Annotated in this window: 84 protein-coding genes and 1 tRNA gene (1 of these 85 running past the window's edge); 50 read left to right on the plus strand and 35 right to left on the minus strand. The window is 72.3% G+C overall.

Features of this window, described 5'->3' with window-relative positions; all coding sequences use genetic code 11:
* Positions 1–2,078 carry the 5' portion of an isoleucine--tRNA ligase gene (gene ileS, locus ABD292_RS34710; RefSeq protein WP_344214887.1) on the minus strand. 1,078 nt of this gene lie to the left of the window's left edge, so the window shows 2,078 of its 3,156 coding nt (coding positions 1–2,078); it begins with the start codon at positions 2,076–2,078; its stop codon lies beyond the left edge, outside the window.
* Between the two features lie 455 nt (positions 2,079–2,533).
* Here ileS and ABD292_RS34715 point away from each other — a divergent pair, with 455 nt between their 5' ends.
* Genes ABD292_RS34715 through ABD292_RS34725 form a run of 3 tightly spaced genes read left to right on the plus strand, consistent with a single transcriptional unit; the run spans position 2,534 to position 4,444 of the window.
* Complete coding sequence (locus ABD292_RS34715; RefSeq protein WP_344214889.1) at positions 2,534–2,923, plus strand: TraR/DksA family transcriptional regulator; 390 nt, start codon at positions 2,534–2,536, stop codon at positions 2,921–2,923.
* Between the two features lie 38 nt (positions 2,924–2,961).
* Positions 2,962–3,522, plus strand: a complete 561-nt coding sequence (lspA, locus tag ABD292_RS34720) for a signal peptidase II (RefSeq protein ID WP_344214891.1) — start codon at positions 2,962–2,964, stop codon at positions 3,520–3,522.
* Positions 3,515–4,444, plus strand: a complete 930-nt coding sequence (locus ABD292_RS34725) for an RluA family pseudouridine synthase (protein ID WP_344214893.1) — start codon at positions 3,515–3,517, stop codon at positions 4,442–4,444. Before lspA ends, ABD292_RS34725 begins: the two co-directional genes overlap by 8 nt.
* A gap of 10 nt (positions 4,445–4,454) precedes the next feature.
* On the opposite strand, the gene ABD292_RS34730 is transcribed toward ABD292_RS34725, so the two are convergent.
* Genes ABD292_RS34730 through ABD292_RS34755 form a run of 6 tightly spaced genes read right to left on the minus strand, consistent with a single transcriptional unit; the run spans position 4,455 to position 11,593 of the window.
* Positions 4,455–6,044 carry a serine/threonine-protein kinase gene (locus tag ABD292_RS34730; protein ID WP_344214895.1) on the minus strand — a complete coding sequence of 530 codons (1,590 nt, stop codon included), beginning with the start codon at positions 6,042–6,044 and terminating at the stop codon, positions 4,455–4,457.
* Positions 6,045–6,053: 9 nt separating this feature from the next.
* Positions 6,054–6,365 carry an AzlD domain-containing protein gene (locus ABD292_RS34735; protein ID WP_344214897.1) on the minus strand — a complete coding sequence of 104 codons (312 nt, stop codon included), beginning with the start codon at positions 6,363–6,365 and terminating at the stop codon, positions 6,054–6,056.
* Positions 6,366–6,372: 7 nt separating this feature from the next.
* Positions 6,373–7,038, minus strand: coding sequence for an AzlC family ABC transporter permease (locus ABD292_RS34740; protein WP_344214898.1), 666 nt, complete (start codon positions 7,036–7,038; stop codon positions 6,373–6,375).
* Positions 7,039–7,048: 10 nt separating this feature from the next.
* Positions 7,049–7,891 carry an AraC family transcriptional regulator gene (locus ABD292_RS34745; RefSeq protein WP_344214900.1) on the minus strand — a complete coding sequence of 281 codons (843 nt, stop codon included), beginning with the start codon at positions 7,889–7,891 and terminating at the stop codon, positions 7,049–7,051.
* A gap of 29 nt (positions 7,892–7,920) precedes the next feature.
* A complete protein-coding gene (locus ABD292_RS34750; protein WP_344214902.1) occupies positions 7,921–9,771 on the minus strand; it encodes a serine/threonine protein kinase in 1,851 nt (616 codons plus the stop codon).
* Positions 9,772–9,781: 10 nt separating this feature from the next.
* On the minus strand, positions 9,782–11,593 hold the full coding sequence (locus ABD292_RS34755; RefSeq protein ID WP_344214904.1) for a serine/threonine-protein kinase: 1,812 nt from the start codon (positions 11,591–11,593) through the stop codon (positions 9,782–9,784).
* A gap of 1,026 nt (positions 11,594–12,619) precedes the next feature.
* Here ABD292_RS34755 and ABD292_RS34760 point away from each other — a divergent pair.
* Complete coding sequence (locus ABD292_RS34760; RefSeq protein ID WP_344215068.1) at positions 12,620–12,919, plus strand: chorismate mutase; 300 nt, start codon at positions 12,620–12,622, stop codon at positions 12,917–12,919.
* A gap of 34 nt (positions 12,920–12,953) precedes the next feature.
* Here ABD292_RS34760 and ABD292_RS34765 read toward each other — a convergent pair whose 3' ends face one another.
* On the minus strand, positions 12,954–14,042 hold the full coding sequence (locus ABD292_RS34765; RefSeq protein WP_344214906.1) for an SGNH/GDSL hydrolase family protein: 1,089 nt from the start codon (positions 14,040–14,042) through the stop codon (positions 12,954–12,956).
* A gap of 126 nt (positions 14,043–14,168) precedes the next feature.
* Positions 14,169–15,554, minus strand: coding sequence for an amino acid permease (locus ABD292_RS34770; RefSeq protein ID WP_344214908.1), 1,386 nt, complete (start codon positions 15,552–15,554; stop codon positions 14,169–14,171).
* A gap of 208 nt (positions 15,555–15,762) precedes the next feature.
* Here ABD292_RS34770 and dnaE point away from each other — a divergent pair, with 208 nt between their 5' ends.
* Positions 15,763–19,290: a DNA polymerase III subunit alpha gene (dnaE, locus tag ABD292_RS34775; protein ID WP_344214910.1), complete on the plus strand. Its 3,528-nt coding sequence runs from the start codon at positions 15,763–15,765 to the stop codon at positions 19,288–19,290.
* A 261-nt stretch (positions 19,291–19,551) separates the two neighbouring features.
* Positions 19,552–20,922 (plus strand): amidase, encoded by a 1,371-nt coding sequence (locus ABD292_RS34780; protein ID WP_344214912.1) that lies wholly within the window; start codon positions 19,552–19,554, stop codon positions 20,920–20,922.
* 17 nt (positions 20,923–20,939) lie between these two features.
* Here the strand turns inward: ABD292_RS34780 and ABD292_RS34785 are convergent, their stop codons facing one another.
* Positions 20,940–21,302, minus strand: a complete 363-nt coding sequence (locus tag ABD292_RS34785) for a hypothetical protein (RefSeq protein ID WP_344214914.1) — start codon at positions 21,300–21,302, stop codon at positions 20,940–20,942.
* 102 nt (positions 21,303–21,404) lie between these two features.
* Here ABD292_RS34785 and sigJ point away from each other — a divergent pair, with 102 nt between their 5' ends.
* Positions 21,405–22,298 (plus strand): RNA polymerase sigma factor SigJ, encoded by an 894-nt coding sequence (sigJ, locus tag ABD292_RS34790; protein ID WP_344214916.1) that lies wholly within the window; start codon positions 21,405–21,407, stop codon positions 22,296–22,298.
* A 57-nt stretch (positions 22,299–22,355) separates the two neighbouring features.
* Here the strand turns inward: sigJ and ABD292_RS34795 are convergent, their stop codons facing one another.
* Positions 22,356–23,006 (minus strand): hypothetical protein, encoded by a 651-nt coding sequence (locus ABD292_RS34795; protein WP_344214918.1) that lies wholly within the window; start codon positions 23,004–23,006, stop codon positions 22,356–22,358.
* A gap of 62 nt (positions 23,007–23,068) precedes the next feature.
* Here ABD292_RS34795 and murA point away from each other — a divergent pair, with 62 nt between their 5' ends.
* Positions 23,069–24,379, plus strand: a complete 1,311-nt coding sequence (gene murA, locus ABD292_RS34800) for a UDP-N-acetylglucosamine 1-carboxyvinyltransferase (protein WP_344214920.1) — start codon at positions 23,069–23,071, stop codon at positions 24,377–24,379.
* A 52-nt stretch (positions 24,380–24,431) separates the two neighbouring features.
* Complete coding sequence (locus ABD292_RS34805; protein ID WP_344214922.1) at positions 24,432–26,690, plus strand: transglycosylase domain-containing protein; 2,259 nt, start codon at positions 24,432–24,434, stop codon at positions 26,688–26,690.
* 15 nt (positions 26,691–26,705) lie between these two features.
* On the opposite strand, the gene ybaK is transcribed toward ABD292_RS34805, so the two are convergent.
* Together ybaK and ABD292_RS34815 are read right to left on the minus strand one after the other, a co-directional pair.
* Entirely contained in the window at positions 26,706–27,161 is a 456-nt protein-coding gene (gene ybaK / locus ABD292_RS34810; protein WP_344215070.1) for a Cys-tRNA(Pro) deacylase, read from the minus strand.
* A gap of 59 nt (positions 27,162–27,220) precedes the next feature.
* Complete coding sequence (locus ABD292_RS34815; RefSeq protein WP_344214924.1) at positions 27,221–27,961, minus strand: AraC family transcriptional regulator; 741 nt, start codon at positions 27,959–27,961, stop codon at positions 27,221–27,223.
* 55 nt (positions 27,962–28,016) lie between these two features.
* Between ABD292_RS34815 and ABD292_RS34820 the strand changes: the two genes are divergently transcribed.
* Positions 28,017–29,141, plus strand: coding sequence for an MFS transporter (locus ABD292_RS34820; RefSeq protein WP_344214926.1), 1,125 nt, complete (start codon positions 28,017–28,019; stop codon positions 29,139–29,141).
* Here the strand turns inward: ABD292_RS34820 and ABD292_RS34825 are convergent.
* From ABD292_RS34825 to ABD292_RS34835, 3 genes are all read right to left on the minus strand, one after another.
* Positions 29,132–30,568 carry a trypsin-like serine peptidase gene (locus ABD292_RS34825; protein ID WP_344214928.1) on the minus strand — a complete coding sequence of 479 codons (1,437 nt, stop codon included), beginning with the start codon at positions 30,566–30,568 and terminating at the stop codon, positions 29,132–29,134. The two genes, ABD292_RS34820 and ABD292_RS34825, sit on opposite strands and share 10 nt — an antisense overlap.
* Before the next feature lie 109 nt (positions 30,569–30,677).
* Complete coding sequence (gene ligD / locus ABD292_RS34830; RefSeq protein WP_344214930.1) at positions 30,678–31,682, minus strand: non-homologous end-joining DNA ligase; 1,005 nt, start codon at positions 31,680–31,682, stop codon at positions 30,678–30,680.
* A gap of 30 nt (positions 31,683–31,712) precedes the next feature.
* Positions 31,713–31,925: a hypothetical protein gene (locus ABD292_RS34835; RefSeq protein WP_344214932.1), complete on the minus strand. Its 213-nt coding sequence runs from the start codon at positions 31,923–31,925 to the stop codon at positions 31,713–31,715.
* A 407-nt stretch (positions 31,926–32,332) separates the two neighbouring features.
* On the opposite strand from ABD292_RS34835, the gene hisD reads away from it, so the two are divergent.
* The 9 genes from hisD to hisF are packed head-to-tail and all read left to right on the plus strand — an operon-like array spanning position 32,333 to position 38,457.
* Positions 32,333–33,715: a histidinol dehydrogenase gene (gene hisD, locus ABD292_RS34840; protein ID WP_344214934.1), complete on the plus strand. Its 1,383-nt coding sequence runs from the start codon at positions 32,333–32,335 to the stop codon at positions 33,713–33,715.
* A complete protein-coding gene (locus ABD292_RS34845) occupies positions 33,712–34,809 on the plus strand; it encodes a histidinol-phosphate transaminase (protein ID WP_344214936.1) in 1,098 nt (365 codons plus the stop codon). The genes hisD and ABD292_RS34845 overlap by 4 nt, the downstream gene beginning before the upstream one ends.
* Positions 34,806–35,399 (plus strand): imidazoleglycerol-phosphate dehydratase HisB, encoded by a 594-nt coding sequence (hisB, locus tag ABD292_RS34850; RefSeq protein WP_020543824.1) that lies wholly within the window; start codon positions 34,806–34,808, stop codon positions 35,397–35,399. The genes ABD292_RS34845 and hisB overlap by 4 nt, the downstream gene beginning before the upstream one ends.
* Positions 35,396–35,551 (plus strand): hypothetical protein, encoded by a 156-nt coding sequence (locus ABD292_RS34855; RefSeq protein WP_177240453.1) that lies wholly within the window; start codon positions 35,396–35,398, stop codon positions 35,549–35,551. Before hisB ends, ABD292_RS34855 begins: the two co-directional genes overlap by 4 nt.
* Positions 35,548–36,183: an imidazole glycerol phosphate synthase subunit HisH gene (gene hisH, locus ABD292_RS34860; protein ID WP_344214939.1), complete on the plus strand. Its 636-nt coding sequence runs from the start codon at positions 35,548–35,550 to the stop codon at positions 36,181–36,183. Before ABD292_RS34855 ends, hisH begins: the two co-directional genes overlap by 4 nt.
* Positions 36,184–36,211: 28 nt before the next feature.
* A complete protein-coding gene (locus ABD292_RS34865; protein ID WP_344214941.1) occupies positions 36,212–36,541 on the plus strand; it encodes a hypothetical protein in 330 nt (109 codons plus the stop codon).
* 4 nt (positions 36,542–36,545) lie between these two features.
* Positions 36,546–37,268 carry a bifunctional 1-(5-phosphoribosyl)-5-((5-phosphoribosylamino)methylideneamino)imidazole-4-carboxamide isomerase/phosphoribosylanthranilate isomerase PriA gene (gene priA / locus ABD292_RS34870; protein ID WP_344214943.1) on the plus strand — a complete coding sequence of 241 codons (723 nt, stop codon included), beginning with the start codon at positions 36,546–36,548 and terminating at the stop codon, positions 37,266–37,268.
* Between the two features lie 20 nt (positions 37,269–37,288).
* A complete protein-coding gene (locus ABD292_RS34875; protein ID WP_344214945.1) occupies positions 37,289–37,699 on the plus strand; it encodes a Rid family hydrolase in 411 nt (136 codons plus the stop codon).
* A complete protein-coding gene (gene hisF, locus ABD292_RS34880; RefSeq protein ID WP_344214947.1) occupies positions 37,696–38,457 on the plus strand; it encodes an imidazole glycerol phosphate synthase subunit HisF in 762 nt (253 codons plus the stop codon). The genes ABD292_RS34875 and hisF overlap by 4 nt, the downstream gene beginning before the upstream one ends.
* 18 nt (positions 38,458–38,475) lie before the next feature.
* Here the strand turns inward: hisF and ABD292_RS34885 are convergent, their stop codons facing one another.
* From ABD292_RS34885 to ABD292_RS34895, 3 genes are all read right to left on the minus strand, one after another.
* Complete coding sequence (locus ABD292_RS34885; RefSeq protein WP_344214949.1) at positions 38,476–39,837, minus strand: glutamine synthetase family protein; 1,362 nt, start codon at positions 39,835–39,837, stop codon at positions 38,476–38,478.
* A 61-nt stretch (positions 39,838–39,898) separates the two neighbouring features.
* Positions 39,899–40,060, minus strand: coding sequence for a cytochrome c family protein (locus tag ABD292_RS34890; protein ID WP_020543816.1), 162 nt, complete (start codon positions 40,058–40,060; stop codon positions 39,899–39,901).
* A 174-nt stretch (positions 40,061–40,234) separates the two neighbouring features.
* On the minus strand, positions 40,235–40,864 hold the full coding sequence (locus ABD292_RS34895; RefSeq protein WP_344214951.1) for a TIGR03085 family metal-binding protein: 630 nt from the start codon (positions 40,862–40,864) through the stop codon (positions 40,235–40,237).
* Positions 40,865–40,981: 117 nt separating this feature from the next.
* Between ABD292_RS34895 and ABD292_RS34900 the strand changes: the two genes are divergently transcribed.
* Together ABD292_RS34900 and ABD292_RS34905 are read left to right on the plus strand one after the other, a co-directional pair.
* Positions 40,982–42,820: an ABC transporter ATP-binding protein gene (locus ABD292_RS34900; RefSeq protein WP_344215072.1), complete on the plus strand. Its 1,839-nt coding sequence runs from the start codon at positions 40,982–40,984 to the stop codon at positions 42,818–42,820.
* Positions 42,817–44,598, plus strand: a complete 1,782-nt coding sequence (locus ABD292_RS34905; RefSeq protein WP_344214953.1) for an ABC transporter ATP-binding protein — start codon at positions 42,817–42,819, stop codon at positions 44,596–44,598. Before ABD292_RS34900 ends, ABD292_RS34905 begins: the two co-directional genes overlap by 4 nt.
* On the opposite strand, the gene ABD292_RS34910 is transcribed toward ABD292_RS34905, so the two are convergent.
* Positions 44,599–44,988: an ATP-binding protein gene (locus ABD292_RS34910; protein ID WP_344214956.1), complete on the minus strand. Its 390-nt coding sequence runs from the start codon at positions 44,986–44,988 to the stop codon at positions 44,599–44,601. It abuts the gene before it with no gap.
* A gap of 151 nt (positions 44,989–45,139) precedes the next feature.
* Between ABD292_RS34910 and ABD292_RS34915 the strand changes: the two genes are divergently transcribed.
* The 9 genes from ABD292_RS34915 (at position 45,140) to trpA (ending at position 51,423) form a co-directional block, all read left to right on the plus strand.
* Positions 45,140–45,502: an STAS domain-containing protein gene (locus ABD292_RS34915; RefSeq protein ID WP_344214958.1), complete on the plus strand. Its 363-nt coding sequence runs from the start codon at positions 45,140–45,142 to the stop codon at positions 45,500–45,502.
* A 39-nt stretch (positions 45,503–45,541) separates the two neighbouring features.
* A complete protein-coding gene (gene hisI, locus ABD292_RS34920) occupies positions 45,542–45,886 on the plus strand; it encodes a phosphoribosyl-AMP cyclohydrolase (protein WP_344214960.1) in 345 nt (114 codons plus the stop codon).
* A gap of 4 nt (positions 45,887–45,890) precedes the next feature.
* The gene (locus ABD292_RS34925; RefSeq protein ID WP_344214962.1) at positions 45,891–46,472 is read left to right on the plus strand and encodes a Trp biosynthesis-associated membrane protein; all 582 of its coding nucleotides are present in this window, start codon (positions 45,891–45,893) and stop codon (positions 46,470–46,472) included.
* 105 nt (positions 46,473–46,577) lie between these two features.
* On the plus strand, positions 46,578–47,180 hold the full coding sequence (locus tag ABD292_RS34930) for a DUF4190 domain-containing protein (RefSeq protein ID WP_344214965.1): 603 nt from the start codon (positions 46,578–46,580) through the stop codon (positions 47,178–47,180).
* 137 nt (positions 47,181–47,317) lie between these two features.
* Positions 47,318–47,866 carry a CD225/dispanin family protein gene (locus ABD292_RS34935; RefSeq protein ID WP_344214967.1) on the plus strand — a complete coding sequence of 183 codons (549 nt, stop codon included), beginning with the start codon at positions 47,318–47,320 and terminating at the stop codon, positions 47,864–47,866.
* 44 nt (positions 47,867–47,910) lie between these two features.
* Complete coding sequence (locus ABD292_RS34940; RefSeq protein WP_344214969.1) at positions 47,911–48,342, plus strand: DUF2752 domain-containing protein; 432 nt, start codon at positions 47,911–47,913, stop codon at positions 48,340–48,342.
* A gap of 131 nt (positions 48,343–48,473) precedes the next feature.
* On the plus strand, positions 48,474–49,313 hold the full coding sequence (gene trpC / locus ABD292_RS34945) for an indole-3-glycerol phosphate synthase TrpC (protein ID WP_344214971.1): 840 nt from the start codon (positions 48,474–48,476) through the stop codon (positions 49,311–49,313).
* A 20-nt stretch (positions 49,314–49,333) separates the two neighbouring features.
* Positions 49,334–50,557: a tryptophan synthase subunit beta gene (gene trpB / locus ABD292_RS34950; RefSeq protein WP_371250377.1), complete on the plus strand. Its 1,224-nt coding sequence runs from the start codon at positions 49,334–49,336 to the stop codon at positions 50,555–50,557.
* A gap of 71 nt (positions 50,558–50,628) precedes the next feature.
* Complete coding sequence (gene trpA, locus ABD292_RS34955) at positions 50,629–51,423, plus strand: tryptophan synthase subunit alpha (protein ID WP_344214973.1); 795 nt, start codon at positions 50,629–50,631, stop codon at positions 51,421–51,423.
* A gap of 61 nt (positions 51,424–51,484) precedes the next feature.
* Here the strand turns inward: trpA and ABD292_RS34960 are convergent, their stop codons facing one another.
* Positions 51,485–52,144 (minus strand): VC0807 family protein, encoded by a 660-nt coding sequence (locus ABD292_RS34960; protein WP_344214975.1) that lies wholly within the window; start codon positions 52,142–52,144, stop codon positions 51,485–51,487.
* Between the two features lie 197 nt (positions 52,145–52,341).
* Between ABD292_RS34960 and ABD292_RS34965 the strand changes: the two genes are divergently transcribed.
* The 6 genes from ABD292_RS34965 to ABD292_RS34990 all read left to right on the plus strand — a co-directional run bounded on the left by ABD292_RS34965 (position 52,342) and on the right by ABD292_RS34990 (position 58,653).
* Positions 52,342–52,818: a MauE/DoxX family redox-associated membrane protein gene (locus tag ABD292_RS34965; RefSeq protein ID WP_344214977.1), complete on the plus strand. Its 477-nt coding sequence runs from the start codon at positions 52,342–52,344 to the stop codon at positions 52,816–52,818.
* Positions 52,819–52,841: 23 nt separating this feature from the next.
* Positions 52,842–53,579, plus strand: coding sequence for a DsbA family protein (locus ABD292_RS34970; RefSeq protein ID WP_344214979.1), 738 nt, complete (start codon positions 52,842–52,844; stop codon positions 53,577–53,579).
* Positions 53,580–53,605: 26 nt separating this feature from the next.
* The gene (gene lgt, locus ABD292_RS34975; protein ID WP_344214981.1) at positions 53,606–54,925 is read left to right on the plus strand and encodes a prolipoprotein diacylglyceryl transferase; all 1,320 of its coding nucleotides are present in this window, start codon (positions 53,606–53,608) and stop codon (positions 54,923–54,925) included.
* Positions 54,922–55,626, plus strand: a complete 705-nt coding sequence (locus tag ABD292_RS34980) for a VIT1/CCC1 transporter family protein (protein WP_344214983.1) — start codon at positions 54,922–54,924, stop codon at positions 55,624–55,626. The genes lgt and ABD292_RS34980 overlap by 4 nt, the downstream gene beginning before the upstream one ends.
* 1,637 nt (positions 55,627–57,263) lie before the next feature.
* Positions 57,264–58,016, plus strand: a complete 753-nt coding sequence (locus tag ABD292_RS34985) for a hypothetical protein (RefSeq protein ID WP_344214985.1) — start codon at positions 57,264–57,266, stop codon at positions 58,014–58,016.
* A gap of 49 nt (positions 58,017–58,065) precedes the next feature.
* Positions 58,066–58,653, plus strand: coding sequence for a hypothetical protein (locus tag ABD292_RS34990; RefSeq protein WP_344214987.1), 588 nt, complete (start codon positions 58,066–58,068; stop codon positions 58,651–58,653).
* A gap of 26 nt (positions 58,654–58,679) precedes the next feature.
* On the opposite strand, the gene ABD292_RS34995 is transcribed toward ABD292_RS34990, so the two are convergent.
* Entirely contained in the window at positions 58,680–60,263 is a 1,584-nt protein-coding gene (locus ABD292_RS34995; RefSeq protein ID WP_344214989.1) for a bis-aminopropyl spermidine synthase family protein, read from the minus strand.
* A gap of 339 nt (positions 60,264–60,602) precedes the next feature.
* Here ABD292_RS34995 and gltB point away from each other — a divergent pair, with 339 nt between their 5' ends.
* From gltB to pyk, 4 genes are all read left to right on the plus strand, one after another.
* Positions 60,603–65,108: a glutamate synthase large subunit gene (gltB, locus tag ABD292_RS35000; RefSeq protein ID WP_344214991.1), complete on the plus strand. Its 4,506-nt coding sequence runs from the start codon at positions 60,603–60,605 to the stop codon at positions 65,106–65,108.
* Positions 65,109–65,122: 14 nt separating this feature from the next.
* Positions 65,123–66,604, plus strand: coding sequence for a glutamate synthase subunit beta (locus tag ABD292_RS35005; protein ID WP_344214993.1), 1,482 nt, complete (start codon positions 65,123–65,125; stop codon positions 66,602–66,604).
* Positions 66,605–66,741: 137 nt separating this feature from the next.
* Positions 66,742–68,391, plus strand: a complete 1,650-nt coding sequence (locus ABD292_RS35010) for a S8 family peptidase (RefSeq protein ID WP_344214995.1) — start codon at positions 66,742–66,744, stop codon at positions 68,389–68,391.
* Between the two features lie 183 nt (positions 68,392–68,574).
* Positions 68,575–70,005, plus strand: coding sequence for a pyruvate kinase (gene pyk, locus ABD292_RS35015; RefSeq protein WP_344214997.1), 1,431 nt, complete (start codon positions 68,575–68,577; stop codon positions 70,003–70,005).
* Between the two features lie 56 nt (positions 70,006–70,061).
* Here the strand turns inward: pyk and dapD are convergent, their stop codons facing one another.
* The 3 genes from dapD to ABD292_RS35030 all read right to left on the minus strand — a co-directional run bounded on the left by dapD (position 70,062) and on the right by ABD292_RS35030 (position 71,710).
* Positions 70,062–71,024: a 2,3,4,5-tetrahydropyridine-2,6-dicarboxylate N-succinyltransferase gene (dapD, locus tag ABD292_RS35020; protein ID WP_344214999.1), complete on the minus strand. Its 963-nt coding sequence runs from the start codon at positions 71,022–71,024 to the stop codon at positions 70,062–70,064.
* Between the two features lie 44 nt (positions 71,025–71,068).
* Entirely contained in the window at positions 71,069–71,491 is a 423-nt protein-coding gene (locus ABD292_RS35025) for a pyridoxamine 5'-phosphate oxidase family protein (RefSeq protein ID WP_329580257.1), read from the minus strand.
* Between the two features lie 136 nt (positions 71,492–71,627).
* Positions 71,628–71,710: transfer RNA gene (locus tag ABD292_RS35030), tRNA-Leu, on the minus strand.
* A 111-nt stretch (positions 71,711–71,821) separates the two neighbouring features.
* Here ABD292_RS35030 and ABD292_RS35035 point away from each other — a divergent pair.
* Both ABD292_RS35035 and ABD292_RS35040 read left to right on the plus strand, forming a co-directional pair.
* Positions 71,822–72,403: an ANTAR domain-containing response regulator gene (locus tag ABD292_RS35035; RefSeq protein WP_157383121.1), complete on the plus strand. Its 582-nt coding sequence runs from the start codon at positions 71,822–71,824 to the stop codon at positions 72,401–72,403.
* 205 nt (positions 72,404–72,608) lie between these two features.
* The gene (locus ABD292_RS35040; RefSeq protein ID WP_344215002.1) at positions 72,609–73,913 is read left to right on the plus strand and encodes an ABC transporter substrate-binding protein; all 1,305 of its coding nucleotides are present in this window, start codon (positions 72,609–72,611) and stop codon (positions 73,911–73,913) included.
* 3 nt (positions 73,914–73,916) lie between these two features.
* On the opposite strand, the gene ABD292_RS35045 is transcribed toward ABD292_RS35040, so the two are convergent.
* Positions 73,917–74,756 carry a hypothetical protein gene (locus ABD292_RS35045; RefSeq protein ID WP_344215004.1) on the minus strand — a complete coding sequence of 280 codons (840 nt, stop codon included), beginning with the start codon at positions 74,754–74,756 and terminating at the stop codon, positions 73,917–73,919.
* A gap of 187 nt (positions 74,757–74,943) precedes the next feature.
* On the opposite strand from ABD292_RS35045, the gene ABD292_RS35050 reads away from it, so the two are divergent.
* Positions 74,944–76,251: an ABC transporter substrate-binding protein gene (locus tag ABD292_RS35050; RefSeq protein ID WP_344215006.1), complete on the plus strand. Its 1,308-nt coding sequence runs from the start codon at positions 74,944–74,946 to the stop codon at positions 76,249–76,251.
* 86 nt (positions 76,252–76,337) lie between these two features.
* Here ABD292_RS35050 and ABD292_RS35055 read toward each other — a convergent pair whose 3' ends face one another.
* From ABD292_RS35055 to ABD292_RS35080, 6 genes are all read right to left on the minus strand, one after another.
* Positions 76,338–76,712 (minus strand): hypothetical protein, encoded by a 375-nt coding sequence (locus ABD292_RS35055; RefSeq protein ID WP_344215008.1) that lies wholly within the window; start codon positions 76,710–76,712, stop codon positions 76,338–76,340.
* An 87-nt stretch (positions 76,713–76,799) separates the two neighbouring features.
* Positions 76,800–77,594 (minus strand): ABC transporter ATP-binding protein, encoded by a 795-nt coding sequence (locus ABD292_RS35060; RefSeq protein WP_344215010.1) that lies wholly within the window; start codon positions 77,592–77,594, stop codon positions 76,800–76,802.
* Positions 77,591–78,469 (minus strand): ABC transporter ATP-binding protein, encoded by an 879-nt coding sequence (locus ABD292_RS35065; protein ID WP_344215076.1) that lies wholly within the window; start codon positions 78,467–78,469, stop codon positions 77,591–77,593. Before ABD292_RS35065 ends, ABD292_RS35060 begins: the two co-directional genes overlap by 4 nt.
* A gap of 85 nt (positions 78,470–78,554) precedes the next feature.
* The gene (locus tag ABD292_RS35070; RefSeq protein WP_344215012.1) at positions 78,555–79,541 is read right to left on the minus strand and encodes a branched-chain amino acid ABC transporter permease; all 987 of its coding nucleotides are present in this window, start codon (positions 79,539–79,541) and stop codon (positions 78,555–78,557) included.
* 12 nt (positions 79,542–79,553) lie between these two features.
* Positions 79,554–80,843, minus strand: coding sequence for a branched-chain amino acid ABC transporter permease (locus ABD292_RS35075; protein ID WP_344215014.1), 1,290 nt, complete (start codon positions 80,841–80,843; stop codon positions 79,554–79,556).
* 418 nt (positions 80,844–81,261) lie between these two features.
* Positions 81,262–81,633, minus strand: a complete 372-nt coding sequence (locus ABD292_RS35080) for a PaaI family thioesterase (protein ID WP_344215078.1) — start codon at positions 81,631–81,633, stop codon at positions 81,262–81,264.
* A gap of 104 nt (positions 81,634–81,737) precedes the next feature.
* Between ABD292_RS35080 and polA the strand changes: the two genes are divergently transcribed.
* The 6 genes from polA to coaE all read left to right on the plus strand — a co-directional run bounded on the left by polA (position 81,738) and on the right by coaE (position 89,732).
* On the plus strand, positions 81,738–84,428 hold the full coding sequence (gene polA / locus ABD292_RS35085) for a DNA polymerase I (protein WP_344215016.1): 2,691 nt from the start codon (positions 81,738–81,740) through the stop codon (positions 84,426–84,428).
* Between the two features lie 109 nt (positions 84,429–84,537).
* Positions 84,538–85,647, plus strand: coding sequence for a polysaccharide deacetylase family protein (locus ABD292_RS35090; RefSeq protein ID WP_344215018.1), 1,110 nt, complete (start codon positions 84,538–84,540; stop codon positions 85,645–85,647).
* A 192-nt stretch (positions 85,648–85,839) separates the two neighbouring features.
* Positions 85,840–87,318, plus strand: coding sequence for a 30S ribosomal protein S1 (gene rpsA, locus ABD292_RS35095; RefSeq protein ID WP_091075891.1), 1,479 nt, complete (start codon positions 85,840–85,842; stop codon positions 87,316–87,318).
* 131 nt (positions 87,319–87,449) lie between these two features.
* Complete coding sequence (locus tag ABD292_RS35100) at positions 87,450–88,604, plus strand: epoxide hydrolase family protein (RefSeq protein ID WP_344215021.1); 1,155 nt, start codon at positions 87,450–87,452, stop codon at positions 88,602–88,604.
* Positions 88,605–88,631: 27 nt separating this feature from the next.
* Entirely contained in the window at positions 88,632–89,120 is a 489-nt protein-coding gene (locus ABD292_RS35105; protein ID WP_344215080.1) for a GNAT family N-acetyltransferase, read from the plus strand.
* 9 nt (positions 89,121–89,129) lie between these two features.
* Complete coding sequence (coaE, locus tag ABD292_RS35110) at positions 89,130–89,732, plus strand: dephospho-CoA kinase (RefSeq protein ID WP_344215023.1); 603 nt, start codon at positions 89,130–89,132, stop codon at positions 89,730–89,732.
* A gap of 103 nt (positions 89,733–89,835) precedes the next feature.
* Here the strand turns inward: coaE and ABD292_RS35115 are convergent, their stop codons facing one another.
* Both ABD292_RS35115 and ABD292_RS35120 read right to left on the minus strand, forming a co-directional pair.
* Entirely contained in the window at positions 89,836–90,540 is a 705-nt protein-coding gene (locus ABD292_RS35115; protein WP_344215025.1) for a hypothetical protein, read from the minus strand.
* Positions 90,541–90,667: 127 nt separating this feature from the next.
* Positions 90,668–91,489 carry an SDR family NAD(P)-dependent oxidoreductase gene (locus tag ABD292_RS35120; protein WP_344215027.1) on the minus strand — a complete coding sequence of 274 codons (822 nt, stop codon included), beginning with the start codon at positions 91,487–91,489 and terminating at the stop codon, positions 90,668–90,670.
* Positions 91,490–91,585: 96 nt separating this feature from the next.
* Between ABD292_RS35120 and ABD292_RS35125 the strand changes: the two genes are divergently transcribed.
* Positions 91,586–92,161 (plus strand): TetR/AcrR family transcriptional regulator, encoded by a 576-nt coding sequence (locus tag ABD292_RS35125; RefSeq protein ID WP_344215029.1) that lies wholly within the window; start codon positions 91,586–91,588, stop codon positions 92,159–92,161.
* Here ABD292_RS35125 and ABD292_RS35130 read toward each other — a convergent pair.
* Positions 92,150–97,126, minus strand: coding sequence for a WD40 domain-containing protein (locus ABD292_RS35130; protein ID WP_344215032.1), 4,977 nt, complete (start codon positions 97,124–97,126; stop codon positions 92,150–92,152). The two genes, ABD292_RS35125 and ABD292_RS35130, sit on opposite strands and share 12 nt — an antisense overlap.
* Positions 97,127–97,257 lie beyond the last annotated feature (131 nt).

Below are 97,257 nucleotides of genomic sequence, written 5' to 3' on the forward strand. Positions count from 1 at the left end.
AGGGCCCAGCGGTCGAGCAGCGAGCGCTCGGCGGCCGGGGTGGCCTCGGCCAACTTGGCCGGGGTCCAGGACTCGGCGTTGGCGTAGAGGGTGAAGAACGACGAGGTGTTCCACAACGTCAGGAGGACCTTGCGGACGATCTCCTCCAGGACGTTGTGTCCCACGCGCCGGGCCGACCACGGCGAGCCGGAGCAGGCCATGAACCAGCGCAGCGCGTCGGCGCCGTGCTCGTCCATGAGCGGGATCGGCTCCAGGATGTTGCCGAGGTGCTTGCTCATCTTGCGGCCGTCCTCGGCGAGGATGAGGCCGAGGCAGAGCACGTTCTCGTAGGAGGACTGGCCGAAGACGAGCGTGCCGACGGCCATGAGCGAGTAGAACCAGCCGCGGGTCTGGTCGGTGGCCTCGCAGATGAACTGCGCCGGGTAGACGCCCTCGGGCTTGCCGCGTTCGCCCCACTGCGCAAACGGCATCGAGCCGGAGTCGTACCAGGCGTCGATGACGTCCGGCACCCGGCGGGCCTCGGCGCCGCAGCTCGGGCAGGGGAAGGTGACGTCGTCCACGAAGGGGCGGTGCGGGTCGAGCGCGGAGACGTCCCGCCCGGCCAGCGTGCCCAGCTCCTCCAGCGACCCGACGCACGTGACGTGGCCGTCGTCCTCGCCGCACACCCACAGCGGCAGCGGCGTGCCCCAGTAGCGCGAGCGCGACAGCGACCAGTCGACGTTGTTGCGCAGCCACTCGCCGAACCGGCCCCACTTGATCGTCTCAGGGAACCAGTTGGTGTCGGCGTTCTCGGCCAGCATCTGGTCCTTGACCGCGGTGGTGCGGATGTACCAGGACGGGAGCGCGTAGTAGAGCAGCGCCGTGTGGCAGCGCCAGCAGTGCGGGTAGCTGTGGTCGAAGTGGCCGCCGCGGTAGAGCAGGCCGCGGGCGCGCAGGTCGTCGGTCAGCCGCTCGTCGGCGTCCTTGAAGAAGGTGCCGCCGACCATGGGCACGTCGTCGAGGAAGCGGCCGTCGGGGCCGATCGGGTTGACGACCGGCATGTCGTAGCGCTTGATGACCGCCATGTCGTCGGCGCCGAACGCGGGGGCCTGGTGGACCAGGCCGGTGCCGTCCTCGACGGTGACGTAGTCGCCGAGCACGACGTAGTGGGCGCCGGGGATGTCGACCAGCTCGAACGGCCGCGCGTACGGAGTGTGCTCCAGCTCGCGGCCGGTGTAACGGGCCACCTCGGTGGCGCCCTCGCCGAGGACCGACAGCAGCGGCTCGGCCACGACCAGGACCTCGCCGTCGGCGGTGCGCGCGGCGACGTAGGTGACGTCGGGGTGCACGGCGACGGCGGTGTTGGACACCAGCGTCCACGGCGTGGTGGTCCAGATCAGCAGCGAGGCGTTCAGCTCGGCCAGCGGGCCGGACAGCACCGGCATGCGGACGTAGACCGACGGGCTGGAGACGGTCTCGTACGCGCCGGGCTGGCCCATCTCGTGATCGGAGAGGCCGGTGCCGCAGCGCGGGCAGTAGGGCGTGATCCGGAAGTCGCGGAACAGCAGCCCCTTGTCGTGGATGACCTTCAGCGACCACCACACGGACTCGACGTAGGACGGGTCCATGGTGCGGTAGGCCTGCGACAGGTCGATCCAGTAGCCCATCCGCTCGGTGAGCTGCTCGAAGGCGTCCACGTTCCGCAGCACCGACTCGCGGCACTTGGCGTTGAACTCGGCGATGCCGTACGTCTCGATGTCCCGCTTGCCGGACAGGCCCAGCTCGCGCTCGACGCCCACCTCGACGGGCAGGCCGTGGCAGTCCCAGCCGGCCTTGCGCGGGACGCTGAAGCCGCGCATCGACTTGTAGCGGGGGAAGAGGTCCTTGAAGACGCGCGCCTCGACGTGGTGCACCCCGGGCAGGCCGTTGGCGGTGGGCGGGCCCTCGTAGAAGACCCACGACGGGTTGCCCGCGTTCTGCTCCACGGAACGCTCGAAGATCTTCCCGTCCCGCCAGCGGTCGAGGACCTCGCGCTCGAGCGCGGGCAGGTCGACCTGCGCGGGGAGAGGGCGGAAGGTTGGGGAAGACATCTCGGGCATGACCTCCACGCTTGATCGGCCGACAGGGCGAGCGTGAAGGGACGAAGCCGTGCGGCTCCGCGGTACCACCCTTCTTGACTCCGCCCTGCGGGCGGAGCCCTCTTCTTTGGGTCTGCTGCCGGGTCTAATGAGCTCGCGGGCGAGCCGTTCTTCCGGCGGCTCCGGGGTGATATCCCTCACATTCGGGGCCCCATCGACGCCTTGCAGGTCTTCAACAATAACGCAGAGCCGGGGCCGGAGCTTCCAGGTTTGCGGTGGCGTCCGTGAAGGCCGGAGGGTACGCAACCCGTAAACACCGACAAAGTTGTGGGAATGGACGCCGCCGCGGAGGAGTTGAACGCGCGAGCCGGGATAGTACGGGGAAGGCAAACCGTGCGGCGGGTCGTTTGTCGTTCCGTTATCAGGATCCTAAGCTGCCCGCACCCTTATGGCCTTGATCAGCAATGGAGGCAAGCATGGCGGCAGTCACGCAGACCGCTACACCGTCGATGTGGTCGAACAAGGAGCTGGCCGAGGTACGCGACAGGCTCCAGCAGGAGATCGACGAGCTCGAGGCGGACATCCTCCGGCACGAGAACGAGATAGCCTCCGGGGAGATCACCCAGGGAGCCGGCGACGACCAGGCGGACGCCGGCGCCAAGACGTACGAGCGCGAACGTGAGATCGCCCTTACCCTGAATGCGCGCGATCTGGTCGCGCAGAACGAACGTGCGATCGCCAGGATCGACGCAGGGACCTATGGAGTGTGCGAATCGTGCCACAAGCCGATCGGCAAGGAGCGCCTGCAGGCGTTCCCGAGGGCGACGCTGTGCGTGGCCTGCAAGCAGAAGGAGGAGCGCCGCTAGGCCGACCTCGCCGTCGCCGCCTGGTCGCGCTCCTCGTCGTGCTGTCGGCCGTGATCTACACGGCCGACCTCATCACCAAGACGGTGGTGTTGCGGACACTTGAGGGCCAGGCGCCGCTGGTCGTCATCCAGGACGTCCTGCAGTTCCGGGTGATCTTCAACTCCGGTGCCGCGTTCAGCATCGGCACCGGGATGACCTTCGTCTTCACGCTGATCGCCGCCGGCGTGGTGGTGGCGATCATCCGCACCGCACGTCAACTGGGCAGCCGGGCGTGGGCCGTCACGCTCGGCCTGCTGCTCGGCGGCGCCCTCGGCAACCTCACCGACCGGCTGCTGCGCTACCCGTCGGGGTTCGGGCGGCCGACCCAGCTCCAGGGGCACGTGGTCGACTTCATCGAGGTGCTGCCCGGCCACTTCCCCGTCATCGACTACTTCCCGGTCTTCAACATCGCCGACTCCGCCATCGTCTGCGGCGGCATCCTGGCGGTGCTGCTGGCCTGGCGGAACGTACAGATCGACGGGACCAAGGAGAGCGCCGACCAGGCGAAGCCGGACGGCGGCAAGGCGGACGGCGGCAAGGAGGCGGGCGCGAGTGAGTGAGCAGCGCAGCCTGCCGGTGCCCGACGGCCTGGAGGGCGAGCGGCTCGACGCCGCGCTCTCGCGGCTGTTCGGCTTCTCCCGCACCCGGGCCGCCGACCTGATCGCGGGCGGCGACGTGCTGGTGGACGGCCGGCAGCCGGCCAAGTCGGACCGCGTGCAGGCGGGCGCGTGGCTGGAGGTCACCCTGCCGCCGCCGGTCACCACGCCCATGCCCGTGGCCGAGCCGGTGCCCGGCATGACCATCGTGTACGAGGACGACGACATCGTCGTGGTCAACAAGCCCATCGGCGTGGCCGCCCACCCGACCGTCGGCTGGACCGGCCCCACGGTCATCGGCGGGCTGCTCGGCGCCGGGCACACCATCGCCACCAGCGGCGCCGCCGAGCGCCAGGGCATCGTGCACCGCCTCGACGCCAACACCACCGGGGCCATGGTCGTGGCCAAGAGCGAGCACGCCTACTCCCACCTCAAGCGCGCCTTCAAGGAGCGCACGGTCGACAAGCGCTACCACGCGCTGGTCCAGGGGCACCCCGACCCGTTCCGCGGCACGGTGGACGCGCCCATCGACCGTCACCCGTCGGGCGACGGCCGCTTCGCGGTGGTGGCCGGCGGCAAGCCGTCCGTCACCCACTACGACACGATCGAGGCGTTCCGCGCGGCCTCGCTGCTGGACATCAAGCTGGAGACCGGGCGCACCCACCAGATCCGGGTGCACATGTCCGCCCTGCGGCACCCGTGCGTCGGCGACCTGCTCTACGGCGCCGACCCCACGCTCGCCGCCCGCCTCGGGGTCACCCGGCAGTGGCTGCACGCGGTGGCGCTCGGGTTCGAGCACCCGTCCACGGGCGACTGGATGTCGTTCAGCACCGACTATCCTGCGGACCTGCAGAAGGCGCTGGACGTGGTGCGCGAGGAGTCCTGAGGGCGCGCGGTCACTGCGACCCCTCGATCACGCCGGACGTTTCCGGGTCGGACGGCTGGTCGTCCTCTCCGCCGGTGTCCCGTTTCTCGCCGCCGCCGTTGTCGTCCCCGCCGTTCTCGTCCTTGCGGTCCTTGCCGCCTTTGTTGCCCTTGTCGTCGGCGGGGGCCGAGGTCCTGGCGGGGGTCCTCCTCTGGGTCGGGCGATCGCCGGTGGGGGAGGGCGTGGCGTCCGGTGACCGCTGGGGCGCCGGCGCCTCGCCGCTCGGCCGGGACGGCGGCTCGGTGTCCGCCGGGCGGGACTCCTCCTTCTCGGCGGAGGGTCGTGAGGAGGACTCGGTGACGACGGCCGGCTGGGTGGACGACGGAGGGCGTTCCGTGTCCGACGCGCGGCTGGACCACCAGGCCGCGCCGCCGGTGACCGCGGCCACCAGGACCACGCCTCCGGCGAGCGCCGCCAGCGCGAACCCGCGCCGCCGCCTCCCCGCCCCGAAAGCCGCGCCCGCGCCTGCGCCCGCCGCGGCACCTGCGCCTGCGCCCGCACCTGCGCCTGCGCCCGCACCTGCGCCTGCGCCCGCACCTGCCGCCCGGTGATCCCCGCCCGCCGCCGCGACGCCGCCGTACGCCGCCTGGGCGTCGGCGTCCGCCGGTCGCGTCTCCCCGGCCGCGTAGGCGTCCGCCGCGCCGCCGGCCGGTCCGCCCGGGACCGTCCCCGCGTCCAGCCCTGCCGCGCCCGCCACGGGGGTGGGCATGATCCTGGTGGCCCGCGCCGGTTCGGGGGCGACGCCCATCACGATCGCGGTGAGCCGTCGTTCGGCCTCGTCCAGCGTCATGCGTTCGTTCGGGTTCTTGCGCAGCAGCCCGTCCAGCACCGGGGCGAGCGCGCCCGCGTGGGTCGCCGGCTCCGGCTTGGCGTGCATGACCGCGCCCAGCGTGGTCAGGGGGTTGGTGCGCTGGAAGGGGGAGTGGCCCTCGACGGCCTGGTAGAGCGTGACCCCTAACGACCACAGGTCCGACGCGGGCGAGGCGCGCCCGCCCGCCGCCCGCTCGGGTGCGATGAAGGCGGGCGTCCCGATGAGGACGCCCGTCCGGGTCATGGTGCTGTCGTCCTCGGTGGTGGCGATGCCGAAGTCGGTCAGCACGGCCCGGCCGTCCTCGGCGAGCAGCACGTTGTCCGGTTTGACGTCGCGGTGCAGCACCCCGGCGGCGTGCGCGGCGCGCAGCGCCTGGAGCAGCTGCACGCCGATCTGCGCGGCGTCGTACGGGGACAGCGGCCCGTCCTCCCTGATCGCCTCGCCGAGCGTGCGCGAACGGACAAGCTGCATGACGATCCAGGGGTGCCCGTCCTCCTCCAGGACGTCGTACACCGTGGCCACGCCCGGATGCGCCACCCGGCCGGCCGCCCTGGCCTCGCGGAAGGTGCGCCGGGAGAACACCTCGCGCTCAGGGCCGGTCAGGTCGGGCGGGGGCACGACCTCCTTGACCGCCACGTCCCGGCCCAGCACTTCGTCGTGCGCCTGCCAGACCTTGCCCATGCCGCCCTTGCCGATCGCCTTGAGCAGCCGATATCTCCCGCCGACCATCACCGCCGCTGAATCGGACATGCATCGCGACTACCCCAGAAGCAGCCGGGCAAGCGCGGTGACCGCCGCCGCGGCGAACAGCACGGCGAGGAACGGCGCCCGCAGCAGCAGCGCGACCACCGCCGCGGCGAGCCCCGCCGTACGGGCCGGGTCGACGTGCAGCTCGCCCGCCTCGGTGAACGTCTGGACCGCGATCAGCGCGGCCAGCAGCGCCACCGGCACCAGCTCGGCGAACCTGCGCACCACGGGATGCTCCAGCACCCACCTCGGCGCGGCCAGCCCCGAGAGCTTCAGCGCGTAGCAGCCCGCGCACAGGGCGGCGATCGCCCACCACAACGTCATCGCCGCCTCACCTCCGGATCAGGGCCGGCAGCACGGCCGCGGCCGACAGCAGCACAGGGACGCCCGGCGGCAGGAACGGCGTGGCGCACAGCGCGAGCGCCGCCGCGCCCGCCGCGAGCGCGCGCAGCTCGCGGCTCGCGCTCAGCCGGGGCCAGAGGATGGCGAGGAACGCGGCCGGTCCCACCACGTCCAGCCCGAGGGCGCCGGGGTCGCCGAGGAACGCGGTGCCGTACGCGCCCGCGAGCGTCGTCAGGTTCCAGGCGATGTAGAGGCTGACGAAGGTGACCGTGAAGCCCGTGCGCGCCGACTCCCTGTCGGGCTGGGCGAGCGCGACGGCCGCGGTCTCGTCGATCACGCCGTGCGCGGCCAGCAGCCGCCGGGGGCCACGTACCCGGAGCAGGTCGGCGAGGCGCAGGCCGTACAGGGTGTTGCGGCCGCCGAGCAGCAGCGCGCCGGCGACGGCGGCCAGCGGGTCGCCGCCCGCGCCGACGGCTCCGGTCAGCGCGAACTGGGAGGCGCCCGTGAACGTCAGCAGGCTCAGCACGCACGCCTGCGGCACGCTCAGCCCCGCGGTGACGGCCGCGGCCCCGAAGGCGATCCCTGACAGCCCCACGGCCAGGCCCACGCCCAGACCGTCCCGCACGGCGGCGGGACGATGTGTCGTTCCATCCATGGCCAGGAGGTTAGGTGCCGGGCGTTTCGTCCGTCTTGTACGTTCCTGCGGCACGTTGGTAGGCGGCCGGCGGAACCCCCACGATGCGGCGGAAGTGCCGGGTGAGGTGCGCCTGGTCGGTGAACCCCACCTCGGCGGCCACCTGCGCCGGCCGTACGCCGTCCTCCAGCAGGCGGCGCGCGGTGCGGACGCGGAGCGAGGTCAGGTACGCGTGCGGCGGCAGCCCCGTCGCCTCCTTGAAGGCCCGCAGCAGCCCGAACGGCCGCGCCCCCACCGCCGCGGCCAGCTCCTCCAGCGCGGGCGGGTCCACCAGGCTCTCGTGCAGCAGCTCCAGGGCCTCCCGCACGGCCCGGCCGCCCGCAGGCGACAGCGGCCGCACCGGGCGGGGCGCGGCGTGGCGGGTCAGCAGCCGGGCGAACATCGTCCGGCTCAGCGTGGAGGCGGCCAGCGCGTCACCCCGCTCGGCCGCCTGGTGCGCCCGCGCCAGCAGCGCCGCCACCGCCTCGTCGCGTACCACCTGGCGCGGGAAGTGCGGCGTCGCGTAGGGGGCGCGCAGCTCGGCCGCGATCCCGGTCAGCGCCTCGATCGACGGGTAGAGCATCCGATACGACCAGCCCTCCGGCGTGCCCGCCTGGCCCGTGTGCACCGACTCGGGGTTGACCAGCACCAGCTCGCCCGCGCCCGCCCGGTGGGTGGTGCCCCGGTAGTCGAACTCCTCCACGCCCCTGACGATCACGCCGATGGCGTAGCCGTCGTGGACGTGGCGGGAGAAGCGGTGGGTGACGTAGCGGGCCTTGAGCAGGTCCGTCCCCGGCACCGCGGGGTGCCGCCAGAAGTGGGCTAGCTCTTTCACGCCTGGTCTCTGCTCACGGGTCCGGGCCCTCACTGAGGGCGGAAGGTCCTCACGAAGGCGTCGAAGTAGTGACGGTCGCGGGCCCAGCGGGAGTCGAGGGTCTCCCAGTAGAGGGCGAACGGGCGGCCGTCGGCGGTGTGGAAGCCGCGGTTGACGACGTGGATGAGGCTCCCGGAGCGGGTCCGGGTGAACTCCCAGTCGGCGGCCTCCCGTCCAAGGTACCTGACGCCGGTGATGCCGATGCGGGTGTAGTCGCGGAACTCGCCCTTGGCGCGGATCTCCCGTTCGAGGCCCAGCCAGTGGGCCTTCGGGTCCTGCCACGGGATGTCGGGGACGGTCCACTCGACGATCAGGGCGCCGGGGGTGTCGGGGCCGGTGAGGCGGATGCTGTCCCTGTCGGGGTTCTTCGTGGCCCGCCAGCCCTTGGGGAGGCCGATGGTGAAGCCGCCCGCCGAGTTGGTGAGCGTACGCCAGCCCGCGGGGAGGGGGCGGGTCGTGGGGTTGGGCGAGGAGGTGACGGACGGCGTCGGCTCCGGCTGATCGGTCGCCGTCGGACCGGTTTCCGTCGGGCCGGTCGTCGGGCCGGTCGTCGGGCCGGCCGCCGTCGGGCCGATGGCCGTCAGGTCGGTCGCTGTCGGGTGGGCTCCCGGGGAGGACGTCTGGGGCGAGGCTGAGCGGTCGTACAGCATCCAGCCCCCCACGCCGAGTGCGCCGAGCGCCGCCAGCGCGGCCACGACGGCCGCCACGACGGCCAGCGGCCCCCTGCCGCGCCGGGACCGCCCCTCCGGCACCGTGACGTGCGCCCGGCCCGGCTCCTGCGTCGCGTGCGGCCCGCCCGGGGTGGCGGGCACCTGCCCGAAGGAGTGGTGCACCTGACCGGCAGGGCCGGAAGGCTGCCCGAAGGGGGCAGGAGGTTGCCCCGAGGGGCCGGAGACCTGCCCGGCAGGGTCGGAGAACTGCCCGGAGGGGCCGGGGAAGGGTGTGCCAGGGCCGGGAGGCTGCCCGGAGAGGGCGGGAGGTTGCCCGGAGGGGCCCGAGAACTGGCCGGCGGGGCCGGGGAAGGGGGCGGAGCGCGTCGTGTGGGCGGTGGCGATTTCGTGCAGCAGGCGTGCCGCCTCCCCGGCCGGCAGCCGGCCGGCCGGGTCCCGGTGGAGCAGCCCCATGACGACCGGCGCGAGCGCCCCCGCCCGGCGCGGCGGCTCGGGCTGGTCGCGCAGCACCGCCGCCACGGTCGCCGCCCACGATTCGCGCTTGAACGGCGGCTCGCCCTCGACCGCCGCGTACAGCGTCGCCCCCAGCGCCCACAGGTCGGACTCCGGCCGCGCGGGCTCGCCGTTCAGCCGCTCAGGCGGCATGTACGCGGGCGTGCCCACCAGCCCGCCGGTCGCCGTCAGCCCCGCCTCGGCCTCCAGCGAGGCGATGCCGAAGTCGGTCAGCACCACCCGGCCGTCGTCGGCCAGCAGCACGTTCTCCGGTTTGACGTCACGGTGCAGCACCCCGGTGGCGTGCGCGGCCCGCAGCGCGTCCAGCACCCGGCCGCCGATCACCGCCACCTGGCCGACCGGCAGCGGCCCCTGCTCGCGCACCACCTGCGCGAGCGAGCGCGAGCGTACGAGCTGCATCACGATCCACGGCCGGCCGTCCTCCTCGACCACGTCGTGGACGACCACCACCGACGGGTGGTCCAGGCGGCCCGCCGCCCTCGCCTCCCTGATCGTGCGCCGGTTGAGCTCGGCCCGCCGCTCGTCGCCGACGCCGGCGTAGCGGACCTCCTTGATCGCGACGGTCCGGTCGAGCAGCTCGTCGTAGGCCCGCCAGACCACGCCCATGCCGCCCTCGCCGAGGGGTTCGAGGAGACGGTAGCGGTTGCTGACACGCACGGCGGGAAGCCTACTTGGCCGGTTTGAACGACGCGCAGAACCCTTCGAAGAAGCGGTAGTCGGCCTTCCAGTGGCTGTTGAGCGTGTGCCAGTAGATGGCGTACGCGCGCCCGTTGTCGGTGACGAAGCCCCGGTTGCGCACCCGCGTCTTGCCGGTGTTGGTGTTCCAGGTGAAGTCCCAGTCGGCGGCGGACTTCTGGTAGTCGACGCGCTTGATGTCGAGCTTCTTGTAGCCGCCGAAGTTGTGCTTCAGCACCGGCTCCTGCTTCTTCCAGTCCTTGTACGGGTCCTTGCCCGGCTTGGCGGCCTCCTCGACCATGACGTACGCGTTGGACGCCGCCCCCGGACCCTTGAACTTGACCTGCAGCCCGCTGCGGTCCCACACCTCCCAGCCGGGAGGCAGGCCGATGGTGAAGCCCATCTTCTTGTCCTTGTACCACTTCCAGCCCTTGGGCAGCGAGGCCTCGGCGGTCTTCTCCTCGCTCGGGGACGCGCTCGGGGAGGCGCTCGGCGTGGCCGTGGGGCTCGGCGTGGCGGAGGCGCTCGGCGACGGGCCGTCCGACGGCGTGCCCTCGCTCGCCGACGGCGAGGACGGCGGGGCCGGCGGGGACGCCGCCGTGCTCACGCCCGCCGTGGAGGCGCCGGCGTCGCCGGTGTCGTCGCCGGGGCCGGAACGCAGGCCGAGGTAGCCGGCCACGCCCGCGATGAGCAGGACCGCGAGCGCCGCCGCGATCACCGGGCCGGGCCGCTTCTGCTCCGACGGCGAGGCCGTGTCCGTGGTGGACTCCGCGGGCGGCTTCGGGCCGGCGGTCACCGGCGTGAGCCTGGCGCCCGTCTCGGGCGGCGTGCCGGCGGCGGGCAGGAGGTCGGGATCGGTGGGGGTGTCGTCCTCGGCGGGCGGCTTGGGCTGGTAGGGCTGCCTGCGCGGCCGGGCCGGCTTCGCGGACGACCTGGTCTCGCGCGGCGCGGAGGCCGGGAACTGCGTGGTGGCCGACGGGCTCGCCTGCGCGATCGCCCCGCGCAGCATGCGCTCGGCCTCCTCGTACGTCAGCCGCTGCACCGGCTCCTTGGCCAGCAGCCCGGCGATCACGTCGGCCAGCGGACCCGCGTGCGGCGCGGGGTCGGGCTCGTCGGTCAGCACGGCGTGCATGGTCGCCAGCGCCATGCCGCGCTCGTGCGGCGAGCGGCCCTCCACCGCCGTGTAGAGGGTGGCGCCCAGCGACCACAGGTCGGACTCGCGCCGCGCGGGCAGCCCCTTCAGCCGCTCGGGGGCGATGAACGCCGGCGTGCCCGCCAGGCCCGTCACCGTGAGCTGCGTCTCGGTCTCCAGCGTGGCGATGCCGAAGTCGGTGAGCACCACGCGGCCGTCGTCGGCCAGCAGCACGTTCTCGGGCTTGACGTCGCGGTGCAGCACGCCCGCCTCGTGCGCGCGGTGCAGCGCGTCGAGCACGGCGATGCCGATCTCGGCCACCCGCTTGGGCGGCAGCGGCCCCTCCTGCTTGATGACCGTCCCCAGCGAGCGCGACTGCACGAGCTGCATGACGATCCAGGGACGGTCGTCCTCCTCGATCACGTCGTGCACGACGATCACGTTGGGGTGCTCGAACCTGGCCGCCGCCCTCGCCTCGCGCATCGTGCGCCGGTTCAGGAGCTGCACTTCCTCGCCCAGGGCGGCCGCGTAGCGGACCTCCTTGACCGCGACGGTGCGGTCGAGCAGCTCGTCGTGGGCTCGCCAGACGATGCCCATCCCGCCCCGGCCGATGATCTCCTGCAGCTGGTAGCGGCCGGCGATGCGACGTCCTGCCTGCTTACGATCCGACATCAACGGCCTCAAACCCTCCCTCTCGGCCAAGAAATACTCCCATAGCGGGGGATCATCGGCGACTCGCGCGAAGGACAGTCCGCCATACGAGAAGGGCCGTCCAGCAGGTGAGAACAGGGTGTAGGCTGCTCGCATGACTTGTCGCCAGGTGTTTACCGAGCCGGCTCCGGGAGGGCCGGTCGGCAGCTAGCGACCACCTGGAGCCGGCACGAGGCAGAGACGCACCCGTCTCTGCCTTTTTGTATTCCCGCCGGCTCCTGTCCGCATGGCGTGTGGGCCGGCCTGTGCAGAGAGGGTTCGGTCATGTCGTCGACCTTGGAACGGCACGCGGTGGCCGTCGGTGAACTGCTTGTGGGCGAGGGGCCCGCCGTGGTGATCGGGGACCGGGTGAGCCTGCGGGCCCATCCGGCGGAGGCGGACGCGTACGAGGTGCTGCGGGAGGCCCGCGGACTGCCGGGCGCGCTCATCGAAGGCGCTCCGGAGGGCGCGCAGGCCCGTGAGGGGGCCGCGGCCGTGCTCGCCGAGCCGCGCACCGCCGCCGACCTGCCGGCCGTCGCCGCGCTCGCGGACGCGGTCGTGGTGGGGGCGGCGTGGACGCGCGACATCCCGCTCGTACGGGCGGCGGCGGAGCTCGGGCTGCCGGTCGTCGTCGAGCGGCGGGCGGGCGCGCCGCTGGGGGAGTGGCTCGGGCTGGCGGACTACTGCGCCCTGGAGGGCGACGGGCGGGTGATCCTCTGTGAGCGCGGCCCGCTCGACCTCGGGCTGCTGCGGGCGGCCCGTACGGCGTCGGGACGGCCGGTGCTGGCCGACGTCTCGGCCGACCCCGGCCTGTCCGCGGCCGCCGTCGCCGCCGGCGCCGACGGGCTCATCGTCCACGCCCCCGCCCCTTTGCGCCTCGCCCCGGCCTTGCCGTACGGGACGCCGCCCCTTCCGCGCGGTGGCGCCGTACGGCGGGGGACGGCCGGCCAGGACGCGAAGGCGGAGGCGCTGACGGCGTGGCGGACGGCAGAGGAGGCCGTGACGGTCGTGGGGGCGTTGCTGCGGCCCGAGTCGCCCGCGACGATCCCCGAGTGCCGGGCCGCCATCGACCGCGTGGACGCCGCCCTGGCCACCCTCCTCGAACGGCGTGCCGCCCTCGCGGGCACCGTCCAGCGCCTCAAGCCCGTCGGCGGCTTCGCTGGACGCGACCTGGCCAGGGAACGCGCCCTGGTGGCCCGCATGGCCCTGCGCGCGCCGTCCCTCGGTGAGGCCCGGCTGGCCCCCGTCATGAACGCCGTCATCGAGGCGGGCCTCCACCTGGCCGAGGAACGCGGCCACCACCACTGACCCCCTCCACCCCCGCCTCACGCGGCGGGCGGGGTCAGGGGCTGGTGGTGAGGCGGAAGTTGTTGAGCGGGCGGCCCGGGCCGGCGGCGATCTGCTGGGTGATCAGCTCGGCGAAGCGCCGGTAACCCTCGCCCGTCGGGTGGTAGCTGCGGGCGTTGACGTTGATCGGGTCCATGTCCAGCGCCAGCCCGTTCAGGTAGGGCTGCTGCCGCCCCACCTCGTGCCCCGTGAAGGCCTCGTAGGCGTCCACGTATTCCGCGCTGCCCGGCCCGCCGAACGCCGCGATGGCGCGGTCGAAGTCGCGCACCACGGACCCGACCGTGTCGTTGAGCCGCCGGGCCACGCCGTTGATCCACCGCTGGTCGGCGGCGCTCAGGTTGTCGACGGAGGCCACCGGGTCCTGCGGGAACGGCCGGGGGTAGCCGAGGACGACGATCCGCGCCTCGGGCGCGCGGCCGCGCAGCTCGCGCAGCACCTTGAGCATGTCGGCGCGTAGCTGCTCGATGCGGCGGCCGACGGCGGCGTCCTGGTCGACGCAGGCCGACGACCAGGGCAGTTTGGCGATGCAGGCGGTCAGGACCCTGGAGAAGCCGGCGTCGTTGCCGCCGATGCTCAGCGTGATCAGGCTCGCCTCCGGGCCGACCCGGCTGATCTGCGGGGGGTGGCCCCACTGGCCGGTGAGGAGCTGGCCGGTTGTCGCGCCGCTGCAGGCGTAGAAGGCGGTGCCGCCGGGGAAGCGGTAGGTCTCGGCGATCACGGGGACGTACGAGCCGCCGGCCCGGTGGCAGCGGTCGGCGCCGTCGTTGACCGGCTCGGTGTCCTGGTCGTAGACGCCTTCGCCGGAGGAGTAGGAGTCGCCGAGGCCGACGTACGCGCCGCTCTGCGCCGCCTGGAGCGGCGTGAGGCGGACCCGCTCGGGAAGCCGGCCGGTAGGCGCGGTCAGGTCAGGGCAGCCGAGGCCGAGAACGGCGCAGGCCAGTGTCGGCACCACGCCGAGCGGCAGGCAGGCGACCGCGAGGACGACCCCCAGCACGACCACGGCGACGACCCGCCCCGGCGCCCCCCGCCACCGCGCCCGCCCCACGCTTCGCTCGGGCGACGGCGGGCGGGAGGACGGCGGCACGGCCTCAGTCGGGACGGGCTCTGTGAGGGTGGGCGAGGCGGGCTCGGTCGGTCGGTGGGCGAGATCGGGCTCGGTCGTGTCCAGTGCGGCCTCCCCCCGGACGGCGGACTTCGTGCCGCATCGAGACTAACCCGTCTCCGGCCGCCCTTCGGGAGCCGCGAGGGCCCCCGCGGGCCCGTCACGCCGCCTGCGCACCAGCAGCCATCCCGCGGCGATGGCCGCGACCAGCGCCGGGATGAGGAAGAACGCCACCCGCTGATCGCGGTCGGCGAACGGCATCAGCAGCACCACCAGCGCCAGGAACGCCAGCGTGAGCCAGTTGGTGACGGGCGAGCCGGGCATGGGGAACGCCGAGCGGTGCCCTGCCCGCCGCAGCCGCAGCTGGCAGTAGACGAGCACCCCCCAGGTGGTGACCACGCCGAGCGAGGCGCCCGCCGTGGCGATGTTGAACGCCCGCTCCGGCAGGAAGTAGAACAGCACGACCCCGCTGAGGAACGTGAGCGCCGTGAACACGATGCCCCCGACGGGCACGTGCCGCCTGCTCAGCGCGGCGGCGAACCCCGGCGCCTCGCCTTTCCTGGCCATCGACCGCAGGATGCGCCCGGTGGCGTACAGGCCGGAGTTGCACGAGGACAGGGCCGCCGTGATGACGACGAGGTTCATGGCGTCGGCCGCCCACGGCACGCCGAGCCCGGAGAAGACGGTCACGAACGGCGACACCCCCGCGCGGTACGCCGTCCACGGCAGCACCATCGCCAGCAGCAGCACCGATCCCACGTAGAAGATCGCGATGCGCCACACGACGCCGTTGACGGCCTTCGGCATCACCTCGCGGGGCCGCGCCGTCTCGCCCGCCGCGATGCCGACCAGCTCGATCGAGGCGTACGCGAACACCACCGACTGCAGGCTCATCAGCACCATGGGCAGCCCGGTCGGGGTGAACCCGCCGTGCGCGACCAGGTTGGCCGGCCCGGCCCCGCCGACCGAGAAGACCACCAGCACCAGGCCGACGACGAGGAAGACGGTGATCGCCAGCACCTTGAGCAGCGCGAACCAGAACTCCAGCTCGCCGAACAGCCGCACCGACAGCAGGTTGACCACGAGGACGAAGCCGAGCGCGATCAGCGCCGTCAGCGCCTGGGGGAAGGCGGGCGCCCAGTAGTGGATGTACGCGGCGATCGCGGTCAGCTCGGCGATGCCGGTGAACGCCCAGTTGACCCAGTACATCCACCCGCTGGCGAAGGCCGCCCACGGGCCGATGAACTCGCCGGCGTACTCGACGAACGACCCCGACGTGGGCCGGTAGAGCACGAGCTCGCCGAGCGCCCGCATGACGAAGAAGGCGGCGAGGCCGGCCGCGGCGTACGACAGCACCAGCGCGGGCCCGGTGGCCTGCAGCCGGCCGCCCGCGCCGAGGGACAGCCCCACCCCGATCGCGCCGCCGATCGCGATCATCTGGACCTGCCGGTTGCCCAGCGCGTGCGAGTAACCCTCGTCGGTCTGCGTGCGCACTCCGCGTCCTTCCCGCTACGTTCCGTGGTCACGACGATATCGGCGCCGCTGATCGCGCGAGCCACCGGCGCGCCGTCCGCGAACCCGTCAGGAAGAGCCCCCGGCGATCGTCGCGGGGCGGCTCCAGGATGTCGGCGCGGGCCACTAGAGTCGGACCACCGCCATCGTCCGGCGGGCACCGTCAGGCAGACCCGGGAGGCGCCGCTCCATGTCGTCCAGCGACTCGTTCGTCCATCTGCACGTGCACACCGAATACTCGATGCTGGACGGCGCCGCCCGGCTGAAGCAGATGTTCAAACAGGTCGGCGACCTCGGCATGCCGGCGATCGCCATCACCGACCACGGCAACATGCACGGCGCCTACGACTTCTACAAGCAGGCCACCGGCGCAGGCATCAAGCCGATCATCGGCATCGAGGCGTACGTCGCGCCGGAGCTGCGCCACAACAAGCGCCCGGTGCTGTGGGGCGAGCCGCACCAGAAGAGGGACGACGTCTCGGCGGGCGGCTACTACACCCACATGACGATCTGGGCCCGCAACAAGACGGGCCTGCACAACCTGATGAAGCTCAGCTCGCGCGCCTACACCGAGGGGTTCGTGCGCAAGTGGGCCCGCATGGACGCCGAGATCCTCGCCGAGCACTCCGAGGGCCTGATGGCCACCACCGGCTGCCCCTCGGGCGAGGTGCAGACCCGGCTGCGCCTCGGCCAGTACGACGAGGCGCTCAAGGCCGCCGCGAAATATCAGGACATCTTCGGCAAGGACAACTTCTTCCTGGAGATCATGGACCACGGCCTCGACATCGAGCGCCGCGTCCGCGACGGTCTGACCCGCATCAGCAAGGAGCTGGGCATCCCGCCCCTCGTCACCAACGACTCCCACTACACCTACGAGTCCGACGCCGCCTCGCACGACGCCCTCCTGTGCATCCAGACCGGCAAGCAGCTGTCCGACCCCGACCGCTTCCGCTTCGACGGCACCGGCTACTACATCAAGACCGCCGACGAGATGCGCGCCGTCGACTCCTCCGACCTGTGGGCCGAGGGCTGCCGCAACACCCTGCTGGTGGCCGAGAAGGTCGATCCCGAGGGGTTCTTCACCTACAAGAACCTCATGCCGACCTTCCCCGTCCCCGAGGGGATGACCGAGGAGGCGTTCTTCCGGCAGGAGGTCTGGAAGGGCCTGGAGCGCCGTTTCCCCGAGGGCGTCGACGACGAGCACCGCCAGTGGGCCGAGAACGAGCTGCGGGTCATCATCCAGATGGGCTTCCCCAGCTACTTCCTCGTGGTCGCCGACTTCATCATGTGGGCCAAGAACAACGGCATCCGCGTCGGCCCGGGGCGTGGCTCGGCGGCCGGCTCGCTGGTCGCGTACGCGCTGGGCATCACCGACCTCGACCCGATCCCGCACGGCCTGATCTTCGAGCGCTTCCTCAACCCCGAGCGCGTGTCCATGCCCGACGTCGACATCGACTTCGACGAGCGCAGGCGCGGCGACGTGATCCGTTACGTCACCGAGAAGTGGGGCGCCGACAAGGTCGCCATGATCGCCACGTTCGGCACCATCAAGGCCAAGGCCGCCATCAAGGACGCCGGCCGCGTCCTCGGCTACCCCTACGCCCTGGGCGACAAGGTCTCCAAGGCGTTCCCGCCCGCCGTCATGGGCAAGGACATCCCGCTGTCGGGCATCTTCGACAAGGACCACCCCCGTTACGCCGAGGCCGGCGAGCTGCGCAAGCTCTACGAGGAGGACGTCGACGTCAAGTCGACGATCGACCTCGGGCGCGGCCTGGAGGGCCTGATCCGGCAGACCGGCGTGCACGCCGCCGGCGTGATCATGTCCGCCGAGGTGCTGACCGACCACATCCCGATCATGCGCCGCGACTCCGACGGCGCGATCATCACGCAGTTCGACTATCCGACCTGCGAGACGCTCGGCCTGCTGAAGATGGACTTCCTGGGCCTGCGCAACCTCACGATCATCGATGACTGCCTCAAGATGATCGAGGCCACCAGCGGCGAGAAGATCGACCTGCTCAAGCTGCCGCTGGACGACCGCAAGTCCTACGAACTGCTGGCCCGGGGCGACACGCTCGGCATCTTCCAGCTCGACGGCGGCGGCATGCGCACCCTGCTGCGCCTGATGAAGCCCGACAACTTCGAGGACATCTCCGCCGCCCTCGCGCTCTACCGCCCCGGCCCGATGGGCGCCAACTCCCACACCAACTACGCGCTGCGCAAGAACGGCGCGCAGGAGATCACCCCGATCCACCCCGAGCTGGAGGAGCCGCTCGCGGAGATCCTGTCCACGACCTACGGCCTGATCGTCTATCAGGAGCAGGTCATGGCCATCGCCCAGAAGGTCGCCAACTACTCGCTGGGCGGCGCCGACCTGCTGCGCCGCGCGATGGGCAAGAAGAAGAAGTCCGAGCTGGACAAACAGTTCGTGACCTTCGAGGCGGGCATGAAGGACAACGGCTTCTCCGACGCCGCGGTCAAGGCCCTGTGGGACATCCTGCTGCCCTTCTCCGACTACGCCTTCAACAAGGCCCACACCGCCGGCTACGGCCTGGTCTCCTACTGGACCGCCTATCTCAAGGCCAACCACCCGGCCGCCTACATGGCCGCGCTGCTGTCGTCGGTCAAGGACGACAAGGACAAGTCGGCGCTCTACCTCAACGAGTGCCGCCGCATGGGCATCAAGGTGTTCCCGCCGGACGTCAACGACTCCGACTTCGACTTCACCCCGCGCGGCACCGACATCCGCTTCGGCCTGTCGGCCATCCGCAACGTCGGCGCCAACGTCGTCGACGGCATCATCGCCGCGCGCAAGGAGAAGGGCCGCTTCGCCGACTTCAAGGACTTCCTGCGCAAGGTGCCCGCGCTGGTGTGCAACAAGCGCGTCATCGAGTCGCTGATCAAGGCCGGCGCGTTCGACTCGCTCGGGCACGTCCGCAAGGGCCTGGTCATGGTGCACGAGCAGGCCGTCGACGCGATCATCGACATCAAGAAGAACGAGGCCATCGGCCAGGACTCCCTGTTCGGCGCGATCGACGGCGGCGAGGACCAGACGTTCGACGTGCAGATCCCGCCGGGCGAGTGGGACAAGACGACGCTGCTGCAGTTCGAGCGGGAGATGCTCGGCCTCTACGTCTCCGACCACCCGCTGTTCGGGGTCGAGCACATCCTGGCGGCCGGGGCCGACTGCTCGGTCGCGGCCCTGCAGGACGACAGCCGGCCCGACGGGCAGATCGTCACGGTGGGCGGCATCCTCAGCGGGGTGCAGCGCAAGGTCACCAAGAAGGGCGACACCTGGGTGCTGACCCAGCTGGAGGACCTCGAAGGCGCCATCGAGGTGATGATCTTCCCGTCGGCCTACCAGCTCTGCTCCACGATCCTGGCCGAGGACGCGATCGTGTTCGTCAAGGGGCGCATCGACAAGCGCGAGGACATCGGCAAGATCATCGCGATGGAGGTGACCGCGCCCGACCTCACCCAGGAGGCCGGCGGGCCGCTGCTGGTGAGCCTGCCGCTGACCCGCTGCACGCCGCCCGTGGTGAGCCGGCTGAAGGAGATCCTCACCACGCATCCGGGCACGTCGGAGGTGCACCTCCAGGTCCACAACGGGCCGCGGACGACGGTGATGCGGGTCGACGACCGGCTGCGCGTCACCCCGTCGCCGGCCCTGATGGGCGACCTCAAACAACTCCTCGGCCCGGCCTGCCTCGGCGCCTGACACCGGGCCCGGCCGGGCCCCCGGCCTCGGCGTCTGACGCCGGGTCTCGGCCGGCACCCGGCCTCGGCGTCTGACGCCGGGTCTCGGCCGGCACCCGGCCTCGGCGCCTGACGCCGGGTCTCGGCCGGCACCCGGCCTCGGCGTCTGACGCCAGGTCCCGGCCGGACCCCGGCCTGGCGCCTGATCTTCACAGGGTGGTGGGGCGGCGATCGGCAACCCTCGCCATCGCCCGCCCGCACCCCGTGGGGCAGGATCGTCAGGGTGAGCGAACTGCACTACCTCAGCGCGACCGAGCTGGCCGGACTGATCAGGACCAGGCAGGTGAGCGCCGTCGAGGCGGTCCGTGCCTGCCTCGACCGCATCGACCAGGTCAACCCGCAGGTCAACGCCATCGTCACGCTGGCCGCCGAGCAGGCGCTCGACGCGGCGAAGGCGGCCGACGCCCGCGAGCCGGACGGCCCGCTGCACGGCGTGCCCGTCGCGCACAAGGACCTCGTCGACACCGCCGGCATCCGCACCACCTACGGCTCGCCGGTCTACGCCGACCACGTCCCCGACCGGGACGAGCTGATCGTCGAGCGGCTGCGCGCGGCCGGCGCGATCAGCATCGGCAAGACCAACACGCCCGAGTTCGGCACCGGCTCCCACACGGTCAACGAGGTGTTCGGCGCGACCAGGAACCCCTACGACCTGTCGAGGTCGGCGGGCGGCAGCAGCGGCGGGGCGGCCGTGGCGCTGGCCACCGGCATGGTGCCGCTGGCCGACGGCTCCGACATGGGCGGCTCGCTGCGCAACCCGGCCTCGTTCTGCAATGTGGTGGGCCTGCGGCCCACCCCCGGCCGGGTCCCGGTGGTCTCCGACGTCAACGCCTGGTACACGCTGTCGGTCCTCGGGCCGATGGCCCGCACGGTCGAGGACGTCACGCTGATGCTGGGCGCGATCGCCGGGTTCGACCGGCGCTCACCGTACGCGATCAAGGAGTTCTTCGCGCCCGAGCCGGAGGAGGGCGTGCGGGGGATGCGCGTGGCGTGGAGCCCCGACCTCGGCGGGCTGCCCGTCGATCCGCGCACGGCGGCGGTCACCGCCACGGCGCCGGCCGTGTTCGAACGGCTCGGGGCGCGGGTGGAGCAGGTCGAGCTCGACCTGTCGGACGCCGAGGACGCCTTCCGCACCTACCGGGCCTGGAACTACGCGCTGTCCTTCGGTGACCTCGACCGCCTCGGCCCCAACACGGCCTGGAACGTCGAGCAGGGCCGCCGGGTCACCGGGGCCGACCTGGCGCGGGCCGAGCGCGCGCGCAGCCGCCTCTACCAGCGTATGGCGGCCTTCTTCGACGTCTACGACGTGCTGATCGCGCCGGTCAGCCAGGTGCCGCCGTTCCCGGTCGAGCACCCGTACGTCAGCGAGATCAACGGGCAGGAGCTGCCGGACTACCTGGCGTGGATGCGCTCGGCGTACTGGATCAGCGTGCTGCACGCGCCGGCCGCGTCGGTGCCGGCCGGGTTCACGCCGGAGGGGCTGCCGGTGGGGGTGCAGATCGTGGGCGCGCCGTTCGCCGACGCGCGGGTGCTGCGCGTGGCGCGCGCCTTCGAGCAGGCGACCGGTCACGGCCTGCGCCGCCCGCTCCTCTGACCTCCCCACGCGGAGTGTCAGCGCCGCGCCAGCGCCAGGACGCTCAGGCCGAACATCAGGACGCCCAGGGGCAGATGGACCGCCGTGAGGTGCGCGATGCCGAGCGCGACCTGGGCCGAGGCGAGGACGAGGAAGACGGCCGCCTGCCCGATGGGCCGGGGGGAGCCGCCGCCCGGCTTCCACGCCAGCACAGCCGCGATCACGTACAGCAGCGCCGCCCCCCACATCACGCGGGCGCCGATGCTGTGCAGCGTCTCCCCGTAGGAGGTGGTCAGCAGCAGTCCGGCGGAGATCGCCTGGAGGAAGATGGTCAAGGTCTGCAGGGCGATCGCGATCCGCAGAAACGAGAGACGGTCCTGTGCCGTCGCCTGGGTGGCCATGTCATGGTCCCCTTTCCCGCCCCGGGGCGGTAGGTCGATAAGGTCTCATGAGCCCGACGACGCGGGCCCGCGAAAGGTAAGGCGAGGAGGCTGCCGGAGACCATGGGGACGGCTGTGACGGGGGCCGGCGAGCTCGCCGGTGAGCGGGGCCCGCTGATCAACGTCGCCTACCGGCTGCTCGGCTCGCTGTCGGAGGCCGAGGACGCCGTGCAGGAGGCCTACGCGCGCTGGTACGCGCTGCCGCGCGACCGGCGCGACGAGGTCGTGTCCCCCGGCGCCTGGCTGACGACCGTGACCGGCCGCATCTGCCTGGACGTGCTCGGCTCGGCGCGGGCCCGGCGCGAACGGTACGTCGGCGCGTGGCTGCCCGAGCCGCTGCCGGACCGCGCGGGGGAGGGGTCCGGCGCCGACCCCGCCGACCTGCTGGTGATGGACGAGTCGGTGACCACGGCCTTCCTCGTCGTCCTGGAGTCGATGACGCCCGCGGAGCGGGTGGCGTTCGTCCTGCACGACGTCTTCCGCTATCCGTTCGCCGAGATCGCCGGCGTACTCGGCCGCAGCCCCGCGGCCTGCAAGCAGCTCGCCTCCTCCGCCCGGCGGCGGGCCCGCCTGGCGCGGACGCCGGGGCCGGTGGCCGAGCGGGCCCTCACCGTACGGCGGGTCAAGGAGGCCTGGCAGGCCAGGGACATCGCGGCCCTCGTCGACCTCCTCGACCCGGCCGCCGTGCTGACCGCCGACGGCGGCGGCCTGGTCAGCAGCGTCCCGCATCCGGTCGAGGGCGGCGCGGAGATCGCCCGCTACATGGTCGCCATCGCCGACCTGGCCCCGGGGCTCGAACTCCTGGAGCGGACGGTCAACGGAACGCCCGGCCTGGTGGCGCGGCAGGCGGGCGTGGTCGGGACGGTGGCGTCGTTCGAGATCGACGGCGGTCGCGTCACCCGGATCTGGGCGGTGCGCAATCCGGAGAAGCTGCGGGCCTGGACGCGGGACGGCTGACCCCTTCGAGCCGTTCGAAGTGGTGGCGGGCGGGCGGGCGGGTCGTCCGAGACGGCTCTAGCCGCGGACGGGGCCGTCCCCGCCGCCGAGAGGCCCGCCGGGAGGCCGTTCTGCGGGCCCGCCGAGGGGCCCATCTGCGGGCCCGCCGAGGTGCCCGTCTGCGGGGCCGCCGGGGTACCAGCCCGTGGGGCCGCTGAGAGGGCCCTCGCCGTACGGCTGCCGCAGCGGTGACTCGCGATAGCCGTGCATGCCCTCCAGCAGCCCGAACAACCCCACCGCGAGCAGCGGCCAGGCCACGGCGACGCCGTTCGCGGTCAGCGCCAGCGCCCCGGGAACGATCTTCACCCCGGGCACGGCCGCCGCCTCCACCGTGACGGCCCCGATCGTGAACGTCGAGCCCACCCAGTACGTGAGCGCCGCCCCCGCGCTCCCGCCCACGCCGAGCCCGGCCAGCACGCCCAGCATCCACCGCCGCCCGGCGAACCAGCCGGCCGCGCCGCAGAGCAGCCCGAGCCCGCCGGTGATCACCGCGTACCAGCCGTCGGCGGCGATGAGCGCCTGCGTGGACAGGTCGGCCAGCACGAGCCCGCGCTCGGTGACCTGGTAGGGGGCGCGCGGCGACACGGCGGACCAGAGCAGCCCGGCGCCGATCCCGAGTGTGGCGAGTGCGAGGACAGTTACCGCGAAGGCGCGTACTTCCCTCGACACTCCACGCTCCCTGATATCTCCGTCCGAATCACTCGATGGTATCCCCCGGCTAGGCTCGCTCCGTGATTGCAGAAGAGGTCTGGCTGATTGAGCCCTCCGGCCCGCTCCGGGGGGACGTCGAGGTGCGCGGTTCCAAGAACGGCGTCTCCAAGCACATGGTCGCCGCCATGCTGGGCACCGGCGAGAGCAGCATCCACAACGCCCCCGAGGTGGGCGAGGTCGGCATCACGGCCGCGATGCTGGAGGCGCTCGGCATCCACGTGCGGATCGACGGGCCGGAGATCAGGATCGAGCCGGGGGCGCACATCGAGCCGCGGGTGCCCGACGCGTTCACCGGGCTCAACCGCATCCCGATCCTCATGCTCGGCCCGCTGCTGCACCTGGCGGGGGAGGCGTTCGTGCCGCTGGTCGGCGGCGACCCCATCGGGCGGCGGCCGGTGAACTTCCACGTGGAGGCGCTGCGCTCGATGGGCGCCGAGGTGGAGGTGGGCGACACCGGCATCTACGCCAAGGCGGGACGGCTGCACGGCACCCGGATCGAGCTGCCGTACCCGAGCGTGGGCGCGACCGAGACGGTGCTGATGTCGGCGGTGCTGGCCGAGGGCAAGACGGTGCTGAAGAACGCCGCCATGGAGCCCGAGGTGGTGGAGCTGGCGCTGTTCCTGCAGCGGATGGGGGCGCGGATCGAGCTGTCGCCCGACCGCAGGATCGTCATCGAGGGCGTCGAACGGCTGCGCGGCGCCTCCACCTGGCTGACCGGCGACCGCATCGAGGCGTTCTCGTACCTGGCGGCCGGCCTGGTGACCGGGGGAGAGGTGCGGGTGCACGGCTGCCCGCAGGACCGCCTGGTCACCGCCATCACCACGCTGGCCAGGATGGGCGCGCACTTCGAGATCAACGACCAGTACCTGTGCGCCACCGCCCCGCCGGAGGGGCTGCGCGCGGCGGCCGTGCAGACCGACACCCATCCGGGGTTCATGACCGACTGGCAGACGCCGCTCATGGTGCTGTTCACGCAGAGCCAGGGCATGTCGGTGCTGCACGAGACGGTCTTCGAGAACCGCCTGGTGTACGTGCCCGCGCTGCAGAAGATGGGCTGCGAGATCGAGGTCTTCGACCAGTGCCTCGGCGGCCCGGCCTGCCGCTACCACGACACCAACGCCCGCCACTCGGCGGTCGTGCGCGGCGTGTCGAAGCTCAAGGGCGCCGACGTGACGCTGCCCGACATCCGGGCCGGGTTCTCGGCGGTGCTGGCGGCGGCGGTGGCCGACGGGCCGTCCACGCTGCGCGGGGTGCACCACATCGAGCGCGGGTACCACCGACCGTTCGAGCAGTTCGCCTCGCTCGGTCTGAACATTCGCAGGCAACGGTAAAGAGGCAGGGCCCGGGCGTTTGCCGGTGATCGTCCGGTTGCACATCGTTTGAGTGACCGTACTCAGGACCGCCGGAACGCTCGCCCTGGCCGGTGCGCTGGGCGGCGTGCTGGCGGCGGCGCTGGCCGCGCCCGTGGTGAGCGGGGGCGGCCTGGCGGCCAAGAACGTCGCCGACACCTTCGTCCAGCTGCCGGCGGCGCCCCGCGAGGAGCCGCTGGCGCAGGTGACCAGGCTGCTGGACCGGGACGGCCGGCCGTTCGCCCAGTTCTACGAGGCCAACAGGACGGCCGTGCCGCTGGCGTCGGTCTCGCCCGTCATGCGCAAGGCCATCGTGGCCATCGAGGACGCCCGCTTCTACGAGCACGGCGGCCTCGACGTGCGCGGAACCCTGCGGGCGCTGCTGACCAACACCCAGGCGGGCGGCATCCGCCAGGGCGGCTCGTCGCTGACACAGCAGCTCGTCAAGAACATCCTGGTGGAGAGCGCGCGTACCGACGAGGAACGCGACCGGGCCCGCGCGCCCAACCTGGCCCGCAAGATCACCGAGCTGCGGCTCGCGATGGCGCTGGAGCGCAAGTACCGCAAGGACGAGATCCTGGAGCGCTACCTCAACATCGCCTACTTCGGCGCCGGGGCCTACGGCGTGGAGGCGGCGGCCCGCCGCTTCTTCTCGACCTCGGCCGCCCGGCTGACGCTGACCCAGGCGGCCACGCTGGCGGGGGCGGTGCGGATGCCGTACTCGACCGATCCTTCGCTCGGCGCGGCGCACCGCACCCGGCTGCGGGCCCGGCGCGACCTCGTGCTGGACCGCATGGCCGGGCTGAAGATCATCAGCCAGCAGGAGGCGGCGGCCGCCAAGAGCAGGCCGCTCGGCATCAACCTGCGCCCCGAGCCAGGCGGCTGCGAGCAGAGCGAGTACCCGTTCTACTGCCTGTACGTCCAGCGCGAGCTGCTGTCGAACCCCGTCTTCGGCAACACCCCGTCGATCCGGCAGGCCAGGATGGCGCGGGGCGGCCTGACGATCAGGACCAGCCTCGACCCGATCGCCCAGCGCGCCGCCGAGCGCGCCATCCGCCGCCACGTCCACCCCGAGGACACCGAGGTGGCCGCCGAGGCCATGGTCGAGCCGGGCACCGGCCGGATCCGGGCGATGGCGGCCAGCAAACGCTTCGGCCGCAACCCCGGCAACCGCAAGAACGGCGCCAGGACCACCTTCAACCTGGTCGCCGACGTCGCCCACGGCGGCGGCCAGGGCTTCCAGGCGGGCTCGACGTTCAAGGTGTTCACCCTGGCCACGGCGCTGCGGCAGGGGTGGAGGTTCGGCGACGGCTTCCAGACGCCCGGGGCGCTGGTGCCCGCCGCCGGCTACCGCAACTGCGAGGGCCGGCCGGTCAACGACCCCGGCACTCGCGTGCTCAACGCCAGCGGCGAGGGCGAGGGGGGCCCGCACAGCATCGAGACCGGCACCTGGAAGTCGGTGAACATCTTCTACATGATGCTGGAGCGCAAGGTCGGGCTGTGCAACGTGGTCAAGACCGCCAAGGCGCTCGGCATCGCCAGGGCCGACGGGACGCCGCTGCGCGAGGTGCCGACGTTCACGCTGGGCATCAACGAGATGGACCCGGTGACGGTGGCGGCGGCGTTCGCGGCGTTCGCCGCCCGCGGGACCTACTGCCGGCCGCTCGCCATCGTCGAGATCGTCGGCAGGGACGGGCGGCGCACCCACGTGCCGCCCGCCTGCGAGCAGGCCATCGAGCGGCCGGTCGCGGACGCGGTCAACCACGTGCTCGAAGGCGTCTTCGACAAGGGCACCATGAAGGGGCAGAGCATCGGCCGCCCGGCCGCCGGCAAGACCGGCACGAACAACGGCTACACCTCGGCCTGGTTCGCCGGTTACACCCCGCAGCTCGCGGCCGCGGTGAGCGTCGGCGACATCCGGGGCTCCTACCGCTACCCGCTCCGGGACGTGCAGATCGGCGACGACTACTACGGCTCGGTGCAGGGCGCGTCGCTGCCCGGGCCGATCTGGGTGGAGTCGATGGAGCCGGCGCTGCGGGCGGTCGAGCCCCGGCGGTTCCATCCGCCGGACATGAGCCGCTTCGGCGGCGGCAACACGCCCGGGCTCAAGGAGGCGCTGGCCGAGGAGGAGAAGCGGAAGAAGCGGCACGGCGACCGGGCCTTCCGCCGGCACCGCAGGCTCTTCCAGTGGCTGCTCGGCCAGACGCCGGGCGTGCCGTCACTGGAGTGGCCGCCCCGCGCGCCGCTCGACGGCTGGGAGCGCCGCCCCTGGCCCCGCCGCCACCGTCACTGATCAGCCGGGCACTGATCAGCCGGTCTTGCCTATGGGGGCGGTGACGGCGCGGGTGAGCGTGATGAGGTTGTCGGGCGCGGTCTCGATCTGGAGGCCGCGCCTGCCGGCGGAGAAGTAGATCGTCGGGAAGTCGAGCGCGGAGGAGTCGACCACGGTCGGGAGCTGCTTGCGCTGGCCGAGCGGGCTGATGCCACCCACGACGTAGCCGGTCACCCGCTCGACCCTGGCCGCGTCGGCCATGGCGGCCCGCTTGCCGCCCAGCGCGTGGGCGAGCGCCTTGAGGTCGAGCTTGCCGGCCACCGGCACCACGGCCACCGCGAGGCCGCTCTCGGTCTCGGCGACGAGGGTCTTGAAGATGCGCTCGTACGGGAGGCCGAGCGCGTCGGCGGCCTCCTCGCCGTAGGCCTGGGCGGAGGGGTCGTGGTCGTACGGGTGGAGCGTGAAGTCGGCCTTGGCCCTGGTCAGGGCCATCGTCGCCGGCGTGCCGCCTTTGCCTTTCGCTTTGCTCACAAAGAGCGATTGTAGCGAATCTACAATGTAAAGGCACGGCCGGGGGTGTACCCCAGGGCGCGCCGGAACACGTCGATGAACGCGCTCGCCGACGCCCACCCGCAGCGGTGCGCGACCGCGGTCACCGGCAGGCCGTCGGCCAGCAGCAGGAGCGCGCGGTGCAGGCGGAGCTGGGTGCGCCACTGGGGGAAGCTCATGCCGAGCTCGTTCCTGAACAGCCGGGCCAGGGTGCGCTCGCTCGCGCCCGCCCCGGCGGCCAGCTCGCCGAGCGTCCTGCGGTCGGCGGGGTCGCGCTCCAGCGCGGCGCAGACGGCGGCGAGACGGGGATCGGCCGGCGCGGGCAGGTGGAACGCCTGCTCGGGCGCCCGCCGCAACCGGTCCAGCAGCACCCCCAGCAACCGGCCCCGCTCGCCGTCCCCGAGGTCGCCAGGCTCGCCGGTGTATGCGACGATCAGCTCGCGGAGCAGGGGGTCGACGGCGAGCACGGCGGGGCGGTCGAGGGCGAGCGGGTTGCCGGTGAGTCCGATGAGGCGCAGGTCGGTGTCGCCGTGCGCCCGGTGCTCGTGGACGGTGCCGGCGGGCACCCAGATCGCGCGGTTGGCGGGCGCCACCCAGACGCCGGCGCCGGTGGTGACGGACAGGACGCCGCGGCAGGCGTACACGATCTGGTGGGTGTCGTGGCGGTGGGCGTCGATGCCGCCGCCGGGCGCGAGCGGGCGCCGTCCGGTGGGTGCCTCGGCGAGGTGGCGGATCTCCGACACGAGTTGGCACTTTATCGGAAGCAGGCCACCGGCGGCGCGGGCGACGATCGGAGGCGTGAACAGGGTCCCCATGCTGGCCGCCGGGCACGCGGCCGTCGATCTCTACCAGGGCGCGGTGCCCGCCCTGGTGCCGTTCCTGGTGGCCGAGCGCGGCTACGGTTACGTCGCGGTCTCGGGGGTGGTGCTGGCGGCGACGTTGTTGTCGTCGGTCGTGCAGCCGGTGTTCGGGCTGCTGACGGACCGGTGGCGGATGCCGTGGCTGATCCCCGTGAGCATGGTGGCGGCCGGGGCGGGGGTGGCGGTGGGCGGGGTGGCCGGCTCGTACGCCCTGACCTGCCTGGCGGTGGCGCTGTCCGGGCTGGGGGTGGCGGCCTACCATCCGGAGTCTGCGCGGCTGGCGCGGATCGCGAGCGCGGGCAGCCATGTGCGGATGAGCTGGTTCTCGCTGGGCGGGACGCTGGGGTTCGCCGCGGCTCCGGTGCTGGTGACCCCGTTGCTGGCGGGGTGGGGGCTGGGGGCATCGCCGCTGCTGGCGGTGCCCGCGCTGGCGGGGGCGCTGGTGACGTTGCCCGCGGTGCTGGCGCTGACGGGCGGCGGTGGCGGGTCACGGCGGGAGGGGATCCGGGCCGTGCGCGGGCGGGACGACTGGCGGTCGTTCTCGCGGCTGACGCTGATGATCGTGTTCCGGTCGGTGGTGTACGTGGGCCTGAGCACGTTCGTCGCCCTGTACATGGGCGGCGGCGCGGCCGGGGCCGTGGCGCTGTTCGTGCTGTTCGCGGGCGGGGCGGCCGGGACGGTGCTGGGCGGGCGGCTGGCGGCCCGCTGGGGGCGGGTGCGGACGATGCGGCTGGCGTACGCGGCGGCGGTCCCGGCGGTCGCGGGCGTGGTGCTCGCGCCGGGGCCGGCCGCGTACGTCTTCGTGGCCGCCTCCTCGATCGCCCTGTACGTCCCGTTCTCCCTGCACGTCACGCTGGGCCAGGATCTCCTGCCGAACCGGGTGGGCACGGCGGGCGGCGTGACCCTCGGGCTCGCGGTGAGCGTGGGCGGGCTGACCAGCCCGCTGGTGGGCGCGGTCGCGGAGGCGTCGTCGCTGCGGGTGGCGCTGGGCTGCCTGGTGGTGTTCCCTGTCCTCGCGTGGCTGCTGGCGCGAACGCTCCGGGAGCCGGTGCCTCAGTCCTGAACCGGGATGCGGGCTACGGCGGTGTTGTCGCGCTGCGAGGGGTCGAGGGCGGTGGCGGTGACGTGCGCGGTGACCGGCACCTGGCGCGGCGCGCCGGCGGTGAGGCGTACGCGGGCGGTGAGCCGGACCGGGTGGCCGGGGCGTACGGCGTCGATCGCGCAGGCGGCCTGCCGGGCGGTGCGGGCGCAGGCGGCGCCGGTGACGGCGGTGAGCGCGGCGCCGTCGGGGACGCGGAGGGTGACCGGCACCTGGGCGGCGGCCAGGAGGCCGCGCATGGTGACGGTGGCGGTGACGGTGGCGGTCCGGCCGCGGCGCACCGGGCCGGTGGGGCCGGTGGCGGCGACGGACAGGGCGTCGTAGACGCCGCGCGGGTCGGCCTTCTTGACGATGGCGCCGTAGCTCTCGACGTTGAGCGCGTTGGCGACGGAGTAGCCGTCGGCCTCGCCGTCCTCGGTGCCGGCCGACAGCACGCCGACGAGGTCGCGGGTGCCCTGGACCACCCAGGGGCCGCCGCTGTGGCCTTTGGACAGGTGGCAGTTGTACGTCTCCAGCTTGCCCACCAGTTCGGTGGCGGTGGAGGAGACGGCGGCGTTGACGGCGGCGAGCGCGCGGGCCGGCTGGGTGCGGGCCAGGCACCAGAGCTGGTCCCTGCCGTCGTAGGGCTTCCTGCCGAGGACGCCGGGGTAGCCGGTGGAGATGACGGTGTGCCGCCCGCCCTGGCTGCGCAGGGGGGTGAGGGCGCCGACGGCGTCCTGGAGGGTGCGCTCGCGCCGGCCGACCTCGATGAGGGCGACGTCGTAGACGGAGTTCCAGTCGCCGCCGGCCAGGCCGGTGTAGGCGCCGGGTTTCCAGGCGCGGCGTCCGCCCCAGCGTCCGTACGGCTCGCGCTGCCGCTCGCCGGTGGCGCGCCCGTCGTAGGCGGGGACGAAGGCGAAGTTCGTGTGCCATTGGCCGTGTTCGGCCCCTTCGGGGACGCTGTAGACGCAGTGGGCGGCGGTCACGACGAGCAGCCCGGACGCCGAGCGGACGACGCTCGCGCTGCAGGAGTCGCCCTGCCCGGCGGCGTTGACGAAGAACAGCCGGCCGGTGACGCGGCTGCGCGCGGCCCCGGTGTACGGCCGGCGGACGGGGGCGTAGCCGTTGTCGTCGCCGCCGGGGGTGATGCGCTGGTCGTCGGGGACGCTGAGCAGGCGGCGGGCGGAGGCGGGGACCAGGGGCGGCCGGGTGGCGGGCAGCTCGGCGGCGCCTGCCCCGGCCTGCCTGGCGGGCGTCCAGTAGCGGATGGCCTGGCGGGGGCGCATGAGGGGGGACGCCTCCGCCCCGCCCAGCGCCCGCGTTGCCGCGCTGCTCTCCAGTGAGGTGGTCGTGGCAAGGCCGCCCAGCGCGGCCAGTGCCGTGACCAGTGTGCTGACCAGCGTTCTCGCCACGGTGTCCCCCTGGGCGTCGATACGGAGCAAATCCTCTCGGTCACTTTAAGTCACGAGATCGGGACGAACCGTAGTCATGGGGGTCGTGTCGTGATCGGTCCGGCCTAGCTCAGCCGGCGGCGGCGTCGCCGCGGCGCGGAAGGAGCTCGGAGGTGACCGCGTCGGCGGGGGAGCGGTCGGGGCGCAGGCCGCGCCAGGACGGGTGGCGCAGCAGCCCGTCGCCGGTGACCTCGGCGTACTGGACCTCGCCGACCAGGACGGGCTCGGTCCAGCGGGCGTCGCGGGCGTGCTCGCGCGGCACGGGCTCGGCGAACGGCGACGCGGGCCGCTCCAGTGGGGCGAGCCGCTGGTGCAGGTCGGCGAGCATGGCCTGGGTGAAGCCGGTGCCGACGTGGCCGACGTAACGCAGCCGGCCGCGTTCGTCGTGCGCGCCGAGCAGCAGCGAGCCGATCGTGCCGGAGCGCCGGCCGCCGCCGGGCCGCCAGCCGCCGATGACGACCTCGACGGCGCTGACGTTCTTGATCTTGGTCCATTCCGCGCTGCGCCGGCCCGGCCGGTACGGCGAGTTCAGCCGCTTGCACACCACCCCTTCGAGCCCGAGCCGGCGGGAGGAGTCGAGCGCGCGCTCGGCGTGGTCGGGGAACGAGACGGGCACCTGCCACCGGAACCCCGGCGTGAGCACGCTCTCGAGGAGCCGCCGCCGCTCGCTGTAGGGCAGGCCGACGGTGGGCGTCTCGTCCAGGTGCAGGATGTCGAAGGCCATGAACGTCACCGGCACGGCCCTCGCCAGCTCGGCGACGGCGACCGGGTTGCGCTGGTGCATGCGCGGCTGGAGCGCGCCGAAGCTGGGGCGGCCGGCCTCGTCGAAGGCGACGATCTCGCCGTCGATCACGGCGGCGCGGCGGTCGGTGGCGCCGGCCATGAGCTGGAGCTCGGGGTAGGCGGGGGTGATGTCCTTGCCGTTGCGTGACATCAGGCGGACGGCGCCGCCCTCGACGTAGGCGAGGGCGCGCACGCCGTCCCATTTCATCTCGACGGCCCAGTCCTCGCCCTGGACGGAGGTCAGGGCGCCGAGCTGGGCGAGCATCGGCGCGTAGGCCGGCAGCCGCACCATGGTGCGTGCATTACCCCGTCCGCTTGATCGTCAAGGGTGGCGAGGGGTCTCCGGATGGTCAAGCGGCCCGTCCTCGACGAGCTCGGCCAGGTCGACGCCGTGGCGGTGCAGCTCGGTGACGTTGTGGCAGTAGCCGCGCAGGTACGTCCGGCCGCCGATGTTGTGGGTGACGCGGAGGAGGGGGCGGTCGTCGAGAATGATCGCCTCCACCAGGATGCCGTCCGGCCCGCGCCACTGTCCCATGCGGCAAGGGTATGCGACTGGACATAATGGACATGTAATAAAAAAGCGACCGTCATGTTTCCGGACTCGCCCGAAACGGGCCGCTCTAGCGGTAAAGATGACTTGGGGTTAGTTTGAAGAGCAGAAAGTAGTTCGATCTCAGACGTTAAACGCTCTGCACCCCGGGCACGGCACAACCCGAACTTCCTCCGGAGTCGTGGCCGCGCCCCCGTGGCGGCCACGGCGGAACGCCCCGGCAGGCCCGGTCCGGGGCGGCGACGGCCGCGTGGCGGTACAGATGAATGCCGCCACGCGGCCGTCGTACGCCCCGCGCCGGAAGCCGGCGCCGCCGGACGCCCTGGTCCGTCCCCCTGTCCCGCAGTGTGGACAGAACGAGATTCGGGGCCCGGACTCCGTAGACTGTGGGGGTGATTTCCCGTATTGACATGCGCGGTTCCCTCCCGGCGAACCTGCGTGACGTGCTGCCCCGCGCCGAGCTCGACGTCGAGGCCGCCCTGGAGAAGGTGCGGCCCATCTGCGACGACGTGCGCCATCGCGGCGTGGCAGCCGTACGGGAGCTGACCGCCAGGTTCGACGGCGTGGAGATCGCCACCACCCGCGTCCCCGCCGAGGCCATCGAGCGCGCGCTCGCCGAGCTCGACCCGCGGGTGCGCGCGGCGCTGGAGGAGTCGATCCGGCGCACCCGGCTGGTCCACCGCGACCAGCGGCGCGCCGACGTCACCACCCAGGTGGTGCCCGGCGGCACGGTCACCGAGCGGTGGGTCCCGGTCGACCGGGTGGGCCTCTACGTCCCCGGTGGCCGCGCGGTCTACCCCTCCAGCGTGGTCATGAACGTCGTCCCCGCCCAGGAGGCGGGCGTCCCCTCGCTGGCCGTCACCAGCCCGGCCCAGAAGGAGTTCGGCGGGCTGCCGCACCCCACGATCCTCGCCGCCTGCGCCCTGCTCGGCGTCGAGGAGGTCTACAACGTGGGCGGCGCCCAGGCCGTGGCCATGTTCGCCTACGGCACCGAGGAGTGCGCCCCGGCCACCCTGGTCACCGGGCCGGGCAACATCTACGTCGCCGCCGCCAAGCGCCTGCTGAAGGGCCGCATCGGCATCGACTCCGAGGCCGGGCCGACCGAGATCGCGATCCTCGCCGACGACACCGCCGACCCGGTGCACGTCGCCGCCGACCTGATCAGCCAGGCCGAGCACGACACGATCGCCGCCGCCGTGCTCGTCACCACCAGCCCCGAGCTGGCCGACGCCGTGGAGAAGGAGCTGCCCGGCCAGGTCTCGGCCACCCGCCACTCGGCGCGCATCGCCGAGGCTTTGAGCGGCCGGCAGTCCGGCATCGTGCTGGTGAGCGACCTCGACGACGGACTCAAGGTCGTCGACGCCTACGCCGCCGAGCACCTGGAGATCCACACCGCCGACGCCGCCGCCGTGGCGGCGCGGGTGCGCAACGCGGGCGCGATCTTCGTGGGCACGTACGCGCCGGTCTCGCTCGGCGACTACCTCGCCGGCTCCAACCACGTGCTGCCCACGGGCGGCTGCGTCTGCCACTCCAGCGGCCTGTCGGTGCAGTCGTTCCTGCGCGGCATCCACGTCGTCGACTACACCCGCGACGCGCTGGCGCGCTCCGCCGCGCACGTCACGGTCCTGGCCGACGCCGAGGACCTGCCCGCCCACGGCGCCGCCGTCCGCGCCCGCTTCGACTGGCGCGTGCCCACCGCAGAGCCCACCGCAGAGCCCACCGCAGAGCCCACCGCCGTGCCCACCGCCGTGCCCACCACGGAGACGACCGAGTGAACCCCGACCAGAAGCCCGGCGACGTCACGCTCGCCGACCTGCCCATCCGCGACGACCTCAGGGGCAAGTCGCCCTACGGCGCTCCCCAGATCGACGTCCCGGTCCGGCTCAACACCAACGAGAACCCCTACCCGCCCTCGCCCGAGCTGGTCGCCGACCTCGCCGAGGAGGTGCGCGGCCAGGCGGGCGAGCTCAACCGCTACCCCGACCGCGACGCGCTCGCCCTGCGCGCCGACCTCGCCGGCTACCTCGGCCACGGGCTCTCCACCGAGCAGGTGTGGGCGGCCAACGGCTCCAACGAGGTGCTCCAGCAGATCCTCCAGGCGTTCGGCGGGCACGGCCGCACGGCGATCGGGTTCGAGCCCTCCTACTCGATGCACCCGATCATCACCGGCGGCACCAGCACCGAGTGGATCAGGGCCAGCCGCGAGGACGACTTCTCCCTCGACCCCGGCAAGGCGGTCGCGGCGATCGAGGAGCACCGCCCCGACGTCGTCTTCCTGACCTCGCCCAACAACCCGACCGGCACCGCGCAGCCGCTGCCCGTCATCGAGGCCGTCGTCGAGGCGGCGCCGGGCATGGTCGTGGTGGACGAGGCCTACTTCGAGTTCGCCCGCGAGGGCACGCCGTCGGCGCTGACGCTGCTGCCCGAGCACCCGCGGCTGATCGTCACCCGGACGATGTCCAAGGCGTTCGCCATGGCCGGCACCCGTCTCGGCTACCTCGCCGCGCACCCGGCGGTGATCGAGGCGCTGCTGCTGGTGCGGCTGCCGTACCATCTGTCGACGCTCACCCAGGCGGCGGCGCGGGTGGCGCTGCGCCACCGCGCGGAGCTGCTCGGCACGGTCGACGCGCTGCGCCGCGAGCGCGACGACACGGTGGCCTGGCTGCGCGCCAAGGGGCTGCGGGTCGCCGACTCCGACGCGAACTTCGTGTTGTTCGGCCGCTTCCCCGACCGGCGCGCGGTCTGGGAGGGGCTGCTGGAGCGGGGCGTGCTCATCCGCGAGGTGGGCCCGCCCGAATGGCTGCGGGTGTCGATCGGCACCGGCGAGGAGATGGCGGCCTTCCGCGCCGCCCTGGAAGGAGTCCTGTGAGCCGCGTAGGCCGCGTCGAGCGCGTCACGAAGGAGACCTCGGTCCTGGTGGAGGTCGGCCTCGACGGCACCGGCCGGGTGGAGGTCGCCACCGGGGTCGGCTTCTTCGACCACATGCTGGCCCAGCTCGGCAAGCACGGGCTGTTCGACCTGACGGTCAAGACCGAGGGCGACCTGCACATCGACTCCCACCACACGATCGAGGACACCGCGCTCGCGCTGGGCGCCGCGTTCCGCGAGGCGCTGGGCGACAAGTCGGGCATCAGGCGGTTCGGCAGCGCGTCGTGCCCGCTGGACGAGTCCCTCGCCCAGGTCACCGTCGACCTGTCCGGCCGCCCCTACCTCGTGCACACCGAGCCCGAGGGCATGGCGCCGATGATCGGCCACGACTACGACACCACGATGACCCGCCACATCCTGGAGTCCCTGGTCGCCCAGGCCGCGATCTGCCTGCACGTGCACGTCCCCTACGGGCGCAACGCCCACCACATCGTCGAGGCCCAGTTCAAGGCGCTGGCGCGGGCGCTGCGCGAGGCGTCCGAGCCCGACCCGCGCGCGACGGGGGTGCCCAGCACCAAGGGCGTGCTGTGACCGGCAACGCCATCGCCGTCGTGCTGGTCTTCGTCGGGCTGTTCCTCGCCGGCGGCGTGTTCTCCCTGTTCAAGCAAGGGCTCAAGATCGGAGCCGCCGTCTGCGCCGTGGGCGCGGTCATGGCGGTCACGGCGGGGGTGTTGTGGTGGTGAAGAAGAACGTCGTCGTCCTTGACTACGGCTCGGGCAACCTGCGCTCGGCCGAGCGGGCCCTCGCCAGGGCCGGCGCGGAGGTGACCGTGACCGCCGACTTCGACGCGGCGGTCGAGGCCGACGGGCTGGTGGTGCCCGGCGTGGGCGCGTTCGCCGCGTGCATGACCGGGCTGAGGGCGGTGCGCGGCGAGCAGATCGTCGGGCGGCGGCTGGCCGGCGGCCGGCCGGTGCTGGGCATCTGCGTCGGCATGCAGATCCTGTTCGCCCGCGGCGTCGAGCACGGCGTGGAGAGCGAGGGCTGCGGCGAGTGGCCCGGCACGGTCGAGCGGCTGGACGCCCCCGTGCTGCCCCACATGGGCTGGAACACCGTCAAGGCGCCCGCCGGGAGCGTGCTGTTCGCCGGGCTCGATCCCGAGACCCGCTTCTACTTCGTGCACTCCTACGGCGTGCGCGAATGGGAGCTGCACGCCGGCGAGGGGTTCGCCGAGCCGCTCGTCACCTGGGCCGAGCACGGCGTGCCGTTCGTGGCCGCCGTGGAGAACGGCCCGCTCATGGCCACCCAGTTCCACCCGGAGAAGTCCGGCGACGCCGGCGCCGCGCTGCTGGGCAACTGGCTCAAGACCCTCGACTGACCACGAGCGCGACCAGGGCGGGAGAGCGGTGAGCAAGGAACGGGCCCGGCGGCGGGCCGAGCGTGAGGCCGAGCGGGCCCGCGCCATGCGCGCCAACGAGGAGCGCCAGGCGCGCGGCGCCCGGCGGCGGGCCTTCTTCGCCCGGCTCGTGCCGCGCCCGGTGCGCGTCCGCCGCCAGGGCGGCCTGATCGCCCGCCGCCACCGGGCGCAGAACGTGGTGGTGGGGGCGGCGTTCCTGCTGGTCCAGGCGCTGGCCTGGCTGCTGTGGGGCTCGCCCGCGGTCAGTTTCGCGGTGCTCGTCCTGTCCCTGCTGCTCGTACCCGTTGTCGTGACCCTCGCCTTCGACCGGAGGACCTGAAGAAATGTCGCTCGTACTGCTGCCCGCCGTGGACATCGTGGACGGCCAGGCCGTCCGCCTGAGCCAGGGCGAGGCCGGCACCGAGACCGGCTACGGCGCGCCGCTGGAGGCCGCGCTGACCTGGCAGGAGGCCGGCGCCGAGTGGATCCACGTGGTGGACCTCGACGCGGCGTTCGGTCGGGGGGACAACCGCGAGCTGATCGCCGAGCTGATCGGCCGGATTGACGTCAACGTGGAGCTGTCCGGCGGCATCCGCGACGACGCCACCCTGGCCGCCGCCCTGGCCACCGGCTGCCGCCGGGTCAACATCGGCACCGCCGCGCTGGAGAACCCCGAGTGGTGCCGCAAGATCATCGCTGAGCACGGCGACCGCATCGCGGTGGGTCTCGACGTGCGGGGCACGACGCTGGCCGCGCGCGGCTGGACCCAGGACGCCGGTGACCTGTGGGAGGTGCTCGACCGGCTGGAGGCCGACGGCTGCCCTCGCTACGTCGTCACCGACGTCACCAAGGACGGCATGCTCCAAGGCCCCAACCTCGACCTTTACCGCCAAATCTGCGCACGGACCGACAAACCGGTCATCGCCAGCGGCGGCGTCTCCAGCCTCGATGACCTGCTCGCACTGGCTTCTCTCGTTCCCGACGGAGTGGAGGGCGCCATAGTGGGCAAGGCCCTCTACGCTCACGCGTTCACACTCGAGAACGCGCTTGCCGCGGTACGCGTGTAGCTCCGCCGGGAGGGGACGGAATGAGCGTCAGCAGCGACGGCATGCAGAACACCGGTCCGAGGATCTTCTCCGGAGGCATCTGGGAGGAGAAGTACGGCTACGCCCGCGCCGTGGTCGCCGGGGAGCGGGTGATCGTGTCCGGGTGCACGGCCACGGTCGAGGGAGAGGTCCGGCACGTCGGCGACGCCCACGCGCAGGCGCTGACCGCGATCGACATCGCGCTGGAAGCCGTCCTGATGGGCGGGCTCACCCGCGAGGACGTCGTCATGGTCCGCTACTACGTGGTCGAGCAGCGTCACTTCGACGTCGTCGGCCAGGCCATCGGCGAGGCCTTCGGCAAGGTGCGGCCCGCCTGCACAGGAGTACGGGTGGCCGGACTGGTCGACCCGAGAATGCTGGTCGAGATCGAAATAGAGGCACTGCGAGCATGACCGTAGCCGTACGAGTGATCCCCTGTCTCGACGTCGACGCCGGGCGCGTGGTCAAGGGCGTCAACTTCGAGAACCTGCGCGACGCGGGCGATCCCGTCGAGCTGGCCCGGCGCTATGACGAGGAGGGCGCCGACGAGCTGACCTTCCTCGACATCACCGCCTCGTCCGGCGAGCGGGAGACCATGCTCGACGTGGTGCGCAGGACCGCCGAGCAGGTGTTCATCCCGCTCACCGTCGGGGGCGGGGTGCGCTCGGTCGAGGACGTCGACCGGCTGCTGCGGGCCGGCGCCGACAAGGTGTCGCTCAACACCGCCGCCATCGCCCGGCCGGAGCTGCTGACCGAGGCGTCGCGACGGTTCGGCGCCCAGTGCGTCGTGCTGTCGGTGGACGCCCGGCGGGCGCCCGGCACCCCGAGCGGGTTCGAGGTGACCACCCACGGCGGGCGGCGCGGCACCGGCATCGACGCGGTGGAGTGGGCGGCGCGCGGCGAGGAGCTGGGCGTGGGCGAGATCCTGCTCAACTCGATGGACGGCGACGGCACGCTCGACGGCTACGACCTGGAGATGCTGCGGGCGGTGCGCGCCGCCGTCCGGGTGCCGGTGATCGCCAGCGGCGGGGCCGGCCGGCTGGAGGACTTCCCGCCGGCGGTGGCGGCGGGCGCCGACGCCGTGCTCGCGGCGTCGGTCTTCCACTTCGGCACGCTGAAGATCTCCGAGGTCAAGGACACGCTGCGGATGGCGGGCCACCCGGTCCGCTGAGGGGCCACCGCGTGCGCGTCAGAAGGCGCGCACGTGGTGGTACAGCTCGTAGGCGACGTCGTGGGCGGCGAACGCGGCCGCCTCCGACCGCTTGACCGCCATGTACGCGCTGCGCCGCAGCGGCCCGAGCGCCTCCATCAGCACCTCGTCGGCCTCCAGCGCGTCGAGCGCCTCGCCGAGCGAGGACGGCAGGCGGGGATAGCGGCCCGGCAGCGTGTCCGGGTCGACGCCGACCGGCTCGCCGGGGTCGAGCCCGCGCCGGATGCCGTCGAGGCCGGCGTGGATGACCGCGCCCAGCGACAGGTAGGGGTTGGCCGAGGAGTCCGACGGCTTCAGCTCCAGGTTGGGCTCGCCGCTCTCGCCGAGCGCGGAGCACACGCGGACCGCGGCCTCGCGGTTGTCCGGCCCGTGGACCGCGTACGCGCTGGCCCACGTGCGCGGCGCCAGCCGGCGGAAGCTGTTGACGCTGCCGCAGGTGAGCGCGGTGAGGGCGGGCAGGTGGGCGATGAGCCCGCCGATGAAGGCGCGGCGCACGTCGTTGTCCTGGCCGAAGACGTTGACCTTGTCGTCCCACAGCGACAGGTGCAGGTGGGCGCCGTTGCCCGCCTGGTCGGCCAGCGGCTTGGGCGCCAGCGTGGCCCACATCTGCATGCGCATGGCCACGCCGCGCGCGCTCTCGCGGAACAGCACGTGGTTGTCGGCGGCCCGCAGCGCGGGCGCGTGCCGGACGGACAGCTCCTGCTGGCCGGGCCCGAGCTCCGGGTGGTAGTGCTCGACGCGCAGGCCCTGCGTCTCCAGCGTCCGGACGAGCTTGACGGCGTAGTCGTGGGCCGTGTCGAACCCGGTGTTGGCGTAGCACAGCGAGTCGTCGAGCGGGACCAGCCGGTCGGGGCCGCCCCCGGGGTCGGGCAGCCGGCGTCCGAGCGTGAACTCCGGCTCGAACGCCGCGACCAGCGTGTAACCCTCGGTGGCGAGCTCGGCGATCGCCTCCTTGAGGAACGTCCGCGGGCACGCCTCCCAGGGTGAGCCGTCGGGCCGGCGAAGGTCCGACAGCATGGCGGCCGCGCCTGGGGCATGCGGCAGCGGGACGTAGGTGGCCGGGTCGGGGACGATGCGGACCTCGCCCACCGGGCCCAGCTGCTCGACGTCCTGGAGCTGGTCGAGCATGTTCATCGCCATCATGGCCACCGTGTGCCCGATGCCCGTGCCGAGGCGTTCGGCCAGCCGCGACCTGGACGCCGCCTTGCCACGGATCACGCCACCGTGGTCGGCGTACAAGAAGCGGATCAGCTCGACGCCCTCCAGCTCGGCCCGTTCGAGGATGCGCCGTGCGTGGGGGTCGAGCTGGCTGGTCCTGTTGCCGCTGGGGCGATCTCTCATCCTGCCTGCGTAACACGATCGGGCACCGCGGGGAAGCACCCGCCGCAGACAGAAGGGCGGGTTACGTCAGAACCTGCGAGAAGAACACGGCCAACTGATCGGCTCCTTGGAAGATTCCGTTGATCACACCGTTCACCGCGTCGGCGGCTTGGGCCGGCCGGGTGAACAGGTAGAAGACCACGAACGCGATAGCCACGTAGGTGATCACCTTCTTGACCTGCATGGGGGGCCTCCTGCAGTCCATTCCCAGCCGTATATACCCGGATCTGGGCGATCACTGGCATCCACGGCGAAGATGTTCATGATCATAACCGGGGGGCTTCTTTCCTCTGCCATGGTACGGGCTCGAATGCTCATGCGAGCCCCTACGGGACCGGGACTTCTGCTTGACCGGCGGCTAGATCCCCAGGGTCGCCGAGCGCACCCTGGCGACCGCCTCGGGGTCGCCCGTGAGCTCGACCCGGGCGTGCTCCTGGCGGCCGAAGCAGAACAGCAGCAGCTCGGAGGCGGTGCCGGTGACCTCGACCCGCGGGCTCTGGCGGGGGCCGCCGAGCGCCACGCCGCCGCCGAGGCGGTGCAGCACGACGCCGACCGGCGAGCGGCGCAGCATGAGACGGGCGCCGGCCGAGACCCGCTGCCACAGGAGGCGGTCGAGGCCGGCGGGCAGGTCGCGGGGCTCCCAGGCGGGCTGGGCGCGGCGCACGTCCTCGTGGTGGACGAACAGCTCGATCGTGTTGACGGTCTCGTCGAGGAAGCGGGCCAGGCCGTAGACGCCGCCGGGCCGCCGGACGATGCCGACCAGCTCGGGATAGGGATGTCTGGCCTTCATGGCGTCCATGACGGAGGCGGTGTAGCCGGACAGCGCCTTGACCGCGATGCCGGGCATCGCGTCCGGGCGGCGCTCGCGGACCGCCAGGTGGGCGGCCAGGTCGTAGCTGGTCCAGCCCGTGCACAGGGTCGGCGCGTCGGGGCCGACCCGGTCGAGCAGGTCACACAGCGCGTTGCGCTCGTCGCGGGCATACGTCACGTGCCCACCCTACCCACGGGAATAACAGCAGGATCAGGGGTGATGTAGTGACTTGCGTGTAAATACCGTTGAATACAGGGAGGCCAACCGGTGGCGAGCAAGGTCACCTCGGCCGTCATGCGTCAGGGACTGCGGGTCCTTGGGGTGGCCGTCCGTACCGAGAAGGCCGTTTTCGCCCTCGCCGTGCTGGCCAGCGCGGTCTACGGGGGCATGACCGTCGCCTCCGCGTGGGCGCTCGGCTGGGCCACCGAGAACGTGGTGCTGCCCGCCTTCGCCGAGGGCCGGGTCGGCGCGGGCGCGCTGTGGGCCGGCGCGGGCCTCATCCTGGGCACCGCGCTGCTCAAGGCGCTGGGCGTGGCCGGGCGGCGCATCCTGGCCGGCGTCATGCAGTACCGCATGCAGGCCAGGTCCCGCAGGGACGTCACCAAGCAGTACCTCCGGCTGCCGCTGTCCTGGCACCACCGGCACCCGACCGGCCAGCTCCTGTCGAACGCCAGCGCCGACGCCGAGGCCGCCTGGGCCCCGCTCGCGCCGCTGCCCATGGCCGTCGGCGTGATCGTCATGCTGGTCACCGCGGCCGTGGCGATGGTGTTCACCGATCTCGTGCTGGCCCTGGTGGGCTTCCTGATCTTCCCGGCCATCGCCGTGCTCAACCTCGTCTACCAGCGCAGGCTCAGCCCGCTGGCCACCCGCGCCCAGCAGCTGCGCGCCGAGGTCAGCGAGATCGCGCACGAGAGCTTCGACGGCGCGCTCGTCGTCAAGACCCTCGGCAGGGAGGACCTGGAGACCGAGCGTTTCCGGCGCCGCGCCCACGAGCTGCGCGACGCCAACATCGCCGTCGGGCGGGTGCGCGGCCTGTTCGACCCGATGCTGGAGGCGCTGCCCACGCTGGGCGTGCTCGCGGTCCTCGCCGTCGGAGCGCTGCGGCTGTCCGGCGGCGCGATCGGCTCCGGCGACCTGGTGCAGGTCGCCTACCTGTTCACGCTGCTGGCCTTCCCGATCAGGGCGCTCGGCTGGGTGCTGGCCGAGCTGCCGCGCAGCGTCGTCGGCTGGCAGCGGGTGCAGGCCGTGCTGGACGCCACCGGCTCCATGGACTACGGCACGCGCGAGGCCGCCGCGCCGGAGTCCGGGCCCGCCGCCCTGGAGGTGCGGGGCGTCTCCTACGCCTACGGCGAGGCCGAGGTGCTGCACGACGTCGCCTTCGAGGTGCCCGCCGGGCGTACCGTCGCGATCGTCGGGCCGACCGGCGCGGGCAAGTCCACGCTGGTGCAGCTGCTCGTCAGGCTCGTCGACCCCGACCGGGGCGCGGTCCTGCTCGACGGCGCCGACCTGCGCGAGCTGGCCTACGGCGCGGTCGCCTCCTCGGCGGCCCTGGTGCCCCAGCAGACGTTCCTGTTCGACGACACCGTACGCGGCAACGTCGCGCTCAACCTGGACACCCCCGACGAGGACGTGTGGGCCGCGCTCCGGCTGGCCCAGGCCGACGGCTTCGTGGCCCGGCTGCCCGAGGGGCTGGACACCCGGGTCGGCGAGCGGGGCGCGTCCCTGTCCGGCGGCCAGCGCCAGCGCGTCGCGCTGGCCCGCGCGATCGTCCGCCGCCCCCGCCTGCTCGTCCTCGACGACGCCACCAGCAGCGTCGACCCCCAGGTCGAGGCCAAGATCCTGTACGGCCTGCGGGACGCCGCAGAGTCCTCCACCGTCGTGGTCGTCGCCTACCGCATGGCCACGATCGCGCTCGCCGACGAGGTCGTCTACCTCGACCACGGCCGGGTCGTGGACCACGGCCCGCACGAGGAGCTCATCGAGCGCTGCGCGGGCTACCGCAACCTGGTGACGGCCTACGAGCGCGAGGAGGCCGAGCGCGCCGCCATCGAGGTCGCGGGCGTCACAGGGGAGGAGCTGGAGGAAGAGATCGAGAAAGAGATCGCCGGCGAGGAAGAAGAGGTCAGCGCATGACGGTCCAGGGCATCCACGGCAACGCCGAACGCTCCGCGCTGGCCACCGTCCGGCAGGGGCTGTCGCTCACGCCCGAGTTCCGCAAGGGGCTCGGGGTCACGCTGGCCCTCGCCGTCGTCGCCACGGCCGGCAAGATCATCGTGCCGATCGCCGTCCAGCAGACGATCGACCAGGGGCTCAAGTCCGGCAGGCCGGACGTCGCGTACATCACCTGGGCCGTGGTGGTGTGCGCCGCCGCCGTGGTGCTGACGGCGCTGGCCGCGTACGTCATGAACGTCCGCCTCTACAAGGCCACCGAGTCGTCGCTGGCCACCCTGCGCGTGCGCGGCTTCCGGCACGTGCACGACCTGTCGGTGCTCACCCAGAACTCCGAGCGCCGCGGCGCCCTGGTCTCGCGCGTCACCAACGACATCGACCAGATCAGCTCCTTCATGCAGTGGGGCGGGCTGATGATCATCGTGTCGCTGGGACAGCTCCTCGTGGCCACCGCGCTCATGCTCGTCTACTCCTGGCAGCTCACGCTGCTGGTGTGGGCCTGCTTCATCCCGCTGATGATCGCCCTGCCGCGCTTCCAGCGGCTGCTGTCGCGGGCGTACACGGTGGTGCGTGAGCGGACCGGCGACATGCTGGCCGCGGTCAGCGAGTCCGTCGTCGGCGCCGCCGTCATCCGCGCCTACGCCGCCGAGCGCCGCACGGCCGAGCGCGTGGACACGGCCGTCAACGCCAACCGCGCCGCCCAGACCAGGGCGCAGACCATCGTCGGCTTCGTCTTCCCGCTGACCGAGATCGTGGCCGCCGTCGCGATCGCCGGGATCGTCCTGCTCGGCGTGCGGCTCGGCCTGTCCGGCGACATCTCGCAGGGCCGGCTCGTGGCATTCCTGTTCCTCGTCACGCTCTTCGTCTCGCCGCTCCAGACCGCCACCGAGGTGCTCAACGAGGCCCAGAACGCGGTCGCCGGCTGGCGGCGCATCCTCGGCGTCCTCGACACCCCGCCCGACGTGGCCGACCCCGGCCCCAAGGGCGTCGAGCTGCCCCGCGGCCCCATCTCCGTCGCCTTCGAGGACGTCGACTTCGCCTACCCCGGCGGCGCGCCCGTGCTGCGCGAGGTCTTGGTGCGGATCCCGCCCCGCTCGCGGGTGGCGATCGTGGGGGAGACCGGCTCGGGCAAGACCACGTTCGCCAAGCTGCTGACCCGGCTCATGGACCCGGTCGCGGGCCGCGTCACCGTGGACGGCCACGACCTGCGCGACGTGCGCTTCTCCTCGCTGCGCGAGCGCATCGTCATGGTCCCGCAGGACGGCTTCCTGTTCGACGGCACGCTGGAGCAGAACATCCGCTACGGCAAGCCGTCGGCGACCCGCGAGGAGATCGCGCTGGCGCTGACCGAGCTGGGCCTCGCCGACTGGCTGGAGGGCCTGCCCGCGGGCCTCGACACGCCCGTCGGCCAGCGCGGCGAGTCGCTGTCGGCCGGCGAGCGTCAGCTCGTCGCCCTGGCCCGCGCCTACCTCGCCGACCCCGACCTGCTGCTGCTGGACGAGGCCACCTCGGCCGTGGACCCGGCCACCGAGGTGCGCCTGGCCCGCGCCCTGGAGGGCGTCACGCGCGGGCGCACCGCCGTCTCGATCGCCCACCGCCTGTCGACCGCGGAGAACGCCGACGAGGTGCTGGTCTTCGACGCCGGGCGGCTGGTGCAGCGCGGTCCGCACGCCGAGCTGGTGGGGCAGCCCGGGGTGTACGCCGACCTGCACGCCTCCTGGGTCTCGGCCGCCCGCTCCTGATCAGCCGGGCCCCGCCGCGAACGTCACGGTCGTGCCCCGGGGCCCGGAGACGATCATGACCTGGTCGCACAGCGTCCGCATCAGCCACAGCCCCCGCCCGCCGCTCTCCAGGCCGGTGGGCGGGGGCCGGGCGGCCGTCCAGCCCGGCGGCAGCCCGGGGCCCTCGTCGGAGACCTCGCACCACAGCCGCCCGGCGTGCGACCAGAGCCGCAGCGTGCCGCACCCGCCGCCGTGCACCACGGCGTTCGTGGTGATCTCGTTGACCGCCAGCACGAAGTCCTCCAGCCGCGGCCCGGCCAGCCCCTCGCGGGCGGCGTGCGCGGCGACCGTCCTGCGCAGGGACGCGATGTGCCCGCGCGCGAAGACCACGCGCAGCGCCTGCCTACACATCACCCACCTGGGACGTCCCCTCCCCTAGCACGAGCCGGCCACGAAAATACCCGGCGGCTCGCCATCACGTAGCGCATTCTCTGCAAAACCCACGGTGACGCCTCCCTGGGCGGTGTACCTTTCCGGCGGGGGACCGCCCAGGGGAGGGGTCATGAACGACGTGAGCGCCGGCGTGCTGGAGATGACGCGGCGCCGCCACGGCGAGCTCGTGGTGGTGAGCCTGGCCGGGGAGGTCGACGTGGACAACGCCACACGGGTGCGCGCCTGCCTGGACGAGGCGGCCGCCGAGGCCGCGAAGGTCCCGGGACCGCGCCTGGTCGTCGACCTGAGCGCGCTGACGTTCATCGACACGACGGGGCTCGGCGTCCTCGTGCGCCAGCTCGCCGCGCTGCGCGAGCGCGACGGCTCGATGGCGCTCGTCGCCCCCGACGGCCAGGTGCTGCGGCGGCTGCGCAGGACCAACCTCGCGCCGCTGTTTCCTATATACGACACGCTCTCCCAGGCCCTCGCCTGAGCGACGGCGGTGGCGGGGGCGTGCCGCCGGGCTGGTTGAATGGAACGCATGTCCCTGGATCCGGAGATCGCCGCCCGGCTGAAGCGCAACCCCGAGGGCCTCGTCCCCGCCATCGCGCAGCAGTACGACACCGGCGAGGTGCTGATGCTGGCCTGGATGAACGACGAGGCGCTGCACCGCACCCTGACCACCGGCCGGGCCACCTACTGGTCGCGCAGCCGCCAGGAGTTCTGGGTGAAGGGCGACACCTCCGGCCACGTCCAGCACGTCAAGTCGGTGGCGCTCGACTGCGACGGCGACACCGTGCTCGTCCGGGTCGACCAGGTGGGCGCTGCCTGCCACACCGGCGAGCGCACCTGCTTCGACGCCGACGTGCTCGGCTAGGCCGATGTCGACGGACAACGACGTCCGGCCGCGGGCGGCCACGCGCGGGCGGGAGCTGTGGGCCTGGCTGGCGGTCACCGTTCTCGGCTGCCTGCTGGTGCTGCTGGCCGCCGGCCGCACCTGGGTGAGCGTCGCCCAGACCGGGGCGGAGACGCCGACCGGCGGCGACCTCAGCCCGGTGCTGACGCCCCTCGCGCTGGCCGGGCTGGCCGGCGTGGTCGCCGTGCTGGCCACCAAGGGCGCCGGCCGCCGCGTCGTCGGCGGCCTGCTCGCCCTGTGCGGCGCCGGAGCGGGCGCCGGGACGTGGACGGCGCTCGACGGTTCCGGGGTGACCGACTGGCTCGCCGCCCACAACACCCTGCACGGCGCGACCGGCCTCACGTGGCACTTCGTGGCGGTGTGGCCGGCGGTGGCCGGCGCCGGCGCGCTGCTGCTGGCCGGGGGAGGGGTGCTGGCGATCGTACGCGGCGGCAGGTGGGCCGGCATGTCGGCCCGCTACGAGCGGCGCGGCCCGGCCCCCGCCGACGGCGACAAGGCCCTGTGGGACGCCCTCGACCGGGGGGACGACCCGACCGATCCCCGCTGACGCCGGGGATGACGAAATCAGCACTGTTCTGAACCTCTGTCCGCCCGTCCGCCGTTTCCTCAATAAGCTGCCGGTGCAACGGGCCACGACACGAGGAGTCAGGGGATGAGCTACGGGGACCAGGGCGGCGGCTACGGCGCCCAACCGCCAGGCGGCGGCTACGGCCAGCCGGGCCAGGGCCAGCCGGGATACGGCCAGCCGGGCTACGGGGGCTACGGCCAGCAGCCGCAGAGCGGGGGCGGCGGCTACGGCCAGCAGCCGCCCAGCGGCGGCGGCTATGGCGGTTACGGTCAGCAGCCCCCGAGCGGCGGCGGCTACGGCGAGCAGCCGCCGAGCGGCGCGGGATACGGCCAGCAGCAGTACGCCTACGGCCAGATGCCCCCGAGCGGCGCCTACGGCTACAACCAGTACGGCGCGCCCCCGCCCCCGCAGCGCCCCACCAACGGCATGGCCATCGCCTCGCTCGTCCTCGGCATCGTGGGCCTGATCAGCTGCGGGCTGACCAGCATCGTCGGGGTGATCCTCGGCCACATCGCGCTCGCCCGCATCAAGCGCTCCGGCGAGGAGGGCCAGGGCATGGCGGTGGCCGGCCTGGTGACGTCGTACATCATGGTCGTGATCAACGCCCTGCTGCTGATCTGGTTCGGCGGCATGATCCTGTCGATCATCGGGTTCGGCGCCGCCGCGTCGACTTCCTACGGCTATTAGCCACGGGCCAGTAGCCGCACGATGACCATGCGCTTGCGGTCGGATCACGAATTGTCCGCGATGCGGATATAAGTCCACGTGGGGCGGGGTTTCTCGCTAGGCTGCCGCGCACTCGCACCACTTGAGAGGTAAAACCCATGACGTACGGAAACCAGGGCGACGGCGGCTACGGCTCGCAGCCGCCCGGCGGGGGTTACGGCCAGCAGCCGCCGAGCGGTGGCGGCGGCTACGGCCAGCAGCCGCCCAGCGGCGGCGGTTACGGCGGCTACGGCCAGCAGCCCCCGAGCGGCGGCGGCTACGGCGAGCAGCCGCCGAGCGGCGGCGGCTACGGCGGTTACGGCCAGCAGCCCCCGAGCGGCGGCGGTTACGGCGGCTACGGTCAGCAGCCCCCCGGCGGCGGTGGCTATGGCGGCCAGCAGCCGCCGGACAACCACCTCGTCCCCGCCATCCTCACCACGCTGTTCTGCTGCCTGCCCCTCGGCATCGTGTCCATCGTGAAGTCGTCGCAGGTCAACCAGAAGTGGCAGGTCGGCGACTACCAGGGCGCGGTGCAGGCGAGCGAGGAGGCCAAGACCTGGTGGAAGCGCTCGATCATCTTCGGCGCCATCGGCTGGGGACTCCTCGTCCTCTTCTACGTCGTGGTGTTCGTCCTGCTCGCGGCGAGCATGCCGTCCACGTCGTACTGACGGCCGGACACGAAGACGGATACTGGAAGACGGATACTGGAAGCATGAATCTCGCGACGACCGGGCGGCGCGGCACGGGCCGGATCAAGGACCTGCTCGCGCCGCTCGGGGTCGCGGCCGGGACGGGGGCGGTGTTCGCGCTCGTCGGCGCGGTGGACCCCAACGAGCCCGGCCACTACCCGACCTGCCCCTTCCTGTGGCTGACCGGCCTCTACTGCCCGGGCTGCGGCACGCTGAGGTCCATCCACGCGCTGGCGCACCTCGATCCGGTCGCGGCGCTCGGGCTCAACCCGCTCATGGTGGCGATGATCCCGTTCCTGCTGTTCTGGTGGGGCAGGTGGGTGGTCCGGGCCGCGCAGGGCCGGCCACGCAGGACGACACTCGCTCACCCGGCGTGGCTATGGGCCTTCCTGGCGGTCGTCGTGGTCTACTGGATCGTCCGGAACCTGCCTTTCGGTGCGTTCCTCGCCCCCTAGGGCACGTGGAGACGCGAGCCCTGTGGTGAGGTACCCCGCAGGGGCCGATACCATCGCAGGACAGGCGGAGAGCGGACGCGAAGCGAACTCTTCAGCCACCCCCACAGTCGATCCGGAGGGACCCCAAGCGCGTGAGTGAGCGGACGGAAGGGCCGAGTGTCCTCGACGACATCCTCGACGGGGTGCGCGCCGACCTCGCGGCACGTCAGCAGGCCGTGTCCATGGAGGAGCTCAAGCGGCGGGCCGAGCGGGCCCAGCCGCCCAGGGACGCGATGGCCGCCCTCGGAGGCGACAAGGTCTCGGTGATCGCCGAGGTCAAGCGCTCCAGCCCGTCCAAGGGCGCGCTGGCCGCCATCGCCGACCCCGCCGCCCTGGCGGCCGACTACGAAGCGGGTGGCGCCCACGTCATCAGCGTGCTGACCGAGCAGCGCAAGTTCGGCGGCAGCCTCGACGACCTGGCCGCCGTGCGCGCCCGGGTCGACATCCCGATCCTGCGCAAGGACTTCATCCTCACCTCCTACCAGCTGTGGGAGGCGCGGGCGCACGGCGCCGACCTGGCGCTGCTCATGGTCGTCTGCCTGGAGCAGGAAGCGCTGGTGTCGCTCATCGAGCGGGCCGAGTCGATCGGGCTGACCCCGCTGGTCGAAGTGCACACCGAGGAGGAGCTCGACCGGGCGGTCGCCGCCGGCGCCCGCGTCATCGGGATCAACGCGCGCAACCTCAAGACACTTGAGGTCGATCGCGAGGTCTTCGCGAAGCTGGCGCCGAAGATCCCGGATAATGTCCTCAAGATCGCCGAGTCGGGCGTGCGCGGACCGCACGACCTGCTCGCCTACGCCCGTAACGGCGCCGACGCCGTCCTGGTGGGGGAGAGCCTGGTCACGGGCAAGGACCCGCGCAAGGCCGTGGAGGCGCTGGTCACCGCCGGCGCGCACCCGTCGACGCGCCCCGACCACTCAGCAGAGGGATAGCAGTGGCAAACGAAGGCACCATCCTGACCGCCGCGGATCTGGCGGGCAACGGCGCACTGGGCAACGACCCCGACGTGCACGGCAAGTTCGGCATCTTCGGCGGACGGTTCGTGCCCGAGGCGCTGATCCCGGCGCTCGACGAGGTCGCCTCGGTCTACGAGAAGGCCAAGAACGACCAGGAGTTCATCCGCGAGTTCGACCACCTGCTGCGCACCTACGCCGGGCGGCCCACGACGCTGACCGACGTGCCGCGCTTCAGCGAGCAGGCCGGCGGCGCCAGGATCGTGCTCAAGCGCGAGGACCTCACCCACACCGGCGCCCACAAGATCAACAACGTGCTGGGCCAGGCGCTGCTCACCAAGCGGCTGGGCAAGAAGCGGGTCATCGCCGAGACCGGCGCGGGGCAGCACGGCGTGGCCACCGCCACCGCCGCGGCCCTGCTCGGCCTGGAGTGCGTCATCTACATGGGCGCCGTCGACTGCGAGCGCCAGGCGCTCAACGTGGCCAGGATGAAGCTGCTCGGCGCCCAGGTGGTGCCGGTCACCAACGGCTCCCAGACGCTCAAGGACGCCATCAACGAGGCCTTCCGCGACTGGGTCACCAACGTCGACACCACCCACTACCTGTTCGGCACCATCGCGGGGCCGCACCCGTTCCCCGAGATGGTCCGCGACTTCGCGCGCATCATCGGCGTCGAGGCCCGCCGCCAGATCCAGGAGCTCACCGGCCGGCTGCCCGACGCCGTGTGCGCGGCCGTCGGCGGCGGCAGCAACGCCATCGGCATCTTCCACGCCTTCCTCGGCGACCAGGACGTCGCCCTGCACGGCTACGAAGCCGCCGGGCACGGCCTCGACAGCGGCGAGCACGCGCTCACGCTCACCGCGGGAACGGTCGGCGTGCTGCACGGCTCGCGCACGTACGTGCTGCAGGACGACGAGGGCCAGACGATCGAGTCCCACTCGATCTCGGCCGGCCTCGACTACCCGGGCGTCGGCCCGGAGCACGCCTGGCTCAAGGACACCGGCCGGGCCACCTACCACGGGGTGACCGACGACCAGGCCATGCAGGCGTTCTCCCTGCTGGCCAGGACCGAGGGCATCATCCCCGCCATCGAGTCCTCCCACGCCCTCGCCGGCGCGCTGGAGCTGGGCCGCGAGCTCGGCCCCGAGGCGACCATCCTGGTCAACCTCTCCGGCCGCGGGGACAAGGACATGGGCACGGCGATGAAATACTTCAACCTCTGACGAGTCGCCACCCCGGCAGCGGGCCTGCCGCGGGCCATCATGGTGGGACTCGACCTTCGAAACGGACAGACATGACGACTCTACAGACGGTGTTCGCCAAGGCGAAGGCGGACAACAGGGCCGCGCTCGTCGGCTACCTGCCCGCGGGCTTCCCGTCCAAGGACGGCGCCATCGCCGCCGCCGCGGCCCTGGTGGAGGCCGGCTGCGACGTCATCGAGATCGGCCTGCCCTATTCCGACCCGCTCATGGACGGGCCGACCATCCAGGACGCGGTGCACCGGTCGCTGACCAACGGCACCCGCATCGCCGACGTGCTGCGCACCGTCGAGGGGGTGGCCGCGACCGGCGCGGCCACGCTCGTCATGACCTACTGGAACCCGATCGACCGCTACGGCGCAGAGCGCTTCGCCCGCGACCTCGCCGCCGCGGGCGGGGTGGGCACGATCACGCCCGACCTGACGCCCGAGGAGTCCGAGCCGTGGCGGGCCGCCTCGGCCGCCGCCGGCATCGACACCGTGTTCCTGGTCGCGCCCAGTTCGACCGAGGAGCGCATCAAGGCGGTCGTCGACTGCTGCACCGGCTTCGTCTACGCCGCCTCGCTCATGGGCGTCACCGGCGCCCGCGAGACCGTCAACGTCGCCGCCGAGGGCCTGGTCAAGCGGACGCGGGAGCACACCACGCTGCCGGTGTGCGTCGGGCTCGGCGTCGGCACCGGCGCGCAGGCGGCCGAGGTCGCCTCCTACGCCGACGGCGTGATCGTGGGCTCGGCGTTCATCCGGCGGCTGCTCGACGCGCCCGACGAGGCCGCGGGGCGCGAGTCCTGCGCGGCCCTGGCCCGCGACATGGCGCGCGGCGTGCGCCGCTGACGATCTGCGCGGACGGCGCGGTCCCCTCGTACGGGGGCCGCGCTGTCGTGTTGTTCCCGCCTCACCCGGTCGCGGTGGCGGGCTCCCGGAGGGGCGCGTACAGCGGCGCGTACCGGTTGTAGAGCCCCGTGGGCACCAGATAGACGTTGATGGCGACCTGCACGAGCAGGAGCCACACGACGTACTGCGCGGTGCCCAGCGCGGGCACCACATCCATGGGCAGGGTGTAGGCCATCACCACCCGCACCGCGGCGTCCGCCAGCAGGCCCACCCCGTACATCACGGTCACCACCCGCCAGATCCGGCGGAAGGCGGGCAGCCGCTCCCACAGCACGTCCCAGGACTCGCCCGCCGGCCCGACCCGCCCCTCCAGCAGGAACCGGGTGAACGTGAACGCGAGCGGCCGGTCCCATCGCGCGCTCGACAGGAACCACAGCCCCGCCGCGCCCATGAACCAGCCGTCCTTGGCCAGCAGGAGGCGCGGGTCGTGGACGAGCGCCGAGACCGCGGCGCCGGCCAGGATCATCGCGGTCATGAACAGCGCCAGCCGGTCGGGCCTGCGCCCCCGCGCCAGGCTCACGGCGACGCTCACGCCCGGGACGAGCGAGCTGACCACCAGGGCCAGGTGCTCGTCGAGGCCGGCGCCGTAGCGCAAGCCGTAGTAGGCCCCCGTGGGCAGCGCGACGTCGACTCCGAGGGCGACCAGCGCTTTTACTCGCATGAGTAATACTTACTCTCTTCCGGTAAAACCGGCAAACATCGCAGGTCGGAGCGGGGGACACGCCGCTTAGCTGATGCTTATTCCGGGCGTGGTCCGATGGAGTCCCGGTACTGTGCGCAGTCCCGGCACGGAGAAGAAGGAGATGGCCTGTGGACGCGTCACTATCGTCACCTTCGGCCAGATTGCCGATACCCTGGGTGACGACAGTCGCCCGGCTGGTGCTGGGCGGAGTGCTGATCGCGGCGGGTGCGCTCAAGATCGGCAACCCGTCCGACTCGGTCCTGGCGGTCAAGGCTTACCAGTTGCTGCCCGAGTCGGTCGCCGTAGGGGTGGGCTACGCCCTGCCGATCGTGGAGATCGTCGTCGGCGTGCTGCTGGTCGTCGGTCTGCTGACCAGAGTGGCCGCCGTGATCGCGGCGCTGCTCATGCTGGCGTTCGTGTTCGGCATCGGCTGGGCGTGGGCGAACGGCCTGCGGATCGACTGCGGCTGCTTCGGCGGCGGCGGGCAGCTCGGGGCCGGCCAGGAGCCGGCCTACCTGATCGACATCCTGCGCGATTTCGGACTGGCGCTGCTCGGCGCCTGGACGGTCCGCTTCCCGCCGGGCCGCTTCGCGCTCGACGGCGCCCTCGGGCTCGGGGGCGACAGTGCTGACGACGACTTGGAGGACCTGTGATGGGCAAGGGCGAGAGGACGACCATGACACGCGGCGCACGCGAGAAGATCAAGGAGCAGCAGGCCGCCGCGCGCGCCCAGGAGCGGCGCAGACGGGCGATCACCTACACCGCGGCCGGGCTCGCCGCCGTGGCCGCGCTCGGGGCCGGCATCTGGTACGGCGTCAGCAAGTCCCAGCCCGAGGAGGCCGCCGGCGACCTCGCGCCGATCACCGTGCAGTCCGACGGCACCGTGGTCATGGCGAAGAGCGGCGTCGAGAAGCCCGTGCTCGACGTCTACGAGGACTTCCAGTGCCCGGCCTGCAAGGAGGCCGAGCGGGTCAGCGGCCAGACGATCAAGAACCTCGCCGCCGAGGGCAAGGTCAAGGTCGTCTACCACCCCATCACGATCTTCTCCCAGGAGCCCACCCGCTCCAACTCCCTGCGCGCGGGCAACGCCGCCAGGTGTGTCGCCGACGGCAAGCAGTGGCTGTCCTTCCACAACCTGCTCTTCCAGAACCAGCCGTCCGAGACCGCGGAGGGCTTCACCAACAGCCAGCTCATCGGGTGGGGCAAGGAGGCCGGGGTGACCGCGCCCGACTTCGAGCAGTGCGTCAACTCGGGCAAGCACGCGCAGGCGCAGCTGTCGTACAGCGAGAAGATCATGAACGAGCAGAAGCTGACCCACACGCCGACGCTGAAACTTAACGGCACAGAAGTGGACAACGCGGTCGTCTTCAGCCCTTCGGAGCTACGGGACGCGGTCACGAAGGCCGCCAAGTAGGCTCACGTCCGCTACCCTCACCTGACATGCCCCTTGCCTCGATTCCCAGCCCTTCCCAGGGGGTCTGGTATCTCGGAATCATCCCGATCCGGGCCTATGCGCTGTGCATCGTGCTCGGCGTCATCGTCGCCGTCTGGCTGAGCGAGCGGCGCTGGCGCGCCCGCGGTGGCCAGAAGGGGACGATCATTGACATCGCGGTCCCCGCGGTCATCTTCGGGCTGATCGGCGGCCGGCTCTACCACGTCATCACGGACTGGCAGACCTACTTCGGCAGCCGCGCGATCAAGCCCGCCTACAAGGCGCTGTTCATCTGGGAGGGCGGCCTCGGCATCTGGGGGGCGATCGCGCTCGGCGGCGTCGGCGTCTGGCTGGCGGCGCGCCGGCGCGGCCTGTCCATGACCGCCCTGGCCGACACGATCGCCCCCGGCATCGCGTTCGCCCAGGGCATCGGCCGCTGGGGCAACTGGTTCAACCAGGAGCTGTACGGCTCGCCGACGACGCTGCCGTGGGGCCTGGAAATCGACGTCGACCACGGCGGCGAGCCCGGCGTCCTCTACCACCCGACCTTCCTGTACGAGTCGATCTGGGACATCCTGCTCGGCTTCGCCCTCCTCCTCGTGGGCCGCCGCTTCAACCTGCGGTACGGGCGGCTGTTCGCCCTCTACGTGGCGGGCTACACCTTCGCCCGCTTCTGGATCGAGGGGCTGCGCATCGACCCGGTCGGCGGGGTCGACCACGCGGTGACGTTCCTCGGGCTGCGCATCAACCAGTGGACGTCGATCGTGCTGTTCGTCGGGGCGCTCATCTACTTCTGGGCGACGCGGAACAAGGAGGGCGTGGAGGTCGTCGTCTCGCCGTCCGCCGACGCCGACCCGGAGCACGGGGCCGACCAGAGCGACCCCGGCTCCACCGACGACACCCTCGCCTCGGACACGTCCACTTCCGGCGCGTCCGCCTCTGGTGCGTCTGCGTCTGACGCGTCCGCCTCCGACGCGCCCGCTTCCGACGCGCCCGCTTCCGACGTGCCCGCTTCCGACGTGCCCGCTTCCGGTGGGTCCGCCTCCGGCGCGCCTGCCTCTGACACCCTCGCCTCCGACGTGCCCGCCGTGGACGGCGGGTCGGGGGCGTCCGGCGAGGACCGGCCCGCGGCGGACGGCGACCCGGCCCACTCCGCCGCCGGCCTCGCCGGCGCGCGGGAGGCGGCCGGCGACGACCTGGACAGCAGCTCCGCGATCGGCTCCGGTGACACCGCCGTCGGCGCCGTCACCGGCGACTCGCGCGAGGGCGCCGAGGAGGCGGAGAAGGAGCCCGGCAGCCGCGCCGGGAAGGAAACGAACACGCGATGACCGAAGGCGCGGAGATTCACCACCGGCATCGCGACGTCACGGGCGGCTGGCTGAGGCCCTCGGTGTTCGGCACGATGGACGGGCTGGTGTCCAACTTCGCGCTCATCGCGGGTGTCGCGGGCGGCACCGCCGACACCCGGGTCATCGCCCTCAGCGGCGTCGCCGGCCTGGCCGCGGGAGCGCTGTCGATGGCCGGCGGCGAGTACGTCTCGGTGGCCAGCCAGCGGGAGCTGGCCCAGGCCGAGATCGCCGTCGAACGCCGCGAGCTGCGCCACCACCCCGAGGACGAGCAGGCCGAGCTCGCCCAGACCTTCGTCGACAAGGGCGTGGACCCCGCGCTCGCCGCCGAGGTGGCCAGACAGATCTCCCGCAACCCCGAGCGCGCCCTGGAGGTGCACACGGTCAACGAGCTCGGGGTCGCGCCGGGGAACCTGCCGTCTCCGCTGGTCGCCGCCATCTCGTCGTTCCTGTCGTTCGGGGTCGGGGCGTTGTTGCCGCTGTTGCCGTACGTGCTGGGAGCCGAGGAGCTGGCGATCTCGGCGGTGATCTCGTGTGCGGCGCTGTTCGCGGCGGGCGCTATCGTGTCGGCCGTGACGGCGCGAAGCTGGTGGTACTCAGGACTGAGGCAGCTCGTGGTGGGCGCGGTGGCGGCCGCGGTCACCTTCGGGGTGGGCAACCTGGTCGGGGCGGCGGGGCTGTGATGGCCCGCAGAAGAGCGGGCTCCCGCGGCAAGAACGACCAGCCCGGCCAGGACCAGGACCCCGCCTACCCCTCATGGCCGGAGTCGGGTCCGGCGGCCGGCGGCCACCCCGGCCAGGGTCCGTACGCGGAAGGCCCGGCGAGCGGCGCCCACCCCGCCACCCCCGGATACGGATACGGCGGTGCGCCTGCTCCGGCCTCGTACGACGACGGCCGGCGAGAAGATCCAGGCGGCCGGAGCGGACGCTCCCGGCACGGCCGCGCGTCCGATGGCCGCCGCGCCACCGGCGCCCCGCCTCACCCGTCCGCCGGACCGGACACCGGCGGTCACCGGGCATCGTCAGGCGGCACCGGCAACTGGCCGTCCTCCCCACCGACCGGCGAGAACGCTTGGACGTCCACCTCCCCGGAGAGCAGAGGCGCCTGGACACCGGCCTCTGCGGAGGGCGGGAGCGCCTGGACGCCGGCTCCTGGGCCGGGTGGGGGCAGCCGGGCGTCGGGCCCCGCGGACGGCGGGAGCCCCTGGGCGTCCACCCCTGCGGAGGGCGTGAGCAACTGGACGCCTGCTCCCGCGGACGGTGGCGGCCGTCGCGCCGCCACCGGCTCCGGCGGTGGCGGACACCGGGCGCTGGCCGGCGCCTCCGACGGTGGCTGGGCGGTGGTCACGGGCCCGGGCGCGGCGGATGCCGGCGCCCCCGGCAGCGCGCGCGGCGGCCACCACGCAGGGAGCCGGGGCACGGATCCCGCAGCGGACGCGCCGGCGGCGGACGCCGGCCGTGGCAGGCGCCGTAAGGGCCTGTTCGGAAAGGACAAGCCCGAAGAGGACTCCTTCGGCGGAGGAGACGGCCGGGACGGACGCGACTTCTTCGCGAAGGACCGTGTCGTGTCGGAGGCCTACAGCTCGGACGTCATGGCCGCCGAGGGCTTCGACCTGAACGACGGACCGCCCCTGGGCGGCTCCGGACCCGCCCAGGGGCCGTCACGCCGCTCCAGGCGGGCCAAGGGCCCGGCACGCGACACGGATGCGGGCCAGGGTCCGGCACGTGGCCGCGACGCGGGCCGGGGAGCGGCGCGTGGCTCGGAGGGGCAGACCCCAGCGCATGGTTCGGATGCGGGGCAGGGCTCGGCTGGCGGTTTCGATGCAGGCCAGGGGCCGGCCCGTGGTCGCGACGCGGGCCGGGGGGCGGCGCGTGGCTTCGATGCGGGCCAGGGCTCGGGAGGCGGTCTCGATGCGGGCCAAGAGCGGGACGCAGCAGCCGGCGGCTTCGCGCGGGGTCCGGGGAGCGGCGGCTTCGCCGCGGATGCCGGGGCCGGCGGCCGAGGGGGCTTCGCCGCGGGCGCTGGAGCCGGTGGTCGCGACGGCTTCGCTGGGAGCGCTGAGGCCGATGGTCGCGAGGGCTTCGCTGCGGGTGCCGGGGACGGTGGTCGTGGAGGCTTCGCCACAGGCGCCGGGGACGGTGGTCGCGGAGGCTTCGGCGCGGGCGCGGGGGGCGGTGGTCGTGGAGGCTTCGGCGCGGGCGCGGCAACCGATGGTCGCGGGGCCGACGCGACGGCGGAGCAGGACGACGACGGCGGGGAGGCGGCGGGCGGCGGGTCGCGGAAGCGGCGGCGTACTCCGCCGTCCGACTGGCAGTTCCCCGTGCTCACCGGCATGGGCCTGCGCCCCAAGCAGCAGAAGACGATCGTCGTCGTCGCATCGGTCATCGGCTTGGTGGCCGCACTGGCGGGCGTGGTGATCTTCGCCACCTCGCTCGGCAGGTACACGCCCGACCGCGAGCCCAGCGCGGCCCTGCTGGGGCCCGACACCACGCTGCCGCTGGTGTTCCGGGGCTGGAAGTCGCCCAAACTGTTCGACCCGCTGGCCGACCGGACCAAGGACGCCAAGGCGCTGACGGAGAAGGAGGTGTTCGGGCAGAGCGAGCTCTCGGTCGACAGGAAACTGCGGCTGAAGCTCGTGGCCAAGCGGCTCGACTCCGACTGCTCGGCGGCGGTGTGGGGCCAGGGACTCACCGAACGGATCTCCGACGCCGGCTGCACCCAGGCCGCCCGCGGCCTCTACCTCAGCTCCGACGGCCGCTACGTCGGCCAGTACACCCTGCTCAACCTCAAGGACGGCCAGGCCGCCGCCGAGCTGGTGGACGCGCTGGAGACCCTCTACCGGGGCGGCTGGGCGCGTCCGCTGCCCTCGCCCAAGGGCTCCTTCCCGGCGGGCGGTTACTCCGAGGCCGGTGGCTACGCTCTCGGTCATTACGTCGGCCTGGTGTGGCTCGGCCGGGTCGACGGCGCCGAGCCCGGCGTCAAGGACGACTACGTCTCGCTCACGCTGGGTCTGCGCGGCGCGGAGAAGGCCGTCTACCGCAGGGTCGTCGCGATCACGGGGCCGAAGTCGTGACGCGCGCGCGGCGGGCCGCCGCTGTCGTGAGCGGGGGAGCAGAAGGCTGATGTCAGGTCGTGTGGTGATCTCCGCCGTGGCCGTCAGTGTGCTGGTCGTCGCCGCCGCCGCGTGGTGGTGGCTACGTGGCGACGACCCTCGGCCGGCCGCGTTCCACGGCGAGTCCACCTCCGCCTTCTACGCCGCCATCGACAACCGCGGCAAGGACGCCGCCCCGCTCACCGCGCAGGAGGTCTTCACCGCCGAGACCGAGACGGTCGGCGCCATGCGGCGCGAGACCACGGCGGAGTTCACCGACTGCGACGAGGTCCTGTGGGGCGTGTCCCCCGCCGGGTGCGCGCAGGCGCTGCGGGCCACCTACAGGGGCGGCACGATGGCAGGCCAGTTCGTCATCTTCAACATGAGCGACAGCGGGGCGGCCGACGCGCTGGTGGCGGCGCTGGGCAAGGACGGGTTCGTACGCCAGGGCGTGCCGTTCGACCCGGCCACCAGCCGGGCGCAGGCCCGCGCGATGGGTCACTACGTGACGGTGAGCTGGGCCGGCGGCACCGCGTACGAGCAGGAGCTGGTGGCGGCGCTGGTCGCGCTGGACGGGCTCGGGCGGGTGGTGCAGGGCAGGATCGTCGCCGCCACCTGAGCCGTCACCTGAGCCGCCGGACCGCGTCAGGACGTGGTCGTGGTGAGCGCCGTGACCGTGGTGGCGATCGCGGCGGGCAGGGACTCCAGGCGGTGGAGCGGGGCGTCCAGCGGGGTGAGGTCGTCCGACCAGGGGGCGGCCTCGCGGATCAGGGCGCGGGCCTCGTTCTTGGTGAGGGCCGAGCCCTGGGCGCGGGCGAGCGCGATGAGCGCCTCGCGCCAGGTGTTGGCCAGCTTGGCGTGGCCGTTGTCCAGGATGCGGCGCAGCACCGCGGGGACGTCGCCGTCCGGCTGCGGCAGGCGTACGGCGTCGAGGCCGCCGGGGCCGGGCCGGACCTCGTAGACGGTGGCCAGCACAGCAGGCAGTGGCGGCAGGCCGGCGCCGGTGACGTGGACGCGCGGGGCGCGGGTGGCCAGCAGCAGCCGGGGGAGGGCGGCCTCCAGGCCGGGCGGTACGGCGATCGCGACCCGCTCGGGCGCCGCCGCGTACGGCTTGGCGAGCCACGTGGACAGCTTGACCCGGGGCTGCGGCAGGCCCTTGGGCCATTCGCCGACGAGGAGGTCGGGCTCGAAACCCGTGGCGACGGCGGCCGGAGCCGCCTCCCCGGGCGCGGACTCGACGGACTGCGGGCCCTGGGTGTAGATGGCGGTGGTGAGGCGGCTCAGCCGGGAGGCCACGGCCGGGCGGGTCTTGGTGGTGGGGCGCAGGAGGTAGAGATCGGCGGCCGAGCCGATGGCCTCCGCACCGAAATAGCGGTTGAAGTCGGGATAGATCGCCTCGTAGGCGAGGTTGAGCTCCGCCAGCGCCTGCTGCACCTTGTACGCCAGCATCGGCGTCCGCTCGCTCGCCCCGTACGCCACCAGCACCCGGCCGTCGTCCTTCAGCCCCTCCACGGCGCGGGCCGCGAACAGGCCGATGCCCTCCGGTGTGTACGGCGGATCGGTGAACGCCAGGTCGTGCCCGTGCGCGGAGGCGGGCAGGCCGAGCCGCAGGTCGGCCCAGCGGGTGCGGACCCCGAGGTCCTGGGCGTCGATGTAGGCCAGGATGCGCTCGTCCACGTCCACGACCGTGACGTCGGTCTCGGGATGGACCAGCTTGACCGCCAGCGAGGTGAGGTCGTGGTCGCCGACGCACAGCAGGCGGGCGCCCGGCAGCCAGAACCGGGCCCCGAGCAGGAGCGCGCGCCGCAGCGCCGTCTCCGGCGTGGCCGAGACGTGGTCCAGCGTGTGGCGGGCGCGCGGGGCGTCCGCGACGAGGCGGGTCAGCCGGTCGAGGACGCCCGCGTAGTGGGGGACGAGGTGGCCCACAGGGTCCTCGGGAGGCGGCGCGACTGCGAGGAGGTCCTGGTAGGCGGGGGTGTGGGTGAGCGGCACGCGGAAGGCGTCGGCGCCCTGCCGCCGTTCGAGAGGGAGCTCGCGCAGCAGGGCCTCGATCGTGCGGCGGGACGTGGCGGTGGCCCTGACCAGGTCGGCGAGCGTCCACCACTGGCCGTCGCAGAGCAGCGCCAGAGCGTGCCGGAGGCGCCGGCTGTCGGCGCCCGCCGCGTCGAGCAGGCGCTCGACCCCGTCCCGCTCGTCGCCCCTGTCGCTGCGCACCCCGTCCTCCCGCATGGGCCAACCCTATCGAGGGCCCGCCCCCGTCCGGTCTGGTGCAGGAACGGGACCGAAGTCACAGGAGGGGCCAGAGGGGCGCGCCCCGGCGCGGGGCTGAGGGGCGGATATCGCTTCTTGTTCCGCAAAAACCACTCATGATCGGGAATTTTGCGCCACATGTCCGAACTTTGGGATGATGAGTTCGGATGTGAGGAATGCCCGAATGTTCGCAATGCGGACGCGGCGGGCACCATTCCGACATGGTGCGGTAACCTCTACGCACGATATGCAGCAGGGCCAACGTCGTCCCCGCCTGTGAATGAAGTTCCAGACAGCGATGACGACGGGAGGGACTACATGCCTGCTGCCCACCTCGGGTTCCCCGAGCCCCAGGGCCTCTACCACCCCGCCAACGAGCACGACGCCTGCGGTGTCGCCATGGTCGCCGACGTCGCGGGACGCCGGGGACACGGGATCGTGGTCAAGGCTCTGACGGCACTGTGCAATCTCGACCATCGGGGAGCCAAGGGTAGCGAGCCCGACACCGGCGACGGCGCCGGCATCCTCACGCAGATCCCCGATGCGTTCTTCCGGGCCGTGGTGCCGTTCACCCTGCCCGCCGCCGGCGCGTACGCCGCCGGCATGGCCTTCCTGCCGGCCGACGAGGAGGCCCGCGGCCTCGCCGTACGGCTGATCGAGGAGATCGCGGGGGAGGAGGGCCTGACCGTCCTCGGCTGGCGTGAGACGCCGGTCGAGCGCACGCTCCCCGGCCCGAGCGCCCGCGCGGTCATGCCGCACTTCGCCCAGCTGTTCGTCGCGAGCCCCGAGGGCCGTGAGGGGCTGGAGCTGGACCGGCTGGCGTTCTGCCTGCGCAAGCGGGCCGAGCACGAGGCGGACGTCTACTTCCCCTCGCTGTCGGCGCGCACGATCGTCTACAAGGGGATGCTCACCCCCGACCAGGTCGAGCCGTTCTTCCCCGACCTGTCCGACGAGCGCTACGAGAGCGCGATCGCCCTGGTGCACTCGCGTTTCTCCACCAACACGTTCCCGAGCTGGCCGCTCGCCCACCCCTACCGCTACGTCGCGCACAACGGCGAGATCAACACGGTCAAGGGCAACCGCAACTGGATGCGCGCCCGCGAGGCGATGCTGGCCTCCCCGCACATCCCGGGCGACATCTCCCGCCTTTTCCCGATCTGCGACCCCGACGGCAGCGACACCGCGAGCTTCGACGAGGCTCTGGAGCTGCTGCACCTCGGCGGGCGCAGCCTGCCGCACGCGGTCCTCATGATGATCCCGGAGGCGTGGGAGAACCACACGGAGATGGACCCGGCCCGCCGGGCCTTCTACGAGTTCCACTCCTCGATGATGGAGGCCTGGGACGGCCCCGCCTCGATCACCTTCACCGACGGCACCCTCGCCGGCGCCGTGCTCGACCGCAACGGCCTGCGCCCCGGACGCTTCTGGGTGACCGCGGACGGCCTGGTCGTGCTGGCCTCCGAGGCCGGCGTGCTCGACATCAGGCCCGAGGACGTCGTACGCAAGGGCCGCCTGCAGCCCGGCCGGATGTTCCTCATCGACACCGCCCGCGGCAAGATCATCGAGGACGACGAGATCAAGGCCGAGCTGGCCGCCGAGCTCCCCTACGCCGACTGGCTGCACGCCGGCCTGGTCCGCTTCGAGGAGCTGCCGTCCCGCGAGCGTGAGACCATCACCCACGAGGCGCTGGTCAAGCGGCAGCAGACCTTCGGCTACACCGAGGAGGAGCTGCGCATCATCCTCGCGCCGATGGCGAAGGCGGGCCAGGAGCCGATCGGCTCCATGGGCACCGACACGCCGGTGGCCGTCCTGAGCGAGAAGCCGCGGCTGCTGTTCGACTACTTCACGCAGCTGTTCGCCCAGGTCACCAACCCGCCGCTGGACGCCATCCGCGAGGAGCTGGTCACCTCGCTGGCCAGCACCATCGGCCCCGAGGGCAACCTGCTCGACCCGGGCCCGGCCTCGTGCCGGCAGCTCGTGCTGCCGTACCCGGTGATCGACAACGACGAGCTCGCCAAGATCATCCACATCAACGACGAGCACGACCTGCCCGGCTTCCAGCCGCGCGTCATCAGCGGCCTGTACGAGGTCGCCGGCGGCGGGCAGGCCCTGCTGCGCCGGCTGGAGGAGATCCGGGCCGAGGCGTCCCAGGCGATCGCCGACGGCGCGCGCATCCTCGTGCTGACCGACCGCGGCTCGTCCGACACCCTCGCGCCGATCCCGTCGCTGCTGCTGACCGGCGCGGTGCACCACCACCTGATCCAGGAGAAGACCCGCACCAAGATCGGCCTGGTCGTGGAGACCGGCGAGGCCCGCGAGTGCCACCACATGGCGCTGCTCATCGGCTACGGCGCGGGCGCGATCAACCCCTACCTCGCGATCGAGACCGTCGAGGACCTCGTCGACACCGGCGTCCTGCCGCTCGACAAGCGCAAGGCCGTACGCAACCTCATCAAGGCCTACGGCAAGGGCGTCATCAAGGTCATGTCCAAGATGGGCGTGTCCACGGTGGCCTCCTACACCGGCGCGCAGATCTTCGAGGCGCTCGGCCTGAGCCAGGAGGTCATCGACTCCTGCTTCACCGGCACCACCTCGCGCCTCGGCGGCGTCGGCTTCGACGTGCTGGCCGAGGAGGTCGCGCAGCGGCACCGCCACGCCTACCCGCGGGCCGAGAACGCCCACCGCAGGCTCCAGGTCGGCGGCGAGTACCAGTGGCGGCGCGAGGGCGAGCCCCACCTGTTCAACCCCGAGACGGTCTTCAAGCTGCAGCACGCCACCAGGACGCGGCGCTACGAGATCTTCAAGGAGTACACGAACCTCGTGGACTCCCAGGCCGAGCGGCTGATGACGCTGCGCGGCCTGTTCAAGCTGCGCAAGGGCCGGCCGATCCCGATCGAGGAGGTCGAGCCGGTCTCGGAGATCGTCAAGCGCTTCTCCACCGGCGCGATGTCGTACGGCTCCATCTCCATGGAGGCGCACGAGACCCTCGCCATCGCCATGAACCAGCTGGGCGGCAAGTCCAACACCGGCGAGGGCGGCGAGGACCCCGAGCGGCTCTACGACCCGGCCCGCCGTTCGGCGATCAAGCAGGTGGCCTCCGGCCGCTTCGGCGTCACCAGCGAATACCTGGTCAACGCCGACGACCTGCAGATCAAGATGGCCCAGGGCGCCAAGCCCGGCGAGGGCGGCCAGCTCCCCGGCCACAAGGTCTACCCGTGGATCGCCAAGACCCGGCACTCCACGCCCGGCGTCGGCCTCATCTCGCCGCCGCCGCACCACGACATCTACTCGATCGAGGACCTCGCCCAGCTCATCCACGACCTGAAGAACTCCAACCCGGAGGCGCGGGTCCACGTGAAGCTGGTGGCCGAGGTCGGCGTCGGCACGGTGGCGGCGGGCGTGTCCAAGGCGCACGCCGACGTGGTGCTCATCTCCGGCCACGACGGCGGCACCGGCGCGTCCCCGCTGACGTCGCTGAAGCACGCCGGCGCGCCGTGGGAGCTCGGCCTCGCCGAGACCCAGCAGACGCTGCTGCTCAACGACCTGCGCGACCGCATCGTGGTCCAGGTCGACGGCCAGCTCAAGACCGGCCGCGACGTCGTCATCGCCGCGCTGCTCGGCGCCGAGGAGTACGGCTTCGCCACCGCGCCCCTCGTGGTCAGCGGCTGCGTCATGATGCGGGTCTGCCACCTCGACACCTGCCCCGTGGGCGTCGCCACGCAGAACCCCGAGCTGCGCAAGCGCTTCACCGGCAAGCCGGAGTTCGTGGTCAACTTCTTCGAGTTCATCGCCGAGGAGATCCGCGAATACCTGGCCGAGCTGGGCTTCCGCTCGCTGGACGAGGCGATCGGGCACGTCGAGCTGCTCGACACCACGGCCGCCGAGGAGCACTGGAAGGCGAGCGGCCTGGACCTGTCGCCGATCCTGCACCGGCCGGAGCTGCCCGCGGGCACGCCGCTGCGCCGGGTCACCGTCCAGGACCACGGGCTGGCGCACGCGCTGGACAACACCCTGATCCAGCTCGCCGAGGGCGCGCTGGAGCACGGCACCCCGGTCACGCTGGAGCTGCCCATCCGCAACGTCAACCGCACGGTCGGCACCATGCTCGGCTACCAGGTCACCAAGCGCTACGGCGGCCAGGGCCTGCCCGACAACACGATCGACATCGGCTTCACCGGCTCGGCGGGCAACTCCTTCGGGGCCTTCGTGCCGCGCGGGATCACGCTGCGGCTGACCGGCGACGCCAACGACTACCTCGGCAAGGGCCTGTCCGGCGGCCGGATCACCCTCCGGCCGCACGAGGAGGCCCCGCTGGACGGCGACATCATCGCCGGCAACGTCGCGCTCTACGGGGCCACGTCCGGCGAGGTGTTCATCCGCGGCGTCGTCGGCGAGCGGTTCTGCGTGCGCAACTCCGGCGCCACGGCCGTCGTCGAGGGCGTGGGCGACCACGGCTGCGAGTACATGACCGGCGGCCGGGCCGTCGTGCTCGGCCCGACCGGGCGCAACTTCGCGGCCGGCATGTCGGGCGGCATCGCCTACCTGCTGGACCTCAAGCCGGAGCGGGTCAACCGCGAGATGGTCGCGGTCGAGGAGCTGTCCGCGGCGGACGCCGAGTTCCTCAAGGAGGTCGTCGAGAAGCACTTCGCGGAGACCGGCTCGCCGGTGGCCAAGGAGCTGCTGGCCGACTGGGAGGCGGCGCTCGGCAGGTTCGGCAAGATCATGCCGACCGACTACAAGCGGGTCCTGGCCGCCGCCGAGGCCGCCCGCATCGAAGGCAGGAACGTCGACGAGGCGGTCATGGCCGCCGCGGTTCAGGGTTAAGGGAGGCGTACCGAATGGCTGACCCGAAGGGTTTCCTCACGCACGACCGGGAGCTGCCGGCGCGCCGCCCCGTGGACGTCCGCATCAGCGACTGGCGCGAGGTCTACGAGGACTTCTCCCAGGAGAAGCTGACCAGGCAGGCGTCCCGCTGCATGGACTGCGGCATCCCGTTCTGCCACAACGGCTGCCCGCTCGGCAACCTCATCCCCGAGTGGAACGACCTCGTCTACCGCACCGACTGGCGCGAGGCCATCGAGCGGCTGCACGCCACCAACAACTTCCCCGAGTTCACCGGCAGGCTCTGCCCGGCTCCGTGCGAGGCGGCGTGCGTGCTCGGCATCAACGCGGACCCGGTGGCGATCAAGCGGGTCGAGGTCGAGATCATCGACCGGGCGTTCGCCGAGGGCTGGGTCACCCCGCAGCCCCCGGCGGCGCGGACCGGCAAGCGGGTCGCGGTCGTCGGCTCCGGGCCCGCGGGCCTCGCCGCCGCCCAGCAGCTCACCAGGGCCGGGCACGACGTGGTGGTGTTCGAGCGCGCCGACCGCGTCGGCGGCCTGCTGCGCTACGGCATCCCCGAGTTCAAGATGGAGAAGCGCCACATCGAGCGCCGCCTGGAGCAGATGCGGGCCGAGGGCACCGAGTTCCGCACCGGCGTGAACGTCGGCGTGGACATCACCGCGGCCGAGCTGCGCGAGCAGTTCGACGCCGTGGTGCTGTCCGGCGGGGCCACCCAGTGGCGCGACCTGCCGGTGCCGGGGCGCGAGCTCAAGGGCGTCTACCAGGCGATGGAGTACCTCCCGCTGTCCAACAAGGTCCAGGAGGGCGACTACCCGGTCTCGCCCGTCTCGGCCGAGGGCAAGCACGTGGTGGTGATCGGCGGCGGCGACACCGGCGCCGACTGCATCGGCACCGCGATCAGGCAGGGCGCGGCGTCGGTCACCCAGCTGGAGATCATGCCGGTCCCGCCCCGGGAGCGGCCGGCCGGCCAGCCGTGGCCCACCTTCCCGATCCTGTTCAAGATGGAGAGCGCCCACGAGGAGCTCGCCGACCGCGGCGGGGAGCGCGTGTACGCGGTCTCCACCACGGAGTTCCTCGGCGACGCCGACGGCAACGTGCGGGCGCTGCGCCTGGTCGAGGTCGAGGGGCCGCAGGCCGGTTTCAAGCCGATCCCCGGCACCGAGCGGGAGATCCCGGCCGAGCTGGTCACGCTGTCCATGGGCTTCCTCGGGCCGGAGAAGGGCGCGCTGCTGACCGACCTCGCCGAGGTCGCCGGCGGTGACGACTTCTTCGACCGGCGGGGCAACGTCGCCCGCGACAAGACGTACATGTCCAAGGTGGACGGCGTCTTCGTGGCCGGCGACATGGGCCGCGGGCAGTCGCTCATCGTGTGGGCGATCGCCGAGGGCCGCGCCGCGGCCTCCGGCGTCGACCGTTACCTGAGCGGGGAGACGGCGCTGCCGTACCCGATCCTGCCGACCGCGCGGCCGCTGGTCTGACCGCGGTTCCGCCTTCTCGTGGAGCGGGTTCCCTCCGGGGAGCCCGCTCCGTCGTGTGTAGCCCTAATTTGGCTAGTTGGTGGCATCGACGGTTGACTGTCGGAAAGATGAGCATTCTTCGAGATGTGGGGGGAACGATGCGGCGAGTCGCCTCCGGGGTGACGGCACTGGCCCTCCTCGGGCTCGCCGCCTGCGCTCCCGGCACCCCCGCCGAGCAGCGCCCCCAGCGCTCCCAGACGCAGGCCGTCGGCCCGCGGGCCGACTACCTGGTGTTCTACGCCGAAGGCCGGCAGCGGCAGGCCCTGGACGCTGTCACGCACGCCGGCGGCGCCAAGGTGAGCGAGGACGCCAGGCTCGGCTACATCCTGGCCACGGGCGGCCGTGACGGCTTCGCCGAGGCCGTGGGCGGCGACGCCGCCGTCGTCGGCGTCTCCCAGGACCGCAGCATCGGCCACGCCACCGCCGAGCCCGTCCGCTCGTTCCCCGACGCGGGCGTGCTCAAGGCCGGGCGCGCGGCGGGCGAGCCGCTCGCCGGCCGCCAGTGGGACATGCGCATGATCGGCGCCGACCGCGCCAACGCCAAGAACCCCGGCAGCAAGGACGTGCTGGTCGCCGTCATCGACACCGGCATCGACGGCAAGCACCCCGACATCGCCCCCAACTTCGACCGCGCGCTCAGCCGCAACTTCGTCACCGACCGGCCCAAGGACGAGAACGGCGAGACCCTCGACGGCCCGTGCGAGGCGGCCGGCTGCAAGGACCCGGTGGACCAGGACGACGACGGCCACGGCACCCACGTGGCCAGCACCATCGCCTCCCCGATCAACGGCATCGGCATCGCCGGCGTCGCGCCCGGCGTGCGGCTGGTCAACGTACGGGCCGGCCAGGACTCCGGCTTCTTCTTCCTCAAGCCGAGCCTCGACGCGCTCGCCTACGCCGGCGACATCGGCGTGGACGTGGCCAACCTCAGCTACTACGTCGACCCCTGGCTGTTCAACTGCGCCCGCAACCCGGCCGACAGCCGCAAGGAGCAGCTGGAGCAGCAGGCCATCGTCACCGGCATGCAGCGCGCCATCGACTACGCCCGCAAGAAGGGCGTCACCATCGTCTCGGCGCTCGGCAACGGGTCCACCGACCTCGGACGTCCCACGGTCGACGACAAGAGTCCCGGCTACCCGGAGGGCAGCGCGAAGGCCCGCAAGGTCGACAACACCTGCCTCAACGTGCCCGCCGAGTCCGACGGCGTCGTCTCCGTCTCCGCGCTCGGCCCGTCCGGGCGCAAGGCCGTCTACAGCGACTACGGCGTCGAGCAGACCGACGTGGCCGCGCCGGGTGGCGACGCCACGGACGGCAAGGGCGCCAAGGCCACCCGCTCCATCCTGGCCGCCGCCCCCGAGCACGTGCTGCGCGCCGCCGGCCGCATCGGCGCCGACGGCGCGCCCAAGGGCGCCGACGTCGTACGCGACTGCACCCGCGGCGCCTGCTCCTACTACCAGTATCTCGACGGCACCTCGATGGCCGCCCCGCACGCGACCGGCGTCGCCGCCCTGCTCGTCAGCCGCTTCGGCAAGCCCGCGCCCGGCGGCGGACTGACGCTCGACCCGGCCACCGTCGAGAAGCTGCTCTACGCGAGCGCCGACCCCAAACCCTGTCCGACGCCCCGCCGGCACGTCTACCAGATCTACGGCCAGACCCAGACGCACGTCTGCGAGGGCGACACGGCCGACAACGGCTTCTACGGCCACGGCCTGGTGGACGCCTGGAAGGCCGTCACCTTCACGCCGTGATGCGCGGCGCGGGGTGCCGCCTCCCGGCCCCGTCGGCCACTAGATTGAAGGCGTCGTTCAACCGGAGCGGCACACGAACTTGACGCTTTCCAGGCTCGCCGTTCGCGTGCTGTTCTCCTCCGCGGGCTACGTTCTCCGTCGTCGGTGACTGCCAAGTGGTCTGTACCAATTAAGGTAGGACTCGTGACTCGTCGCGCGAAAATCGTCTGCACCCTAGGTCCGGCCACCTCCTCCGAGGAGCGTCTCCGTGAGCTCATCGCCGCGGGGATGGACGTGGCCCGGTTCAACCTCAGCCACGGAAACCACGATCTGCACCGGGAGGTCTACGACCGGGTGAGGCGGGTGGCGGCCGATCTCGGCCGCGGTGTAGGCGTGCTCGCCGACCTGCAGGGCCCCAAGATCCGCGTCGGCACGTTCGAGGAGGGCCCGGTCCGGCTCGGCTTCGGCGACGTCTTCGCCATCACCACCGAGGACGTCCCCGGCGACCGCGAGCAGGTCTCCACCACCTACAAGGGCCTGCCGAAGGACGTGCGTCCCGGCGACACGATCCTCGTCGACGACGGCCGGCTCGTGCTGGAGGCGACCAGGGTCGACGGCGACCGGATCATCACCCGCGTCGTCATCGGCGGCATGATCTCCGACAACAAGGGCCTCAACCTGCCCGGCGTCAACGTCAGCGCGCCCGCGCTCACCGACAAGGACGAATCCGACCTGCGCTGGGCGCTGCGCACCGGCTTCGACATGATCGCCCTGTCGTTCGTGCGCCGCCCGTCCGACGCCGACGTGGTGCGCAACATCATGGAGCAGGAGGCCGTGCGCCTGCCGCTGCTCGCCAAGATCGAGAAGCCGCAGGCCGTCGACCGGCTGCCCGAGATCGTCGAGGCGTTCGACGGCATCATGGTCGCCCGCGGCGACCTCGGCGTGGAGCTGCCGCTGGAGCAGGTGCCGATCGTGCAGCGGCGCATCATCGAGCTGTGCCGCGAGAAGGCCCGCCCGGTCATCGTCGCCACGCAGATGCTCGACTCCATGATGAACGCGCCCCGTCCGACCAGGGCCGAGGCCTCCGACGTGGCCTACGCCGTCATGGACGGCGCCGACGCGGTCATGCTGTCCGGCGAGACGTCGGTCGGCAACTACCCGATCGAGTCCGTCTCCACGATGGACCGCATCGCCTGCGCCGCCGAGAAGTCGTCCCTGCACGCCACCCACACGCTGGAGCGCATGCCCGAGACCACGGGCGGCGCCATCGCGCGGGCCGCGGCCGAGGTCGGCGCGATCGTGGGCGCCAAGGCGCTGGTCGCGTTCACCATGTCCGGCGAGACCGCGCGGCGGCTGGCCCGCTACCGCTCGCCGATCCCGCTGCTCGCCTTCACCTCGGCGCCGCACGTGCGCGGCCAGCTCTCGCTGACCTGGGGGGTGGAGACTTTCCAGGTGCCGTTCGTGCACCACACCGACGACATGGTGCGGCAGGTGGAGGCGTCGCTGCTGTCGCTGGGGCGGCTGGAGAAGGGCGACAAGGTGGTCATCGTGGCCGGTTCGCCTCCCGGCACCCCCGGCTCCACCAACGCCCTGCGCGTCCACACCATCGGCTCGGCGGTCTCGCACGCCAACTGACCTCTGACGGCGCGGCCCCGGCCCCGCGACAGCGCGAGCCGGGGCGCCGTCGGCGCTCAGTTGGCGTGCAGGGCGGCGTTGAGCTCGATGCCGGTGCCCGTGCGCGGCACCGCCTCGACCGCGCCCGTACGCGAGTTGCGGCGCAGCAGGATGCCGTCGGCGCCCGACAGCTCGGCCGCCTTGACGACCTTCCCGTCCGGGAGGGCGACCTTGGTGCCCGCCGTCACGTAGAGGCCGGCCTCGACCACGCAGTCGTCGCCGAGCGAGATGCCGATGCCGGCGTTCGCGCCCAGCAGGCAGCGCTCGCCGACGGAGATGACGTGCTTGCCGCCGCCCGACAGCGTGCCCATGATCGAAGCGCCGCCGCCGACGTCGGAGCCGTCGCCGACGACGACGCCGGCCGAGATCCGGCCCTCGACCATCGACGAGCCCAGGGTGCCGGCGTTGTAGTTGACGAAGCCCTCGTGCATGACCGTGGTGCCGCTCGCCAGGTGGGCGCCGAGCCGGACGCGGTCGGCGTCGGCGACCCGCACCCCGGACGGCAGCACGTAGTCGACCATGCGGGGGAACTTGTCCACCCCGTACACCGTGACCGGGCCACGGGCGCGCAGCCGCAGCCGGGTCCGCTCGAAGTCCGGCACCGGGCACGGGCCGTAGTTGGTCCACACGACGTTGGCCAGCAGGCCGAAGACGCCGTCCAGGTTGGCCCCGTGCGGCCGGATCAGGCGGCAGGACAGCAGGTGCAGGCGCAGGTAGACGTCGTGGGCGTCGACCGGGGCCTCGGAGAGCTTGGCGATGCCCGTGCGCACCGCCACCACCTCCACGCCGCGCGCCGGGTCGGGGCCCGTCAGCGAGGCCAGTTCGCCGGCCTCGTCGTCGGACAGCCGCTCGGTGCCCGAGAACGGCGCCTCGCCCAGCGCGGGGGAGGGGAACCAGGTGTCGAGTACGGTGCCGTCGGCGGCGATGGTCGCGAGGCCGACGCCGTGGGCGCCGGTCGAGGTGGGATCGATAGCAGTCACAGGGCCAAAAATACCGGTTGGGGAGGCTGCGGGGCGGAGCCGCCTCAGGCGAGCGCCCCCAGGTCGGCCGCGAGCCAGCGCTCGGGCCGCATCCGGAACGTCACCAGCGCGTGCAGGTCGGAGCCGTGCACGTAGCCCGTCACGGCCTCGGGCGGCAGGTAGCGGGCCGAGATGCGGGTCAGGTCCTCCAGCGTGGACGGGCTCGACAGCACGATCGGGCCCTCGACGGAGACGTAGCGGTAGGTGGGGCTGCCGCGCTGCACCAGGAGGGAGAAGCGGCCCGCCTTGGCGATGAGCTTGGCCTTGACCGACTCGCCGTCGGTCAGGAAGCGGACGTCGCCGCCGGGGACGTAGTCGTACCAGACGGGCACCGTCAGCGGCGCCCGGCCCTCGCCCGCCTCGACGGCCAGGCTCGCGATGTGCGCCTCCGCCAGGAACTCCTCCCGTGCCGCCACGCTCAACGACATGTCGCCCACCCCCGTGCTGATCGTTCGTGCAACGGCTATTCCCGCGGCGCGCCGCCGTGAATCAGGGGCAGGCGTGAATCAAGGTGGGTCAGGAGGAAGCGTGGGGCCCGGGGGTGAGGGGCTGGCCCGGGGAGGGTGCCGGAAGCGGGATTCGAACCCGCACGCCCTTTCGAGCAGACGCTTTTGAGGCGTCCATGTCTGCCATTCCATCATTCCGGCCGAAAAATCCGGACTTGTCCGGATCGACGGTACATCCTACCGCCACAAGTTGATCAGCAGCAGGGGTGCCAGCGTGGATCTAATCTACCGGACGTCGGTACTCTTCTGCTCGTGAGTACGCAGCGGCGAGTAGTGATCGCGGAAGACGAGGCCCTGATCCGCCTCGACCTCAAGGAGATGCTCCAGGAGGACGGCTACGTCGTCGTGGGCGAGGCCGGCGACGGCGAGCAGGCGATCCGGCTGGCCGCCGAGCTGAAACCCGACCTGGTGATCCTCGACGTCAAGATGCCGGTGCTCGACGGCATCTCCGCGGCCGAGCGCATCGTCTCCGAGCGCATCGCGCCGTGCCTGATCCTGACCGCCTTCTCCCAGCGCGACCTGGTCGAGCGAGCCCGCGACGCGGGCGCGATGGCCTACCTGGTCAAGCCCTTCACCAAGGCCGACCTGGTGCCGGCCATCGAGATGGCGGTCAGCAGGCACGAGGAGATGGTGGCGCTGAGCGCCGAGGTCTCCAGCCTGTCCGAGCGCCTGGAGACCAGGAAGCTGGTGGAGCGGGCCAAGGGCCAGCTCATGGCGCAGCACGGCTGGACCGAGCCGCAGGCGTTCCGGTGGATCCAGAAGGCGTCGATGGACCGGCGGCTGAGCATGCGCGAGGTCGCCCAGATCGTCATCGACGACGCCGAGAAGCGCTGAGCGGCGGAGCCCGCGAGTCACGCCCGGCAGGAGCCGGGGAGGAACCCCCGGCTTCCGGCTGTCCCCGCCCGCCACGTTTCGGACATCACAACTCTGTATAAAAGCCGCGTTAAAACTGCGCGAAGCGCCCAATCCGGGCATGCTGAGCTTGCAAAACGTCAACGGGGGCGAAACCCCGCCGGCGCATACAGGGAGTACCTTTTACATGATCCGCATCGCTCCAGCGGGCCGCGTCCTGGCCGTCGCGGCCGCGGCGAGCCTCGCTCTGACGGCTTGTGGCGGCGGCGCCGACGACACCGCCGCGTCGCAGGAGACCGCGTCCTCGTCCGCGCCGGCGTCCTCGGCGCCGGCCGCCGCCAAGGGTGACGGCACGCTGACGCTCGGCACCGTGCTGCCGCAGACCGGTTCACTCGCCTTCCTCGGCCCGCCCGAGTTCGCCGCGGTGGACCTGGCCGTCAAGGAGATCAACGAGGCCGGGGGCGTGCTCGGCAAGCCGGTGAAGGCGATCCACACCGACTCCGGCGACACCACCACGAACATCGCCTCGCAGTCGGTGGACAAGCTGCTGGGCCAGAAGGCCGACGCCATCATCGGCGCCGCCTCGTCCTCGGTGTCGGAGTCGATCATCGACAAGATCACCGGCGCGGGCGTGGTGCAGTTCTCGCCCGCCAACACCTCCGACAAGTTCACCACGGTCAACGACAACGGCCTGTACTTCCGCACCGCGCCCCCGGACAAGCTCCAGGGCCGCGTGCTCGGCGACCTCGTCGTGGCCGACGGCAACGACACCGTGGGCATCCTCGCCATGCAGGACTCCTACGGCTCGGGCCTCGCCGACCAGATCGCCAAGACCGCCGAGGAGGGCGGCGCGACGGTCGTCGAGCGGGTGGACTACGACCCGAAGGCCGCCGAGTTCTCGGCCGACGTGACGAAGATCAAGGCCAAGAACCCCAAGGCCATCGTGCTGATCGGCTTCGAGGAGACCTCCAAGGTCATCCAGGAGCTCGTCAAGCAGGGCCTGACGGCCGACAAGCACAAGTGGTACATGGTGGACGGCAACATGTCGAACACCAACTACCTGAAGATGCCCAAGGGCACCCTCAAGGGCGTCAAGGGCACCATTCCCGGCGCCGAGGCCCCGGACGCGTTCAGGGAGCGGCTGCTCACGGTCGACAAGGAGCTTGAGGACTACACCTACGCCGCGGAGTCGTACGACGCCGCCGTCCTCATCGCCCTGGCCGCCGAGGCCGCCAAGGACGACAGCGGCGCCTCCATCGCCGCCAAGCTGGCCGAGGTCAGCAAGGTCGGCGAGAAGTGCAAGAGCTTCAAGGAGTGCGCCGACCTGCTGAAGGCGGGCAAGGACATCGACTACGAGGGCCTGAGCGGCCCGATCGAGTTCGACGACAACGGCGACCCCGCGGTGGCCACCATCGGCGTCTACCAGTACGGCGACGACAACAAGTACCCGGGCAAGGCCGAGGAGTACCGCACCGGCAACATCGCCGGCTGACGGTTACGAGCCGCCGCCCAGGCCGCACGTCTCGCGCGCCCACCGCGTGAGACGCTCCTGCAGCGGCTCGGGCGGCACCACGATGATCACGCGGGCCTCGCCGCCGTCGAGCGAGGCCCGCACGGGGAACAGGAACGCCTTCTTGGCCTCGGCGAAGGCGTGCGGGTCGCAGCGGCCGGGCGAGAGGGTCACCGGCACCTCCAGCCGCGACGCCCCCGGCTCCAGCGTCCCCAGCGGCCGGCGCTCCGGCGTGACGATGTAGTGGGTCGTGCCGCCCATGTCGGTCAGCGTCACCTTCCCGGCGCCGCGCCGCGTGACCACGACGCTGCCGCGCATGGTCCCGTCCGACTCCGTCCACTGCGGGCCGAACGCGACCTCGGCGACCTGCTTGATGAGGAACTCCGAGCACTCGTCGCGCAGCAGCCTGGCCAGCAGCGGGTCCGGGTGCGGCACCGGGAAGACGACCGTGCGCAGCGGGCCGCCGCCGGTGCTGAGCCGCGCCACGACGGTCGCCGGCCGCACCTGGGGGAGCCCCTGGGGCGGGCAGTTGGCGGCGCCGTACGGGGCGGGCAGGTCCGTCCGTTCCGTACGGCCGAGCGTGGTGTCGGCCCTCGCCGGCGCCAGCGTCTTGAACGACGGCGTGACGAGCTGCACGTCGGCGAAGTGGACGGGCGTGTCCGTGGCGTTGCGTACCGCGATCTGCAGCCGGTGCGCCGGCTCGTCGGACCGCCACTGGGCCAGCGACACCGACAGCCCAGGGGGAGGCGTGGTGTCGGGCCGCTCCGGGGAGCCGCAGGCGGCGAGGGAGGCCGCCAGAGCGAGGGACAGCGTTATGCGCTTCACCTGCCGCACCCTAAACACGCCTGACCAGCTCCGTAAGTTGAGGACTGATTACGACTCCGCATCCAAGTGCCGACAGTTGTTCGGCGCATCTGGTTCGGGCGTGCGGCGGTTTTGTACGTTTCCACCATTCGATCGGGAACGCTCGGCCTGCTGACGAATCCCGGCCTGGAAATGAAGGAGACACTTCATGATCCGCATTGCTCCCGTGGGGCGGGCGCTGGCTGTCCTGGCTGCCACCAGCCTGACCCTGACAGCCTGCGGCGGTGGCGGCGGCGACACCGCCTCGGAGACCTCGCCGTCTTCGGCCGCTCCCGCCGCCTCGTCGTCGGCCCCGGCCGCGACGAAGGGCGACGGTACGCTGACGATCGGGACCCTGCTGCCCCAGACCGGGAACCTCGCGTTCCTCGGCCCGCCCGAGTTCGCCGGCGTCGATCTCGCCATCAAGGAGATCAACGAGGCGGGCGGCGTGCTGGGCAAGCCGGTCGCCAAGATCGACACCGACTCGGGCGACACGACGACCAACATCGCCTCGCAGTCGGTGGACAAGCTCCTCGCGCAGAAGGCCGACGCGATCGTCGGCGCCGCCTCCTCCTCGGTGTCGGAGTCGGTCGTCGACAAGATCACGGGTGCCGGCGTGGTGCAGTTCTCGCCCGCCAACACCTCTGACAAGTTCACCACCCTGAACGACCAGGGCCTGTACTTCCGCACCGCGCCCCCGGACAAGCTCCAGGGCCGCGTGCTCGGTGACCTGATCGTGGCCGACGGCAGTGACACGGTCGCCATCTTCGCCATGCAGGACTCCTACGGCACGGGTCTGGCCGACCAGGTCCAGAAGACCGTCACCGACGGCGGCGCCGAAGTGGTCGAGCGGGTGGACTACGACCCGAAGGCCGCCGACTTCTCGGCCGAGGTCACCAAGATCAAGTCCAAGAGCCCCAAGGCCATCGTGCTGATCGGCTTCGAGGAGACCTCCAAGGTCATCCAGGAGCTCGTCAAGCAGGGCCTGCCGGCCAGCAAGCACAAGTGGTACATGGTGGACGGCAACACGTCCAACACGAACTACCTGAAGATGCCCAAGGGCACCCTCAAGGGCGTCAAGGGCACCATCCCCGGCGCGGCCGCTCCCGAGGAGTTCCAGAAGAAGCTCCTCGAGGTCGACAAGGAGCTCGAGGACTTCAGCTACGCCCCCGAGTCGTACGACGCCGCGAACCTGATCGCGCTGGCCGCCGAGGCCGCCAAGAGCGACGCGGGCGCGGACATCGCCGCCAAGCTGGCCGAGGTCAGCAAGGGCGGCGAGAAGTGCAAGAGCTTCAAGGAGTGCGTCGACCTGCTGAAGGCCGGCAAGGACATCGACTACGACGGCGTCAGCGGCCCGGTCGAGTTCAACGACGCCGGTGACCCGGCCGTCGCCACCATCGGCATCTACGAGTACGGCGACGACAACAAGTACGGCAGCAAGGCGATCGAGTACCGCACCGGCAACATCGCCGGCTGATCACCAGCGCTGAGACGAGCTGAGACGAAGGGCCCGGCCGCCACGGCCGGGCCCTTCCGCGTCCCTGGAACCGCCCGGCAGGGGCCTCACCGGCAGCCGGCGACGATCCGGTCGGCCGCCGCGCGGTACTCCCTCAGCAGCGCCACCTGGCGCTCCCGCGGCACGTCGTTCCTGGCGAGCCCGGCGGTGGCCGACTCCAGCGCCGCCACGTCGCCCTTGAGCGAGGCGGGCAGCCGGGCGCCGAACTGCAGGGTGATGCCGCGGGCCTCGGCCAGGCGGCCGATCACGGCGTCCTCGAAGCGCTGCCGGTCCTCCTGGCCCTTCGGCTCCAGCAGCAGGCCGGCGTACCCGATGGCGGAGACCACCCGGGCGCAGGGGCTGTCGGTGGGGTCGCCGCCGGTGCTGTATCTCGGCGCGGAGGAGGCGTCGTCCTGGCAGCCCAGGAGCAGGACGGGCAGCATGAGCGCGACTGTCGCTAAGCGTTTCACATCGCCCATTAAAAAACGGCTGAGGGGCTCCGTGGGAGCTCCTCAGCCGTTCTGGGGGAATTACGCCTTGGCGAGCGTGCCGAGGTACAGCTGGATCACCTTCGGGTCGTTCGCGAGCTCCCTGCCGGTGCCGGTGTAGGCGTTGCGGCCCTGGTCCAGGACGTAGCCCCGGTGGCAGATCTGCAGGCAGCGGCGGGCGTTCTGCTCGACCATGATGACGGTGACGCCGGCCTTGTTGATCTGCTGGGCCTGGATGAAGACCAGGTCCTGCAGCTTGGGCGACAGACCGGCCGACGGCTCGTCGAGCAGCAGCACCGACGGCTCGGTCATCAGGGCCCGCGCCATCGCCACCATCTGCCGCTCACCGCCGGACAGCGAGCCGGCGCGCTGCTTGCGCCGCTCCTTCAGCGCGGGGAACAGCTCGGCCACGAACTCGAAGCGCTCCTTGAACTTCCCCGGCACCTGGAAGGCGCCCATCTCCAGGTTCTCCTCGATGGTGAGGCTGGGGAAGACGTTGTTGGTCTGCGGGACGTAGCCGACGCCGCGCGAGACCAGCGCGTGGGCCTTCATGTTCGTGATGTTCTCGCCCTTCAGCAGCACCGTGCCGCTGCGGATGTTGACCAGCCCGAACATGGCCTTGAGCAGCGTCGACTTGCCGGCGCCGTTGGGGCCGATGATGCCGATGAGCTCGCCCTCCGCCACGTAGAGGTCGGAGCCGTTGAGGATGTTGACGCCCGGCAGATAGCCGGCGATCAGCTCGTCGCAGCGCAGGAGGGCGTTCTCGGCGCCCTCCAGGTGCGCGCTGCGGTCGGTGACCGCCGCGTTGGACTCGGCCGGCTCCGGGACGGCGTTCACTTCTGCGTCTCCTCTTCGATCTCGGCCTCCAGCTCGGCCTCGGCCTCGTGGAGCTGGGCCTGGAGCTCGGTGTCCGACAGCGGGGCGTCGTGGTGCGCGCCGAGGTAGGCGTCGATCACGCGCTCGTCCGACATGATCGTCGAGGGCGGGCCCTCGGCGATCACCGCGCCCTGGGCCATGACGATGACCCAGTCGCTGATGTCGCGCACCATGTCCATGTCGTGCTCGACGAACAGCACCGTCATGCCCTGCTCGCGCAGGTCCTTGACGTGGCCGAGCAGCGACTGCGTCAGCGCCGGGTTCACGCCCGCCATGGGCTCGTCCAGCATGACCAGCTCGGGGCCCACCATGAGCGCCCGCGCCATCTCCAGCAGCTTGCGCTGGCCGCCGGAGAGCGAGCCGGCGAAGTCGTCGCGCTTGGCGTCGAGCTTGAACCGGACCAGCAGTTCCTCGGCCCGCTCGGTGATCTCCTGCTCCTGGGAGCGCCAGAAGCCGGGCACGAGGGCCCGCCAGAAGCTCTCGCCCTTCTGCTGCTGGGCGCCGAGACGCATGTTCTCCATGACGGTCAGCCGGGAGAGCGCCTTGGTGAGCTGGAACGTGCGGACCATGCCGGCGCGCGCCACCTTGTGGGCGGGCACGCCGCTCATCGTGCGGCCGTTGAACGTCCAGGTGCCGGCGTCGGCGGTGTCGAAGCCGGTGAGCTGGTTGAAGAAAGTGGTCTTGCCCGCGCCGTTGGGGCCGATCAGCGCGGTGATGGAGCCGCGCTGGACCTCCACGTGCTCGACGTCGACGGCGGTGAGGCCGCCGAAGCGGCGCACGACCTTGTCCACGACGAGGATGGGGTCGGGCTTGGGCACGCCCGGCTCGCGGGCCATGTCCTTGAACGCCGCCAGGGCCGCGGCCTTACGCGTGGTGGTCACCGCGGCGTCCTCCGGCCCGCCGGTCGTCTCATCCATGGTGTCATCGCGCATTGATCGCGATCTCCCTCTTGTCACCGAAGATGCCCTGCGGCCGGACGATCAGCAGCAGGATGAAGCCCAGACCGACCAGGGCGTAGCGGATCGGGCCCACCTGGATGCTGGTCATGAACGGGATGTAGCCGTTGGCCACCAGCTCGGCGAGCAGGTTGCCGACGAAGACGAACAGCACCCAGAAGATCATCGCGCCGACGACCGGGCCGAAGACGCGGGCGGCGCCGCCGAGGATGACGATCGTGTAGGCGAAGAACGTCATCTCGGTGCCGAAGACGTCGGGCTGCACGGCGCCGTTGTAGAGGCCGTAGAAGAAGCCGCCGAAGCAGCCGATGACGCCGCCGAGCACCAGCGACTGCATCTTGTACGAGAAGACGTTCTTGCCGAGCGCGCGCACGGCGTCCTCGTCCTCGCGGATGGCCTTCAGCACGCGGCCCCACGGGCTCTTCATGAGCAGGTAGACCAGCCCGCAGGCGAGCAGCACGACGATCCAGCCGACCGTCAGCAGCCACAGCGTGCGCTCGTCGAAGACGATCGCGCCGATGCCGTAGCGGCCCTCGGGGTAGGGGTTCATGGCGTAGAAGTCGCCGTTGAAGCCGCGCCGGCCGTCAGAGCCGCCGAAGACCCCCTTGAACTGCACCGAACGGAAGATCAGCCGGATGATCTCGGCCGCGGCGATGGTGACGATCGCCAGGTAGTCGGCGCGCAGTTGCAGCGTCGGGATGCCCATGAGGAGCGCCAGGAGCACCGCGGCCCCCAGGCCGACGAAGATGCCGACCCAGAAGGGCAGGTCGAGCACGGTGACGGTGACGGCCAGGCCGTAGCCGGCCACGGCCATGAACGCCGCCTGGCCGAAGTTGAGCAGGCCGGTGTAGCCGAAGTGGATGTTGACGCCGATCGCGGCCAGACCGTAGACGATGGTCTCCCAGCCGATGGCGGCGTGGACGGTGGTGGTGAAAATCGTGAGCCAGTCCATGTGTTACCCCCGTCACCCGATCCGCTCGCGTCGGCCGAGGATGCCCTGCGGCCGGAAGAGAAGCACGACGATGAGCACCACCAGCGCGCCGACGGACTTCAGCTCCGGCGGCACCCACAGCGTGGACACCTGGATGAACACACCGACCACGAGCGAGCCGACCAGCGCGCCGAAGGCGGTGCCGAGCCCGCCGAGCGTGACGCCGGCGAAGATGAGCAGCAGGATGTCCTGGCCCATGGTGAACTTCAGCGACTGCGACAGGCCGAGCATGACGCCGGCCAGCGCGGCGATGGCGCCGCCGCCGGTCCAGATGATGCGGATGACGCGGTCGACGTTGATGCCGGAGGAGGCGGCGAGCGCCGGGTTGTCGGCCACGGCGCGGGCGGCCTTGCCGGTGCGGGTCTTCATCAGGGCGAGACCCACGACGATGAGCACCGCGAGCTCGATGCCCATGGCCCAGAGGTTCTTGGGGGCGGCGCTGATCGGGCCGAGCTGGATGCCGGTCTGGGTGTTGTAGTCGGTGTAGGTCTCGGTCTGCGGCCCGAAGAAGAACTGGATGAGGTTGCGCAGCAGGATCGCGACGCCGATCGAGATGATCATCATGGCGATCGTGCCGGTGCCGCGTTTGCGGAGCTGCCCCCAGAAGAAGCGGTCCTGGCCGTAGCCCAGCGCCCCCGCCACCACGACCGCGATGATCGCCGCCGGGATGAGCTGGATGCTGAATCCGACGTTGAAGGCGTAGGCGAGGACAGCGCCCAAGGTGACGAGCTCACCGTGGGCGAAGTTGGTCAGGCCGGTGGTCCCGTAGATGAGGGAGAGGCCGAGCGCCCCCAGGGCGATGATGAGGCCGAGGTTGAGCCCCTCGAAGGCGAGCTGCGCGGCCTGGGCCCAGAAGGAGCTCTCGCCGGTGGCCTCCTGCTCGGGGCCGGCGGCGGCGCCCTTGGCCTCGAGCGCGAACAGCACGGTGGAGCAGTTGCCCTCGTAGACGGTCGGCGTGCGGACGTTGTTGCCGCCGCGGACCTGGCTGTTCTGAGGAAGCGAGCCGGGGTCCAGAGTGACCTTGTACTTGCCCGGCTTGTCGACCTGAACGTCCCAAGTGCCTTGAGCGTTCGAGGTAACCTCCTGGACGGGTTGTCCGCCCTCGGTGGTCACCGAGATTTTGGCGCCGTTCACTGGCTGGCCTTGGAGTTTGAGTGTTCCCTTCAGCCCCTGGCAGTCGGCGGGGCCCGCGTGTGCGGGCCCGGCCAGCAGGAAGACGAGTCCACCCAGGAAGGCCGTGAACGCGATCACGGCTCTGCGCAATGGTGCTCCCTCAAGTAGGTCAAGGCGGGGTGGTGCCCCTCCATCTCGACACGCGCGCATCGCAGGCACAACTGGGATGCAATGGCGGGAGCCTATTGCCGTGACGCCCGTTTCAGTATCGTTCGTCACCAATTAGTGACAACACGGTGTCACTCATGTGAGGAATCAAGTTGGCAGGTCAGGGGCTAAATGGGGGAAGACACCTGGCGGCCGGAAGGAACGGAACGATAACGAAATCACGGTAGGTATGGACGAGCCCGCGGGGGCGGCCTTTGGGGCCGTGCAGGCATCGCCGGCCGTACACGTTATCTACCGGGCCGCCCCCGCGGGCTCGCGTTCGGACCACCGTAGCGACCCGCGGGGGCGATGCGCAAAGAATCGGGCGAAGTGACCGCTGGGCAAAAGTACGGCAAAAGCCTCAGGCGTCGCGCAGCATGCAGGTGAGGCGGGAGGTGCACACCCGCCGGCCCTCCTCGTCGGTGATCTCGATGTCGTACGTCGCCAGCGTCCGCCCCGCGTGCAACTTCGTCGCCACGCCCGTCACGTGCCCCGAACGGGCCGAACGGTGGTGCGTGGCGTTGATCTCGACGCCCACCGCGATGCGCCCCGGCCCGGCGTGGATCGCCGCGGCCACGGAGCCGAGGGTCTCGGCCAGCACCACGGAGGCGCCGCCGTGCAGCAGCCCGTACGGCTGCGTGTTCCCCTCCACCGGCATCCGGCCCACCACCCGGTCGGGGCCCGCCTCCAGGAACTCGATGCCCACGCGGCTCGCCAGCGTGCCGTCGTGCATGCCGCTCAGCAGCGGGAGATCAAGCGGGTTGGTCTGCGTCAAGGGGACGCCTCCACTCTTCCGAGCTCAGGTTTTCTGTCGCAGGGGCAGACTAGGCTGCGTACGTGCCGAAGAGTGAAGTGACCCCCAGCCGTCCGTGCCTGCTGCTGCTTGACGGGCATTCCCTGGCTTATCGCGCCTTCTACGCGCTCAAGGACGCCAACCTCATGACCTCCGACGGTCAGCACACCGAGGCGGTCTACGGGTTCACCTCGATGCTGACCAACGTCCTGCGCGACGAGCAGCCGAGCCACGTCGCCGTGGCCTTCGACCGGTCCGAGCCCACGTTCCGGCACGAGGAATACGCCGACTACAAGGCCAACAGGAGCGAGACGCCGGAGGACTTCCGCGGCCAGATGCAGCTCATCTTCGAGCTGCTCGACACGCTGCGCATCCCGCGCCTGTCCAAGGCGGGCTTCGAGGCCGACGACATCATCGCCACGCTCGCCACCCGCGCGTCGGAGCAGGGGATGAGCGTGCTCATCGTCACCGGCGACCGCGACGCGCTGCAGCTCGTCAACGAGCACGTGACCGTCCTGATGACCCGGCGCGGCATCAGCGACATGACCAGGTTCACGCCCGAGGCCGTCGAGGAGAAATACGGCCTCACCCCCGTCCAATACCCCGACTTCGCGGCGCTGCGCGGCGACCCCAGCGACAACCTCCTCAGCATCCCCGGCGTGGGCGAGAAGACCGCGGCCAAGTGGGTGCGCGAGTTCGGCACGCTGACCGCGCTCGTCGACCGGGTCGACGAGGTCAAGGGCAAGGTCGGCGACAAGCTGCGCGACCACGTCGCCCAGGTGCTGATGAACCGCCGGCTCACCGAGCTGCTGCGCGACGTGCCGGTCGAGGCCGAGCTCGGCGAGCTCAGGCAGGGCGCGTGGGAGCGCGAGGAGGTCAACAAGCTCTTCGACACCCTGCAGATCCGCGGCGAGCTGCGCGAGCGGGTGTTCAAGGTGCTCGGCACCGGCGAGCAGGAGCCCGACCAGGGCTTCGAGGTCGAGACCGTGATCCTCGGCCCCGACCGGGTGGCCGGCTGGCTGGCCGCCATGCCGGAGGGCCGCGCGGGGCTCGCCGTCAAGGGCGCCTACGGCAGCGGCACCGGCCGCATCGACGCCATCGCCGTGGCCTCGCCCGACGGCACCGCCGCCCACATCGACCCGGTCAAGCTCACCGAGGCCGACGAGACGGCCCTGCGGGCCTGGCTGGCCGACGAGAGCAGGCCCAAAGCCGTCCACGACGCCAAGGGCCCGCTGCTGGCCCTGTGGGCGCAGGGCATGGACCTGCGCGGCCTGAGCTGCGACACCGCGCTGGCCGCCTACCTCGCCATGCCCGGCCAGCGCACCTTCGCCCTCGAGGACCTCGCCCGCCGCTACCTCAACCGCGACCTGCGCGCCGAGGAGGAGTCCGACGGGCAGGCCGCGCTGTTCGGCGACGACGAGGACGCCCCCGCCAAGGACCTCGCGCTGCGCGCCCACGTGGTGCGCGAGCTGGCCGAGGCGCTGGAGCGGTTCCTGGCCGGGCGCGGCGGCACCCAGCTCCTCGACGACGTCGAGCTGCCGCTGCTCACCGTGCTGGCCGAGATGGAGCGCGCGGGCATCGCGGTCGACAGCGCCTACTTCACCGGGCTGGAGGCCGAGTTCGGCTCGGCCGTCAAGCACGCCGTGGAGGAGGCGCACCGCTCCGTGGGCGAGCAGTTCAACCTGGGCTCGCCCAAGCAGCTCCAGGAGATCCTGTTCACCCGGCTCAACCTGCCCAAGACGAAGAAGATCAAGACCGGCTACAGCACCGACGCCGACCAGCTCGCCTGGCTCGCCACCCAGACCGAGCACGAGCTGCCGACGATCATGCTGCGCCACCGCGACCAGCAGAAGCTGCGCACCACGGTCGAGGGCCTGATCAAGGAGATCGCCGACGACGGGCGCATCCACACGACGTTCAACCAGATCATCGCCGCGACCGGCCGGCTCTCCTCCGAGAAGCCCAACCTCCAGAACATCCCGATCCGCACCGCCGAGGGCCGCCGCATCCGGCAGGGCTTCACGGTCGGCGAGGGCTACGAGACGCTGCTCACGGCCGACTACAGCCAGATCGAGCTGCGCATCATGGCGCACCTGTCGGGCGACGAGTCGCTGATCGCCGCGTTCGAGTCCGGCCACGACTTCCACCAGGCCACCGCGGCCCGGGTCTTCGACCTGCCGCCCGAGCAGATCGACGGCGAGCTGCGGGCGCGCATCAAGGCCATGAACTACGGCCTCGCCTACGGACTGTCCGACTTCGGGCTGTCCGGGCAGCTCAACATCCCGGTGGCCGAGGCGCGGGCGCTCAAGGAGGAATACTTCCAGGAGTTCGGCGGCGTGCGCGACTTCCTGCACGCCATCGTGGCCCAGGCGCGCGCCGACGGCTACACCGAGACGATCATGGGCCGCCGCCGCTACCTGCCCGACCTCACCAGCGACAACCGGCAGCGGCGCGAGATGGCCGAGCGGATGGCGCTCAACGCGCCGATCCAGGGCTCGGCGGCCGACATCATCAAGGTCGCCATGCTCCACGTGCACCAGGCCATCCGGGAGGAGGGGCTGGCCTCGCGGATGCTGCTGCAGGTCCACGACGAGCTCGTGTTCGAGGTGGCGCCGGGCGAGCTGGAGGCGCTCAGGCAGCTCGTGCGCGACCAGATGAACGCCGCCTACCACCTGCGGGTGCCGCTGGAGGTCTCCGTGGGCGTCGGGCGCACCTGGGAGGACGCCGGGCACTGACCCGCGGTCCGGGAGCCCCGGGGGGCGGCATGTCGCCCGGGGCCACCGGTTTCCGTACAGATCTGGACTAGGGTGGAGTGTCGGCTTCCCCTAGCGGCACGGGAGTTCTGTGCGGTTACCAGCGTCCTCCACGAAGATCATCGGCCTCGCGAACGTCGTCGTGGTCACCGTGGCGGTCATCGGGCTCAGTCTCATGCCGGCGCAGGAGGTCCCGCACGCCGGCCCGGCCTCCGCCGGGAAGGTCGAGGAGAGCCCGCCGTCCACGGCCCCCGCCGACGCCCCGGCGACCCCGCCCGGGCAGCCGCCCGGGGTGGTGGCCACGCCCGAGTTCGCCCGGCAGGTGCGCGCCAACGAGGCGGGGCTGGTGCCGGTCCTCATGTACCACCGCATCCAGCGTAAGCGGCTCGCCTCCATCGACCGCACCCCCGACCAGCTCAGGAAGGAGCTGGAACGGCTGGCCCGCGAGGGCTACGTGCCGATCACCGCCGCCGAGTTCGCCACGGGCGACATCCACGTGCCCGCGGGCCGCTACCCGGTCGTGCTGACCTTCGACGACGGGCACCCGAGCCACTTCGCGCTGGACGCGAACGGCAACCCGGCGCCCGGCACCGCGGTGGCGATCATCCAGGAGGTGGCCGCCCGCTACCCGTCGTTCCGGCCGACCGCCACGTTCTGGATCAACCACGAGCCGTTCGGGCTGCGTGACGAGGCCGCGCAGGCGGCCGCCCTGCGCTGGCTGAACGAGCACGGCTACGAGGTGGCCAACCACACCTGGAGCCACCCCAACCTGCGGGTCCTGCGCAAGCGCAAGGTCCGCGAGCAGATCGGCCGGATCGAACGGCTGCTGAAGAAGCTCGGCGCGCCGCCGTCGCGCACCATGGCGCTGCCGTACGGGTCGATGCCCCACGGCAAGAAGGTCGCCAGGACCGGATCATGGGACGGGACCCGTTATGATTTCGCCGGCGTGTTCCTCGCCGGGGCCGAGCCCTCGGTTTCGCCCTACGCGAAAAGTTTCGACCGGGGCGCGATCCAGCGGATCCAGAGCAACGGCAAAAAGGGCGAGTGCCGCAAATGGTGCTCGCAGTACTGGCTGGAGTGGCTGGACAAGCATCCCGGCAAGCGCTACGTCTCCGACGGGGACCCGGAGCGGATCTCCATCCCCCGGGCGGCGAGGGGTAATATCATCCCCAAGCGAGGGCTCCAGGTCATCGCCTACTGACCTCGCCCTGGATTGACCCCGTGGCATTGGTCTCATATGCTGATCGCTGCGCTGTGGGCTCGCGCGCGCCTCAGACGGAGCGGGCTCGCGCTCGGTCACGTCGATGTCGTAATTCCTCGGCTTGATGCGGAAGAGGGCCTGCCGCGCGTCCGCCACATCGACATCCTGTCCGCGTTCGGAGCAATTCCACACATGACGTCCAGCACTGAGGCCACCTCGAGCACCCCGCAGGTAGCGGTCAACGACATCGGGTCCGAGGAAGCCTTCCTCGCCGCGATCGACGAGACCATCAAGTACTTCAACGACGGCGACATCGTCGAGGGCACCGTCGTCAAGGTCGATCGAGACGAGGTCCTTCTCGATATCGGCTACAAGACCGAGGGTGTCATCCCCTCGCGCGAGCTTTCGATCAAGCACGATGTCGACCCTGCTGACGTCGTGGAGGTCGGCGAACACGTCGAGGCCCTGGTTCTCCAGAAGGAGGACAAGGAGGGCCGCCTGATCCTGTCCAAGAAGCGCGCCCAGTACGAGCGCGCCTGGGGCACGATCGAGAAGATCAAGGACGAGGACGGCATCGTCACCGGCACCGTCATCGAGGTCGTCAAGGGTGGTCTCATCCTCGACATCGGCCTCCGTGGCTTCCTCCCGGCGTCCCTGGTCGAGATGCGACGGGTCCGCGACCTGCAGCCGTACGTCGGCCGCGAGCTCGAGGCCAAGATCATCGAGCTCGACAAGAACCGCAACAACGTGGTCCTGTCGCGCCGCGCCTGGCTCGAGCAGACGCAGTCGGAGGTCCGCCAGACCTTCCTCAACACCCTCCAGAAGGGTCAGGTCCGCAAGGGCGTCGTCTCCTCGATCGTCAACTTCGGTGCGTTCGTGGACCTCGGCGGCGTCGACGGCCTGGTCCACGTGTCCGAGCTGTCCTGGAAGCACATCGACCACCCCTCCGAGGTCGTCGAGGTCGGCCAGGAGGTCACGGTCGAGGTCCTCGACGTCGACATGGAGCGCGAGCGCGTCTCCCTGTCGCTCAAGGCCACCCAGGAAGACCCGTGGCAGCAGTTCGCCCGCACCCACCAGATCGGCCAGGTCGTGCCGGGCCGCGTCACCAAGCTGGTGCCGTTCGGCGCGTTCGTCCGGGTCGAGGAGGGCATCGAGGGCCTGGTCCACATCTCCGAGCTGGCCGAGCGCCACGTGGAGATCCCGGAGCAGGTCGTCCAGGTCGGCGACGAGATCTTCGTCAAGATCATCGACATCGACCTCGACCGTCGCCGCATCAGCCTCTCGCTGAAGCAGGCCAACGAGGGCGTGGGCGCCGAGGTCGAGTTCGACCCGACGCTCTACGGCATGGCCGCGACCTACGACGACCAGGGCAACTACATCTACCCCGAGGGCTTCGACCCGGAGACGGGCGAGTGGCTCGAAGGCTTCGACAAGCAGCGTGAGGAGTGGGAGCGGCAGTACGCCGAGGCCCAGCAGCGCTTCGAGGCCCACCGCAAGCAGATCGAGGAGGCCCGCAAGGCCGAGGCCGAGGCCGGCGAGGGCGCTCCGACGTCCTACGGCGGCGAGACCCAGGCTCAGCAGAGCTCCTCGTCCGCTCCGGCGGCCGGCGCGCTCGCCTCGGACGAGGCGCTCGCGGCCCTGCGCGAGAAGCTCGCGGGCGGCCAGAGCTGAGGCTCTAGCTCCCAGGAGTAGGCGGTAACGAAAAGCCCCGCACGGGTTCGTGCGGGGCTTTTCGCGTGTCATCGGTCTTCTCGCTTGATTGCGGAAAGATCCTTGCCGCATGTCCTCCTACTGTTCGTTCCATGACCGAAACGATCACGCCGTTCCGCATCGACATCCCCCAGGCCGACCTCGAGGACCTGCGCGAGCGGCTGCGGCGCACCCGCTGGGCCGCGCAGCTTCCCGGCGGCTGGGACCGCGGGGTGCCCGTCGCCCACCTGCGGGAGCTGGCCGAGCACTGGGCCGAGACCTTCGACTGGCGGGCCCAGGAGGCCAGGCTCAACGCCTTCCCGCAGTTCACGACCGACATCGACGGGCAGCGGGTGCACTTCCTGCACGTGCGCTCGCCGGAGCCGCACGCGCTGCCGCTGATCATCACGCACAGCTGGCCGAGCACGGTCGCCGAGCTGCTCGACGTGCTCGGGCCGCTCACCGACCCGCGCGCCCACGGGCTCGACCCCGCCCTCGCCTTCCACGTCGTCGCGCCGTCCCTGCCCGGCTTCGCCTTCTCGCCGTTCCCCGAGCCCGCCGACGAGCGGCCGTGGAGCGTCGACCGGGTCGCCCGCACCTGGGCCGAGCTGATGCGCCGCCTCGGCCACGACCGCTACGGAGCCCACGGCAACGACGCCGGCGCGCTGGTCACGGCGCGGCTCGCCGCCCTCGACGCCGAGCACGTGATCGGGGCGGTGATCACCTCCGGCCTCGGCGTCCCCACCGGCGACCCCGCCGAGCTGGAAGGGGCGAGCGAGGAGGAGCTGGGCTGGCTGAAGATGCTGGGGGAGCGGATGGCCGGCGGCAGCGGGTACGGCCCCTACCTGGCGAGCCGGCCCCAGACGCTCGCCCACGGCTTCGCCGACTCGCCGGTGGCGCAGCTGGCGTACCTGGTGGAGCGGTTCAAGGAGTTCGACGGCTGGCCCGAGCGGAACGGCCCCGTCGCCGAGCCGATCGGCCGTGACCTGCTGCTGACCACGGCCAGCCTGTACTGGTTCACCGGCACCGGCGGCTCGTCCTCCTGGACGTACTACGAGGGCGCCGCCGGCATGCCCGTCGACCAGCGGGCCGTGCCCACCGGGGCCACGCACGGCGGACCCGACCTGCTGCGCCGCATCGCCGCGCGCGGCAACGACGTCGTGTACTGGGGCGACGGGGAGAGCCCGAGCCACATGGTGGCGATGGCCGCGCCCGGGTCGGTCGTGACCGGCGTACGGGAGTTCTTCGAGGTCCTCCTCCGGCCGTGAGCGCCCGGCCGGTAGGGTGACGGCGTGATCATCGAACGGGCGGTGCCGGCGGACGCCGGGGAGATCCTCACCGTGCAACGGGCGGCCTACGTGAGCGAGGCCCAGCTCTACGGCGACCCCTACATCCCGCCGCTCGTCGAGTCGCTGGAGCAGGTGCGCAAGGTCATCGAGGGCGCCGTCGTGCTCAAGGCGCTCGACGGCGGGCGCCGCATCGTCGGCGCCGTACGCGGGCAGCTCGCCGGCACCACCTGCCTGGTCGGGCGGCTGGTCGTCGCCCCCGACCTGCAGGGGCAGGGCCTCGGCACGGCGCTGCTGCGGGCGCTGCACGAGCAGGTGCCGGAGGCGACGGCGTTCGACCTGTTCACCGGGCACCTGTCGGCGGGCAACCTCAAGCTCTACCGGCGTCTGGGCTACCGGGAGACGCACCGCGAGCGGATGGACGACCACCTGACGATGGTCCACCTGCGCCGGGAGGCGGAGCCTTCCGGTCGTGCGCCGTCCGGCCATCGTGGATAGGCTTCAGCGGTGCTGAAGATTGGGCTCACCGGCGGCATCGGATCCGGCAAGAGTGAGGTGTCCAGGCGGCTCGCGGCTCACGGAGCGGTCGTGATCGACGCCGACAAGATCGCACGCGAGGTCGTCGAACCCGGCACGGCCGGGCTGGCGCGGGTGGTCGCGGCCTTCGGCGAGGAGGTGCTCCGCCCCGACGGGGAGCTCGACCGCGAGAAGCTCGGCTCGATCGTCTTCGCCGACTCCCAGAAGCTGGCCGTGCTCAACGGCATCGTGCATCCGCTCGTGGGGGAGCGGGTGGCGCAGCTGCAGTCGGACGCGCCCGGCGACGCCGTCGTGGTCTACGACGTGCCGCTGCTGGTCGAGAACAAGCTCGCCCCCATGTACGACGTCGTGATCGTCGTGGACGCGGCCGACGAGGTGCGCATCCGGCGGCTCGCCGAGCATCGCGGCATGGCCGAGACCGACGCCAAGGCGCGCATCGCGGCGCAGGCCAGCCGGGAGGACCGGCTGGCGGTCGCCGACATCGTCATCGCCAACGAAGGGGCGTTGGAGGAGCTGGATGCGCGGGTGGCCGAGGTGTGGGGCGAGCTGCTGCGGCGAGGCGCGCGCGGCTGACCGGTCCGCCGGCTGGGGGTGCCTGGGCTGGTCAGGGACGGGTTCCTGAGCCGGCCTCCGGGATGGTCGCTAGGAGACGGGCCCCGGGCCGGTCTCCTGGCGATCACGAAGTTCCGCCGGCTGCCTGGCCCTTGAAGCGGCCGGGGACCTGCGGGGCCGGGGTGAGGGTGGCGTCCGGGGGCGTCGTGGTGGTCGTGGGGGCGGGGGTTCCCGAGTCCTCGCTGGTGCCGAGGACCACGGATCTCTTTCTGGGGCGTACCGGCTGGGGGCGGATGGCGCGCGGGCGGGCGGTGCGGGCGCGCGGGTTGCGGGCCCCCTGCGGTCGGACGATGCCCGGCGTGGTCGGGTAGGTCGCGGTCGCGACCGGCTGTGACGACAGCCGCGACGAAGGCGGCGCGGCGGGCGTCGCGGGCGCGGCGGGCGTCGTGACGGGTGCGGCGTTCACGGGCGGCGGCGGGGTGGCCGACGGCGGTGCGGTGGCGGCGGGGCTGCGGCGCAGTGCCGCGGCGGGCGGCGTCGGAGGCACCGAGCCCGGATAGGGCACGGGGTCCAGTGTCGTGCGGAACGCCGGGATGCCGATCAGGACCCCGGCCAGGGTCAGCAGCACCATGCCCACCGCCACGGCGGCCGTCTTGGCGGCCTGCGAGCGGCCCTCGCCCTCCCGCGCCGGGCCGGTGCCCGAGTGCCGCGTCCATGGCATCGGTACGGCGGCCCGCTTGGGCATGACCTCCCGCCCACCCGCGACCTCATCCGCTGCCGCGACCAGGCCCGCGTCGCCAGGTCCGGTGTGGTCGGGTGCGGCGGTCACGAGCCCAGCCTCCGGCAGGTAACCATCGTCCATCCCCTTCGCGATGCTCCGCGCCACCGAAACGATCTAGCCCAGGATCCTCCCACAGTCCGGCGACCGGGCGCGGCAATCGCGGCAAATGGGGCGTTCAGTCGAGGAGGTGGCGGGTCAGGTCGTAAAGGCGGCGGGCGGCGGCCGGGTCGAGCGTCGGGATCGACGGGTCCACCGGGGTGCGGCGGTCGTAGGCGAGCAGCCGCCCGGCGGGCGGGTCCGCCATCAGCGCGATGATCGGCTCGATGGCCTTCTCCACGGGCTGCGCGGCGACCTTGGCGAGGAGCCGGACGAGCGCCCGCGCGGGCTGGCGAAGGCTGCCGGTGCCGCTGTCGGTGAAGCCCGGATGGTGCAGCAGGAAGCGGGTGCGCCCGCCGGGATGGACGTCCGGGTACGCGACGCCCAGCAGATCCGTGGCCCTCCCGCCCTGCAGCATCGCCTTGACGCCGCTGTAGCCGCGGCCGAGCGTCAGGTCGTCCCAGTGGATCCGGCCCTTCGTGACCCCGACGCCGCACACGTTCACGATCATCGGCCGGTCCCCCTTCTCCAGCAGGTCCGTGAGGCCGTGGCTGAGCAGGAGGCGGCTGACGTAGTAGAGGGCGAAGGTGGCCTCGAAACCGTCCGGGGTGAGGGTGCGGCTCCCGAAGTGCCGCATGGCGGTGAGGATCAGCCCGTCGAGGGCGTCGTGCCGGGCCCTGACCTCCTCGACCACCCGCCGGTTCTCCGCGACCGACGTCAGGTCGGCCCGTACGAACGCGGCCCGCCCCCCGGCCCCCAGCCGCTCCGCCTCGGCGAGGAAGGCCCACCCCCGGCCCGGATCGCTGCCGACCACCGTCACCCGGTCGCCGGTCCGCAGGTGGTGCAGCGCGAGGCCGCGCCCCATCCCGGTCGTGCCGCCCGCCACCACGTACGTCCTCATGCCGCGCTCCCGTCGTCAAGTCATCGTTCGATGACTTGAAGGACCGTAGCATGCGCGCCCGCTAGGATGTCAACAGTCGATGACTCAGGAGGGGCGATGGCGAAGAGGGACCGGGAGGCCACGAGGGCCCGGCTGCTGGAGGCCGCCCGGCTGCGCTTCGCCCGCGACGGCTACGACGCCACCAGCGTCCGCGACGTCGCCGCCGACGCCGGCGTGGACGCCACCCTGATCTTCCGCTACTTCGGCTCCAAGAAGGCCCTGTTCGACGAGGTCACCGCCGACCTCCCGGCCGGCCTCCTCGACGACGGCCCGCCGGAGGAGCTGGTCGCCCGCATGGTCGGCGCGGTCGTCTTCCAGGACTGGACCGGCTACGGCGGCGAGCACCCGCTGGTGGCCATGCTCCGGTCCTCGGCCCACGAGGACGCCCGCCTGCGGATGCGCGAGGAGGTCTGCGCCACCTACGTCCGGGCCCTCGCCGACCTGGCCGAGGGCGAGGACGCCGAGCTGCGCGCCGAGCTGCTCAGCGCCTGGCTGGTCGGCATCGGCATCCTGCGCTCGGTCGTCGGCACCCCGGCGCTGACCGGGGCGGCCACCGCCGACCTCGCCCCGCACATCGAGAGCGTGGCCACCGCCCTCCTCGGCCGCCCCATGCGCGGCACGTCAGAAGGGTGAGTCCAGCGGCACCTGCCGCACCCCGGGCAGGTACGGATCCAGCTCGCCCAGCTCGAACCGCGACATCCCGATCACGTGCCAGAACTGCCCGCCCGGCTCGCCGTGCAGTTTGTACCGGCCGTCGGGGGCCAGCGCCGCCCACCCCTCGGGCAGCCCGAGCAGCGTCGCCCGCCGCTCGCCGCCCGCCCACAGGATGACCACGCCGTCGTCGCCCGCGCTGGCCAGCAGGTCGTCGCCGGCCGGGCTGAAGGCGACCGACCAGACCCGCCGGGTGTGCCCGGCCAGCACGTGGAGCTGCCGCCCGGTCGCGGCGTCCCAGACCCGGACGAGCTTGTCGTCGCCGCAGGTCGCCAGCCGCGCGCCGGCGGCGTCGAAGGCCACGCCCCACCACCGCCCGCCGTCGCCGCCGAGCGTGCGCGCGAGCCGGGGCTGCCAGGGCTGGCCGGGCAGCAGCTCCCACAGCAGGGCGCGCCCGTCGTTGCCGGCGCTCGCCAGCAGCCGCCCGTCGGGGGAGAAGGCCACGGAGTAGACCCGGTCGGTGTGCCCTTCGAGGGTGGCGACCCGGCCGCCCGAGGCCACGTGCCAGATCCGGACGAGCTTGTCGTCGCAGCCGGTGGCCACGTACGAGCCGTCAGGGCTGAACGCGATCGAGCGCACCCGCCCCCGGTGGTCGAGCAGGTTGACCGCCAGCCGCCCGGTCGGCCGGTACCAGATGCGGACGCTGTCGTCGTCGTTGGCCGTGGCCAGCAGGTCGCCGTCGGGGCTGAACGCCTCGGCCCACACGTGGTCGGTCTCGGCGTGCAGCTCGCGCTCGTAGTCGCCGGTGACGGCGTTCCACAGGTGGACGCCGCCGTCGTTGCTGGAGGTGGCGAGCACCGGCCCGGCGGGGGAGAACAGCGCGGAGATCAGCCGGTCGGAGGTGCCGCTGAACTCGCGCAGCCGCCGCCCGGTGCGCGGCTCCCACAGGCGTACGACGCCGTCGTTGCCGCTGGTGGCGAGCATCGTGCCGTCGGCGCTGAAGCGCACCGACGAGATGCGCCGCCCGTGGCCGCGCAGCACCCGCTGGCACTGGCCGGTGTGGGGGTCCCACAGCCGCACGGTGCCGTCGTTGCTGCTGGTGGCGAGCTGCTGCCCGTCGGGCCGGTACGCGAACGGCCACACCGAGCTGCGGTGCCCGGTCAGCTCGACCCGTGGCCCGCCGCCCACGGGCTGGAGGCGTACGAGACCGGCGGAGTCGCCGGAGGCGACCACGGCGCCGTCGGGGCTGAAGGCGACCTGGTAGACCGAGTTCGCGTGCGTCGTGTGCACGCCGATCGCCCGCCCCGAGGGGTCCCAGAGCCGTACGCCGCCCGCGGTGTCGCCGCTGGCCAGCAGCGAGCCGTCCGGCGCGAACGCCATGCAGTAGACGCTGCCCGCGTGCCCGGTGAGGGTGTGCAGCAGCCGCCAGGAGCCGGTGTCCCAGAGCCGGACCGTGCCCGCCTCGTCGCCGGTGGCCAGCAGCGCGCCGTCGGGGCTGAGCAGCGTGCGGTAGACGCTCCCGCGGTGGCCGTCGAGGGTGTGCCGCACCTCCCCGCTCGCCAGGTCCCAGACCCGTACGGCCCCCGCCGCGTCGCCGGTCACCAGCTCCGAGCGGCCGAAGGCCATCGTGTAGACCGGCGCCTGGTGCCCGGCCAGCTCGTGCGCCGTGCGCCCGGACGCGCACTCCCACACCCGGACGACGCCGTCGCCGCCCCCGGCCGCCACGAGGTCGCCGCCGGGGCTGAGGCGCACCGGCCAGACGCCGTCGGCGTGGCCGGTCAGCGTGCGCAGCCGTTCGCCGGTGAGCGCGTCCCACAGGATGACCTGGCCGTCGCTCGCGCCCGTGGCCAGCAGGTCGCCGGCGAAGGAGACGGCGTAGACGCGGCCCCGGTGGCCCTGGAGCGTGCGCACCGGCGCGCCGCCCGCGCACAGCAGCACGCCGCCGTCCTCGTCGCCGATCGCGACCGTGGCGCCGTCGGGGGAGTAGGCGATCGGCTCGGGCAGGCGGCTGGTCTGGAAGTGGTAGCCGTACGGGACGCCGATGCCGGCGGGGGCGAACTCGACCTCGACCGGCTGCCCGGGCACCACGGCCGCGCCGGGGAGGTGCGGCAGGGTGCCGGTGACGTTGATGAGCGCGGCCCGGTGCCAGCGCGCGCCCGCCACGGTCACGTCGCTGAGGTCGGTCTGCGCGAGCCGCGCGCCCGACAGGTCGGCGTCGGTGAGGTCGGCCCCGGCGAGCGTCGCCCCGTCGAGCCGCGCGCCCGTCAGCCGGGCCCCGCGCAGGACGGCCCGCGACAGGTTGGTGCCAGCCAGCGTGGCCTCCGACAGGTCGGCGCCGGTGAGGTCGACCTCGCGCAGGTCGCGGGCCGACAGGTCCTCGCCCTTGAGGTTGGCGCCGCGCAGGTCGGCGCGGGCCGGGGTGCGCAGCCGGGCGGCGATCTTGACGGCGTTGGCGCCCGAGACGTCGCCGGCGGGCGGGTCGGCCACCCAGGCGCGCAGCGCCCGCACGTCCGCGAGGTCGCACAGGAACTCCACGGTGAGCGACGACAGCGGGTGGCGGGCCAGCAGGGCGAGGTCGCCCGCCGCGAGGTGCCGGGCGATCAGCCACTCCATGACCGAGGCGTGGATGAAGCCGAACATGCCCTCCTCGGTGCGTACGAGCAGGCTGCCCGAGCCCATCGCGTGCGCCGCGTGGGCGGCCGAGAGCTGGCCGCCCGCCAGGTCGGTCAGGGTCTCGCCGATCTCGGTCAGCTCGTCCACGCCGAGCAGCGACTCGCCCGTCTCCCACAGCCGCAGCGCCAGCGCCGTCACCACCCGCCACAGCTCGCCGGTGGTCAGGGCCATCGCCGAGCCGGGCACCCGGGCCCGCCGCTCCTCGAAGGCCAGCCACGAGCCGAGGATCTCCTCGTACAGCAGGGCCGGGCTGATCGTGTGGCGGGCCCGCGCCACGGTGCGCAGCCGGTCGGCGTCGAGGTCGGCGATGAAGGAGAGCATGCGCGGGTTCTGCGCGAGCGCCAGCAGGTCCGTGAGCTCGCCCATGAGCGACATGCGGGCGTGCGCCTCGTCGCCGTCCTCGAACCGGTTGTCCAGGTAGGAGCGGATCTGGTCGCGGGTGAAGTCCTCGACGCTGAGCACCCGCCGCTGCGGCAGCACCCCGACCATCTCGCCGAGCGAGGTGAGCACCTGGCTGTGCGACTTGAAGTGCTGGGTGCGGCTGGCCACCACGACCTTCGCCTTGTCCTCGGCCGCCGCCAGCAGCGTCGCGAGGTGGTCGGTCGCCCGGTCGTAGGTCAGCCGCGTCACCAGCTCGTCGAACCCGTCGAACAGCAGCACGATGCGCCCCTGCCGCAGCAGGTAGCGGAACGCCTTGAGATCGATGTACTCCTCGCCGTGCGAGGCCAGGTGGGCCGCCACCAGCGCGTCCACCGAGTGCGCCTTGTCCAGCGCGCGCAGCTCGATGAGGATCGGCGTCAGGTGCGGCAGCTCGGCCGGGATGCGCCGGGCCAGCTCGCGCAGCGCGAACGTCTTGCCGTGCCCGAAATCGCCGAGCAGCAGCAGGAAACGGCCGTGGTCGGTGGCCAGCAGCCGCATCATCTCATCCGTCAGGCCGTGCCTGACCTGGCCGCCGGGGCGGTCGAGCTCGCGGAAGCGCTGCGGGACGTACAGGTCGGGCGGGTAGCGGCGGTCGCCGACCAGCCGCGCGGTCTGCTCGCTGACGTAGCCGGTGAGGTCGAGCAGGCCCTGGAACTCGGTGAAGCTGCGCAGCCGCACCCCCTGCCGCATCAGGTCGTCGCGGATCCAGCGGGGCGCGGGCGGCCCCTGGTAGACCAGCTCGGCGGCCAGCCCGGCGGCGTGCGCCTGCCGGGCGAAGGCGTCGGCGGCCTCCTCGGTCACCTCGCCGACGTGCGCGCCGATCATCAGCTGCCGGACGAACCCGTCCTCGGGGTGGGTGACCACGAGATGGGCGGGGAAGCGGCGGATCCTGGCCCGCTCGTGGCGCGCCTCACACACCTCGGCGATCCGGTCGAGCAGCAGCTCGACGGGGCTCGGCGCGCGCTCGTCCGGCTTGGGCCGCGGCGGCGGCACGTCCAGGGTGCGGCCGGTGAACGTCGCCTGCGCGCCCCGCCACCTGCCGGGAACCCGCTCGGGCACGCCCTCGTCGGGCAGCCACGTACGCATGCCGTCGGGGGTGATCTCGACGACCTGGTGCCGTCCGGCGCGCGGCGCGGCCACCCGGCCCTCGCCTCCGTGCCCGGGGCCGCCGTGGAAGAGCAGGTGGAGGCGGTGCCCCAGCAGCCGCTCGAAGGTCGGCGCGTCCCGCAGCTCCCGCGGCGGATGGCCCATCGCGCCGAGACGCAGCCAGCCGCCCTCCTCGTACGGCCGCAGCCGCTCGGCGAACCAGGCCGCCTGGGCCTCGCCCAGCAGCGCGTACGCGTCCCGTTCGAGATGGCTCATCGCCATCGTCGAGTTGAGCGCCGCCACGACCACCTTGAGATCGGGCACCTCGAACAGCGTCCACGGCTGCCCGCCGTCGAACACCCGGTCGTCCAGCCCTTGGTAGACCTCGCCGAACAGCCCGGCGAAGTGCCGCCACTTCGGCCAGTAGGGCGGCTGCGGGCTCACGTCGTCGGCCTCGCACGTCATGAAGTAGGCGCTGGCCGCCGCCTTGGTCACGTCGCGCGGGCCCGGCAGCAGCACCAGCCGGTGCGGCTCCAGCCCGAGCAGCAGCCGCAGGTCGGTGACGAACCTGGTGGCCTGCCCGAACTGCCGCAGACTGCCCGACTCGGTCAGGTCGCCGCTGACGACCATGAGGTCGGGGCGTGGCGTGCCGCGGTCGTACATCGCGGTGAGGTCCGCCCAGATGCGCGCCTGCATGTCCTCGGGGGTGAACGGGTCGCCGGGGTCGGGCAACGCCCGGCCGAAGCGGGGGCCGCCGATGTGCAGCACGCTGACGGACTTCCGCCCGCCCACGGGGCCGGCCGCGGGCGGGAAGGCGGGCGCGGTCACCGGGGCGCGGCGCGTCCGCGCCCGCGCGGCGGCCGGGGTCGGCGGCGTCGGCGCGGCGGCGGGCGCGCGAC

Origin of the sequence: Nonomuraea bangladeshensis, from assembly GCF_039529455.1 — a bacterium.
In the GTDB taxonomy this organism is placed as follows: Bacteria; Actinomycetota; Actinomycetes; order Streptosporangiales; family Streptosporangiaceae; genus Nonomuraea; species Nonomuraea bangladeshensis.

Excerpts from the sequence above, each read along its gene's own strand:
- ABD292_RS34715 (WP_344214889.1), top strand. The coding sequence starts at position 2,534 with ATGGCGGCAGTCACGCAGACCGCTACACCGTCGATGTGGTCGAACAAG.
- ABD292_RS34960 (WP_344214975.1), bottom strand. The coding sequence starts at position 52,144 with ATGCGAGTAAAAGCGCTGGTCGCCCTCGGAGTCGACGTCGCGCTGCCC.
- priA (WP_344214943.1), top strand. The coding sequence starts at position 36,546 with ATGTCGCTCGTACTGCTGCCCGCCGTGGACATCGTGGACGGCCAGGCC.
- hisF (WP_344214947.1), top strand. The coding sequence starts at position 37,696 with ATGACCGTAGCCGTACGAGTGATCCCCTGTCTCGACGTCGACGCCGGG.
- ABD292_RS35025 (WP_329580257.1), bottom strand. The coding sequence starts at position 71,491 with ATGTCGTTGAGCGTGGCGGCACGGGAGGAGTTCCTGGCGGAGGCGCAC.
- ABD292_RS34980 (WP_344214983.1), top strand. The coding sequence starts at position 54,922 with ATGACCGAAGGCGCGGAGATTCACCACCGGCATCGCGACGTCACGGGC.
- ABD292_RS35080 (WP_344215078.1), bottom strand. The coding sequence starts at position 81,633 with ATGCACGACGGCACGCTGGCGAGCCGCGTGGGCATCGAGTTCCTGGAG.
- ABD292_RS34785 (WP_344214914.1), bottom strand. The coding sequence starts at position 21,302 with ATGGCCACCCAGGCGACGGCACAGGACCGTCTCTCGTTTCTGCGGATC.
- ABD292_RS34925 (WP_344214962.1), top strand. The coding sequence starts at position 45,891 with ATGTCGACGGACAACGACGTCCGGCCGCGGGCGGCCACGCGCGGGCGG.
- ABD292_RS35005 (WP_344214993.1), top strand. The coding sequence starts at position 65,123 with ATGGCTGACCCGAAGGGTTTCCTCACGCACGACCGGGAGCTGCCGGCG.
- lgt (WP_344214981.1), top strand. The coding sequence starts at position 53,606 with ATGCCCCTTGCCTCGATTCCCAGCCCTTCCCAGGGGGTCTGGTATCTC.
- ABD292_RS34735 (WP_344214897.1), bottom strand. The coding sequence starts at position 6,365 with ATGACGTTGTGGTGGGCGATCGCCGCCCTGTGCGCGGGCTGCTACGCG.
- ABD292_RS35010 (WP_344214995.1), top strand. The coding sequence starts at position 66,742 with ATGCGGCGAGTCGCCTCCGGGGTGACGGCACTGGCCCTCCTCGGGCTC.
- ABD292_RS34905 (WP_344214953.1), top strand. The coding sequence starts at position 42,817 with ATGACGGTCCAGGGCATCCACGGCAACGCCGAACGCTCCGCGCTGGCC.
- ABD292_RS35040 (WP_344215002.1), top strand. The coding sequence starts at position 72,609 with ATGATCCGCATCGCTCCAGCGGGCCGCGTCCTGGCCGTCGCGGCCGCG.
- ABD292_RS35125 (WP_344215029.1), top strand. The coding sequence starts at position 91,586 with ATGGCGAAGAGGGACCGGGAGGCCACGAGGGCCCGGCTGCTGGAGGCC.
- ABD292_RS34970 (WP_344214979.1), top strand. The coding sequence starts at position 52,842 with ATGACACGCGGCGCACGCGAGAAGATCAAGGAGCAGCAGGCCGCCGCG.
- ABD292_RS34740 (WP_344214898.1), bottom strand. The coding sequence starts at position 7,038 with ATGGATGGAACGACACATCGTCCCGCCGCCGTGCGGGACGGTCTGGGC.
- ybaK (WP_344215070.1), bottom strand. The coding sequence starts at position 27,161 with ATGGCCCTGACCAGGGCCAAGGCCGACTTCACGCTCCACCCGTACGAC.
- ABD292_RS35050 (WP_344215006.1), top strand. The coding sequence starts at position 74,944 with ATGATCCGCATTGCTCCCGTGGGGCGGGCGCTGGCTGTCCTGGCTGCC.
- ABD292_RS34835 (WP_344214932.1), bottom strand. The coding sequence starts at position 31,925 with ATGGGACAGTGGCGCGGGCCGGACGGCATCCTGGTGGAGGCGATCATT.
- trpA (WP_344214973.1), top strand. The coding sequence starts at position 50,629 with ATGACGACTCTACAGACGGTGTTCGCCAAGGCGAAGGCGGACAACAGG.
- gltB (WP_344214991.1), top strand. The coding sequence starts at position 60,603 with ATGCCTGCTGCCCACCTCGGGTTCCCCGAGCCCCAGGGCCTCTACCAC.
- dnaE (WP_344214910.1), top strand. The coding sequence starts at position 15,763 with ATGTCGTCCAGCGACTCGTTCGTCCATCTGCACGTGCACACCGAATAC.
- ABD292_RS35070 (WP_344215012.1), bottom strand. The coding sequence starts at position 79,541 with ATGGACTGGCTCACGATTTTCACCACCACCGTCCACGCCGCCATCGGC.
- ABD292_RS34885 (WP_344214949.1), bottom strand. The coding sequence starts at position 39,837 with ATGAGAGATCGCCCCAGCGGCAACAGGACCAGCCAGCTCGACCCCCAC.
- sigJ (WP_344214916.1), top strand. The coding sequence starts at position 21,405 with ATGGGGACGGCTGTGACGGGGGCCGGCGAGCTCGCCGGTGAGCGGGGC.
- ABD292_RS34940 (WP_344214969.1), top strand. The coding sequence starts at position 47,911 with ATGAATCTCGCGACGACCGGGCGGCGCGGCACGGGCCGGATCAAGGAC.
- ABD292_RS34935 (WP_344214967.1), top strand. The coding sequence starts at position 47,318 with ATGACGTACGGAAACCAGGGCGACGGCGGCTACGGCTCGCAGCCGCCC.
- ABD292_RS34915 (WP_344214958.1), top strand. The coding sequence starts at position 45,140 with ATGAACGACGTGAGCGCCGGCGTGCTGGAGATGACGCGGCGCCGCCAC.
- ABD292_RS35065 (WP_344215076.1), bottom strand. The coding sequence starts at position 78,469 with ATGGCCCGCGAGCCGGGCGTGCCCAAGCCCGACCCCATCCTCGTCGTG.
- ABD292_RS35100 (WP_344215021.1), top strand. The coding sequence starts at position 87,450 with ATGACCGAAACGATCACGCCGTTCCGCATCGACATCCCCCAGGCCGAC.
- ABD292_RS34910 (WP_344214956.1), bottom strand. The coding sequence starts at position 44,988 with ATGTGTAGGCAGGCGCTGCGCGTGGTCTTCGCGCGCGGGCACATCGCG.
- ABD292_RS34930 (WP_344214965.1), top strand. The coding sequence starts at position 46,578 with ATGAGCTACGGGGACCAGGGCGGCGGCTACGGCGCCCAACCGCCAGGC.
- ABD292_RS34900 (WP_344215072.1), top strand. The coding sequence starts at position 40,982 with ATGCGTCAGGGACTGCGGGTCCTTGGGGTGGCCGTCCGTACCGAGAAG.
- ABD292_RS34995 (WP_344214989.1), bottom strand. The coding sequence starts at position 60,263 with ATGCGGGAGGACGGGGTGCGCAGCGACAGGGGCGACGAGCGGGACGGG.
- ligD (WP_344214930.1), bottom strand. The coding sequence starts at position 31,682 with ATGGTGCGGCTGCCGGCCTACGCGCCGATGCTCGCCCAGCTCGGCGCC.
- ABD292_RS34755 (WP_344214904.1), bottom strand. The coding sequence starts at position 11,593 with ATGTCGGATCGTAAGCAGGCAGGACGTCGCATCGCCGGCCGCTACCAG.
- hisI (WP_344214960.1), top strand. The coding sequence starts at position 45,542 with ATGGAACGCATGTCCCTGGATCCGGAGATCGCCGCCCGGCTGAAGCGC.
- ABD292_RS34875 (WP_344214945.1), top strand. The coding sequence starts at position 37,289 with ATGAGCGTCAGCAGCGACGGCATGCAGAACACCGGTCCGAGGATCTTC.
- ABD292_RS35055 (WP_344215008.1), bottom strand. The coding sequence starts at position 76,712 with ATGCTGCCCGTCCTGCTCCTGGGCTGCCAGGACGACGCCTCCTCCGCG.
- ABD292_RS34730 (WP_344214895.1), bottom strand. The coding sequence starts at position 6,044 with ATGTCCGATTCAGCGGCGGTGATGGTCGGCGGGAGATATCGGCTGCTC.
- ABD292_RS34990 (WP_344214987.1), top strand. The coding sequence starts at position 58,066 with ATGTCAGGTCGTGTGGTGATCTCCGCCGTGGCCGTCAGTGTGCTGGTC.
- ABD292_RS35120 (WP_344215027.1), bottom strand. The coding sequence starts at position 91,489 with ATGAGGACGTACGTGGTGGCGGGCGGCACGACCGGGATGGGGCGCGGC.
- ABD292_RS34890 (WP_020543816.1), bottom strand. The coding sequence starts at position 40,060 with ATGCAGGTCAAGAAGGTGATCACCTACGTGGCTATCGCGTTCGTGGTC.
- rpsA (WP_091075891.1), top strand. The coding sequence starts at position 85,840 with ATGACGTCCAGCACTGAGGCCACCTCGAGCACCCCGCAGGTAGCGGTC.